Here is a 115,343-nt window from a genome sequence, read left to right as displayed (position 1 = left end):
CTGATCAGTGCCGGACTCACCACGACGGCATCCGCCGACAGCAGCACGGCCGGCCCCAACCCGGTCGCCGAACAGCTCGACGCCTACTGGACCCCGGCCCGGATGGCCGCCGCCCTGCCCGCCGACGTCCTGAAGGGCGCCGAGGACGGTGCCGCGGCGCACACCGTGTCGCCCGCGGTGGACGGGCCGCAGCCGGGCGAGTACATCCCGCCGAGCCGGAGCTTCGACGGCATCCCGCAGGCGGGCACCTTCTTCTGGACCGACGCCACCGGGACCGGCCGCACCTGCAGCGGCTCGGTCGTGCGCAGCGCCGGGCACGACCTGGTGCTGAGCGCCGGACACTGTCTGAAGGGGTACGCCGGCACCTCGCCGAAGCGGCACCTGGCCTTCGTCCCTCAGTACCACGACACGCAAAAGCCCTTCGGGGTCTTCCCGGTGCGGACCAACGGCGTCTATGTGCGCCAGGAGTACTACGACCTGGGCGAGCACGCGGGGGCCGCGTACGACTTCGCCTTCGCCGTCACCGAGCCCAACGAGGACGGAACCCTGCTCCAGGACGCGGTCGGCGGCGTACGGCTGCTCACCGGGACCGGCTACTACCACGCTCCGGTGCGGATGATCGGCTATCCGGCGGGGGCCGAGAAGCCGCTGGAGTGCTGGAGCTGGACCACCCGGTGGGACAGCGACGACCCGGCCGACCCGGGCACGTTCCCGCGCATCGCGTGCGACGCCTTCGTGGGCGGGACCAGCGGCGGCCCCATGCTGCTTCCCCTGCCGGACGGCTGGGGCGTCGTCGGGGTGATCGGCGGCTATCACACGGGCGGCAACACACCCCAGGTCTCGTACAGCGCCTATTTCGGCGCGGCCACCCGGGCTCTGTACGACGCGGCGGTCAGCGGTGCCGCACCGGCCGGCCCGCGGCCCACGGCCGGCTGAGCCCCGTCTCCCCTGGGAATTCCGCGCCCGCACGATGACAGCCAAAAGCCCGTCACCGTGGCACGATGGTGATGACATTCACCCTATATGAGGGGGTGTGCGCCATGGCCGTGTCCGAGGCGCAGCCCGGTCCGAAGACCCACCGACCCGGGCTGCGGCGCGAGATCGGGTTCGTCGGGCTGATCTGGGCCTCCGAGGGCTCGATCATCGGATCGGGCTGGCTGTTCGGCGCCCAGGGGGCGTTGGCGGCGGCCGGACCGGCGGCGATCATCTCCTGGGCCATCGGCGGTGTCGCGATCCTGATCCTGGCGCTGGTCCATGCGGAGCTGGGCGGCATGTACCCGGTGTCGGGCGGCACCGCCCGCTTCCCGCACTACGCGTTCGGCGGCGCCGCCGGGGCCTCCTTCGGCTGGTTCTCCTGGCTCCAGGCGGCCACGGTGGCGCCGATCGAGGTGCTGGCGATGATCACCTACGCCCAGCACTACTCCTGGGCGAGCGGCTGGGAGAAGGTCAGGAGCGGCGAACACGTCCTGACCCCGCCCGGTATCGCGATCGCGGTCGGGCTGATGGCCGTCATCACCGCGGTCAACTTCCTCAGCATCCGGCTGCTGGCCCGCACCAACAGCGCCGCGACGTGGTGGAAGGTCGGCATCCCGCTGCTGACCATCTTCGTGTTCGCCGTCGCCCAGTTCCACACCGCCAACTTCACCGCGGCCGACGGCTTCGACCCGTACGGCGCCAAGGGCATCCTGTCCGCCGTCTCCACCAGCGGCATCATCTTCGCGCTGCTGGGTTTCGAGCAGGCCGACCAGCTCGCCGGCGAGAGCGCCAACCCCAAGCGGGACATCCCGCGTGCCGTGATCGGTTCGATCATCCTCGGCATCCTCATCTACGTCGGACTCCAGGTCGTGTTCCTCGCCGCGCTGCCCGCCTCCCAGATCGGCGGCCACTGGGCCACTTCGGCGTTCACCGCGCTGAGCGGGCCGTTCGCCCAGGTCGCCACGCTCATCAGCCTCGGCTGGCTGGCCACGATCCTGTATCTGGACGCCGTGATCTCCCCCGCCGGCACGGGTCTGATCTACATCACCGGCTCCTCCCGGGTCTCCTACGGCCTGAGCCGCAACGGCTACGTGCCCTCCGCCTTCGAGGCGACCAACCGGCGGGGTGTCCCCTGGGTCGGTCTGATCGCCGCGTTCGTGACCGGCTGCGTCTGCTTCCTGCCGTTCCCCAGCTGGCGTTCCCTCGTCGGACTCATCACCAGCGCGAGCGTGCTCATGTACGCCGGCGCTCCGCTGTCCTTCGGAGTCTTCCGCAACCGGCTGCCACAGGCCCACCGCCCGTACCGGCTGCCGGGCGGCAGCTGGATGTCACCTCTGGCGTTCATCGTCGCCAACCTGCTGATCCTGTGGTCGGGTTGGACCACCGACTGGAAGCTGGGCGTCGCCATCCTCCTCGGCTACGTCATCCTGGTCGCCAACCGCGTGTTCAGGATGAACCCCATCACGCCCCAACTGGACCTGCGTGCCGCCCAGTGGCTACCGGTCTACCTGGTCGGGATGGGTCTCATCGTCTACCTCAGCGACTTCGGGCCGCTCAAGCACCCCTGGTTCCCGCTGTGGTGGGACATCGGCGTGACCGCCGCCTTCAGCCTCGTCGTCTACTACTGGGCGCTGGCGGTGGCCCTGCCGGCCGAGCAGATCCAGCACATGATCGACCAGGTCGTGGTCCCGGAGGAGGAAGAGGTCCACTGACCCCCGCCCGGCCTCACCCCAACCGGAACGTCTGCGCGGCCGAGCCGTCGCAGTCCCGGATCCGCAGCCGGGTGCCGTTCGCCGTCGCCCCGTCCGGCGCGTCCAGACACCGCCCCGACTGGGGATTCAACAGCGAACCATCACCCTGCTGCACCCACTTCTGCCCACCCACCCCATTGCAGTCCCACAACTCCACCTGCGTACCGGCGGCCGTCCCATTGCCGTCGATGTCCAGGCAGCGGCCCAAGGTGCTCAAAGATCCGTCCGCCCGGTGGTACCAGTGCTGGTGGACCGCCCAGGACTGGCAGTCCCAGAGCTGCACGGCCGCGCCGTCGGTGCCGGTGTCGTCGGCCGCGACGTCGACACACGCACCGCCCGGGCCCGCGACGGGCGCTCCCCCGTCGACCGAGAACCTCTGCGCGGCCGAGCCGTCGCAGTCCCGGATCCGCAGCCGGGTGCCGTTCGCCGTCGCCCCGTCCGGCGCGTCCAGACACCGCCCCGACTGAGGGTTCAACAGCGAACCATCACCCTGCTGCACCCACTTCTGCCCACCCACCCCATTGCAGTCCCACAACTCCACCTGCGTACCGGCGGCCGTCCCATTGCCGTCGATGTCCAGGCAGCGGCCGATGGTGGCGAGGCTGCCGTCGGAGCGGTGGGTCCAGTGCTGGTCCTCCGCAAAGGCCTGGCAGCCCCACAGCTGGACGGCCGTGCCGTCGGTGCCGGTGTCGTCGCCGGCCACGTCGACGCAGGTGCCGCCCGGACCGGTGATGGTGTCCTGGGGGCCGTTCGGGACGTTCGTCTGGCCCGCGTAGCCGACGGAGACGATGTTCGCCTGGACCGCGTTCTCGGCGGCGTCGGCCGGGTAGCCGGCGACCATCACGCCCTCGAAGAACGTGCCCATGTTCCAGTTGCTGTTGTCACCGCCGGTGCCGAGGATGACGCCGCCCTCCTGGTGCATGGGCTGATAGCCGCCGCGGGTGGGCAGGGCGCCGTCCCACCACGTCGTCAGCCCGCCCGACTGCGCGTCGCCGCCCTTGAGCGCGTAGCGCGTCTGCCCGTCGTTCTTCAGCACCGCCGTGACGTAGGTGCTGCCGTTGCCCCGGTTGGCGGTGTCGGAGCCGTTGTCGCCCTGGAACATGCCGTTCTCCAGGTCGGCCTCGACCCAGGGGCCGGAGCCGGTGCACGGCGCGAAGTAGCAGGTGGTCGCGAGGCTCACCGCGTCCATGTGGCCGTTGCCCGTGTCGGCCGGGGTGCTCTCGGCGTTGCCGTAGTCGAAGCAGCACGCGGAGCCCACGTGGGTGCCGCTGGCCACCATGTAGGCGCCTTCCGGCCGGCCGTCGACGGCGACGCCGGAGGCGGCTCCGGTGGAACGGTAGCCCACGCCCGGTGAGATCCACACGCCGTACGCCTTGTGGCCGCCGGCGGTGACGGCGATCTCGGCGGCGTCCGCGCCCCGGTCCGCGCCCATCCCGGAGGTGCCCGCCGGGCCGGGTGTCAGGTCGTTGTGGCGTGCGGTCTGGTCGTAGATCCGCGTGACGGCGCAGGTGGTGTCCGCGCAGAACCGGTCCTGCTGCGCGGCGTCGGCGTAACCGCCCGCCGCCAGCAGGCCGATGTCGGCGCCGGCGCCGTCGGAGGCGCGGGTGACCCGGTACAGCGGGCCGTCGTAGCCGGAGAGGAGTGCGCGCACGGTGCTGTGCGCGGCGACGCAGGGCGTGCCGGCGGCGCCGTAGATGTCGCAGGGCAGTTGGCCGCCTGCGGCCCGCGCCGTGCCGGGCAGGCCGATGGCGGCGCCCAGGAGAAGGGCGACGACGGCCAGGAACGACGCGAGCGGTCTTCCGCGATGTGCGCGCATGCTGGGCTCCTCCCTGCGACGGCCGTTGCGGAAGCTACGCACGCCGATGACCCGCGTCAAGATTTGTTGCCTTTTGCCTTATGAGAAGCTCTGGGATTGAGTCAATGTGTGCGATGCCCGCGCAACATGACGTCGCGTCACCCGCGCGTCCTTGACAGCGGGGGCGGAAAGCGCCAGCTTTCGGGACAACGTTGTCGAAGGGACACGGTCACGATGACTCGATCCACACGACCTCGATCCACACGGCTCAGAGCACACGGCAGAACTCGCCTGTTCCCGGCCCGGATTCTGCCGCCCTTCCGACTCCCGTCCGTACTGGCCGTCGGCGCCCTCGTGGTGGGCCTCGCCGCAGCCCCCGCGCACGCCGCCGCGGGCGCGGCCCGGCTGGTCGCCGACCCCGCCTCCCTCGTGAACCCCTTCATCGGGACCTCGAACGCCGCGGACGACTTCCCCGGCGCCGACACCCCGTTCGGGATGGTCCAGTGGAGCCCCGACACCCCGCACAAGCCGGACGGCGGCGGGTACGAGTACAACGACTCGGCCATCACCGGCTTCGGCCTCACCCACATCGCCGGACCGGGGTGCCGGGCCGGCGGTGACATCCCGGTCCTGCCGACCCTCGGCAGGGTGGACGCCCGCGCCACGGACAGCTTCTCGCACGCCCACGAATCCGCCTCCCCGGGCGCGTACACGGTGTCGCTGGACAACGGCGTCAAGACGGAGCTGACCGCGACCCCCCGCAGCGGCATGGCGCGCTTCACCTTCCCGGCCACCGGTCAGGCGAACCTCCTGTTCAAACTGACGAACAGTCAAAATGGTGACACCGCAACCCAGTTCCACGTGGTGAACAGCAAGGAAGTGCGCGGCAGCGTCACCAGCGGCAACTTCTGCGGCGAGGGCAACTCCTACACCGTCTACTTCGACATGGTCTTCGACCAGCCGTTCAATCACAGCGGCACCGCCCCGGCCGCCGCCGCGCCCACCACGCCGCGCACCGACGTCCCGCCGGGCACCCCCGAGACACCGAACAAGCCCGTGCTGCACGGCGTCGTCCCCGGCCCGGCCCACTCCTTCGCCACGGCGGCGAGCGGCACCGACGGCTACGTCACCTTCGACACCTCGGCCCGTCGCACCGTCCAGGCCAAGGTCGGCATCTCGTACGTGTCGGCCGCCGGCGCGACCGGCAACCGCACGGCGGAGAACCCCGGCTGGGACTTCACCAAGGTGCGCGACGCGGCGCACGCCTCCTGGAAGTCGCTCCTCGGCCGGGTGCGGATCGCGGGCGGCACGGCGGCACAGCAGACCGTCTTCTACACGGCGCTCTACCACGCGCTGCTGCACCCGAACATCATCAGCGACACGGACCGCCGCTACCCCGGCTTCGACGGCAAGGCGCACACCGTCGACAAGGGACACACCGCCGCCTACGCCAACTACTCCGGCTGGGACGTCTACCGCTCGCAGGCCCAGCTCGAAGCCCTGATCGCGCCGAAGGCCGCCTCCGACACCGCGCAGTCGATGCTCGACGACTACCGCCAGACCGGGCTGTTCCCCAAGTGGTCGGAGAACAACGGCGAGACGTACGTCATGGTCGGCGACCCCGCGGACGAGATCATCGCCGACTACTACGCATTCGGCGCGCGGGGCTTCGACACCGCCGCCGCCCTCAAGGGTCTGATCGCGGAAGCCACGACGGCAGGCAACAACCGCCCCGGCCTCAACTACCTGGAGCAGATCGGCCGGCTGCCCAGCAACGGCAAGTACGGCTGCTGCAACTTCTACGGCCCCGCGTCCACCACGCTGGAGTACGACTCGGCGGACTTCGCCCTGTCCGCGCTCGCCGGCGCCCTCGGCCACGGCGCCGACCAGCAGCGGTTCGCGAACCGGGCCCAGGACTGGCAGAACCTGTTCCGCTACGGCAGCGGCTTCGTCCAGCCGCGCGACGCCTCGGGCACCTGGACCTCGGGCTTCTCACCGACCTCGGGCAAGAACTTCGTCGAGGGCGACTCCTGGCAGTACACGCCGATGGTGCCGTTCAACGTGCACGGCCTGGCCACCGCCATGGGCGGCGACGCGGCGCTGGCGAAGTTCCTGGACCAGGACCTGTCCTCGCTGACCGGCGCCGGCGGCTACACCAACCTGGGCAACGAGCCCAGCCTCAACATCCCCTGGGAGTACGACTACATCGGCCGGCCGTACCGGACGCAGGCGGTGGTCCGGCAGGTCCAGGACCAGATCTGGACCGACAGCCCGTCGGGCCTGGCCGGCAACGACGACCTGGGCGAGATGAGCTCGTGGTACGTGTGGTCCGCCCTCGGCATGTACCCGGAGACCCCGGGCACCGCCGATCTGGCCCTCGGCAGCCCGCTGTTCACCCAGGCCGTGATCACCCTGCCGTCCGGCCACACCCTCACGGTCGACGGGAACGGCGCCGCCGACAACGCCCCCTACGTCCAGTCGGCCACCTGGAACGGCACGGCGTGGAACAAGGCGCACGCCCCCGACGGTGCCCTCACCGCTGGCGGCACCCTCACCTGTGTGCTGGGCACCTCGGCCGACACCTCCTGGGCGTCGGACTCCTCCGCCGCGCCGCACTCCTACCCCGGCTCGCCCTCGTACACCGACGTGGGCACCTCCGGTGACGCCGCGGCCGGCTCGGCGAACTTCGACGGCGCGGGTTTCAGCTACTCGGCGCGCGCCCTGGCCGGGCAGGGTGTCACCCCGGGCTCGAAGGTCGCGGCCGGCGGAGTCTCCTTCACCTGGCCGAAGGTGGCGGCCGGCGCCGCGGACAACTACGTGGCGAACGGGCAGACAGTACCGGTGTCCGGCTCCGGCGGCATCTCCTTCCTGGGCGCCGCCAACAACGGCCCGGCCTCCGGCACCGCGACCGTGATGTACACGGACGGCACGACCCAGTCGGTGCCCCTGGCCTTCTCCGACTGGACGCTGGGCGCGGGCAGCGCCTCGCCGCTAGCGGACAACACCGTCGCGGTGACCACGTCGTACCGCAACCAGGCCGGTACGTCGTCCGACCCCACCACGACCTATGTGTTCGCCACCCGGCCGGTGGCGCTGGCCGCGGGCAAGACGGTCGCCGGCGTGCGGCTGCCGTCCGACGTCGCCTCCGGCGGACTGCACGTCTTCGCGATCGGCTTCGACGCCGGCTGAGCCGTACGGAACATGCCGCCCGGTGGAGCAATGACCGGGATTCCGGGGCACGACCCGCCAGGCTGGAGGGCTGTCGAGGTCGTGTGACACAGGAGTCCGGGTGCGAGAACCACGTAGGCCGAACCGCCAGGTGTGCCGTCCCGCCGAAGGGGCGGCACACCGCGGGGCCGAAGCCGGAACGTCCGTGCCCGGGAGCGACGGATGAGCCAGGCAGCCACCGACGTGGAGTCGGACGGCTTCACCGATCCGCGGACCCTGCCGCCGGCTCCGCTGTGGCTGCGCTGGCTGCCGGTGATGTACGTGGCGGCTTTACTGGCCGTGGAGCCCGTGACGCCGGTGGACTGGCCGGTCAGCTATGCGCTGATCGCCGTACCCCTGCTGGCGGCCTTCGCCTACGGTCCGGTCGGCGTCGCCGCGGCCACGGTGTTCTCCGTGGTCTTCGAGGGCGTGCTGGCCGGCACCCCGTGCTGCGCGGGCCGGTCCGTGGGCTATCTGTGGGACCGGCACTACGTCGCCTCCTACATCTGCACGGCCATCGTGGGCGCCCTCGGCACGGTCCTCGCCGCACACCGGATCCGGCGCGAGCACACCCTCGCCGACGTCCGGTTCGTGGCCGACATCGCGCAGCGCGTCCTGCTGCGGCCGGTGCCGCACCGGATCGGGCACCTCCGGCTGGAGAGCCTCTACCTCTCGGCCGCCGCGGAGGCGCGGATCGGCGGCGACCTCTTCGAGGCCGTCCCCACCGGCTACGGCGTCCGGCTGCTCATCGGGGACGTGCGCGGCAAGGGGCTGCTCGCGGTGGAGACCGCCGCCACCCTGCTCGGCGCGTTCCGCGAGGCGGCGTACGAGGAACCCGACCTGGCCACGCTCGCCGCCCGGATGGAGACGAGCATGGCCCGCCGGGCGGAGCGGCTCGGCGGGGACGAGACGGTCGAGCGGTTCATCACCGCGGTCTTCGCCGAGATCCCGGCCGACGGCGGGCTCGTCTACGTCGTCAACTGCGGCCATCCGCCGCCGCTGTGTCTGCGGGCCGGCGAGGTGAGCGAGCTGGACAGTGGGCGGTCGGCGCCGCCGCTGAACCTCGGCATGCTGGTCCCGGACCCGTACCACGTCGACGTCTACCCGTTCTGGCCCGGTGATCAGCTGCTGCTCTACACCGACGGCGTCACGGAGACCCGGGACGTGTCGGGCAGGTTCTACCCCCTGGCCGAGCGGGTCCGCTCCTGGGGCCCGCTGCCGCCCAAGGAGTTGCTCGCGCGTCTCCACGACGACCTGCTCGCCTACGGGCACCACGGCCTCCAGGACGACACCGCGGCCCTCGCGGTGTGCCTGCTGCCCGGCGATCCGCCGTCGACGGCCCCGCCGCCGACGGCCGAGTGAGCGTCAGAAGGCGGTGTGGGCGAACCAGTTGTCGAGGACCGCGGTCGGTCCCGAGACCTCGTAGCCGGGCTCCTGGTACGAACGGCGACCGTAGAGGAGCAGCAGCAGGCCGGCGGCCGGGGCGCGCACGGCCGTCGTCGCCTCGGCGTCCTCGCGCGGCACCGGGCGGAACCCGTCGGGGTCCAGGCGCACCCGCCACTCCTCGCCGGTGTCCGTGCTCACGAACGCGAGGGTCTCGCCGTCGCCGCGCAGCTTGGTCACGCCGGGGGCGAAGAGGCCCGCGTGGGGCAGGTTGACGAGGAACTCGTCCACGCCGTCGGCCGCGAGGGCCGGCTCGATGTCCGCCTCGGCGCCTGCCCGGCCGCCCACGGCGTGCTCCGCGTCGACCCGGTGCACCAGTGTCTCGAAGAGCATCCGGCGCGCCCAGAACGCCGCGCGGCGGTCCTCGCCCCAGACCCACATCGGGGCCTCGGGGTCGGTGTCCCGCAGGACGGCCGCGACGGCCGGCTCCCCGGCGGCCACCCAGCCGGGCCACTCCCGCTCGTCCCCGGGCAGTCCCAGCTCCACGTCGCGGCTGCGCGGCGGCTCCTGCACGCGCTGGGTCAGCAGCGCGGCGAACCAGCGCTGGAGGGAGCCCACGTGCCGGGTGAGGTCGGCGAGCGTCCAGCCGGGGCAGTCCGGCACTGCGCTCGCGAGGTCGGCGTTCTCGACCGTCGCGGCGAAACGCAGGGTCTCGCGGGCGACGGCCTCACGGTAGGTGTCGTACGGCAGGGGGTGCCCCTGCCCGCTGGTCGCTGCCATCGGCTGCCGCCGTCCTGTTCTGTCCTCGGTACGGATGTCTGGCGCGGAGGTCCGGTACGGATGTCGCGTCGGCGACAGTCTGGCGCTTGGAGTCCGCTCGAAGGCAAATCACGGGCCGGGGAGGGGATCGGGGATGTCCTGTTCGGCCCAGATGATCTTGCCCTGGTCCGTGTACCGGGCGCCCCAGCGCAGGGCGAGCTGGGCGACCAGGAAGAGCCCGCGGCCGCCCTCGTCGGTGCTGCGGGCGTGCCGCAGCCGGGGTGCGGTGCTGCTGGCGTCGGAGACCTCGCAGGTGAGGTGGGCGTCGCGGAGCAGCCGGAGCCGGATGGGCGGTGCGGCATAGCGGATGGCGTTGGTGACGAGTTCGCTGACCACGAGTTCGGTCGTCAGGACCAGTTCCTCCAGGCCCCACTCGCGCATCCGGCGGGTGGCCCGGGCACGCAGGTCGCCGACGGCCGCCGGGTCGGGGGGCACGTCCCAGGAGGCGACCCGGCCCGCGCCGAGGGCGTGGGTGCGGGTGAGCAGGAGGGCGATGTCGTCGGGCTGGGGCACGGGCACGAGCTGCCGCACGGTGGAGGCGCACAGCGTGTCCAGGTCGTCCCCGGTGCGGGCGAGGACCGCGCCGAGGCGGGCCATGCCCCGCTCCACGTCGCGGTCGGGGCCCTCGATCAGGCCGTCGGTGTAGAGGCCGAACAGGCTGTTCTCGGCCAGTTCGATCTCGGCGGCCTCGAACGACATGCCGCCCAGCCCGAGCGGGGGCCCGGCGGGGATCTCCGGGAAGCCGGCCTCGCCGTCGGGGGTGACGACGACGGGCGGCGGGTGTCCGGCCCGGGCCATCGTGCAGCGCCGGCTGACCGGGTCGTAGACGGCGTAGAGGCAGGTCGCGCCGATGAAGGTGGTCGTGGAGCGGGCGGCCGTACCGGCGGCGGTCTCCGCGTCGCTCAGCCGGAGCACGAGGTCGTCGAGATGGGCGAGCAGTTCGTCGGGCGGCATCTCCATCTCGGCGAGGGTCTGCACCGCCGTCCGCAGCCGGCCCATGCTGGCCGCCGCGGTGATGCCGTGGCCGACCACGTCGCCGACCACGAGGCCCACCCGGGCGCCGGACAGCGGGATCACGTCGAACCAGTCGCCGCCGACCCCGCCGGACGGGTCGGCCGGCAGGTAGGCGGAGGCCACGTCCAGTGCGATGCCGCCGGTCAGCTTCGGGGGCAGCAGGCTGCGCTGGAGCGTGACGGCCGCGGTGTGCTCCCGGGTGTAGCGGCGGGCGTTGTCGACGCACACCGCCGCACGGGCCACCAGCTCACGGGCGACCAGGACGTCGTCGGAGCCGAAGGAGACCGGGTTGAGGGTGCGGACGAAGGTGGTGAGGCCGAGGACGGTGTTCCGGGCCCGCATCGGCGCGGCGATGAGCGAGTGCAGGCCGTACTGCCGGATCCGCTCCGCCCGCAGGGGCGACCGGCTGATCCACTGCTCGTCGGCGGGGTCGAGCACCGGTACGAGCAGCGGCTCGCCGTCGATCAGCAGGTTCGCGTCGTACGGCGGCGGGACGAAGTCGACGGTGTCGCCGACCTGGGCGACGGCCTCGGGGCAGCCCTCGCGCGCCGAGCGCATCGCCGCGCGGCACATCAGCGGCCGGCCCGGCGCGGTACCGGCGTCGGGCGGCCAGGTGCCGTCGCCCTCGGCGCTGAGCACGGGTTCCAGCAGGTCGACGACGACGAAGTCGGCGAAGCGGGGGACGGCGAAATCGGCGAGTTCCTGGGCGGTCGCCACCACGTCGAGCGTCCGGCCGATGCTGGTGCCGGCCTCGTTGACCAGCGTCAGCAGCTGCCGGGCATGCCAGCGCTCGGTGACGTCCTGGACCATGTAGCAGACGCCGGTGATGGTGGCGTCGGCGTCGACGAGGGGGAAGAACGAGGTCGAGTAGGCGCGCCGGCGGTGCGGGTCGGCCCAGCTCCAGCCCTCGTACTCGTAGTCGGTGACCGGCAGTCCCGACGCCAACACCTTGCGCATCAGCGCTTCCAGTGCCTGCGCCTGCAGGCCGGGGAGCAGCTCGCTCAGCCGCCGTCCCAGCCGCTCCTCCCGGGGCACCCCGCCGAAGTGCTCCAGCGTGTCGTTCAGCCACACGTAGCGCAGCTCCCGGTCCATGACGGCCATGCCGACCGGGGCGCGGGTGAGGAAGCCGTCGAGGACGGACTGGCCCATGGTCCAGTGCCGGTGCTGCTCCCGCGCCGAGACCAGGAAGCACGTGTCCACGCCCACCCGGAAGGAGGCGGAGACGCGCAGCTCGACGTCGAGGGCGCGGCCGTCCCGGTGGCGTACGGCGATCCGCCCGCTCCAGCCGTTCCCGGCACGGCACCGCTCCACGATGCCGGCGAGCCGGGCCGGGTCCTCGGGCATGGCCAGCAAGGGCGCGGCGGATCGGCCGACGACCTCCCGTTCCGGGTAGCCGAGCAGTGCCGTAGCGCAGCGGGTCCAGCCGACCACGACGCCGGGTTCCGAGATCACCGCGGTCGCGTCGGTGGACGCGTCGGAGAGATCGCCCGGTCTCACCGCCGGCGGTACGGCACCGTCCTGTCGCGCTGGTTCCATCAGATCCACCCTTACCCCACTATGAGCCTGCTTGCCCGCCGGTGTGCGGGCAACCGGTGGACAGCGGGGACTCCGCGCGGACGGGCGGCACCGGGCGTCGGGCCTCGGCGTCGGCCCACGGAGCGCGCGGCGCCGGGGGCCGGCTGCCTCGGGCAGGCGTGGACGATCTCCATCGAGGCGCCGCGTCGTCCCGGGACGCGTCGAGCAGCGCGTGAACCGCGTCCGCCGGCGGCCCCGGCAGGGGCGCCCCCGGTCAGCCCGGACACCGGGTGGTCGAGCGCGCCTTGCGGAGCGAAGAGCGACTGGGTGTCCGGCGCGTATGGTATTTCCTTCTGCAGCAGAGCAGTTGACGTCCCTCGTCATCGTGAAGGGAGCGAGGCCTCGTGGTTCCGGCGTCCCTCAGCGGCCGCCGCCGGTACTGAACCGCCCGCCTCCGCGGACAGGTCCGGCCCGCGTGCCCAGCCGTGTCCGGCTCTCAGCTGCCCGCGCCCCCTTCACCGTGAGGTCCTCACCGTGCCCACCGATGTCCAGAGCTTTGCCGTCGCCCACCTCCTGCGCCGCCCGGCGCCGCACGAAGTCGGCGGTTTCGTCGTGGGGTTCGATCCCGCCACGACCAGTCCGTACGTCAACTACGCCACCCCTCTGCCCGGCGCCGAGCCCACGGACCGGGACGTCGCCGGCCTGATCGCCGCGTTCCGGGAGCGCGGTCTGCGCCCCCGGCTGGAGTTCGCCCCGGACGGCGCACCCGCCGTGGAGCCGGTGCTGCGCCGGGCCGGATTCACCACGGAGGCGGTGCACACCTATCTGGTCTGTACGGCGGCCACGCTGACCGCGCCCGGCCCCGGTCCCGGCCCTGGCCCGGTCGAGGTGGAGCGCCCCGCCGCCGACGCGGACTACACCGCGCTCGACGCCGCGCTGTCCGAGGCCTTCGGCGGCGAGTTCCCGCCGTCGCCGCAGGGCGCGGCGCGGCTGCGGCGCACCGAGGAGGGCGGCGGTGCCGTCCGGTTCGTCCGTGCCGCCACCGGCGGCTGCGCCGGCGGAGCCCTCTGCTCGGCGCCCGCCGAGGGCACCGCGGAACTGGCGGGCGTCGGCACCGTCCCGGCGTACCGGGGCCGGGGCATCGCCGCCGCGGTCACCCACGACCTGGCCGCGACCCTGCTCGGCCGGGGCGCGCGGTCGGTGTGGCTGGAGTACTCGGGCGAGGGCTCGCGCCGCGTGTACGACAGGGTCGGCTTCCGGCCGGGCGGCACCCGGCTGTACGTCTCGCTGGAGGCGTGATCCGAGCGCCCGCGCGCCGCGGTCAGGTCGCCGGCCGGCCTGCGCGGTAGAGGTCGCGCAGGAGCGCGATCTCGGCTCCGTGGTGCAGGACTTCCTGGTTGACCCACCACACGATGTCGAGGAAGGGCTCCTCCGCGTCGCTGCCGTACGGGTAGCCGCAGTACCCCACCGTGTCCAGGGCCGCGTCGTCCGCGCCCAGCAGGGCCTGCCGCCAGGCGGCGGCGCCGTCGGCGAAGGCCGCGATCGCCGCGGCGGCGTCCCCGCGGACGGGCTGCTCCTCCCGGGTCGCCGAGCGGGTGCCGGCGGTGTGGTCGGCGCGGAGGGCCAGCATCTCGGTGAGGTGGCTCAGGCGCCAGGCGAGGGTCGTGACCGGCGGCGGCCACGGGTGCGGGTGGGCCGCGGCATCCCGCCCCCAGGTGCCGCCACCCGCCAGGAGGGTCGCGCGCGGGCCGGGCCCGTCCGTGCGCCGGCGCACGGACCAGCAGCCGGGGACGGGTTCCCAGAAGTACTCGTCGTCGGTGAGGGGTTCGACCCGCGTGCCCGTGCCGTCGCCGCTGTCCATGACGGGTCCGGTCAGCCGGCGCAGCAGCCGCTCGCGGGCGAGGTCGAACTGGTCGAGCAGCGGGCTCAGCCGGGGCGGCGGTGTCGTCATCAGGGCCTCCTCGTGGGACGGACGTCGTCGGGGGTCCGGCGGCGGGCGTACCGGTCGGTGGCCGCCACCATCGCCTCCGCGAGGCCCGCCGCCCCGGCGTTGTGCCCGGTGTCTCCCACGAGCTCCAACTCGCTGTCGGGCCAGGCGTGATGGAGCCGCCAGACGATGCCGAGGAGGTTGCCGAGGTCGAGTTCGCCCTGGACCAGGGTGCCGGGAATGCCCTTGAGCAGGTGCGCGTCGCGCAGGATCACACCGTCGCCGCTCGCAACCTCGCCGTCACTCGCACCCTCGCCGAGGAAGTGGCCGTTGCCCCAGTAGTGCGTGACGGTGCGGGCGAACCCCATGCGGAACACGGGGTCTTCGTAGCGGGCGACCGAACGCGGCGGTGCGGGGATCACGGCCGTCTCCCAGTCGGTCCAGGCCCGCGCGGCGCGCTCCCGCACCTCGGGGTCGGGCGATTCAAGCAGCCGGTTGTAGGCGGCGGCGAGGTTGCCGTCGCGCTCGCTCTCGGGCACCCCGGACCGGAACCGCTCGAAGGCCTCGGGGAAGATCCGCCCGAGTCCCCGGGTCAACAGCTCGACCTCGGCGTCCGACCCCGTGGCGACCCCGGTCAGCACGAGTTCCGAGACGACGCCCGGGTGGGTCTGGGCGTAGCGCAGGGCGAGCACCGAGCCGAAGGAGACCCCCCACACGAGCCACCGGTCGATGCCCAGGTGACGGCGCAACTCCTCCAGATCGGTGATGAGTTGGCCGGTCGTGTTGACCCTCATGTCGGTGTCGGGGTGGCTCGCGTGCGGGGTCGAGCGGCCGCTGCCGCGCTGGTCGAGCAGGACGATCCGGTAGGCGGCCGGGTCGAACAGCCGCCGGAAGTAGGGGGTGCTGCCGGATCCGGGTCCGCCGTGCAGGACGACGGCGGGCTTGCCGTCGGGGCTGCCGCAGGTCTCCCAGTGGACGTGGTTGCCGTCACCCACGTCGAGCATGCCGTTCTCGTACGGTTCGGTCTCCGGATACAGAGGCATCCCGGCACCGTAGCGCAGCCGGGGGGCGGGCCGTTCCCGGATATACGCTCGGTCCGCTCTGTCGCGGAAGCGCCCCGGAATTGTCCGTGATCGGTAACAGAGGGATCCCGTGATCAACCCGGCCCGTCCTGACAGGTGCACAGGAACTCGGCGGTACGACACGGAAACAGAACAGGGGCGGACATGGCGCGGCACAACGGGCGGGGTTGGTACGGCCGGATGATCGCAGCGGCGGTCGGCGTGACCGCGGTCGCCGCCGCCACCTCGGTGTGGACCGCGCAGGCCGGTCAGTCGTCGGGCGGCGCCGCGGCGGCGCCGGGTGCGTCGGCGCGGCACACCGCACCGACGACGGTCAGCGTGTCCCCCGACATCGCCCACGCCTCGGACGGCGGGGAGCACGCGGTCAACATCACCATCGACGACGGTCCGGACCCGGTGTGGACCCCGCAGGTGCTCCAAGTGCTGCGCGAGAACGGGGTGAAGGCGACGTTCTGCATGATCGGCCCGCAGGCGCAGGCGCACCCGGATCTGGTCCGCCAGGTGGTGGCGGCCGGGCACCGGCTGTGTGACCACACCGTGTCGCACGACACCACGATGGACAAGAAGTCCGAGGCCTACCAGTCGCAGCAGATCCTGGACGCCGAGCAGCAGATCACCAAGGCGTCCGGTGGCGTACGGCCGATGTACTACCGGGCCCCGGGCGGTGCGTTCACGCCGTACAGCCGTAAGCTCGCCGCTGCGCACGGGATGCGGCCGCTCGGCTGGAACGTGGACTCCAAGGACTTCGAGCGGCCGGGCACCCAGACCATCGTGGCCACCGTCCGCGGCGAACTGTCCAACGGACCGACGATCCTGTTCCACGACGCGGGCGGCGAGCGCTCGCAGACCGTGGCCGCGCTGCGCATCCTGCTGCCGCAGCTGAAGCAGCAGGGCTACGCCTTCGGCTTCCCGGTCCGCTGAGCGGGCGGCTGAACGGTCCGCCGTAGCGGACGGCTGCAAGCGGGCGGCCGCGCCCGACGGCCCGCGATCCCGTTCGGGAACACCATGGTGAACCCAGGGCGAAATCTTGGCCATCGATTCATGGGTACGGACGTTCGGGTCCGGAGCGGCGCCTACCATGAGGCCACTGCACACGTCGTTCCGGAAAGGCTCGCCATGCCGTTGCCTCGCCTCGGCACGCGGTCCGTTCGTCTCCGGACGGCGCCCGTCGTGTTCGTCGCCCTCTCCATGGCCCTCGCGGGCACGGCCCTGGCGCTGTCCCCCGGGGACGGGCACGGCGGCGGTCAGGCCGGCGACGAGGCGTCCCGGCACACCGTGATCGACGTGTCCCAGAGCCACTGCGGCCAGGGCTGGACCCGCCCCGGGCCCGGGCTGCACACCTTCGATCTGCACAACTCCTCCGACGGCGCCGCCGAGGTCTATCTGGAGGATCCGGCCAGCCAGGCGGTGTACGGCGAGGTGGAGGGCATCGGTCCCGGTACGACACGGCAGTTGACCGTACGGCTGGGCAAGGGGGCGTACGCGTTCAAGTGCGTCCCCGACGACGCCGACGCGGTCACCGGGCCCACCGTGCACATCGCCTCCGGGCAGCGCGGCCCGGGCGCGGCCCCGGTCTCCGAACACGACCTCATCCCGCCCGCCCTCGCCTACCAGAAGTGGGTCGGCGGCGGACTCGACGACGTCGTCCGGCTGACCACGCGACTGCGGCAGGACATCGACGGCGGCGACCTCGGCGCCGCCCGCGCGGACTGGCTGCCCGCGCATCTGGAGTACGAGCGCCTCGGGGCCGCCTACGACGCCTTCGGGGACGCGGACGCGCAGATCAACGGCACCGACGCCGGGCTGGCCGACGGGGTGCACGACAAGGACTTCGCCGGGTTCCACCGGATCGAGTACGGGCTGTGGCACGGCGAGTCGGCCGGCGGGCTGCGCGCCCCGGCGGCGGCGCTGGTCAAGGCCGTGACGGGGCTGCGTGACAGCTGGTCGCAGGCCCGGATGGACCCGGCCCAACTGGGGCTGCGCGCGCACGAGATCCTGGAGAACACCGTGCAGTTCGAGCTGACCGGCCGCACCGACTACGGCAGCGGCAGCAACCTCGCCACCGCCCGCGCCAACCTCGACGGCACCCGCGAGGTGCTGTCCCGGCTGCGCCCGCTGCTGACCACCCGGTACACGGATCTGCCGGTCCTGGACCAGGAGTTGGACCGGGCCCAGCACACCCTCGACGGCTTCCGCAAGAGTGCCGGCTGGACCTCGCTCGACGAACTGACCCGCGCCCAGCGGGAGCAGAGCGACGCGGTCCTCGGTGATCTGGTGGAGCGACTGGCGTCGGTGGCCACCCTGTGCGACCCGCGGAGGACCGTGTGAGCGGCGCCGGACGACCCGACGGCCTGGCCCGGCGCGGCTTCCTGCGGGGCGCCGCCCTCGCGGGGGCCGGTCTCGCCACGAGCGGCGCGGCGGCACCGCAGACCGCCGCCGCCACGACGGACACGATCGCTCCCTTCCACGGCGTCCACCAGGCCTCGGCGATCGCCGCCCCACGCCGTACCAGTGTCATCGCCTCCCTCGACGTGACCGCCGAGACGCGCGCCGAACTCGCCGACGTGCTGCGCACGTTGACCGACCGGGCCCGCTTCCTCACCGCCGGCGGGACCCCGGCGCCCGTCGGCATCACCGGCCCGCCCGCCGACTCAGGCATCCTCGGCGACCAGCTGCCCGCAGGTCGGTTGGCCGTCACCGTGGGCGTCGGCGCCTCGCTCTTCGACGACCGGTACGGGCTGGCGTCCCGCAGGCCCCGGCGGCTGACCGCGATGCCCGCCTTCCCGGACGACGACCTCCAGGCGGACTGGTGCCACGGCGACCTCAGCCTGCACCTGCACGCCGACGAGCCGGACACCACGCTGCACGCGCTGCGGGACATCGCCCGGCACACCCGGGGCGCTCTCCAGGTGCGCTGGCGGCTCGACGGGTTCAGCAGTCCGCCCCGCCCGTCGGGCACCCCGCGCAACCTGCTGGGCTTCAAGGACGGCACCGCCAACCCGGACGCCACGAGCAGCCGGGAGATGGACCGGCTGATCTGGGTCGCCGCGGGCGCGGGCGAGCCGGAATGGGCGGTCGGCGGCAGCTACCAAGTGGTGCGGCTGATCCGCATGCTGGTGGAGTTCTGGGACCGGGTCTCGCTCAGCGAGCAGGAGCGGATGTTCGGCCGCGCCCGGGTCTCCGGCGCACCGTTGGACGGCGACCACGAGCACGACACACCGAAGTACGCGGACGACCCCAAGGGCGATGTCATCCCGCTGGACGCACATATCCGCCTGGCCAACCCGCGCACACCCGCCACCGCCGACCAGCGCCTGCTGCGCCGTGCCTACAACTACGACCGGGGCATGGACGCCAACGGCAACCTCGACATGGGCCTGCTGTTCTGCTGCTACCAGCAGGACCTCAAGCGGCAGTTCGAGACCGTGCAACACAGGTTGGCGGGCGAGCCGTTGACGGACTACATCAAGCCGTTCGGCGGCGGCTACTTCTTCGCGCTGCCCGGTGTACGGGACGCGGCAGACTGGTACGGACGCGCCCTGCTCGGCTGAACCCGTCCCGCTCCGTCCGGCCGAACCTGTCCGGACAACTTGGCACCTCGAAGGGTCAACACACAGTCAAGTTTTGCCCTGGCATCCATGACTCGGTGTTCACTCACAGGCCATCATGGCTCCGCCGGCGCGCCGCGCGGCAGGCACAACATCCGTGCTCGTACGACGTACAGACGTTCTGTCCGGAGGGGTTGACCACCATGGCCAGCAGAGGAAGACGAGCCGCTATGCGGAGCCTGGGAGCGCTTGCGGGCGCCGCAGCGCTCACCGTGCTCGGCAGCAACGCGCCCGGTTGGGCCGCGGCGCCCGAGACGCACGGCGGGCATTCCTCGACCGCCACGCCGATCAAGCACGTGGTCGTGCTGTTCGACGAGAACATCTCGTTCGACCACTACTTCGCGACCTACCCGAAGGCCGCCAACACCGACGGCACGAAGTTCACGGCGGCGAAGAACACCCCCAAGGACATCGACACCCTCGCCCACGCGGGTCTGCTGACGAAGAACCCGAACCAGTACGCACCGAAGCGGCTCTCACCGTCGCAGGCGATGACCTGCGACCAGAACCACTCCTACGGGGCCGAGCAGTACGCGTACAACGGCGGCAAGGCCGACCAGTTCGTGCAGAACACCGAGGTCGACAAGTGCAGCGGCGGCCTGTTCGGCGAGCCGGGCCTGTCGATGGACTACTACGACGGCAACACCGTCACCGGCCTGTGGAACTACGCCCAGCACTACGCGCTGAGCGACCGTTCCTACAGCTCGAACTACGGCCCGTCCACGCCCGGCGCGCTGAACCTGGTCTCCGGCAACACGCACGGCGCGGTCTCCATCGACCCCAAGACCGGGAAGCAGACCGCGAAGCCGGACGCGTACGCCGTCCAGTCCCCGGACGCCAAGGGTGTCGGCACGGTCATCAACGACCCCGACCCGGCCTGGGACGACTGCTCGGGCAAGGACCACACGAGCAGCAACGCGCTGGCGTCGCTGCAGGGCAGGAACATCGGTGACCTGCTCAACAGCAAGAAGGTGACCTGGGGCTGGTTCCAGGGCGGCTTCCGTCCGTCGACCGCATGGGACGGCTCGTCCGGCTCGTACGCGAAGTGCGACACCGCGCACACCAACGTGGGCGGGGCGTCCGTGGTCGACTACAGCCCGCACCACAACCCGTTCTCGTACTACAAGTCGACGGCCAACCCGCACCACCTGGCGCCGAAGTCCGTCTCCGAGATCGGCCACAACGGTCAGGCCAACCACAACTACGACCTGACCGACTTCTCCGCCGCGCTCAAGGCGGGCAAGCTGCCGTCCGTCAGCTTCCTGAAGGCCGGCGAGTACCAGGACGGCCACGCCGGTTACTCGGACCCGACCGACGAGCAGCACTTCCTGGTCAACGAGATCAACGCGATCCAGAGCTCGCCGCAGTGGAAGTCCACCGCGATCGTGGTCGCCTACGACGACTCCGACGGCTGGTACGACCACGCCTACGTCACCCCGAAGAACGGCTCGACGGACTCCGCCACCGCCTCCAACGGCAAGGCGACCGACAGCCCCGCCTGCCAGAACGGCCCGAAGGCGGCTGGTGGTTACGCCGACCGCTGCGGCCCCGGCACCCGGCAGCCGCTGCTCGTCGTCTCGCCGTACAGCAAGGTGAACAAGGTCGACCACACGCTGACCAACCAGGCGTCCATCACCCGCTTCATCGAGGACAACTGGAGGACCGGCCGCATCGGTGACCACTCCTTCGACGCCACGGCGGGCTCCCTGTCCGGCATGTTCGACTTCCGGCACCCGAACAACAAGCAGGTGCTGCTGAACTCCGACGGCTCGGTCAAGCACGTCGGCCCGGTCCGGCACGTCTCCCCGGTGAGCACCAGCATCACCCCGGGCCCGGCGATGCAGAACACGGCCGCCTCGACGGACGCCTCCGGCTTCCCGACCCTCCCGGTCGGCCTCGGCGTGGGCGCCCTGCTGGCCGCGGGCGCGACCGGCACGTACCTGACGCTGCGCCGCAAGCAGCGCGCCTGATCCACCGCCTGACGACGCGCCCCCGGTCGGTGACCGGGGGCGCGTCGCATGCCGGGGTCCGGGCGGGGAAACGGCTGGCCGTGGGGCGTTCGTGCTGGTGGGATGGTGTGGTGGCGATACGACAACTGCGACAACAGCGTGCGGACACCGTCGACCGGGGCGCCTACGCGGACGCGGTGACCCCGTGGGAGCAGGAGTCCTGGCGGGTCTCGGCGCTCGGCTGGGTGCAGGAGCGGCTCGCCGAGCGCGGGCTGCGGGTGAGCGGTGACCTCGCGGTGCGGCTGCGGCCGTGGTCGGTGCTGGTGCGGGTGCCCGTCGACGGACGTGGTGCCGAGGAGCCGGGCGCGGTCTGGTTCAAGGCCAACCCGCCGGCCAGTGCCTTCGAGGGCCCGCTGACGGCAGCGCTGGCCCGCTGGGTGCCGGAACACGTGCTGGAGCCGCTGGCGGTCGACGCCGGGCGGGCGTGGGTGCTGCTGCCCGACGGGGGCGAACTGTTCCGGACGACGCTCTCCCGGGCCGCGGTCGAACCGCTCGCCTGGGAGCACCTGTTGGGCCAGTACGCGCACCTGCAGCGGGCGCTGGTCCCGCACGCGGGCGAGATCGAGCGGCTGGGCGTGCCCTGCGCCCGGACCGCCGCTCTGCCCGAGGTCTTCGACCGGCTGCTCGCCGGGGCGACGGCGCTGGAACCGCAGGCGCGCGCCCGGCTGGAGCGGCTGCGTCCCCGCCTCGCCCACTGGTGTGCCGAACTCGCCTCCCTCGGCGTCGACGACACCCTCGACCACGCGGACCTGCACGACGGCCAGCTCTTTTGGCCCGCGCCGGACCGGTTCACCTTCTTCGACTGGGGCGACGCCGCCGTCTCGCACCCGTTCTGCAGCCTGCGGATCCCCGCTGAGAAGGCGATGGCGCGGTACGGCCCGGATGTCCTGCCGCGGCTGCTCGACGCCTATCTGGAGCCGTGGACGGGCCCCGGCCGCACCCTGGCGGACCTGCGGCGCGCGGCCCGTCTGGGGTGGCGGCTGAGCGCCCTGAGCCGTGCCGCGTCCTGGGGCCGCGTGTTCCCCGCCCCGTCGGGCCCGCCCCCGGTCGCCGCCCAGGGCGCGGAGTCCTTGCTGGAACTCCTCAACGAACCCCCGATCCCGGGACGTTGACCGGCCCGCCCTGCACCGGAGCGCGCCTCCCCTGGCCCGCGCCCCGCCCACGGCGGACACTGGACCGTATGACCCGCACTCCCGGGCCCGCGGGTCCCCCGCCCGGCCGCCGGACCGTGCTCGTGTCCCTGGCCGGCATCGCGCTCGCGGGCTGCACCCGTCACCCGGCGCGGCCCACGGCCGCCTCGTCCCCGTCGGGCTCCTCGCCCTCCTCGCTCTCCTCGCCGTCCTCACCCTCCTCGGCTCTGCCGCACACCACGCCCTGGCGGCCGACCTCCGCCGAGGTGCAGCCGGCGGCCAAGCTGCGGGCCGTACAGCTGGTGGAGGCGATCGGTGCCTGGGCCGCCGGACGGGGCGGAGCGGCGGCGGCCCGGGCGCGGGTCGCGGCGCTCGGGCTGCCGACCGGCCTCGTCGGGCAGTCCGGCCCGCTGCTGTCCACTGCCGACCAGGCGGCGCTCCAGGTCGTGGACGCGCAGTACGGCGGGATCCTCGCCCGGTCCGCCAGTGTGCTGGTGGTCTGCCGGCAGTGGACCCGGAACGGCGAGACGGTGCGGGCCGGCGGGACGACGGTCGACGTGCGGCTCTCCGCGTCCGGGGGTGCCTGGACGGTCGACGCGCTGCATCCGGCGCAGCCCGGACCGGCGGCCCGCTCACTGGCCCCTGACGTCCGCGCGGCGCTGGCCGACGACCGGATCGTGCTGCCGCCCGCCGCCGCGGCCGACCTGCGCAGCGGTCAGGTGCACACCGGCGTGGCGCGGGCGATGCTCGCGCTGGCGCGGACGTACCGCCTGGAGGTGAGCGTGGTCCGCTCCGGGCATCCGCTGTACGTGTTCGGCACCAGCCGGCCCAGTGACCACCCGCGGGGGCGGGCCTTCGACGTGTGGCGGATCGACGGGCACGCGGTCGTCGACCCGGCGACCTCGCGTTCCCTGATCGAGCGGTTCATGCGGGACGCGGCCGCCGCGGGGTCGTACAACGTGGGCGGCCCGGTGCTGCTGTCGGGCGGCGGCCCCGACCAGTTCTTCAGCGACGCCACCCACCACGATCACGTGCACGTCGGCTTCCGTACCTGACGGGAACCGACGCGACCTGACGGGACCTGCCGGCGTCCGGCCGGGCCCGGCGGCGCCGTCCTGCGGTTGCGCCGGGCGCGTGGGTGTCGGGACGCTGGAGCACGGACGTATCCGGCACGGACACATCCGGGAGGTGGCATGGCTCCGGAACCCGAGCCCACACCCGCGCGCGACGGCCCCGGACTCGGCCGCCGTCGCTTCCTCACCGTGTGCGCGGGCCTCGGCCTCGGCACGGCCGCCGCGTGCACGGCCGCGCCCCCGCAATCGCGCTCCGGCGCCTCCCCCGGCGGACGGCTGCGGCCGGAGTCGGAGCGGGACGCACCGGGTACGGCAGAGTGGCGGCTGGGCCCGACGGGCCCCGCGGACGCGGTGGCCGGGTACGCGGACCGGGTGAGCGTGACCCCGGGCGAGACCTTCGCGCTGCATGTGTCGACCACCGCCGCGTCGTTCCGGGTGTCCGCGTTCCGGGTCGGCTGGTACGGCGGCCGGCAGGCCCGCCGGATCTGGGCGTCGGCGCGCATACCCGGCCGCGCCCGGCCGGCCCCGCGCGTCCTGCCCGCCACCCGCACCGTGCGCGCGGACTGGCCGGCGGCCCTGGCCGTGGACACCGCGGGGTGGCCGGAGGGCGCGTATCTGCTGCGGCTGGAGGCGGACACCGGCCACCAGCGGTACGTGCCGCTGATCGTCCGCTCCACCGAGGGTGCGGGCCGTACGGTCCTGCTGCACGCCCCGGCGACCTGGCAGGCGTACAACCGCTGGGGCGGCAGCAGCCTGTACGCCGGTGCGTCCGGGGCGTACGCCGCCCGGTCCCTCGCGGTGAGCTTCGACCGGCCCTACGACGCCGACGGCGCGGAGAAGTTCCTGGTGTACGAGCGGGCGCTGGTGGTGCTGGCCGAGCGGCTCGGAGTCCCCCTCGCCTACAGCACGGGCATCGACGTCCACCGGGATCCGGGCGTGCTGCGGGGCGCGCACGCGGTCGTCTGCCTGGGGCACGACGAGTACTGGACGCCCGAGCAGCGGGCCCATGTCACCGCCGCCCGCGACGCGGGGACCAACATCGCCTTCCTCGGCGCCAACACGTGCTTCCGGCGGATCCGCCTGGCGGCGGGGGACGCGGCGGACGACCGTACGGTGGTCTGCTACAAGTCCGACTGCCGCGCCGACCCCCTCTACGGCTCACGGCCCGCGCTGGTCACCACCGACTACCGGCTGCCGCCCGCGCCCGACCCCGAGTCCTCGCTGACCGGGGTGCTCTACGAGGGCTACCCGGTCGACGCGCCCTATGTGGTCCGGGCCGCCGGCCACTGGCTGTACAAGGGCACCGGCGTGCGCTCCGGGGACGGCTTCGCGCATCTCGTCGGCGTCGAGTACGACCGGGTCACGCCCGGCGCACCGACGCCCGCCCCGCTGGAGATCACCGCGCACTCCCCGCTGGTGTGCGGCGGGCGGCCCGGCCACAGCGACTCGGCCTACTACACGACCGCCGCCGGGTCGGGTGTGTTCGCGACCGGGACCATGCGCTGGGTGGAGGGCCTGGTGGCCGGGACCGGCGTGCTCGGCCGCGACCACGGGATGGACGCCCGCACCCGGGCCTTCGTCACCCGCACCACGGAGAACCTCCTGCGGACGTTCGCGCGCGGACCGGCGGCCCGGCACGCCCCGCCACCGCACGCCAACGTGCATGAGGTGTACGGAGACTGACGCCTCATCAGGAACTGCCCTCAGATTGTCGGGGCGCCCTGCCCTCCGGACCGCATGTGCTCCCTGCGGGCGTTGTTGTAGGCCCGCAGGTGAAGCTTGGCCACGGCACAGGCCGCACCGTCGGCATGGCACTGACGGCACGTCCGCACGTGCTGCTCGTAGGTGTGACGCGCGTTTTCCAGCGCTTCGTGGGAAGAGGACATCGAGATCTCCGGGCAGGGCGCGCCGCGACGGACACGCCTGGTTGACTGACGGGTAACATCCGGAGTCAAGGTGATCATGTTACTGGCGGTACTGGGAAACTCGCCGGTAACCACGCCCGTGGAGCGCCCTCGGCCGCCCTCGCGCACCGCCCGTGCGTGGTTCATGAACGCCGTCAGCCCCACTTCGAAGGCCCGGTCGGCGCGCCCCTCGCCCACGGTCGCGAGGGCCTCGGCGGGGTGCGGGGGGGCGTAGCCGGCCGGCGCGCCGGGCCTGCGGACCGGTTCCCACGCCGCGATGGACCCGGTGGCGGACCGCGCACCGCGGCCGTCGCTCGACGAACGGCGCTCCCGGCTGCTGGAGTTGCTGTCCGCCATGGCCGCGACGGGAGTCACCGGCGCCCATGTGACGGACGGCGGCGACCTCGACCTGGTGGAGGCGGTGGCGCGCGAGACGGTGCTGCCGCTGCGGCTGCGGTCCGCGCCGTGGTGCATGCCGGGCACCGACCCCGACGCGCTGCGGGAACCGGTGCGGCTCCAGGGGCGGGCGGCACGGGGTGGTCGGCGGCGTCAGGTTCTTCATGGACGGCATGGTCGAGGGCGGCACGGCGTGGCTGGAGCACCCCGACTGCCACGGGCCGGGCACCGCCGCGTTGGCCGGACCCGCGGGCCTGCGCCGAGGCCGTCCGCACCCTGCACGCGGCCGGCGTACGCACGGCCGCGCACGCCATCGGGAACGCCGCCGTACGGCATGTCCTGGACACCGTCGCCTCGCTCGGGCCGAGCAGGTACGGCGCCCACCGGATCGCGCACGTCGAGACCGCTCCCGACGAACTCCTGCCCCGTTGCACCACGTTGGGGGTGACGGCCTCACTCCAGCCGCCGCACACCGGTTACACGCGCGACGACGGCACCGTCGCGTGGTCGCGCAGGCTGGGCGGCGACCGGGCCGGGCGCGCCTAGCGGCTGCGGGACCTGCGCGAGGCGGGCGCCACGCTCGCCCTCGGCTCGCACTGGCCCATCGCGCACCACGACGTCCGGGCCGTCCTCGCCACCGCCCGCCGGCGGCCGAAGGGCGCCGCGGCCCACCGGCCCGGACTCACCCCGTTGCAGGCGCTGGAGGGCTGTACCAGCCACGCGGCAGCGGCGGCCGGGGAATCGGACGGCGCCGGCCGGATCGTACCGGGCTGCCGGGCCGACCTCACGGGGCCGGCCGTGGACCCTGTCCGGGCTCCGGCCTCGCCGACCCGGCCGGCGTCGACGCATCGGCGCGTGCCCGACTAAGATCGGAAGTGGCATCGCGTGCCGGTCACCGTCCGGGTGAGGCATGGAGGTGCCAGGACATGCCCCGGAGGCATTCCTTGTCCGTCGAGTTGAACCACACCATCGTCCACGCCCGGGACAACCGGGAGTCCGCCGGGTTCTTCGCCGAACTGCTCGGCCTGGAGATCGCGGGAGAGTGGGGCCCGTTCGTCGCGGTCGCCCTGAGCAACGGCGTCACGCTGGACTTCGCCAGCGTCCCCGAGGGCCAGATCGCCACACAGCACTACGCCTTCCTGGTCTCCGAGGAGGAGTTCGAGGCCGCGTACCAGAAGATCCGGGAACGCGGCATCGAGCACTACGCCGACCCGCACCGGCAGCAGCCGAACGCGATCAACCACAACGACGGCGGCCGCGGCGTCTACTTCATGGATCCCGCCGGTCACGCCATGGAGCTGATCACGGTCCCCTACGGGGGCTGGCCGAAGGCGTAACCGGGCCGCCGTCACCGGCCGAACGCCTCCTTCCTGATCATGTCGAGGAGGCGCGGGGTGCCCTCGCTGGTGCGGACGTCGAGGAACGCCCGCACACGCCCCTCCGTGACGGCCTCGCGCACCAGCGCGTGCGCGAGGTCGGCCCGGGAGGTGAACCGTCCGGGCAGCCGGGCGGGCGCCAGCCGGTAGTCGCTCACCTCGTCGGTGTCGAAGAGACCGGCGGGCCGCAGCACGGTCCAGTCGCGGTCGCTCCCCCGGACGATCTCCTCCATGCGGCGCATGTCGTCGTAGACCGTGCGCCCGACGACCCGCGCGAAGAAGGGCTCCAGCACCTTCCGGAAGAAGAGGCCCTCCCCGGGTGCCGGCACGTCGAACATGATGGTGGAGGACACGCACACCAGGCGGCGGACGCCGTGCAGGGTCATGGCCCGGGTGATGTGCGTGAGTCCCGCCGAGTACACCGTGACCGGTGCTCGGCCGTACGGGACGCCGAGAGCGGAGATCACACCGTCCTGGCCTGCGACGACGCGCTCCACCGCCGTTCCGTCCAGCACGTCGGCCGCCTCGATCCGCAGCCGGGGCCCGCCGGACGGGAAGGCGTCCGGGTGCCGGGTCACGGCGGTGACCGTGTGACCTGCGGCGGTCGCCTGCGCGGTGACCTGCCTCCCGGTCGGCCCGTTCGCGCCGAAGACGACGAGTTTCATGGGCTTCTCCTCACTGCGGGGTGCTGCTGCCGTGGACCGAGAGGGCCCGGACGGCGGCGGGTGTGACAGCGCCGGCGCGCGATGAGACCTACGGCACATGCCGCCCCGCGATGTCACACTCCGGGGACCGCGGCCCTCTGGGTGGGGAGAGTCGCCGTACGGACGACGTCAGGACGTGGGGAGAGGGAGACACCATGGCCGACCAGCGGACGCCCGCGGGGACGGACACCGCCACACAGGCCTTCCTCGCCCACCGTGAACTGCTGTTCGCGGTGGCGTACAACATGCTGGGCACCGTCGCCGACGCCGAGGACGTGCTCCAGGAGACCTGGTTGTCGTGGGCGGGCCGGACGGGCCGGGCGGAGGGAGAAGGAGACGGCGCGGACGCCGGAGACGGCGGACGGGCGGCGGAGATCACACATCCGCGCGCCTACCTGGTGCGGATCGCCGTACGGCACGCGCTCGCGCGGCGGGCCCGGATCGCCCGGCGGCGCGAGACGTACGTCGGCCCGTGGCTGCCCGAACCCCTGCTCACGGACGGCGCCGACGCCCCGGCGGCCGGCGGGGACGCCGCCGAGCAGGCTGTGCGCACCGAGTCGGTCTCGCTGGCGATGCTGGTCGTGCTGGAGACCCTGACCCCGCTGGAACGGGCCGTGTTCGTCCTGCACGAGGTGTTCGGCTACCCGCACCCCGAGATCGCGGACATCCTCGGCCGCAGCCCCGCGGCCGTACGGCAGCTCGCGCACCGCGCCCGTACCCGGGTGCGCGCCCGCCGCCCCCGGTACGAGGTGCGTCCCCGGGTCCGCCGGCAGGCGACGCAGCGGTTCGTCGCCGCGGCGCTCGGCGGTGATCTCGGAGCGCTGCTGGAGATCCTCGCGCCCGAGGCCACCCTGTGGACGGACGGCGGCGGCAAGGCACAGGCGGCACCCCGCCCGATCCGCGGCCGGGACAAGGTGGCCCGCGCGCTGACCGGCTATGCCGCGCGCTCGGCGGCGGGACTGGAGTTCCGCCACCGGGACGTCAACGGCGACGCGGCCGTCGTGGTGTTCGAGGACGGCTCCCCGCACGCGGTCATGGTCATGGACCTCGACCCGGACGGCGAACGGGTCCGCGACGTCTACCTCGTCACCAACCCGGACAAGCTGCCGGCCGTGCCGCCGGACGGGACACCTCCGCGGCCGTAGCGCCGTCACGGCGTCACGGCCTTGCCGCCGAAGGCCACCACGAGGTGGCCGTCCGAGGCGGAACACCCAAGAGATCGTCATCGTGCCCGGGTTGCTGTTGCAGGTGAACCCGTGGTGGCCGTTCTTGTAGGCGATGTCGTGCCGCACGACGTGGTCGACCGCGATGTCGTCGCCGCCGAGCTGGTAGCCGTTGCGGTCCCCGTTGGCGTTCGTGGTGCCGTCGGCGAGCGTCCCGTTGCCGTACGACAGGGAGTACTCGGTGGTGACCGGGCCGATGGCACCGGTGTCGTTCTTGGTGTAGAGGTCCCAGCCGTCGTCGATGTTGTTGTGGGAGACGCTGGATGCCGCGGTGGGACGAACTCTCGCTCTGGCCCGAGAAGTTGAGCACCGGGGCCTCGCCCGCGGACAGCGTGGTGCGTGCGCCGGAGGTGCCGTTGCTCCCGGCCGGGATCGTGACCGTGTCGGTGCCGCTCGGGGCCACGTACAGCACGGGGCGGCAGCGGGGGGCCGCGTACCGGCGGTCGCCGCTTGCGCCGTGGTGCCGGAGAACCCTGCGAGCGTGCCGGCGAGCAGACCGGCGCACGCGAACGGCTGGCCCCAGTTGCTTCGGCTTGTCTCCTCAAGTCTGGCCCGGTGGCGCGGGATTCGAGGAATACGAGGGGGCGAACTCCGCTGCCGGGCGTGACATCGTGAAGGCAGAGGGAAAAGCGCTTTCCGCGCTCCGCCTCCACGACGTCGGAGAGGAGCCGCGCACGCGCCAACTGGTCATGTACATGATCTGAATTCACATGACAGACCAGCGAACGCGGGGAACGGCGGCTACTCGCCCGGTGCGAGCGCGCCGGCCAGGATGCGCGCCGCCTCGGCGACGAGGGCGTCGTCCGCCGGTGCGTCCTGAACGGTCCCGGCCGACAGCACGGTCAGCAGCAGCGGGGTCCCGCGGGTCGTCCAGGCCACGCCGATGTCGTTGGCGGTGCCGTAGTCGCCGGTGCCGGTCTTGTCCGCGAGGACCCAGTCGCGCGGGAGCCCCGCACCGAACCGCGCGCCGCTCGTGGTGTTGCCCTTCAGCCAGCCGACGAGCCGCGCCCGGTCGGCCCCGGCGAGCGCGCGGCCCAGGGTCAGCCGTGCGAAGCTGCCGCCGAGCGCCTCGGCGGTCGTGGTGTCGCGCAGGTCGCCGGGGACCGCGCCGTTCAGGTCCGGCTCCCACCGGTCGAGGCGGCTCGCCTCGTCGCCGAGCGAGCGGAAGAAGCGGGTGAGCCCGGCAGGGCCGCCGATCTCGCGCAGCAGCAGGTTGCCCGCCGCGTTGTCGCTGTACCGGATCGCCGCCGCGCACACGTCCGCGACGGTCATGCCCGTGTCCACGTGCTCGGCGGTACGCGGCGAGTGGGGCAGGATGTCGTGCGGCGGGTAGTGGATCAGCTTGTCCGGCGGGGCGCAGTCGCCGTGGTCGCGCAGGACGGCCGCGGCGGCGAACGCCTTGAACGTCGAACACATCGCGAACCGCTCCCCCGCCCGGTGCGACACCGTTCGCCCGGTGCGCAGGTTGCGGGCGAACACCCCGAGCCGGGCGCCGTGCCGCTGCTCCAGTTCGTTCAACTCGGCTTCCTCGTCCCGCTGTCGGGCGCGGGGGGTGGCCGACGCGGCGGGGGCGGCGAGGGCACCGGCCGTCACAGCGGCGGCGCCGACGGCGAGGCCCGCCCTGAACAGGCCGCGCCGGGCCAGGGTGTGGGGGTGGTCGGGGTGCTCGGGGCTGGTCATGGGCACGGTCCTCCCGGTCGAGCCGTCGCCGGCTTCCTGGATCTTCGACGGGGACAGCGAAACAGCCGGACACCATTCATGTCCAAGAGGAAACTTTGAACATGCCATGCCTTATTGATATGAGTGCGGCATGGATCTCCTGGCGCACCTGGACGCGTACGTCGCGACTGCCGACGAGGCGAGCTTCTCCCGCGCGGCCGACCGGCTCGGCATCGCCCAGCCGCTGCTCAGCCGCCGCATCAAGACGCTGGAGGACCACTTCGGCGGCCTGCTGTTCGACCGCTCCCGGCGCCAGATCACCACGACCGAGCTGGGAGTGCTGCTGCTGCCCTACGCGCGCGACGTACTGGACCGGGCCCAGCGGCTGCGGCAGGTCGCCGAGACGGCCGGGCGGGTCCGGGTGCGCGCCGTCGGCGTGCCCGCGCACTGCGCCCCGGCGGCACTGGCCCGCGCCATCCGCGCCGGCACCGACCGCGGGGTGAGCCTCGGCGTGCGTGAACTGCCGCCTCAGGAGCGGCTGTCGGGGCTGTCCGACGGCTCACTCGCCTATGCGCTGGTGCGGGTGCCGCCGGAACAGGGGACACTGCGGGTACCGCTCGGAGTCGCGGCGGCGCCCGACGCCGCGGACCTTCCCCTCGGGGGCTCCCGGCGTGCGCTCCATCTGGAAGAGCTGCGGCCGCGCCGTGCCCGCGGCGGCCGGACTGCCGACGCGTTGCCGGTGCTGACCCTGCCGGAGGACCACGTGCCGTACCACGAGGACCGGTTGGAGCGCACCGTCGCCCGGGCGGGCCTGCCACCGGGCCGGTTCCGGCCGGCCGGGCCCGCGGCCGCCGCGCTCGCCGAGACCCTGGCCGGCCGGGCGCTGCTGCTGTGCGCCGAGCCGTTCGCGCGGCAGAACGGGGCCGACTGGCTGCCGTTGGCCGACCGGTCGCTGCACCGGGGGTACGAGGTGAGAGCGGCTGCGGAGCGGTGCGGTACGGCGGCGGTGCCGGGCTGGCTGGCCGGGCTGCTGGCGTCGGCCGTGGGAGCCACCGGATACGGGGGCGCCGGTGACGGGGCGGGCGGGCCGCGGGCCGGCGCGGCCGATGACCTTCCGGTGCGGCTGGCGGCACGCGGATGAGCGCGGCGGTGGTGTACGTGGGCGACGACAGCGCGCTGACGGACGTGGCCGAGGCCATCGCCGCGGAGTGGGCGGCGCTCGGCGTACGGGGTTCGTTCCTCGCCCGCAATCTCGACACCGGTGAACAACTCGGTTTCGGAGTACAGGAGTTGATGCCGCTCGCATCCGTGGTGAAGGTTCCGCTCGCGCTCGTCGTGCTGGACCGGATCGCGGCCGGGGACCTCGACCCCGGGCACCCGGTGACGCTCGACCCGGCCCGCACCAGCGTCGGCTCCACCGGGCTGGCGGCGTTCCGTCACCCGGCGACGGTGGCCGTCGGCGACCTGCTGCTGTCGATGCTGTCGGTGAGCGACAACGCCGCCGCGGACGCCCTGCTCGATCTGGTGCCGGTGGCGGAGGTGGACGCGCGGCTGCGCGCCTGGGGGTGCGGGGAGCTGCGGATGCGGCATCGGATGAACCACATGTACGAGTGCGCGGCGGGTGCCGCCGGCAACGACTTCTCCCTCGCGCTGGAGCTGGCGGTCCGGGACGAGGGCACGGACCGGCAGACCATCGAGACCCTGGACCCGGCGCGGGCCAACACCGGTTCCGCGGCGGCGCTCGTGGAGCTGTTGGGGCGCGTCTGGTGCGACGAGATCTCCGCTCCCGCGGCGACGGCCGAGCTGCGGCGGCTGATGGGGTTGCAGGTCTTCACCCAGCGGCTGGCGAGCGAGCTGCGGGCGGACACGCTGCGGTGGAGCGGGAAGACCGGGACGTTTCTCCATCTGCGGCACGAGATCGGGGTGGTGGAGGCCGCGTCGGGGGACAGGGTGGCGATCGCGGCGCTCTCGCGTGCGGGGCGCCGGGCGGGTGTCGCCGCGGATGTCGACTGGGCGATCGGGGTCGCGGGGAGGTCGGCGTTCGAGGCGTTGCGAAGGTGAGGGATTCCGGACTCCGGTGCGTGACAGGGCCGTTGACGCGCCGCCGAACGTTCACGACAGCAGTCGTTGCTCCTTCGCCACCGCCACCGCCCCTGCTCTCGTGTCCACGCCCAGCTTGTCGTAGATGCGGCGGAGGTGGGTCTTGACCGTGGCCTCGCTGATGTAGAGGGCCTTGGCGATGGCGTGGTTGGGCAGGCCCTGGGAGAGGTGGGCGAGGATGTCGCGTTCGCGCGGGGTGAGCGCGGGGCGGGGGTTGCGCAGGCGGGACAGGACGCGGTCGGCCACGGGCGGGGAGAGGGCCGGGCGGCCCTGGGCCGCCGCGTGGATCGCCGTGAAGAGGTCCTCGGCACGTTCCGCCTTGAGGAGGTAGCCGGTGGCGCCCGCCTCGACGGCGCGGGTGACGTCGGCGTCGGTGTCGTAGGTGGTGAGGACGAGTACGTGCGGGGCGGGGGTGAGGGTGCGCAGGCGGCGGGTGGTCTCCACGCCGTCGATGCCGGGGCCGAGTTGGAGGTCCATGAGGACGACGTCGGGGGCGGTCCTGCGGGCCAGGGCGAGCGCCTCCTCGCCGCCGCCCGCCTCGCCGACGACCTCGATGTCGGGGGCGCTGTGCAGCAGGGCCAGCAGCCCGGCGCGTACGACGGCGTGGTCGTCGCAGACGAGGATGCGGACCGGTGCCGGGGCGGCCGGCTGCGGGACGGTGGTCATCGGGGCTCCAGGGGGATCGCCGCCGACAGGGCGGTGCCCTCGCCCGGTGCCGACTCGATGGTGAGGGTGCCGCCCAGCTGGCGCAGGCGGGCGCGGATGGCGGGCAGACCGTGGCCGCGCTGTTCGTCCGTCGCTGTTTCGCGGACCTCCCGCCCGTGCGGGTCGAAGCCCCGGCCGTCGTCCGTGACGTCCAGGACGATCTCGTCGTCCAGGCAGGTCAGCGTGAGGGTGGCGGTCGTGGCACGGGCGTGTTCGCGGACGTTGGCGAGGGCGCCCTGGGCGATGCGCAGCAGAGCCGACTCGACGGGAGCGGGGAGCGGGTCCGACGGGGTGCCCTCGCTCTGGACGCGGACGGTGAGCGCGGGGGTCGTCTCGCGCGCGGCGACGGCGCACAGGGCCTGGAGCAGGCCGCCGCCCTCCGCGAGGTCGGCCGGGGTGAGGTCGTGGACGAAGCGGCGGGCCTCGGCGAGGCTCCGCTCGGCGATCGCCGCCGCGGCGCGGACGTGGCCCCGGGCCGTGCCGGGCGCGGTGTCCCACAGCCGGTCGGCGGCCTGGAGCAGCATCCGCTGGCTGGACAGGCCCTGGGCGAGCGTGTCGTGGATCTCGCGGGCGAGCCGTTCGCGTTCGGCGAGGGTGCCCTCGCGCCGCTCGGTGGCGGCGAGGTCGCGCCGGGTGCGGACCAGGTCGTCGATCAGGGCGTCCCGGCGGGCGGCCTGGCGCTGCATGACGACGAACACCGTGGCGGCGACGGCGGCCACGGCGGGCGGCGCGAGCAGCACGTTCGGGTCGGGCCAGCCGGCCAGGCTGAGCTGGGCGGCCACCGCGAGGGCCGTCAGCAGCGCCACCAGCGGGAGCGCGGCGCGCGGCGGGAGGGTGCGCAGGCCGGTGTAGAACAGCGGGACCGCGCACCAGGCGAAGCTCGGGGCCAGGACGACGAGGACGGCCCACGTCGCGACGACGAGCGCGAGCCAGGTCAGGCGGCGCGGGCTGGGGCGGGTGCCGAGGGCGGGGCCGAGGACGTAGAGCACCGCCAGCAGCGCGGACAGGGCGATGATCCAGGGGGTGTGGGGGCCTTCGGCATGCCGGGCCAGGTACCGGGCGAGGGAGGCGGCCAGCAGCACGAAGAACGCCGTGTGCATGACGACGGTGAGGGCACGGGCGTCGTCCCGCTCGGGTACGGGCACCGCTCACACCTCCCTGGAAACCGCTCTGAACTGGGCAAACACCTTCCATTGTTCCCTGGTCCCGCGCCTGCGGGGTCATCCGATCGGATGACCCCGGGGACGACCGGTCCGGCGACGGGGTGCGGGCGGATCCGGGCCGAGGATCGATGGCGGAAGCGGTTCCTTACCTGGTTCCCGACCTGGTTCCGGACCCGGTTCCCCCGACTCACCTGCACAGGAAGGTTGCTCGTCATGTCCAGCCGTAGGAAGCCCTCCCGCCGTACCCGTGTCCTCGTCGGCGGTGCCGCCCTTGCCGTGATCGGCGCGGGTGTCGTCGGTACGGTCGCCGCCAACGCCGCAGACTCCACCGGCGCCGCCTCCGCCTCCGCGTCCGCTCCGGTGGCGGCCCGCGGCGGGGACCTCACCCAGAGCACGCACCTGACGCTGGCCGCGGCCGAGAAGGCGGCGCGGGCCGCGCTGGACGCCGCCGCGAAGGAGGGCCGGCAGGTCTCGGTGGCCGTCGTCGACCGGGGCGGCAACGCCCTGGTCACCCTGCGCGGGGACGGGGCCGGCCCGCAGTCGTACGAGTCCGCCGAGCTCAAGGCGTACACCGCCGTGTCCTGGAACGCGCCCACCTCGGAGCTGGCCAAGCGGCTGGCGCAGGCGCCGGCCCTGAAGGACATCCCGGGCACGCTGTTCCTCGCGGGCGGCGCGCCGGTGACCGCCAAGGGCGCGCCGGTCGCGGGCATCGGGGTCGCGGGGGCTCCGTCCGGTGATCTGGACGAGCGGTACGCGCAGGCGGGCGCTGCGGTTCTCGGCCGCTGACGCACCGGGAAACGGACAGGACGTCCGGGTCCGCCCTGCTGGGCGGGCCCGGACGTCCCTTCGAGCTGTTCAGGCGAGCCGGATCGGCCTCAGACGAGGTCGTACCGGTCCGCGTTCATGACCTTGACCCACGCGGCGACGAAGTCCTTGACGAACTTCTCCTTCGCGTCGTCGCTGGCGTACACCTCGGCGACGGCCCGCAGCTCGGAGTTCGAGCCGAAGACCAGGTCGGCCCGGGTGCCGGTCCACTTGACGGCGCCGGAGGCGTCACGGCCCTCGAACTCGTCCTGCGCGGAGGAGGTCGACTTCCACTCGGTGTCCAGGTCGAGCAGGTTGACGAAGAAGTCGTTCGTCAGCGTGCCCGGCCGGTCGGTGAGGACACCGTGCTTGGAGCCGTTGTGGTTGGCGCCGAGGACGCGCAGACCGCCGACGAGGACGGTCAGCTCGGGCGCGCTCAGCCGGAGCAGGTTCGCCTTGTCCACCAGCAGGAACTCGGCCGGCAGGCGGTTGCCCTTGCCGACGTAGTTGCGGAAGCCGTCGGCGGCCGGCTCCAGCGCGGCGAACGACTCGACGTCCGTCTGCTCCTGCGAGGCGTCGACCCGGCCCGGCGTGAACGGCACCTCGACGGCGACGCCGCCGTCCTTGGCCGCCTTCTCGACGGCCGCGGAGCCGGCGAGCACGACCAGGTCGGCCAGCGAGACCTGCTTGCCGCCCTTGGCGTTGAAGGACTCCTGCACGCCCTCCAGGACACGCAGCACATGGGCCAGCTCGTCCGGGTTGTTGACCTCCCAGTTCCGCTGCGGCTCCAGGCGGATGCGGCCGCCGTTGGCGCCGCCGCGCTTGTCGCTGCCGCGGAAGGAGGAGGCCGCGGCCCAGGCGGCGGAGACCAGCTGCGCGACCGTGAGGTCCGTGCCGAGGATCTGCTCCTTGAGGGAGGCGGCGTCCGCGGCGTCGATGACCTCACCGGTGCGCTGCGGCAGCGGGTCCTGCCACAGCAGCTCCTCGCCCGGTACCTCCGGGCCGAGGTAGCGGACGACCGGGCCCATGTCGCGGTGCGTCAGCTTGTACCAGGCGCGGGCGAACGCGTCCGCGAACTCCTCGGGGTTCTCGTAGAAGCGGCGCGAGATCGGCTCGTAGATCGGGTCGAAGCGCAGCGACAGGTCGGTGGTGAGCATCGTCGGGCGCTGCTTCTTCGACGCGTCGAACGCGTTCGGGACGATCTCCGGAGCGTCCTTGGCCACCCACTGGTTGGCGCCGGCCGGGCTCTGGGTCAGCTCGTAGTCGTACTCGAAGAGGTTCTTGAAGAAGTTGTTGCTCCACGCCGTCGGCGTCTCGGTCCAGGTGACCTCCAGGCCACTGGTGATGGCGTCCTTGCCGACGCCCGTGCCGTAGCCGGACTTCCAGCCGAGGCCCATCTGCTCCAGCGGGGCGGCCTCGGGGTCGGCGCCGACGTTGTCCGCCGGACCGGCGCCGTGGGTCTTGCCGAAGGTGTGGCCACCGGCGATGAGGGCGACGGTCTCCTCGTCGTTCATGGCCATGCGGCGGAAGGTCTCACGGATGTCGCGGGCCGCGGCGATCGGGTCCGGGTTGCCGTTCGGGCCCTCGGGGTTGACGTAGATCAGACCCATCTGGACCGCGGCGAGCGGGTTCTCCAGCTCACGGTCGCCGGTGTAGCGCTTGTCGTCCAGCCAGACGGTCTCGGGACCCCAGTAGACGTCCTCGTCGGGCTCCCACTCGTCGACGCGGCCGCCGGCGAAGCCGAAGGTCTTGAAGCCCATCGTCTCCAGCGCCACATTGCCCGTGAGGACCATCAGGTCGGCCCAGGAGATCGACTTGCCGTACTTCTTCTTCACCGGCCACAGCAGACGGCGGGCCTTGTCCAGGCTCGCGTTGTCCGGCCAGCTGTTGATCGGGGCGAAGCGCTGCTGACCGCCGCCGGCACCGCCGCGGCCGTCGCTGATGCGGTACGTACCGGCGCTGTGCCAGGCCATACGGATCATGAGCGGGCCGTAGTTGCCGAAGTCGGCGGGCCACCAGTCCTGCGAGGTGGTGAGCACCTCGGCGATGTCACGCTTCACCGCGGCGAGGTCCAGGGAGGTGAAGGCCTCGCGGTAGTCGAAGTCCTCGCCGAGCGGGTTGGCCACGGCCGGGTTCTTGGCAAGGATCTTCAGGTTGAGCCGCTCCGGCCACCACTGGCGGTTTCCACCGCCCTGGGTCGGGTGCGCGGCGCGGCCATGGGCGACCGGGCAGCCGCCCTCCGCCTTCGCGTCTGCGACGTTGGCGTCGATGTTCTCAGTCATGGCATTCCTTCCGAACTGTGCGGAACTCGGTGCTCAGGAACTGCGGCCGGTGGAACAGTCGGGGCAAGTGCCCCAGTAGACGACCTCGGCCTCCTCGATGGCGAAGCCGCTGTCGTCGGCGGCGGTCAGACAGGGCGCGTCGCCGACGGCGCAGTCGACGTCGACGACGGCACCGCACGACCGGCACACGATGTGATGGTGGTTGTCACCCACACGCCCCTCGAACCGGGCCGGGTGTCCGGCCGGCTCGATACGGCGGACCAGACCCGCCGCGGTCAGGGCGTGAAGAGCCTCGTAGACAGCTTGCAGGGAGATGTGGCCCACGCGGGCACGGACCCCGGAGGCGATCGCCTCGACGCCGAGGTGGTCGCCGTCCCGGACGGTCTCCAGCAGCGCGACGCGGGCTGCCGTCACGCGCAGGCCGGCACCGCGGAGCTCCTCGGCGGTGGTCGGGGTCGGGGAGGCGGTCATGAAGCCGAACCTACCCCCACAAACACGAAGGGTTCAAGAAAACGAGGCATGCAATTTTGGTGGCGATCCGCAGCCCGCCGGTCATCTGGGCGTCAGCCTGCACACCCGCTCGCACACCCGCCCCGACGTGTGCCGTCGTATGTGCTTTCACGTTTGCTCCGGCGTCGCCCGTCGGGCCGGCATGAGCATGCTGGCGCCCGGCGCAGCGGGCCGGGACGGTCCGGAGGCCGGTCGGGGGCATGCCCGCATCATCCGGCCCCGGCTCGCCCAGGACCGGACGGCAAGCCGGGACATCGCCCGAAGGGGTGAGCCGGAGCCGCACCGGTCGACGCCGGACGGGGCCGGTACGAGGTCAGGCGCCGCCGGTGCGGCGGTGGCCCGCCCCGGCGTACCCGTAGCGGCGGGCCAGGGCGTGGAAGGCCTCCTTCGGTTCCCGGTGCCAGCCGGAGGCGGGGTCGTCCGGGCGGTCCTTGACGGTCCTCGTGATCGCGTAACTCGCCAGGTCGAGGTCGTGCCGCGGATCGCCCGGACGGTGCGGGAGGTCGGGCGTCACGAACTCGAAGGCCATCGCCGCGTACAGGCCCAACGACTCGAAGACATCGAGGAGTTGGGTGAGGTAGGCGGCCTGGGTGCGCTCACTGCGGACCAGGTCGCCCTTGATCTCCGGCGGGACCTCGGTGCGGTCCACGATGTCCCAGCCCATGCCGGCGGTCTTCGGCGCGCCGACGTACGCACAGGTCCCGAACTCGGTGACGGCGACCGGCTTGCCCCACCGCGTACAGCGGCTCAACTCCCGCACGTAGTCGGCCCGGTGGGGGAAGTACGAGTAGTAGTCGATGCCCACGATGTCGAAGAGGCGCCAGTCGACCTGGTCGTCCTGCGCGGCGGCGTAGGCGAGCCGGCCGCGGAACACGGACCGGCCGACCGCGGCCGCCCGCGCCGTGAAGCGGTCCAGACGGCGCTGCATCGCGACGGGGTCCACCCTGCCGTCGAGCAGGTTGCGGATGCGCTCGTAGACGTCGGCGCCGGGGACGATGCCGGGCACGAACAGCCAGAACTCGCAGCCCACACTGAGGTCGACGGCGGCGCCCTGCCGGCGCAGCCGCTCGGCGAACCGGCCGGTCTCGGCCAGGTGTTCCAGGATGTCCCGCTCGGGCACGTCGCCGAGGGTCGGCTGGAGCCAGACCCGCAGCCCCCGCTCCGCCGCCTCGGCGGCCGTGGCCGTCAGGCGCTCCACTCCGTCCCCGGTGACGTCCACGGTGTCGGCGTGCAGCTCGTCTCGGATCGTCCGGATGTCCTTGCTCATACGGGCCGTGCTGAACGCCGTCCCCGGTGTCCCGCCCTCCCCCACGGTGTACACGACGCCCCGGTGGCGCAGTCCGCGCCGCACGTCGCGGGCCGGGCCGGCCGGACCGTCCTCGGCGGCCCGGGCCGGAGCCGACGGCAGCACGGCCGCGGCCAGCCCGGCGGACGCCATACCGGCCAGGAACTGTGCGCGTCTGATCCCCTTGGTCCTCTGCATACGGCCACCCTGCCGGGCAACCCCCCACCGGCACCGTCCGCCGACGGTCTACGGCACGGGGTCCAAGGATGTCGGTCCGGCACCGAAAGTCGCGGCCTCGGTCGCCACGACCGCTGCCGAGGCCGAGAGGTTTGGCGCATGATCCGCATGCGACACCGTAAGCGTGACGCGATTCCTGTGCGCGATGGCTTCCCATATCCATGAACCGTCAATCCGGTCGTACAACGGAGTGGTCACGACGACTTCGAGACGACGGTGGATGTGAGATGGCGACGCAGAAGACGAGCACGACCGACCGGACCGACCAGGGCGCCGATCTGCTGATCCGGGCCGGCGCGGTGCACACACAGGTGCCCGGCCAGGCGCCGCAGCGGGCGCTCGCCGTGCGCGGCGGCCGTATCGCGGCCCTCTCGCCCGACCCGGACGGCCTCGACGACTGGGCAGGCGCACGCACCACGGTCCACGACCTGCCGGGAGCCACGGTGCTGCCCGCGTTCGACGACACGCACACCCACCTGATCTACGCGGCCCTCGGCGCCCACGACGTGCCCGTGCACCGGGCGCGCACCATCCCCGAGTTCCTGGACCTGATCCGGCAGCGGGCCGAGCGCACCCCCGAGGGCGAGTGGATCCGTACGACCACCAACTGGCAGGAACTGAACCTGGCCGAGCGGCGCATGCCCACCGCGGCCGAGCTCGACCGGGCCACCGGCCGGCACCCGGTGCTGGTCAAGCGGGGCGGTCACAACGACGTCGTCAACCGCTACGCACTGCGCCTGGCGGGCATCACCGAGGACACGCCCGTACCGCCGGGCGGTGTCATCGGCCGCGACGCCGACGGCAGGCTCAACGGGCGGCTGGTCGACAACGCCCTGCGCCTGGTCGAGCGTCTGCTCCCCGCCCCGGACCTGGCGCAGCGCGTCGACGGGCTGCGTGTCGCGGGCGCCCGGTACGCCGCGACCGGCATCGGCACCGTGCGCGACTGCGCGGTCACCCCCGACGACTACCGGGCGCTCCTGGCCGCCCGCGAGGCCGGGGCGCTCGACATCCGGGTGCGGGCCCTGATCTCGGCGCTCGGCATGACCAGCGCGGCCCAGGTGGAGGATCTGCTCGACGTGATGGAGGACTGGCGTTCCCGCTCCGACGCGGGGTTGTGGGTGTGGGGCGTGAAGTTCGGCCTCGACGGCGGTCTGGAGGCCGGGGCCACCGAGGAGCCGTACGCCTGCGACCACGCCTTCTCCGGCACGCTGATCTGGGAGCCCGAGGCACTGGTGGAGGCCGTCGAGGCCGTGGTCCGCCGCGGCTGGCGGGTCGGCACGCACGCGTACGGCGACCGCGCGGTCCGCGTCCTGCTGGACGTCTACGAACGCGTTCTGGCCCGGAACCCGGGTCTGCCCGTCGGCACGCTGGTGATGGAGCACGGCGGTCTGGCCGGTCCCGCACAGCGGGCCCGGGCCGTGGCGCTGGGCATCCCCGTCACCATCCAGCAGCCGCTGCTGCACGACACCGCCGGGGTGGAGGAGGGCTTCTGGGGCCCGGAACGCGTCGCACGCCTCTTCCCGGCCCGGGGCTGGATCGACCTGGGTGCCGAGGTCAGCGCCGGTTCCGACTTCCCCGTCGGCCGGTTCGGCGCCATGCGCTCGGTGTGGGGCATGACCACCCGGCAGACCGTCATCGGCGTCAAGGGCCCCGAACACGCCATCACCTACGACGAGGCCCTCGCCCTGCACACCACCAACGCCGCCCGTCTCCTCGGCGAGGAGCACCTGCGCGGCACGCTCACCCCCGGCCGCTACGCCGACCTCACCGTCTGGGACCAGGACCCCGCCCGCTGCACCGGTGACAGCCTGCGCGACCTCGGCCCCACCCACACCTTCGTCGCCGGCCGCCTCGTCACGCCCGCCGACGCGCGGTAGCCCGTCACCCGGTCACCAGCGTCCCCAACTCACCTGCCCGCTCATGAGGACGGCGGTCCGCTGGTCCCCCCGCACGACGAGCCCTCGGGATCCAACTCGGCCTGCCGCCAGGTCAGTTCAGGCCGCTCCAACCGCTCCGCCGCGAACCGGGCCGTGTGTTCGGCCATCAGTCCGGCGTCCTGCCGTACGGTCGTCAGGCCGATCGGCATCAGATGGGAGAGACGGCTGTCGTCGGAGCCGACGACGGAGAGGGCCCGGGGCGCCTCGACACCGGACCGCGCCAGAGTCATCAACAACCCCATGGCGCTGCGGTCGTTGCCCGCGAGCACGGCCGTCGGCAGCGGCACGCCCGCGTCCCGTTCCGCCAGCAGGAGCCGGCCCGTCCCGATGCCGGACCGCTCGGTGTGGTCGCCGGGGATCACCCGTTTCTCGGCCTGGAGTCCGGCCCGGCGCCGCTCGGCCGGCCCGGGACCGCGCCCGCCGTCGATGTGCACGATGCGGCGGTGCCCGAGTTCCAGCGGGTGCTCCATGGCCTGCCGGACGCCCTTGCCCTCGGCCGTGTGCACCGAGTCGATCCCCGAGCGGGGCACCCGGCGCCGACGGAGACGACGGCGGCACGCCGGGCGGGCTCGGACCCGGGACCCAGCAGGATCAGCGCCTCGCTGCGGCCCTGGGCGACGGCCGACAACAGCACGTCGTAGCCGAGGCGTTCGGCGTCCGGATGGATGCCCTCGATCAGGTCCGACTGGAAGATCTGGTGCGCGGTGAACAGCACGCCGGCGGTCCGGCTGCGCCCCCGCGCGAGGAGCCGGGCGGCGCTGTCCGGCCGGTAGCCGATCTCGTCGGCTATTGACATGACATTTGGACAGGGGGCATCGCACTCGCACGAGAGCGCGCCAGTACCCCTGACCGGCCGCTCTGGGCCGTTCTGTTGCCACCGCGGGCTTCGACTTCCCCACCTCCAGCCGACCTTCTCCCCTAAGGGCACACACCATGGCAACGGCGCCATCGGTGCGCTGCACCGCCCGTAGGTGTGGGACGAGATGCTCACCGCCGATGTACCGGGACGAGAAGACCGGCACGTTCACCGAGCCGCCCGAGCTGAGCGCCGGACGGTGGGCCGGGTTCGGCAAGGCCGCCGACCGGCTGAGCCGGCTGCTGCTGAACGACTCGGACGTCCGGTACACGAACCTGAACCTGTGCCTGGACACCGGGCACGTCGCCTACGTCGGCGGGGACAACGCCGACCTTGTCCGCCGGTTCGGCGAGTCGCCGCCGGCGGGTGTGCCGAACCCGGCCGATGTCGTGGCCGAACTCTCCCGGCTGGACGCCGAGTTGTCCGTGATCGTCGCTGTACGAGTGGTCCTCGCCGGACGAGTCGGAGCGGCAGGCGGCGGTCCGCTGCTGGAAGCGGATGATCGATATCACCGCGGAGCTCGGATGTCCGCTGATGAACTCGGAGTTCAACGGCCGCTCCGCAAAGGCCGCGGAGAGCGAGGCGGCGTTCCGGCGCTCGCAGGAGGAACTGCTGACGCTGTTCGAGCGTGAGGGCATCGTGCTCCTTCCATCTGTCGGGCGCGGATCCGACGGCGGACATCGCGGCGATGACGCGTTATACGGGCGACAGACTGAAGCACGTGCACATCGCGGACTCGGGCAGGGCGAGGTGGACTGGGACGCGTTCTTCGGCAACGCTGCGCGCGCTGAAGTTCGACGATGCGAGGAAGGAACTGCCCGCACAGTTCCTCCCGCGCGGTTTTTCCTGTGTAATTCCTTCCTAGTAATTACCTTTTCCTCAAGTGACCCGCGCGACGGCACAGGCCGCTTCGCCGTTCCCTATAATTGCGTTGATTATGCGGAGATTTCGGGCACTCAGTGTCGGTATGTTTACGCCAATTGTGACGATCAATACAGTGCGGCGTGTCGTCACCCGTAAGGGTGCACGAGCCCGGCCGTCCGTGGCATACAGAAGGGTGCGTCGTTCGGCAACGGTGTGATGTTTGCCATGTGACGCACATGATCGGAGGTGAACGGGCAACGTTCCCCTTCATGCCCCACGCCAATCCTCTGCGGCAGGTGATTCGATGACCACGGCGACGACCCGGACGATCCGGACGACGCCGCACTCCCCTGACGGTGAGACCACCGCCAGGGACTCCCCGCGCACCCCCAACACCTCACTGCCGTCCCTGACGGGATTGCGGTGGATGGCAGCGCTGCTCGTGTTCGGACTGCACGTGAACAACTTCGGCTACTTCGGTGGCACCGGAGGCAGCCTGGTGTACTGGGCTTTCAGCTCCGGTGCCACCGGAGTGTCGTTCTTCTTCGTGTTGTCCGGGTTTGTACTGACCTGGTCGGCAAGACCCCACGACCGGGCACTCGGCTTCTGGCGGCGGCGCGTCGCCCGGATCTATCCGGTCCACCTCGTCACCGTCGGCCTCGCGTTCCTGCTGGCGCTCACGCTGGAGAACAACGCGCAGCCGACGCCGAAGCAGGCGGTGGCCAATGTGCTCCTGCTGCACTCCTGGTGGCGACCCTGGTGGCAGACGCTCAACCCGGTCAGCTGGTCGCTGGCCTGCGAGGCCTTCTTCTACGCCTCCTTCCCGCTGTTGATCCTGCTGCTGCGCCGGCTCGGCGTGCGCGGCTCGGTCGCGCTGGGCGGGCTGTCGCTGGTGGCGATCGTGGTGATCTCCCGGGCCGACTCCGAGCACTGGTGGACCTACGCGCTGTACTCGTTCCCGGCCGCCCGGCTGCCCGAGTTCATCCTCGGCGCGGTCACCGCGCGGCTGGTCCTGCTCGGCCGCTGGCGCGGACCCGGCCTGGAGGCCTCCCTCGCCCTGGCGATCATCGGCTACTTCCTGGTCCCGCAGGCCCCGCTCGGCTACTCGGCGACCATGTGCACGATCATCGGCTTCACCCTGCTGATCCCGGCGGCGGCGAACGCGGACCTGAAGGGGCTGCCGTCGATGTGGCGCGGCCGCCGGATGGTGCGGCTGGGCGAGCTGTCCTTCGCCTTCTACATGGTCCATCTGCTGGTGCTGCGCGCCGGGACGCACCTGCTGGGTATCAAGCCGCACTTCGGCGGCCTGGCGGCGACGGCGGTCACGGCGACCGTGTTCGCCCTCTCGCTCGGCCTGTCCTGGCTTCTCTACGAGCTGGTGGAGCTCCCGGCGAGACAGCTGCTGCTGCGCCGCCGCCACCCGGCCAAGGCGCCGGCCCCCCGTGAGGCCCAGGCGGCGGCGAGAGACTGAGCCACCGCCGCGAGCCGCCGGCGTCCTGGCGCCGTGTCAGGGTCTGAGCCGGCCGGGGTGACCCAAAAGACGCCCCCTGGTCCCCTTCCGTCGCACCGGGCGGTTCTGAACAGCCGTGCGCCGGCTCCCGCCCTGCGGGAGCCGGCGCACGGGCGGCGTCACTTGATGGAGCAGGTGTTCCCGCTGGCCGGGTTCAGCAGACCGATCAGGTCGATGGTGTCGCCGCACACGTTGGCGTCGATGCCGATCGGGACCTGGATGACGTCGCCGGAGATGACACCCGGGCTGTTGCCGGCGGTACCTGTCGTCGGGCCCGGGTTGTCGGCGCTACCGGTCGTCGGGCCCGGGTTGTTGCCGGCGCTACCGGTCGTCGGGCCCGGGCCGGCCGCGAAGGCCGTCGCCGAGCCCCCCACGGCAAGGAAGACTGCGAGCACGGCCGTTGTCGCGAAACTGCGAAGACGCATGATCTGCCTCACTGGTTGACGAAGGGGCGCCTTCCATCACACCCGCACGCCGCACCGTCCGCCTCTCCGGGTACGCCGTTCGGGGGCCGCGCGATCATGGAGTACAGGTCGGGGGAAGGACATCGCCTTCGGCGTGGGCGTACTGGCCGTTGCCGCCGGGCGAGATCACGAGCAGGTCGTGCAGTCTGATGCCGGGGCCTCGAAGCCGTCGGCCCGGACGACCGAGGGACCGGCCGTGCAGGTGCAGTAGCTGCCCAGGCCTCGTGACGGGTGACGGCGGCCGCGTTCGGGGCGTCGTAGGCCTGCTCGTTCTGGAAGAAGATCGTCCGGCCGCGCTCCCCGCTCCAGTAGACGTCGTGCTTGTTGAAGTGCTCGACGACGAGGCCGGTGGCGAGCACGTCGCCGCCGTCGACGGTGAGGCCGTGGTCGGCGCGCCAGAGCCAGGTGTGGTCGATGATCACGTCGTTGCTGTTCACGACGACCGAGTCGGTGGCGAGGCCGGGGCCCGCGTCGATGAGGAAGCCCGCGAGCCGTCCGCCGTCGACGTCCGCCCCGTGCATCGCGTCGACGCCGCCCGCCGGGACCGGCGTGGCGAGGCCGAGTCCGAGGACGACGGTGTCGGGGCGGGTCACGTGGCCGCCGTGGCGCCCGGCTTCACGACATAGAACGGGTCGAGTGAGAGGGACGTGCCGGGAGTGCGCGGCCACGAGACGCCTCGGGCGTTCGTGCGCTCGCTCGGGACGAACACCTGCCAGCCGCCGACCGAGCCCTGGAGCCACTGCGGGTCGGAGAACCGGCTGGACCAGCGGGTCGAGGTGTCGCCGTCGACGGCGGGGGCGGCGGCCGGGGTGCGGGCGAGGGGAAGGGGGAGCAGCGCGGCCAGGGCGGCGAGCGCGGCTCCCGGGCATCTCGGTCTCGTGCGGCTTCTCGTCCGGCAGCTGCGAAAGCCTTCGGGAGCCAGAACCTTCAGACGGCGAACGCTCGGAACCGCGGGAGCTCTCAGAACCGCAGACCGTGCCCCCGGGCCAGGATGTGATGCGGGTCGTGGCGCTTCTTGGCCTCGGCGAGCGTCTGCCATCCGCTCCCGAAGTGCTCGCGCCAGTCGGCGGCGGTCATCGCCAGGGCATTGACGGGATAGGCGACGCCGCCCTCGGACCGGGCGAGGTCGTACGCCCTGTGGTTGGCGGCCACCATGGCCTCGGCCGTCCCGGGGCGGTCGGGCGGGGCCGTGCGCAGCAGGGCGAACAGGTGCAGGACGGAGCCGGACGGACGGCGGAAGAGCGGTGCGCGCAGCGGCTCGGAGAGCAGCGGGTAGAGCAGGACGAGGCCGGTGTCGCGCAGGTCCTGGAAGGCCGGGTCGGCGAGTACGGCACGCACCACGGATGCGGCGCGCTCGTGCGGGAGCAGCAGGTTCAGCCAGGGGTGCGGGTGCAGCCACTCCCCTGTCTCGGTGAGGACCGCCTCGTCCGTGTCCACCCTGTGCACGAACTCGGCGTAGGAGAGGTCGGTCGTCTCCACGGTGGCGGGGTCGTGGGAGAGGCCGTCGAGCAACGCCCCGTCGTCGGGCGCGAGCCCGTCCGTGTGTGGGGCCACCGCCTCGGTCATGTACTGCCATCCGCCCTGCTCGGCCGGGCGGGCCTGGCCCTCCAGGTAGTCGAAGCGCGGCTCCTCGGCGAGCATGCGCTGGTCGTCGAGGTAGCGGGCGGGATCGGTGGAGAAGAGGCAGTAGCGGCGGACCCGGGCGGGCGCGGGGACGAGGCGCAGGGTGGCGGTGACGATGACGGCGCACTGGCCGAGGCCCGCGAGCACGGCGTGGAAGAGCGCCGGGTCCCGGTCGGGCGAGCAGACGCGGTGCTCCCCGGCTCCGGTCACCACCTCCAGCTCCAGGACCTGGTCCGCGACCAGTCCGTGCCGGTGGGCGGCGCCGCCGAGCCCGCCCGCCGACAGGACCCCGCCGACGCTCGCGCCGAGGTAGTCCGTGAGGACCGGGGGTGTGAGCCCGTGCGGCAGGGTGGTGGCCAGTACCTCCCGCCACGTCACGCCGGCCCCCACGGTGATCTGGCCGTCGGCGACGTCACCGATCCGGCTCATCGGGCGCAGGTCCAGCACGACCCCGCCGCCCGCCTGCCCCTGGCCGTACATCGAGTGGCCGCCGCCGTACACGCTCACCGGGATGCCCCGGGGGCCGGTGAACTCCAGCAGCTCCGTGATCCCGGCGACGGACTCCGGGCGCAGCACGCCGAGCGGTGTCCGCGCCACGAGGTGGCCGAAGTCCCGCGCGGACGCGGCCAGCGTCTCGGGGCGGGTGTCCAGGGCCGGGCCGAAGCGGGCGGCGAGGTCATGGGCCTGCGTCATGCCGGAATCACATCAGACGGAGGCGGCGGGCGTCGAGATCGCCGTCAACGCGGGCCCGGCGTCTGGTTCTTGACGAGTTCCAGCAGGGCGGCGTGGGTCGCGGCGTCGGCCGCCGCGACGAGTCCGTCGGCGCCGGTGAGGACGGGTTCTCCGTGCAGGCCGGTCACCGTGCAGCCCGCCGCGCGGCACAGGGCGATGCCGGCCGCGAAGTGCACGCTGTCGCGCAGGTCGCCGTCGGTGACGTAGGCGGCCCGGCGTCCTGCCGCGACCCAGGCCACGGCGAGGGTGCTGGAGATCACCCGGGGCCGGAACCGCTCGGCGAACCCCGGGTCGGCCGGCAGGTACACCGCCCGGAAGCCGGGGGAGTTGGGGAACGGCGGGTCGAGGTTGACGTCCACCAGCGCGGAACGGGCCGTCGGCGTCAGCGGCTCCTCGGTGCCGTCGTCCGCGCGCACCCGGGCGGCGCTGCCGTCGGTCCAGAACACCTCGCCGCTGAACGGGTCGGCGGTCGCGGCGGCGGTGACCCGGTCGCCGTCGCGCAGAGCGACGTTCACGCCGACGAGCATGGTGCGCACGGCGTAGTTGAGGGTGCCGCACAGCGGGTCGACGAGCCAGCGGCGGCGGGCGTCGGCGGCGCCGGAGCGCCCGCTCTCCTCGCCGGTCACGGCGTCGTCGGGGCGGGCGGCGCGCAGCACGTCCAGGATGGCCCGCTCGGCGGCCACGTCGGCCTCGGTGGCGAAGTCGCCCGCGGACTTGTCGTAGCGTGCGAGCAGGCTGCCGTGGAGGTCCCGGACCACGGCGGCGCCCGCCTGTGCCGCTCGCACGGCCAGGTGGGCGTCGGCTTCCCCGTTGATGATCGACATGGGTGCAGGATAGCCAGAAGTCTTCCGCCGTCTGGAGGAGTTGGGTGCTCCGGCGCTCAGCTCGCGCTGAGGGACAGGGTCTGCTCGGCTGCGGTGCGGGCCCCGCCGACGGTGCTGTGGGTGCGGTCCGTCCAGGTGCGCACCGGCGTGGTCTCGGCGAGCCGCCCGGACGTGCCGGACAGGCCGAGCACGAGGCCGCTGTAGCGGTTGACCAGCCGGTAGGTGTGGCCGCCCGCGTCCGGGATCACGAACCACTGCTGTCCGACGGCCGGCCCGCCGGCCGGGGCCCGGGTGACGGTGGGCCGGGCGCCCCAGGCGCGGCCCGCACTGGTGGCGGAGTCGACGCCGAGCAGCCGGCCGCTCGCGGTGTTGGTGAGGGTGAAGGCGCCGTCACCGGTCGGGGTGAAGAACCAGGTGTCGCGGCCGGATCCGGTGGGCCGGGCCAGCGAGGTGGTGCCGGAGCCGCCGGCCGCCTGGGCGAGGAACCGGCCCGTGCCGCCGGAGATGCGGTAGCGGCGGCCGGTGTGCACGGGCGCGGCCGCGGGCTTCGCGGAGTCGACGGTGATGTCGACGTACTCGCCGGAGGCGTCGTGCGAGCAGCCGAAGGCGCAGTAGGAGCGGAAGGACCGGCCGACGATCGTGGAGCTGGTGCGGTTGGCGCTGTCGAGGAACCACCGGTACCAGGAGGCGTTCGTGTAGCTCCCGGTGTCCCCGATGAGGTGCCACTTCTGGGTCGTCAGGTCGTCGGTGGCGTACAGGTACTGGGGTGAGTCGCCGCTCTGGTCGACGGCCTGCGGTTCGCCGATGTAGAGGCCGAGGTACGCGTCGTAGGCGATGTTCATGACGAACAGCGGCGAGGTCGGGGGCATCGTGCCGGCCGCGATCTGCTGGGCCGCGGTGCCGGTGTTGGCGGGGTCGTACTCGGCGGCGGCCGGGGTGTAGCCGGTGGGGTGGGCGGCGTCGACGGGGACGATGTTGCTCTCCTTGCCGCCGGTGCCGGGCTGGGACCAGGCGCCGTCGTACCACTTGCGCCAGGAGCCGGGGGCCATCTTGGCCGAGATCGGGGCGCGGGCGACGTGCTCGTAGAACGCCTTCCAGCCACCGTTCTTGTCGATGATCCGGGAGCCGTAATAGACGTAGAAGTAGCCGGAGGCGGTGTCGACGAAGAGGCGCTGGTCGCCGTCGCCGTAGGAGTACGTCTGGTTCGGGAAGGCCGTGGTGTCGCCGCGTTTCGTGCTGTACGGCGAGGTGATGACGTGGTCCTTGACGGTCCAGGTGCGGCCGTGGTCGGTGGAGACGGCGTAGTCGACGGCGTCGTAGTGCAGTCCGTCGCCGAAGGGCTGCGGGGTGAACTCGTTGTGGACCAGGCCGTACCAGTCGCCGGTGTCGGGGTCGACCCACATCCCGGACAGGTCGCAGTAGTTCTTCTGCGCGTAGCCGGAGCCGCTGGGTGCGTACGTCGCCTCGCGGCCGGTGGGGCTGTTGTTGCAGCGCCAGGTGGTGTCGTCGTTGCGGTCGGCGGAGTTGGCCGGGTTCACCGCCTTGCTGAGCCTGTTGTCGAAGCCGGCGGAGTCGAAGTCCTTGCCGGTGTAGAAGTCCCAGGTGCGCGGGTCCTTCGCGCCGTAGAGGGCGGCGGACTGCTGGTAGTGGAAGGTGCCGTCCCGGTCCAGGTACGGGGTGGCGGGGGTGTCCGTGGGGTGGGTGAACGGCACCGGGCTGCCCACGGTCACGCTGTAGGCGGCGTCGGGGGGTGCCGCGGCGGTCGCCGGGGAGGTGAGGCCGCCGCCGAGGACCAGGGCGACGGCCGCCGAGGTCACTGCCAGGGTCGTGCCCGCTCTGTTCAAGAGTCGCACCTGTGCTCCTTGTTGCCGAAGGGCCGGTTGCACGGAACGATCCGGCCCCGCCGCTCTGTCCGGCAATGGACTCCGGTGCTGCGCCTCTTGCACTTTCGCGCGCGAGCGCGCGGGGGTGCGCCGCTCAGGACTCCTCGGGCGGGGTCGCGGAGAGCGGTGTGTCCCAGGCCAGTTGGCGCACGAGAGCCGCGTCCGGGTCGGCGGGCCGGGCCACGGCCGCGCCCGGGCGGGCCGACCGGTGCCCGGCGCGGGAGATGCCGCCGCTGACGGCGACGTTGCGCTCCGCGCGCGGGCGGCGGTGCGCCTCGTAGGCGGCGAGCGCGGCGGGCACGCCGGGCCGGTCGCGCAGCGCCTTGGCGAGGACGACGGCGTCCTCCAGGGCCATCGAGGCGCCCTGGCCGGTGGCCGGGGAGGCGGCGTGGGCCGCGTCGCCGATGAGGAGCACGCGTCCGGTGTGCCACATGGAGCCGAGCGGCAGGTCGGTGGCGTTGGTGGCGAGGACCGGGCCGACGGAGGCGGCGACGATGTCCGCGGCCGGTGTGGTGTCCTTGGCCAGCAGCGGCAGCAGTTCCTCGCGCGGGTCGACCTCGTGGGCGGAGGCGTCGGCGGGCAGGGCCTCGGTGTCGACGCGGGCGAACCAGTACGTCTCCCCCGCCGGTGACACCGCGTACCCGACCGTGGTCTCGGCGCCGCGGACGAAGGTGATGAGGCCGGTCGGATCGGCGCTGGGGGCGGTGGCGGTGTAGCCGTAGAAGATCCGCTGGCCCGCGTAACCGGGCTGCACCTCGGGGGCGACGAGGGCGCGCACGGTGGAGCCGAGACCGTCGGCGCCGACGAGGAGGTCCGCGTCGGCGGTGGTGCCGTCGGCGAAGTACGCGGTGACGCCGCCCGGTCCTTCGCTCACGCCGGTCAGGCGGGCGCCGTGGCGCACCGGGATGCCGCGCCGGGCCGCCTCGCGCTGGAGGGCGGCGTTCAGTTCGCCGCGGCGCAGGCACCGGTAGTGCAGGTCGGGGTCGGTGACCTCGCCGAGGGGTGCGTGTGCCTGCTCGGTGCCCCGGCTGTCGAGCAGCCTGAGCGACGTCAGCGGGAACCCGATGGCCGTGACCGCGTCCGTGGCGTCGAGTTGGGCCAGGGCGCGCATGCCGTTGCTGCCCAGGGTCAGGAAGGCGCCGATGTCCTCGGCCGTGTCGGGGTGGGCCTCGTACACGGTCACGTCGTACCCGGCCTTGTGCAGTCCGAGCGCGGCGGCGGTCCCCGCGATGCCGCCGCCGATCACCACTGCCTTCGTCGCGTGCGTCCCGCCCACGTCTGTTCCGCTCACGTGCCTCTCCCCGTCTCGGCCGTGCCTGTCCGGCAACGGTCCACCCTATAAGGGCGGACCGGGCGCCGCGGGGGCCCGGAGGGCCGAGATCCGGACACCGCGCGACCGGCGGCGCCGGGGCCCGCCGCCCCTCCGCGCACGCGTCGCGCCTCCGTCCCGCGCGCCGCACCCGGGCGGCACGCTGCGGGGACCAGCGCACGGGCGTCACCCGGTGCGCCCGCGCCGTGACGGGTTTTTGACGGCGAAGTGGGTACGTCCCGGCCATGCGGTTGAGCGTGGTGGATGCGGGGTCGAACACGGTCCGGTTGGTGATCGCGGATGTGGAGGGGGGTGTTCCGCTGCCGGTGCACACGGTCAAGTGGAAGCTGCGGCTGTCCGAACATGTCGGCCCGGACGGCACCATCGCCGACGAGGCGGTGGAGAGTCTGGTGCAGGCGGTGGCCGCGGCGGGGGCCACGGCCCGGCGCTGGCATGCGACGGGGCCGCTGGCCTTCGCGACGGCGGTGGTCCGCGGTGCCCCGAACCGGCTGGAGGTGCTGCGGCGGGTGGCCGCCGGAACCGGAATCCGGATGTGCACCCTGCCGGGCGAGACCGAGGCCGAGCTGACCTTCCTCGCGGCGCGACGCTGGCTCGGCCTGCGCGCCGGCCCCCTGGCGCTGCTCGACATCGGCGGCGGCTCGCTGGAGGTGGCCTTCGGCCGGGGCCGACTGCCCGACTTCGCCGCCTCGCTCCCGCTCGGCGCCAGACGGCTCACCCGGGAGCACCTCGGCCTGCAGGATCCGCCGGGTCCGGCCGAGTTGAAGGAGTTGCGCCGCCGGGTCCGGCACGATCTGCGGGACGTGGCCACGCGGATCCGCTGGGAGGCGCCGCGCACGGCCGCCGTCGGTTCCCGTACGTTCCAGCAGCTGGCCCGGCTGTGCGGGGCGACACCCGGGCGTTACGGGCCGTTCGTGCGGCGGGAGATGCGCTGCCAGGACCTGGGCGAGGCGGTGCGCAGGCTCGCCGCACTGCCCGCCGCCGAGCGGGCCCAGCTGCCCGGCATCTCCGCGCCGCGGGCCGAACAGAGCCTGGCCGGGGCGGTCGTGGGCCACACGGCGCTGAAGCTCATGGGGCTGCGCCGGGTCGTCGTGCTGCCGTGGGCGATCCGCGAGGGCGTGCTGCTGCGCTACGCCGAGGACGGCCCCGAGTGGTGGACGGAGGTCGCCGGCGCCGCCGACGCCGCCCTCCTGTCCCCGGCGGCGGCCCTGCGCATCGCGGGTCCGCCGGCGTAGCCGGGACCCTGCGGCAAGGAAACACACCCTGCCTGTAGCGATCATGACAAATGAGGGGTACGCATGCCCGTATGGCATTACGTCGATCACGATCGGGAACGAAACGCCTCGCCGCCCTCGTCGCCGCCGCGGCACTGGTCCTGGTGGGCTGCGACAGCGGCGGCACGTCGTCCGCGAAGGACGGGCGCGAGCAGCTGACCGTGGCGGCGCTGCCGCTCACCGACTCGGCCGCGCTCTATCTCGCCCGGGACCGGGGGCTGTTCGCCAAGGAGGGCCTGGACGTGCGGGTCCAGCCCGTGCAGCAGAGCATCCAGGCCCTGCCCGCGCTGCTCAAGGGCCAGGTCGACGCGATCGCGAGCGCGAACTACGTCACCTACTTCCAGGCGTACGAGAAGGGCACCCTGGACCTGCGCATCCTCGCCGAGGGCGTGCGGATCGCCCCGCACATGATGGACGTCCTCGTGCCCCGGGACTCGCACCTGACGTCGCCCGGGGACCTGGCCGGCAAGAAGGTCGCCGTCGCCGTCCTCAACAACATCCAGTCGCTCACCCTGAACGCGATCCTCGCCGCCCGGGGCGCGGGCCGGCCCGTCTACCGGCAGATCCTGTTCCCGCAGATGGGCCCCGCGCTGGAGCGGAACCAGGTGGACGCCGTCCACGCGGTCGAGCCCTTCGACTCCGCGATCCAGGACCAGGTCGGCGCACGCGTCCTGCTGGACGGCGGCTCGGGACCGGCGGCGGGCCTGCCCGCCAGCGGGTACGTCACCACGAGCGCCTTCGTCCGCAAGCACCCGAAGGCCGCCGCGGGCTTCCGGCGGGCGATCGAGGCTGCCTCGAAGCTCGCCGCCGCCGACCCGGACGCGGTGCGCGCGGAACTGCCGAAGTACGCCAAGGTGACGGCGGACGCGGCCCGGTCCCTGCATCTGCCCACCTATCCGGCGACCGCCGACGCGGCACAGCTGCGCCGGCTGATCCAGCTCATGCGACAACAGGGGATGCTGACGAAGGACATCGATCCGGCGCCGCTGCTGGTGACATGACCCGGCGTCAGGAACTGGCGCTCGGCCTGCCCGGGGCGGCGCTCGCCTTCGGGGTGTGCGAGGCGGTCTCCCGGGCCGGGATCGTCCGGCGCGACTATCTGCCGCCCGCCTCCGAAGTCCTCGCCCGTGCCGTGCGGTTGGCGGGCGACGGGGCCTTCCTCGACGGGGTCGGGGCGACCCTGCGGGCCTGGGCGCTGGGGCTGGCGCTCGCCTGCGCGATCGCCGTACCGCTCGGGCTGCTGCTGGGCGCGGTGCCGGGGGTGGAGGCGGCCGTGCGCGCGGTCGTCGAGTTCCTGCGGCCGCTGCCCTCGGTCGCGCTGATCCCGCTGGTGTCGCTGCTGCTCGGGTCGGGCACGCGGACCGAGGTGACGCTCATCGCGTACGCCTCGCTCTGGCCGGTGCTGTTCAACACCCTCTACGGCCTCGGCGAGACCGACCCGCTGGCCAGGGACACGTTGCGGGCCTTCGGCTTCGGGCGGCTCGCGGTGCTGTGGCGGGTGGAGCTGCCGAGCACCGCCCCGTTCATCGCCGCGGGGCTGCGGATCTCCGCCGGCGTCGCCCTGATCCTGGCCGTGGCCACCGAGATCCTGTCCGGCTTCGGGCAGGGCCTCGGCATCTTCATCGCCCAGGCCCAGACCGCTACGGACGGCACCCTGGACGTCCTGGCCGCGGTGGTGTGGGCGGGCTGTCTCGGCCTGGTCGTCAACGGTGTACTGGTCGCCGTGGAACGGCGGTCGTTCGCCTGGGCACGCGAACGCCAGGGCGGGGAGGGGCAGTTCGCCAAGGAGGGGGCCCGGCGCACCGCCGTCCCGCTTCTGCTGCGCTGGTCGGTGCTCCTCGGCGCCGTCGTCTGCTGGGAGGCGGCCGCCCGCGCGCTGGGCAGCGTCTTCTTCCCGCCGCCGCTGCGCATCGTCCGGCAGGTCCGCGACCTGTGGTTCTCGGGACCGGCCCGGCATCTCTTCGTCACCCGGGCCGCCGCGGACACGATCCTGCCGAGCCTTGGCCGGATGGCGGCCGGGTTCACGCTCGCGGCGGTCGCCGGAATCGCCCTCGGGCTCGCGGTGGGCCGCTCGCGCCGGGCGTACGCGCTGTGCGATCCGGTGCTCCAGTTCGCGCGGGCCGTGCCGCCGCCCGCGCTGGTACCGGTGTTCGTCGTGGTCTTCGCCCTCGGTACGCCCATGCAGGTGGCGTCGATCGCGTTCAGCGCCGTCTGGCCGGTGCTGATCAACTCGGCCGAGGGCGCCCGTGCGACCGACCCGCTGCGGCTTCAGGCGGCGGCCGTGCTGCGGCTGACGGCGCCCGAGCGGCTGTGGTTCCTGATCCTGCCCTCGGCGCTGCCCCGGATCTTCGCGGGGCTGCGGCTCAGCCTGTCGCTGTCCCTGGTCCTGATGGTCTTCTCGGAGCTGCTGCCGGGCAGCGACAACGGCATCGGCTTCACCCTCACCGACGCGCAGACCCGCTCCGACCTGCTCACCGTGTGGGCGGCGCTGGTCCTGCTGGGCGCGCTCGGCCATCTGCTCAACACCGGTCTGCTGGCGGTCGAGAAGCGGCTCGTCGGACCGAGGACGTCAGCGAGGACGTCAGCGAGGAGGACGGCATGACGACGGCCACCGTGCGCGAGGCGGTCGTACGGTTACTGCGCGACACCGGGATGACCACGGTCTTCGGCAATCCGGGCTCCACGGAACTGCGGATGTTCCGCGACTGGCCGGACGACTTCACCTATGTGCTCGGCCTCCAGGAGTCCGTCGCCGTCGGTATGGCGGCCGGACATGCGCTGGGCACCCGGCGGGCCGCGTTCGTCAGCCTGCACTCGGCCGGCGGGGTCGGCCACGCGCTCGGCGCGGTGTTCAACGCCTACCGGGACCGGGTGCCGCTGGTGATCGTGGCGGGCCAGCAGGCGCGCTCGCTGCTCCAGTTGCGGCCGTTCCTCGGCGCCGACGAACCGGCCCTGTTCCCGCGCCCGTACGTGAAGTCCGCCCGCCAGCCGGAGCGGGCCGCGGACGTGCCGGCCGTGCTCGCCGAGGCGTACCGGACCGCGATGACCCACCCGCGCGGGCCGGTGTTCGTGTCCGTGCCCGAGGACGACTGGGACCGCCCCGCCGAGCCGGTCCGGCCCCGCACGCTGCACACGGCGTTCACGGCCGCCCCGGACGCCCTCGCCGCGCTCGCGGGCCGGCTGGAGTCCTGCGCCCGCCCGGCGCTGGTGGTCGGCCCGGGGGTGGACGACGAGGACGCGCTGGACGAGGTCCGGGTGCTGGCCGAGCGGCTCCGGGCCGGGGTGTGGATCAGCCCGCTCTCCGGCCGCTCCGGGTTCCCGGAGTCGCATCCGCTGTTCCAGGGCTTCCTGCCGCCGGTGGCCCGCCACCTGGCCGCGCGCCTCGCGCCGTACGACGTCGTCGTGGCCCTCGGCGCGCCGGTGTTCACCTATCACGTGGCCGACGAGGGTCCGCCGCTCGCGCCCGGCACCGAGCTGTTCCACCTGGACTGCGACGCCGCCCAGGCCGCGTGGCTGCCCGTCGGCACCAGCATCGTCACCACCCTGCGGCCCGCCCTGGCCCGGCTCGCGGAGCTGCTGAAGGAGGCGGACCGGGAACCCCCGCCACCACGGGCGGCCCCCGTCCCGGCCGCGGCGGACGCGTACATCACCCCGGAGTTCCTGTTCGACCTCCTGCGGGACCGGCTGCCGCGCGACCGGGTGCTCGTCGAGGAGGCGCCGAGCCACCGGGACGCGCTGCACGCGCGCGTGCCCGTCGATACGAGCGGCGGCTTTCTCACCACGGGCAGCGGGGCGCTCGGCTGGGGGCTGCCGCTCGCGGTCGGCCGGGCCCTCGCCGACCGGCGGCGGGTGGTGTGCGTGGTCGGCGACGGCTCGGCGCTGTACTCCGTGCAGGCGCTGTGGAGCGCGGCCCGGCACGCGGCCCCGGTCACCTATGTGCTGCTGGACAACGGCGGTTACGCGGCCGTCCGCGCGCTCGGCCGCCGCATCGGCATCGCGGCCGTCCCCGGCGCGGACATCACCGGCGTCGACTTCGCCGTCCTCGCCCGGTCCTTCGGCTGTCCGGCGGCCCGCGCCGAGGACCCCGGCGAACTGCCGGCCGCCCTGGACCACGCGCTGGGCCGGGGCGACGACGCGGGCCCCTTCCTGCTGCACCTGCGGGTCACCGGCAGCGCGGGCACCCTGTACGAGCCGTGGGCCGGGTGAGGGGATGCTGCACCTCGACGCGGTCGGCCGGCGCTTCGGCGACCAGCGCGTCCTCGACGGCATCACCCTCACCGTGCCGGACGGCCAGCTCCTGTGCGTCGTGGGGCCGTCCGGCTGCGGCAAGTCCACGCTGCTGCGCACCATCGCCGGGCTGCTGCCCGTGCAGGACGGCACGGTCACGGTGGACGGCACACCGGTGGCCGGGGTGCCGGACCGGCTCGCGGTCGTCTTCCAGGAGTACGGCCGCTCGCTGCTGCCGTGGCTCACCGTGCGGGACAACGTGGCGCTGCCGCTGCGCCGGCTCGGCCTCGGCCGGGCCGCGCGCCGGGCGGAGGCCGAGGCGATCCTCGACCGCGTCGGGCTGGCCGGGGCCGGGCGGCGCCGTCCGCCCGAGCTGTCGGGCGGGATGCAGCAGCGGGTCGCCATCGCCCGCGCCCTGGTCTGCCGCCCCTCACTGCTGCTCATGGACGAGCCGTTCGGCTCGCTCGACGCCCGCACCCGCGAGGATCTGGAGGACCTGCTGCTGGAGGTGCACCGGGCCGACGGCACGACGATCGTGTTCGTCACGCACGACATCGACGAGAGCGTGTACGTCGGCGACCGTGTCGTCGTGCTCTCCCCCGGCCCCGGCTCCCGTGTCGTCCTCGACCTGCCTGTCGGCCTGCCCGCCGACCGCGACCAGATCACGACGCGCGGCCTGCCCGGGTTCGTCGCGCTGCGCACGCAGGTGGGCCGGGCGGTGCGCGGCGAGGCCCGGGACGGCCGAAAGGGGTGACCCCGGGCCTGCCGGGATCACCCCTTTCCCGTCACCGGATGCTCAGCGCAGGTCGCGCAGCTTCACGGTGTAGATACCGCGGCCGTGCGTCGCGGCGTACAGCGTGCCGCCGTCCGGGCTCGCCTTGAGCTGGAGGACGGCGACGGCCGGGAGGCTGCCGACGCGCTGCCAGGTGGTGCGCCCCGGGGCGCGGTAGACGACGCCCAGGTCGGTGGCGACGGCGAGGCCGCCGTTTGCCGTCAGCAGTGCGGAGTCGCTGGGCACGTCGGGCAGGTTCGCCGAGATGTCCTTCCAGGTGGTGCCGCCGTCGGTGGACTCGAAGACATGGCCGACGCCCGCGCCGGGGCCCTCGGTCCAGGCCCGGGAGAAGCCGCTGACCGTGAGGAAGACGTGGTCGGCGTTGTGCGGGTCGACGGCGAAGCCGCTGAGGTACCGGTTCGGTACGGTCCCGTCGACGGGCAGGTCGATGTCGTGCCAGCCGGTGCCGTCCGCGTTGCCGACGGCGATGCCGCGGGCGAAGCCCTGGTTGTTGCAGGGGCCGCACCAGGCGGCGTAGATCTTCCCGCCGGACGCGGCGACGGCGGTCGCGGTGCGGCCCTGGCCGAGGTCGTGGACGCTGGTCCACTCGGAGCCGCTGCGGATGGCGTAGCCGTGCGTCTGGACCCAGATGTGGCGGCCGCCCGCGACCCAGGTGTCGCCGTTCTTCAGGTCCGTGGTGAGCGGGGCGATGAAGCGGGCCTCGCTGGTGGCGTTGTCGGGCGGGGCGACGGAGTACGAGGTGGCCTTGGTCGGGTCGGTGGACCAGCTTCCGTCGTTCACCGCGCAGTTCTGCGTGACCTGGACGGCGAGGTAGACGTACTCCTGGGCGATGTCGCACCCGTTGGCGGGGTCGGTGAGCGTGTCGCCGCCGTCGCCGCCGAAGTCGGACCCCATCACGGTGTCGTTGCTCCGCAGGATCGACTGGCCGTTGTCCTGGAGGCCGCCGGTGACGGACACCCCGCCGTGGTCGAGGTCCTTGCCGATGCCGACCGAGTAGTACTGGAGGGTGTCGATGGTGCCGTCGTTGAGGGAGGTCCAGTCGGTGGCGTGGCCGGAGGCGTCCTGGGCGCCGTCGACCGGGCGCTTGTAGATGCCGCCGTCGTTGCCGACGTAGACGAAGGACTTCCCGTGGTAACTGCCGATGGCGACGCCGTGCTGGTCGGAGTGGGTGGTCTGGTGGCAGGCGCCGGTCTGCCGGGACGGGTCGATGCTCCAGCAGGAGAACGGGAAGTTCCAGTACGGGCCGACGGTCGACCAGGTGCTGCCGCCGTCCTTGGTCTCGTAGACCTCCTCCAGGCCCGCGTACAGATGCTGCGGGTCGGCCGGGTCGACGGCGAGGAACTGGTTGTACCAGGCCTGGACGCCGGGCATGTAACCGGCCGTCGTCAGCGCGGAGTTGTCGGCGGCCAGGCCCTTGTAGTCGGCGATCTTCGTCCAGGGGCCGGTCGGGGAACCGGTCTTGGAGACGTAGATGCCCTCCAGGCCGCTGTCCGGGTTGGTGCTGAGCTGTTGCGGCGACTGGTCGATGGCGTAGTAGCGGGAGCCGTCGGCGGAGCGGGCGAAGGTGACGTTGCCGACGTTCGCCGCGTCGGCCGGCAGGTCGCCGAGGCCGCTGGTGACGCGGGTCCAGGCGCCGTTCACCCGGGTGTAGAAGCCGTTGTAGTCGTCGCCGCTGCGCCAGCCGACGGCCAGGACCACCTTGGAGGGGTCCTTGGGGTCGATGGCGATGTCGTTGGCGATGTTCTTGTACGGCGCGTCGGCGTCGTGGGCCTTGGCGCCCTTCGGCAGGTAGTCGGGGTTCGGTGCGAACTCCAGCTTCCAGGGGCCGCGCAGGTCAGTGGTCGAGTGGCTCCACACACCCTCGCTGGTGGCTGCCCACACCCGGCCGCCGCCGAAGCGCAGCTCGTGGATGGTGGTGCTCTCCAGCTCGCTGCCGCCGACCCGGCCGCGGACGGAGAAGGCGTCGTGGTGGGGGTGGGTCAGGACGTAGACGCCGCTGCCGAGGTAGGCGTCGGAGTTGGTGGTGGCCTCGCCGGTGCCCAGCCACAGCCGGCCCGCGCCGTCGAGGGCGAGGGCGCCGGTGGACTGGGCGGGCAGCCGGTCGCTGATGGGCTGCCAGTGGCCGCCTCCGCTGCGCGAGCGCCACACGCCGCCGCCCGCGCTGCCCGCGTAGACGTAGCCGTCGTCGTCGGCGGCCACCGCGGCCATCCGGCCGGTGACGTTCCCCGAACCGCCGCTGGAGTTGGAGTCGACGTCGCGGTAGCGCGGGTCGTCGGAGTTGTAGGGCAGGTCGGTGATGTTGCGCCAACGGCCGCCCGCGCTGCGGAGGTTGGCGAGGCTGTTCCAGGCCGCGCCGTACGCGCCCGGGGCGACGACGCCGGGTGAGGTCCGGGCCTCGGCGTACTGGTCCGCGCCCTCGGCGATCTCGTCGGCCTCGTTGCCGCCGTCGTCGTCCGCCGCCACGTGCGGGGACATGGTGCCCACCGAGTGCACGCGTTCCTTGGCCAGTTGGCCGAGGACGCGGGCGCCGAAGGGGCTCGGTGAGCGCCCGTACGCGGCGGACGGGGGGATGGCGACGAGTGCGGCGGACGCCGTGAGCGCGCAGACGGTGAACCACCGTCTTCTGCGGGTCGGCACGGACACCAGGACCTCCAGGAACGATCGACACTGACCGACGCTGGAGACCCGATCACGCGGACACGGAAACATCCGCCGCTTGGCCAAGTCTTGGCGAGAACCTGTCAGTAGCTGCCGTTCCGGCGGGTCCGCAGCCTGCCGAGCGTCTTCAGCAGCTGATCCGCCGGATCACGCAGCCCGGGATGGGCCAGCACCGTGTTGCGCAGGCCCCTGACCGGCCTGCGCCACAGCCGCTGGGCCATCGCCACCGGATGGGCCCGGGCCGCGAAGCCCTCCCCGACGCGCAGGTCGCGGGTCTTGAGCCACTCCTTGTACTCCTTGTCGCCCCGGCCCAGGTCGACCAGGGTCACCCCGGCCCGCGCGGCCGCCTCGGCGGTGCGCAGGTGCATCATCAACCCCGGGGAGTAGTAGTGCAGTTCGGGGTCGTAGGCGGTGAACCAGGCGGCCAGTACGGTGCTCGACCGGGGGCCGAAGTGGGCGGCCACCGGGCGGTCGCCCGCGTACAGGACGGACAGCACCCCGGTGAAGTGCTCCTCGCGGACGCGGAAGAGATGGTCGACCAGGCCGACGATCCAGGGCCGCGAGAACCGGTCCATGCGTCCGGTCCTGCGGTACTGCGCGGACTTCCAGCGCATCAGGGTGCGCAGGATCTCGGGGTCGCGCTCGTCGAACGCGAACCGCACCTCGCCGATGTCGCGGCCGAGCCGCCGCTCCTTCTTCAGCGTCGTCTTGGCCAGCCCCGGATAGGTGGCCCGCAGCCACTCCGGATAGCCGCCGTCGCCGGGTTTCACGTCGATCACCGGCGAGGCGAAGGTGCCCGTGACGTGCGGCGCGAACGGCCGCTGTTCCTGCACGAGATGGTCGAACTCGAAGATGCTGAGCCCGCACGCCCGCAGCAGCGCGTCCGTGTCCCAGGTGACCCCGGGCCGGTGCACGAGGGCCTGGCAGTCGGACAGGCCGAGCCCGATGGCCCGGCCGGTGCCCAGCGGCCCGCGCTCGTAGGGGAGGAAGCCGGCCGGCTCCCCGCCCTCGCGCAGCACCGCGACCCGCGCGCCGCCCCGGAAGAGACCGACGCCGGCCGCGAACTCCGGTGCCAGAAAGGGATTGGCGTACTCGGGTGACTCGTCCATCGCGCGATGCCATGCGGCCCGCAGCTCGGGTGTCAGCTCGCCGGGTCTGTGGTTGGTGATCTCCACGACGGATCGTGAAGCACGGCTGATGGATCGCATGCGCGACCGCTCCCCCCATGACGCGCCGGGCGCGTCCTGCCATTCGTACCGTTGTCTGCGTCCCCACCGCGTGCGACTGCCCAAACCGCGCGAAACAGTACGCACGCCCTCAAGGGTGCCCCAGGCGACGGACGGTCCGCCATGGGTCTGCGGACATCGGTCAGGAGTCCACCTGGGCGCTCAGGTCCTGTGTGCCGATCACCGAGAGCAGTTCCAGCTGGGCGTGTCCCTCGGTGCCGGGCGGGGCGCTGAACCACAACAGCCGCTGACGGCCGTCCTCGCTGAAGAGGTTGTGGCAGTCGAGCTCGATGACGCCGAGCGAAGGGTGAACGATGCGCTTGTGGTCGGTGCGGCGCAGGGCCACCTCCCGCTGCTCCCACAGCTCGGCGAACTCCGCGCTGCGCCGGCGCAGCGCGGCCACCATCCGGGTCACGTCGGCGTCCTTCGCACGCCGGGCGGCGACGGCCTGGAGGTCGGCGGTGAAGACGCGGGAGTGGTGCGGGTGGTCCTCGGCCGGGTACAGGCCGCGGGCGGCGGGGTCGGTGAACCAGCGGTACACGAAGCTCCGTTCGGGCCCGCGTCCGGGCGGCATCGCGCCGAGCAGCGCCACGGCGAACGGGTTCTGCGCGAGGGTCTCGTGCAGATCGGTGATGACCTGGGCGGGGGTCGTGGTGAGCCGGTCCAGCAGGCCGAGCAGTGCGGGCTGGACGAGGGTGGCGGGGCCGCTCGCGGCGGGCGCCAGCGGGCGGTCGGCGAGATGGAAGAGGTGGTCGCGCTCGTCGCCGCTGAGCCTCAGGGCGCGGGCGAGGGCGGCCAGGACCTGCGCGGAGGGCTGGGCGCCCCGGCCGCGCTCCAGCTCCGTGTAGTAGTCGGCGGACAGTCCGGCCAGCTGGGCGACCTCCTCGCGGCGCAGGCCCGGTACCCGGCGGCGGGGTCCCGCGGGCAGGCCGACGTCGGCGGGGCGGACCCGGTCGCGCCGGGACTTGAGGAAGGCGGCCAGCTCTGCGTGGTTCACGCCTCCCATGGTCGCGCCCGCCGGCCCGCGTATCCAGGGGTTGCCGGCCCCAGGGTGAGCGCAGCCGTGGCTGCCCCGGGCGCGACGGCCCACGGTGGAGTCACCGAGCAGGCCACCGACCGGGCGCGACGCCCGCAGCGACTGGAGATCTCATGTCCACCGAAGCCACCACCCCCTCGACCCCCACCCCCTCGTCCGCCACCGCCTCGACGCCCCGCGTCGCCGTCGTCACCGGCGGCTCGCGCGGCATCGGCCGGGCGGCCGCGCTCCGGCTCGCCGCCGACGGACACGCCGTGGTGGTCGGGTACGCGGGCAACCGCGACCTGGCCGAGGCCGCCGTCGCGGACATCACCGCGGCCGGCGGCCGCGCGCTCGCCGTCCGCGCCGATGTCGCGGACGAGCAGCAGGTCGCCGCGTTGTTCGGCACAGCCGCCGAGGAGTTCGGCGGGGTGGACGTCGTGGTCCACGCGGCGGGCCGGATGTATCTCGCGCCGATCGCCGAGCTGGACCTCACGGAGCTGGACGCCCTGCACCACACCAACGTGCGCGGCACGTTCGTGGTCGCCCGCCAGGCAGCCCGCACCCTGCGCCGGGGCGGCGCGTTCGTCGGTTTCTCCAGCTCCGTGGTGGGCCTGGCGTTCCCGTCGTACGGCGCCTACAGCGCGAGCAAGGGCGCGGTCGAGGCGCTGACCCTGGTGCTGGCCCGCGAGCTGCGCGGCCGCGACGTCACCGCCAACACCGTCGCGCCGGGACCCACGGCCACCGATCTGTTCCTGGACGGCAAGGACGAGGCGGCCGTCGCCGCCCTGGCCGCCCAGCCCCCGCTGGAGCGCCTCGGCACGCCCGAGGACATCGCCGGGGTGGTGGCCTTCCTCGCCTCCCCGGCCGGCCACTGGATCAACGGCCAGGTGGTCCGCGCCAACGGCGGCATCGTCTGACCCCCGCTCACTCCCGCTCGTCTCTCCCCCCAGCGAGGAATCATGACGACCGACACTCCCCTCACCATCCTGGTCACCGGCGCCTCCAGCGGCTTCGGCGCGCTCACCGTGCGCGCCCTCGCCGACGCCGGTCACACCGTCTACGCGGGCATGCGTCACACGGCCGGCCGCAACGCACCCGCGGTGGCCGCCCTGGACCGGTACGCGGCCGGACACGGCGTGTCCCTGCACGCGGTCGACCTGGACGTCACCTCCCAGGACAGTGCGGACACGGCCGTGGCCCGGGTGCTCGCCGAACAGGGCCGGCTGGACGTGGTGGTGCACAACGCGGGCCACATGGTCACCGGGCCCGCCGAAGCCTTCACCCCCGAACAGCTGGCAGACCTGTACGACGTCAACGTGCTGGGCGCCCAGCGCGTGAACCGGGCCGCCCTGCCCGTGCTGCGGGAGCGGGGCGCGGGACTGCTGGTGTGGATCGGCAGTTCCAGCACGCGCGGCGGCTGCCCGCCGTTCCTGGGGCCGTACTTCGCGGCGAAGGCCGCGATGGACGCCCTGGCGGTCAGCTACGCCGGCGAGCTGGTCCGGTTCGGTATCGACACCGCGATCGTCGTGCCGGGCGCCTTCACTTCCGGCACCAACCACTTCCTGCACGCCGGCACCCCCGCCGACACCGGACGCGCGAACGCCTACGGCGAGCGCTACGGCGCCCTCCTGGCGGGGCTGGACGAGCGTCTCGCAGCGCTGGTGCCGCCGGACGCGGACGTGGCGGAGGTCGCGCGGGCCGTCGTACGGCTGGTGGAGCTGCCCGCCGGGCGGCGCCCGCTGCGCACCCATGTCGACCCCGCCCGGGACGGCAGCGAGGTCGTCTCCGCGGTCGCCGACCGCGTCCGCGCCGACTTCTTCCGCCGGGCGGGCCTGGACGACCTGCTCACCACCGGAAGTTCCCTCTGATACACCGCCGAAGAAGGAGAATCACCATGCCGTTCGCGAATTTCAAGGTGCCCGCCGGCAGCCTGGACGCGCAGCAGAAGGAGCTGCTCGTCACCCGCACCACCGAGCTGTACGTCGAGGTCTACGGAGAGCGGGCCCGCGCCGCCACCATGGTCCTGGTGGAGGAGGTCGCCGACGGCGGCTGGGGCATCGGGGGCGGCGTGCTGACCCTGGCCAAGCTCCGGCAGCCGGCGCAGGATTGACGACCGACCGATGTGATCCGTTGTGTGAGAGGCGGTATGCCATGTCACCCGTCCCCCAGCCCGCCGACCTGCTGGCCGCGATGCCCTTCGCAGCCGGCCTGGGCATCGAACTGCGCGAGGCCACGGCCGAGCGGGTCGTCGGCGCTCTGGCATGGTCCCCGCAGCTGTGCACGGCCGGCGGTGTGCTGCACGGTGGGGCCCTGATGGCGCTGGCCGACAGCGTCGGGGCGGTGTGCGCGTATCTGAACCTGCCCGAGGGGGCGTCCGGTACGTCGACGGTGGAGTCCAAGACCAACTTCCTGCGGGCGGTGACCTCCGGGCACGTGCACGCCACGGCCCGGCCCCTGCACCTCGGCGGCACGCTGCTGGTGGTGCAGACCGATCTGCGCGACGACCGGGACCGGCTGGTCGGACAGACCACGCAGACCCAGATCGTGCTCCGGAAGAACACCGCCTGACACGACCGGCGAACGCCCCGGCTGCGAAGGCCGGCCCCCGGCGACGAGGGGGCCGGCCTTCGTCGTGTCCGCCCCGTCCGCCGCACCCACGCTCTTGACATGAACCTGTGTGACCCCTGAGGCTGCGTGCTTGAAGTTGCTCGATCGAAGCCTGTTCCAAGCGTTTCCGAGCATCATCACCCAGAACAGTCAGACCGCAGTGCTGCGAGGGGAGCTGTTCCGCCGTGCACAGACCACACAGACCGCGACGACTGCACAGACTGCGCCACCGTGTACCCCGGCCGGCCTGGGTACCACTGGGACTGGCGACCGCCCTGGCGGCGACCGTGCTCGCCGGCCCGGTGCCCGCCCATGCCGCCGCCACCGCCTCCGGCGCCGTGCTCGACACCGCCCACAGCAGCGTCAGCTGGCAGAGCCCGGTCTACGCCAAGGGCACCGGCGGCGGCACCGAGAGCTGCCCGTCCGCCGGCAGCGACCCGGACGACACGGTCTGCGACCGCTTCGACCTGACCGTCTCGGTGCCGGCCGGCTACTGGGACGACAACCCCGAGGGCGGCGTCCCGCTGTCGATCAGGTGGGACAGGCCCTCCGACGACTTCGACCTGTACGTCTACGACGACCAGGGCAAGCAGGTGGCGTCCAGCGCAGGCACCGCCGACCCCGAGGCCACGGTGATCCCGCGGGCGTCGGGGACGTACCACGTGCTGGTCGTGCCGTACGACGTGCACGGCGGCGCCTTCACCGGCACGGCGTACCTGCCCGCGACCACGGACGCCGGCGACCTGACCTCCTTCTCGGGCGGCGCGGGCAGCTACACCATCGGGGCCGGGCGGCTGGCAGCGCGCGCCGACTTCCTGACGGGTGGTCAACTCCGGCTCCAGGCAGATCCGTCCGGTTCGCTGAGCGATCCGGCGGGCACCGCGATCGTGCGCAAGGAGCCCGCGCTCCAGCGGCACACCTCGTCCTTCGACGCGGGCGACTACTACGGCATCCGATCGCCGCAGGCCGTACTGCGCGTCTACAAGAAGCCGTTGCGCTTCGGTCTGTACAAGCCGGACAACCGCACCCGGATCTGGCAGGAGGACAAGCCGCTGCGCTGGTCCACCGGCGGGATGCGGCAGAGTCTCGCGCGCGGCGCGGACGAGCAGTTCTTCGGCGGCGGCGAGCAGAACGGCAGCTTCTCGCACCGGGGCCAGACGATGTACGTGGCCAACAGCTTCGACTGGGACGAGGGCGGCTACAACAACTCCCAGCCGTTCTACCTCTCCAGCGCGGGCTACGGCGTCTTCCGCAACACCTTCGCGCCCGGCGTGTACACCTTCGGCCAGCCCGTCACCACCGGCCAGCAGGAACGGCGCCTGGACGCCTACTACTTCCTCGGTGACGCCAAGCAAGTGATCGGAAAGTACACGGCGTTGGTCGGCAGGCCGTTCATGCCTCCGGTGTACGGCCTCGAACCCGGCGACTCCGACTGCTATCTGCACAACGCCAACCGGGGCGAGCGGCACACCCTGGACGCGCTGAAGACCGCCGACGGGTACACGCAAGCCCAGATGCCGCTCGGCTGGATGCTGGTCAACGACGGCTACGGCTGCGGGTACGAGAACCTGGAGCAGACCGCGCAGGGCCTCCAGGACCACCACGCCCAGCTCGGCCTGTGGACCCAGGACGGCATCGACAAGCTCGCCGACCAGGTCAAGGCAGGTCAGCGGGTGGCCAAGCTGGACGTGGCCTGGGTCGGCAACGGCTACAAGTTCGCCCTCGACGCGTGCGACGCGGCGAAGAAGGGCATCGAGGACAACAGCGACGCGCGCGGATTCGTGTGGCTGCCCGTGTCCTGGGCGGGCGCGCAGCGCTGCGGGGTGCTGTGGAGCGGCGACCAGAAGCTGTCGTGGGACTACATCCGCTGGCAGATCCCGGCCTACGCCGGGGCGACGATGTCCGGTATCGCGTACGACACCGGCGACGTGGGCAGCATCTACCGCCACGACGCCACGATGTACGCGCGCGACCTGCAGTGGAAGGCGTTCCTGCCGGCCATCATGACCATGGACGGCTGGGCCACCGACCTCACCACCAAGAAGCCCGCCGACCAGCAGCCCTGGCTGGACGGGGAGCCGTACACCTCGATCAACCGGAAGTACCTCCAGCTGAAGGAGCGGCTGCTGCCGTACATGTACACCCTGTCCGCCGAGGCGGCGAAGACCGGGGTGGGGGCGGTCCGCCCGCTGTGGCTGGAGTACCCGGACGATCCGGGCACCCTCACGGACCAGGCGAAGTACGAGTTCCTGTCCGGGCCCGACTTCCTCGTCGCCCCGGTCTACCAGAACTCCGACACCCGGGACGGCATCTACCTGCCGAAGGGCACCTGGACCGACTACTGGACGGGCCGCACCTACCAGGGTCCGACCACGGTCAACGGCTACCACGCCCCGCTCGACACCCTGCCGCTGTTCGTGCGCGAGGGCGCGGTCGTGCCCATGTGGCCGAAGGGGACGACGAGTTGGCAGACCCGGGACCGGCACGAGCTGGACTGGGACCTGTACCCGGCGGCCCGTGGCACGAGCCGTTACACGCTGTACGAGGACGACGGCGTGACCCGTGACTTCGCGAAGGGCGCGGCGGCGACCCAGCGGGTGTCCCTGCACGCCGACGGCAAGGGCATGACGGTCACGGTGGGCGCGAGCAAGGGCGGCTACGCGGGCAAGGTGGACGCCCGCACGTACCGGTTCACCGTGCACGGCGCCACGGCGCCCGCACGCGTCCTGCTCGACGGTCGCCAACTGCCCGCGTCCGCCTGGTCGTTCGACCCGGACACGCACGTCACGACGATCACCACGGCGAGCCTGCCGCTCGACCGCGGGTTCACGGTGCGACTGGTCGACGACAGGTAAAAGGATCGTATGGTCTAGTCCAAAGAGCGCGTTGGTCTAGTCCAACTTATTGACGTGGCCGCAACAGCTCCCGGAGGGTGGGGCTCCCCGTACCGGGGACTCCCCACCCCCACCCTCTGGAGGCACGAAGTGAAAAGGCTTCGGGCATGTCTGGGCGCGGCGGCGGCCGTGACCCTCGCCGCCGCCGGCACGACCGCGCTCGTCGCGGGCAACGCCTCGGGCGCGACCGCCGCGCTGAGCAACCGCTGGTACGCCGCGGCCCCCTATCTGATGCCGCTGGACAACGACCCGCCGGACCCGTCCGCCATCATGGACGCGACCGGCCTGAAGGCCTTCCAGCTGGCGTTCGTCCTCGCCCCCAACGGCGGTGGCTGCGCGCCCACCTGGGGCGGCACCGCACCGGTCTCCTCGGACACGGCCGTGCAGTCGATGATCAACACCATCCGCGGCAAGGGCGGGGACGTGTCGGTCTCCATCGGCGGCTACGGCGGTACGAAGCTCGGCCAGGCCTGCGCCGACCCCGCCGCCACGGCGGCCGCCTACCAGCAGGTCATCGCCAAGTACGGCCTGCACGCCATCGACTTCGACCTGGAGGAGCCGGAGTACGAGAACACGGCGGCGATCCACAACGAGATCGGCGCGGCCAAGATCCTCCAGCAGAACAACCCGGGGCTGTACGTCTCCGTGACGACGGCCGGCACCGCGGACGGCACCGGCTGGTTCGGCAAGCAGATGCTGCTGGAGGCCAAGTCCCAGGGGTTCACACCGAACAACTTCTCCATCATGCCGTTCGACGGCGGCTTCAACGGCGCGGCGAGCCAGACCAGCGCGCTGACCAACTTCAACGCGATCCTCCAGTCGACCTTCGGCTGGGACCAGGCGACGGCGTACGCCCACGAGGGCTTCTCCGGCATGAACGGCCGCAGCGACACCGGCGAGATCTTCACCCAGGCGGACTTCCAGACCGTGCTGGACTACGCCACGAGCCACAACATGGACCGCTTCACGTTCTGGTCGCTGAACCGCGACCGGCAGTGCAGCCCGCCGGACAACGGGGGCCGCACGTCCGGCACCTGCTCCAGCGTGGCGCAGAGCGACTGGGACTTCGCGAAGGACTCGGTGAAGTTCGCCGGCGTCACCCCGCCCACCCCCACGCCCACCCCCACACCGACCCCGACGCCGGGCTCCTGCAAGCCGGCGTGGAACGCGTCGACGGCGTACACGGGCGGGGACGAGGTGTCGTACGACCAGCACGACTGGAAGGCCAAGTGGTGGACCCAGAACGAGGTGCCCGGCGCCTCGCAGTGGGGGCCGTGGCAGGACGAGGGCGCCTGCTGAACCTCTTGACGGGCCTGGTCCGGACCTCTAGCTTCTCGGGTCACCAGCGACCACGTACGCGGCCGTCGTTCATCCACATGAACAACGGCCGCGTTCCGGCCCGAAGGGACCCCCCATGACCCGAGCTCGACTCCTCGCGGTACCGGCCGCCGCGGGCCTCGCCCTCGCGCTCGCCCTCCTCGGCAGCCCCAGCGCGCTCGCCGCCGATCCGCACGTCGCCCCCGGCGGCAACTTCGACCTGTCCGTGTGGGAACTCCAGGAACCGGTCGGCTCCCCCGGCAGCCCGACCACCATCCCCTCGCCCCGGCTCCAGGGCGCGAACGGCTACCAGGACGCGTACTTCTACACCGACACCCGCGACGGCGCGATGACCTTCTGGGCACCCGAGAAGGGCGTCACCACCCCCAACTCGAACTACGCACGGTCGGAGTTGCGCGAGACGAACCACGACGGCAGCGCCGCGGACTGGGCGTTGTCCGGCTCGCACCGGATGAACGCGACGCTGCGCGTGGTGTCGGTGACGAAGAACGTGTGCGTCGGCCAGATCCACCTCGGCAGCGGCGGCTCGTCCACCAAGCCGCTGCTGGAGCTGTACTACCGCGCGAACGGCGACATCGTGCTCGGCACCGAGAACTCGCCGGCCGGCGGCCAGACGTCGCACGCCGTGGGACATGTTGCGATCGGGAAGACCTGGAGCTATACGATCGCGGTCTCCGGCGGGAACACGATCGACCTGACCGTCAACGGGACGACCACCCACTACCCCATCGCGTCGTCGTTCCAGCAGTACAAGCAGTACTTCAAGGCCGGTTCCTACAACCAGTCCTCCTCCGACAGCACCACCAACGGCGCCCGTGTGGCGTTCTACGGGCTGACCGTGAAGCACGGCTGAACACGGCCGCCACGCTGTCCGACCTGCGCGACTGGTGCAAATGGCCGTACGGTCGTAGCGTCGAGTGGACGCGGTCGGACACAGCACAACAGTGGGAGCGGCCATGCGCGGATCAGTGGTGGGAACGGCGGTGACCCTGGCGGCAGGAACCCTGCTGACAGCGGCGATGACGACGGCGTCGGCCAGTGTGCCGACCACGGCACCGGTCAGGGCGAGGCCCGGGCAGCCCGTACTCGTGGACTGCTTCTTCCACCGGAACGTCCGCCCGAACGACTTCATCCTGGCCTGCGGCGACGGCAACAGCCGGCTGACCGGACTCCACTGGACCCAGTGGAGTCCGGACGGGGCGAAGGCCATCGGCGTCAACATGGTCAACGACTGCAAGCCGTACTGCGCGGCCGGCACCTTCCACGCGTACCCGGTCGTCATCCGGCTCAGCGGCGAGCAGTCCTGGAAGAAGCACCCGTACTTCCTGCGCTTCGCGAACCTCAGCCTGACCTATCCCGGCGCCCGGCCGGACACGTTCAAGCCGGTGATGAACTACCCGCTCTGGGACTGACGCCCGGGGACCGGCTCTTCGGAACCGATGCCCGGGTGCCGGCCACCGAGCCCGGCGGCCGCACCGGCCGTCACCCGGGCGCGCCGCTCGCCGCGGCGGGTGCTGAGCCGCGCGGGCGATCCCGCGGCCCGGCGCTCGTCCCCGGCGACCTGCGCAGCCGCATGGTGGTGTGACCCCGCACGCCGGCGCCCGCGCGCCGTCCCGAGAGAGGTCACATGCCCCGACTCCCCCGCCTGGCCGGTGCCGCCACGGCCGCGCTCGCGTTCGGCGTGGTCGCGGCGGCGCCCGCGACCGGCACCGAGCCGGTCGTCACCGACGCCCGCATCACCGCCCATTTCGGCCTGGCCGCCGGGCAGACGCCCGACAACATCGCGCTCGAACCCGACGGCTCCGCCGACCTGACCCTCGCCTACGCCCGGCAGGTCGCCCATGTCACGCCCGAGGGGCAGACCCGGATCGGCGCGACCCTGCCGGCCGTCTCCCACCCGGACACCCCGCTCGTGCACCAGGCCGTCGTGACCGGCATCGCCCGCGCCCACGACGGCACCCTGTACGTCAACTACGCGACCGGCACGAGCAGAACGGGCATCTGGCGCCTCGCCCCCGGCGAGGAACCCGAGCAGATCGCCCCGTTGCCGGCCAACGGCTATCCCAACGGCCTGGCCCTGGACGAGCACCAGGGCGTGCTGTACGCCGCCGACTCGGTGCTCGGCACCGTCTGGCGAGTCCCGCAGCAGGGCGGACCGGCCACCGCGTGGGCCCGGGACACCGCGCTCAAGCCGCTGACCGGAGCCTCGGCGGGCGGCTGCGGCGCCAACGGCCTCAAGGTGCACCGCGGTGCCGTGTGGGTGTCGAACACCGACCGCGGCACGCTGCTGCGCATCCCCGTCGGCCAGGGCGGTTCCGCGGGCCGGGCCGAGATCCTGGCGCACGGGCTCGCCGGCATCGACGACTTCGCCTTCACGGGCTCCGGCCGCACGGTGGTGGCCGCGCTGAACAAGGCCAACCAGGTGGTCCTGGTGCGCCGCGACGGATCGCGCACGGACGCCCTCGGACAGCAGGACGGGCTGTCCAACCCGACGTCGGTCGCCGTACTCGGCCGCGTCGTCTACGTGCCGAACTCCGCGTACTTCACCCGCAAGGACCCGAACCTGCTGCTCGCCCGGCTCCGGGAGCGCGGCGACCGGCTGTAGCCGCGGCGGATTCACACGGACGCACGCACGTGCGCCGCGACCGGCAGGGCATCCGGTCGCGGCGCATCCGTGCACGGGTCAGCCGATCTCGACGAGCAGGTCCCCGCCCTCCACCTGCTGGATGCGGTTGATGGCCAGCCGGGAGACCCGGCCCGCCTTCGGCGCGGTGATGCTGGCCTCCATCTTCATCGCCTCGATCGTGGCGACCGTGGCACCGGCGGCGACCTCGTCCCCCTCGGCCACCGCGAGGGTCACCACACCGGCGAACGGCGCCGCCACATGGCCGGGGTCGGTGCGGTCGGCCTTCTCCGTCACCGGCACGTCCGAGGCGGCCGCGCGGTCGCGGACCTGGATCGGGCGCAACTGGCCGTTGAGCGAGGACATCACGGTGCGCATCCCGCGCTCGTCGGCCTCGCCGACCGCCTGGAGTTCGATGAGCAGCCGGACGCCGGGTTCCAGGTCGACGGCGTACTCCTTGGCGGGACGCAGGCCGTAGAAGAAGGCCTTGCTGTCCAGCACGCTGGTGTCGCCGAAGGACTGCCGGTGGGTGTCGAACTCGCGTGTCGGGGCGGGGAACAGCAGCCGGTTGAGCGTCGCCCGGGGGTCCTTGGCGAGTCCCTCGCGGTCGTCGGCGGACAGCTCGGGCGCGGGCTTGGGCTCGCCGCGGCCCTTGAGGGCCTTGGTGCGGAACGGCTCGGGCCAGCCGCCGGGCGGGGTGCCCAACTCGCCGCGCAGGAAGCCGATGACCGAGTCGGGGATGTCGAACCGGTCGGGCGTCTCCTCGAAGGCGTCCGGGGAGACCCCGGCGCCGACCAGGTGCAGGGCGAGGTCGCCGACCACCTTGGACGACGGGGTGACCTTCACCAGCCGGCCGAGGATGCGGTCGGCGGCGGCGTACATCGCCTCGATGTCCTCGAAGCGGTCGCCGAGGCCGAGGGCGACGGCCTGGGTGCGCAGGTTGGACAGCTGGCCGCCGGGGATCTCGTGGTGGTAGACGCGGCCGGTCGGGGAGGCGAGGCCCGCCTCGAACGGGGCGTAGATCTTGCGCACGCCCTCCCAGTACGGCTCCAGGTCGCCGACGGCCTGGAGGTCGAGGCCGGTGGGGCGCTCGGAGTGGTCGGTGGCGGCGACGAGCGCGGACAGCGACGGCTGCGAGGTCGTCCCGGCCATCGAGGCCACCGCGCCGTCGACGGCGTCGGCGCCCGCCTGGATCGCGGCGAGGTACGTCGCGAGCTGGCCGCCCGCCGTGTCGTGGGTGTGCAGATGCACCGGCAGGTCGAACTCGCGGCGCAGCGCCGAGACGAGCTTCGCGGCGGCCGGGGCACGCAGCAGCCCGGCCATGTCCTTGACCGCGAGGACGTGCGCGCCGGCCTCGACGATCTGCTCGGCCAGGCGCAGGTAGTAGTCGAGCGTGTAGAGGCGCTCGGCCGGGTCGCCCAGGTCGGCGGTGTAGCACAGGGCGACCTCGGCGATCGCGGTGCCGGTCTCGCGGACGGCCTCGATGGCGGGGCGCATCTGGCCGACGTCGTTGAGGGCGTCGAAGATGCGGAAGATGTCGATGCCGGTGGCGGCGGCCTCCTGCACGAAGGCGTCGGTCACCTCGGTCGGGTATGGGGTGTAGCCGACGGTGTTGCGGCCGCGCAGCAGCATCTGGAGACAGATGTTGGGTACGGCCTCGCGCAGCGCGGCCAGCCGCTCCCAGGGGTCCTCGGCGAGGAAGCGCAGCGCCACGTCGTAGGTCGCACCGCCCCAGCACTCCAGGGACAGCAGTTCGGGCAGGGTGCGGGCGACGACCGGGGCGACCGCGAGGAGGTCCTTGGTGCGTACGCGGGTGGCGAGCAGGGACTGGTGGGCGTCGCGGAACGTGGTGTCGGTGACGCCGAGGGCCGGCGACTCGCGCAGCTGCCGGGCGAACTCCTCGGGGCCGACGGCGACGAGGCGCTGGCGGGAGCCGGCCGGGGGCTCGCCTGCCGGGAGCGCGGGCAGCTTGGTGACGGGGTCGAGCAGGTCGGGGCGCTCGCCGTGCGGCTTGTTGACCGTCACGTCGGCGAGGTAGGTGAGCAGCTTGGTGCCGCGGTCGGCCGAGGAACGGGCGGTGAGCAGGTGCGGGCGCTGCTCGATGAAGGACGTGGTGACCCGGCCCGCCTGGAAGTCCGGGTCGTCCAGGACCGCTTGCAGGAAGGGGATGTTGGTGGCCACGCCGCGGATGCGGAACTCGGCGACGGCACGCCGGGCGCGGCCCACGGCGGCCTTGAAGTCCCGGCCCCGGCAGGTGAGTTTGACCAGCATCGAGTCGAAGTGCGCGCTGATCTCCGTACCGGCGTGGGTGGTACCGCCGTCCAGGCGGATGCCGGAGCCGCCCGGGGAGCGGTACGCGCTGATCCGGCCGGTGTCCGGGCGGAAGCCGTTGGCGGGGTCCTCGGTGGTGATACGGCACTGGAGGGCGGCGCCGCGCAGGGTGATGGTGTCCTGGGCGAGGCCGAGGTCGGCGAGGGTCTCGCCGGCGGCGATGCGCATCTGGGCCTGGACCAGGTCGACGTCGGTGACCTCCTCGGTCACGGTGTGCTCGACCTGGATGCGCGGGTTCATCTCGATGAAGACGTGGTTGCCGTCGGGGGCGAGGAGGAACTCCACGGTGCCCGCGTTGCGGTAGCCGATCTCACGGGCGAAGCGGACGGCATCCGCGCAGATGCGGTCGCGCAGGGCCGGGTCGAGGTTCGGCGCGGGCGCCAGTTCGATGACCTTCTGGTGGCGGCGCTGGAGCGAACAGTCGCGCTCGAACAGGTGGATGACGTCGCCCGCGCCGTCGGCGAGGATCTGCACCTCGATGTGGCGGGGGTCGACGACGGCCTTCTCCAGGAAGACGGTCGGGTCGCCGAAGGCGGAGGCGGCCTCGCGGGAGGCGGCCTCGATGGACTCGCGCAGCTGGGCAGGGTCCTCGACCCGGCGCATGCCGCGACCGCCGCCGCCCGCCACCGCCTTGACGAAGACGGGGAAGCCGATCTCCTCGGCGGCGCGCACCAGTTCGTCCACGTCGGTGGAGGGCTGGGAGGAACCGAGCACGGGCACGCCCGCCGCCCGGGCGGCGGCGACCGCGCGGGCCTTGTTGCCCGTGAGCTCCAGGGTCGCCGCGCTGGGGCCGACGAAGGTGATGCCCGCCTCCTCGCAGGCCCGGGCCAGTTCGGGGTTCTCGGACAGGAAGCCGTACCCCGGGTAGACGGCGTCGGCGCCCGCCCGGCGGGCCGCGCCCACGATCTCCTCGACGGAGAGATACGCCCGCACCGGGTGCCCCGGCTCGCCGATCTCGTACGCCTCGTCGGCCTTCAGCCGGTGCAACGAGTTGCGGTCCTCGTGCGGGAACACGGCGACGGTACGCGCCCCGAGTTCGTAGCCCGCACGGAACGCGCGGATCGCGATCTCTCCACGGTTGGCAACCAGCACCTTGCGGAACATCCTGGAATCCCTTCAGCTGCCTGTCGGGCGACGAACACCACGGTGTCTGCCACGCCTGCCGTTCCTCGCGGCAACCCTAGGGGTTCCCCCCGGCACGGACGTGCGAAAACCATCACACCGCCGGGGTGGCCGACGCCACAGTCGGGCGCCGGCCGGTCAGCGTTCCGCCGAGGTCATCGCCGCGTCCCCGCGCCGGTCGGCCCGCGCCGGGGCGGGCACCGTCCGGGACTGCGCGGGGGCGGCGGGTGCGGGTGCGGTCGGCGCCGACGCGTCCGGGGCGCAGGCAGATGCCGCCGGGGCGGCCGCGGGTGTGCGGCGGCCCGTCGGCAGCAGGGAGCGCAGCCGCGCCCGCAGCCACGCGCGGCGGCCGTGCAGCAGCCCGAGGGCGATCGCCGAGCCCACCGCGACCAGATGCTCGCGGCCGGCCAGGTTGGGGATGGCGATGGACTCCCACACCATCGAGCCGCCGGTCAGCGTGAACACCACGGGCGCGCGTTTGATCACCGCGAGATAGGTGAACAGGCCGACGACGGCGGCGGAGGGTCCGGTGTCGAGCACGTGCGCGGCCGACGGCGGCAGACCGAGGCCGCCCCAGCCCGGACCCATCGCGATCATCACGCGGGCGGTGAGCGTGCCGGCCAGCGTGGTGATGTAGGAGATCGCCAGTGTCCGGGCCCGGCCCAGGGTCAGTTCGGCCCAGGCGAAGGCGAGGAACAGCTGCGTGATGCCGGCCCACACCGGCAGGTCGAGCGCCGGTACGTACAGCGACACGGGGGTGCGCAGTAACGACAGCCACAGTGGCAGGTCGGCCTTGACGCCGCCGAGCCGGGTCACCCAGAGCCGGCCGAGGGGGTGCTGGGCGACGGCCTGGAAGAAGATGACGCCGAACGCGGCGACGAAGGCCAGCAGCAGTCCGGACAGTCCGCGGCGCGCGAGGCGCCGTACCGGCTCGACGACGATCGCGTACCACTCGCCGCGCAGCGTGCGCCCGGTGAACCGCGCGAGCCGGGCGAGCAGGGAGCGGCAGGCCTCGATGCGCCTTTCGGTCGTCTCAGTCGTCATGGGACACGGCAGCCCATCGCCTTCTGCTCCCCGGTCATGCACATCGCCCCCTTCGCCGCCCTTCCGGCATACAAGCCCTGGGTAGCGTTTTTCCGACATCCGCCGTTTTCAGACGCCATCGTATAGATGTACGGATCTCACCCGGTCGGCCTACCCCCTCCGTGCGGGTCTCGCCGTGCATGCCCGGTCCCTCCCCCGGTGTGGGCCTCTGTGATGGTGAGGCCCGGTCGGTGACAGTTCAGCGATCCGGAAGGCGGGCGTCAAGATCCATCGCGGATGCCCGGGGGTATGAAAAGACCCACAGGTCAAAGGCACGAAAATCCGTCCCGGCGAGGCAACCCGAGAGGCCCTGTTCCCGTCCTCCTGATCAGGCCCCCCTGCACCCGCCCCGGCACGCCGCGCCCCTGCCGCGCGCCACTCGCGCGGGTCCGGAACGCCCGGTTCATCCGGTTCGTGCCCAACGCGCGGTTCTGACCGCCCACTTCATGGATCGAATGCGGAACCTTTCATTTTCGATTACGAACTCTCGTATAGTGACCGCCAGTTCACCACCGTGCGTCACATCTCACCACCCGATTGTTTTCGCCAGCCCCCACCTGCCCGCCCCTGCCGCGAGGACCGGACCGACGACCCAGCCCACGCATGCCGGCGACCGACCCTCTCTCCGCACCTTCTTCTCCGCACCCGCCGCGATCGGCGCCCTGTCGGCGCTCCTGGTCTGCGCGGCGGTGGCGGCGGCGCCGGACTCGGTGCGTACCCCGCTGGCCTGGGCCGCGGGCACGGCAGCGGCCGTGCTGAGCGCGGCGGTCGCCACGGCCGCGCACGGCCTGGGCACCACGCGCGGCCTGCGGCACCGGCTGGAGGCCGCGACCCGGGATCCCGGACGGCTCCTGCACCAGCAGGCCCGTACGAGCGAGGAGACCCGCCAGGAGCAGCAGCGGCTCATCGACGAACCCGCGCAGCAGCGCGCCGAGTTCACCGGGACGTTCGAGGCCGAGCGCGGGCGCGGCTGGAGCGGGCGGGAGACGGACCGGCTGCGGGGTGAGAACACGCGACTGGCGGCCGAGTCGGAGCAGGCGCGGCGCGAGCGGGACACGGCGCTCGCCGCGACCTCCGACGCGGCCGGCCGGCTGCAGGCCCTCGCCACGGCCGCCCTCGCCGGCCTGCTCCAGCCCGACCACCGCACCGCCCAGGCGGGCCGGCTCGCCGACTCCGTCGCCGTGCTGGCCGGGGCACGCCCGGGCCGCCGCTGCGCGCCCGATCGGCCGGGCGGCGACCTGACCAGCGCCCTGATCCTCGCTTCCGAGGACGGCGACCGCCTCACCGCCGCGGAGATCGTCTCCACCCTCCAGCTGATGGTCGCGGCGGGCCACGAGACGACGATCTCGCTGATCGACAGCGCCGTCGTCAACCTCTCGGCGCATCCGGGGCAGCGCGCCCTGGTGCTGTCCGGCGGGGCCGACCGGTCCGCGGTGATCGAGGAGACCCTGCGGTACTCGACCCCGACCTCGCACGTGCTCATCCGCCTCGCGACCGAGGACGTGCCGGTCGGCGACCGGGTGATCCCGGCCGGGGACGCGCTGATCGTGCCGTACGGCGCGATCGGCCGCGACGAGGGGGCGCACGACCCGAGCGCCGGGAAGTTCGACCTCACCCGCGAGACGAGGAACCGGCACATCTCCTCCGGCCACGGCCCGCACGTGTGCCCGGGCGCCGCGTCGTCCCGGCTGGAGGCGGGGTGTGGCGCTGCCCGCGCTGTACGCCCGGTTCCCCGGCCTGGATCTGACGGTTCCGGCGGCGGACCTGCGCAACAAGCCGGTGGTCACCCAGAACGACCTGTTCGAGCTGCCGGTGCGGCTGGATTCCTGACCCGCAGCGGAGCGTTGCTTGACTTGGAGAGCGCTCCAACTCGTAGCGTCGCAGACGTACGGGACGACGACCGCAGGTACGGGAAAGGCTGGACATCACATGCAGAAGCGCAGTCTGCGGGACCTCCAGGTATCGGCCATCGGCCTCGGATGCATGGGCATGTCCGCCTTCTACGGCGCCACCGACCAGGACGAGGGCGTCCTGACCATCCGGCGCGCTCTGGAGCTCGGGATCGACTTCCTCGACACCGCGCAGCTCTACGGCCCGCTCACCAACGAGTCACTGGTCGGCGAGGCGATCCGGGGACACCGGGACGAGTACGTGCTCGCGACGAAGTTCAACTACCGCATGGACGACGCGGTACCGGGCGACATGAGCACGATCGGCCCGCAGGACGGTTCCGCCGAGCACGTGCGTGCGTCGGTCCACGGCTCGCTGCAGCGGCTGGGCACGGATCACATCGATCTGTACTACCAGCACCGGGTCGACCCGAACGTGCCGATCGAGGAGACCGTGGGCGCGCTGAAGGAGCTGGTCGAGGAGGGCAAGGTGCGCGGCATCGGGCTGAGCGAGGCGAGCGCGGACACCATCCGGCGCGCGAACGCCGTGCACCCGATCACCGCCGTGCAGAGCGAGTACTCGCTGTGGACGCGGGACGTGGAGGCCGAGGTGCTGCCGGCCTGCCGGGAGCTGGGCATCGGCTTCGTGCCGTACTCCCCGCTCGGCCGTGGCTTCCTCGCCGGCCGCTTCAGCTCGCCGGCCGAGCTGGACGCGAACGACTTCCGGCGGGGCAACCCGCGTTTCACGGACGCCAACCTGGACGCGAACCAGCGCCTCGCGGCGAAGGTCAAGGAGATCGCGGCCGAGAAGGGCGTCACCCCGGCCCAGCTGGCCATCGCCTGGGTGCTGGCCCAGGGCGAGGACGTGGTGCCGATCCCGGGCACGAAGCGGCGCACCTACCTGGAGCAGAACGCGGGTGCGGTCGGCGTCGAGCTGACCAAGGAGGACCTGGCCCGCATCGACGCCGAGCTGCCGCAGGTGTCGGGTGAGCGGTACGACGAGGCGGGGATGCGGTCGGTCAACCGGTAGGCACCGTCGGCCCCTTCGGGGCGCGGGCCGCCCTCGCCAGGTCCAGGTCCGTCGTCTCCGGGGCCAGGAAGTGGGAGACCAGGCCGCCCAGGGCCAGCACCGCCGCGCCCACCAGCAGGACGAAGCGGGCGCCGAATCGGTCGAGGCCCATCGGGAGGAGGAAGGTCCCGACGGCCGCGCCGACCCGGCTCATGGCGCTGGCGAAGCCGACGCCGGTGGAGCGCAGGGAGGTCGGGAAGACCTCCAGCGGGTAGACGGCGGTGAGGGCGCTGGAGGCGGCGTTGAGGAAGATGAAGAAGAGGAAGCCGCCGACGATGACCGGCGTGGACGTCGGCCACACCGCGACCATGGCGAGCGCGGCGGCGGTGATCCAGAACGGCGGGATCAGCAGCCTGCGCCGGCCGATGCGGTCCACGACCAGACAGCCGGCGGTGACGCCGGCGACCGCGGTGAAGGAGTAGACGAGCAGCGCGGCGACGGCGTTGTCGCCCATGTGGAGGGCGTCGAAGACCTGGGTCCAGAAGGTGCCGATGGCGAAGTACGGCAGCACCAGCGCGGCCCAGAACACGCTCGCGAAGACTGTGCTGCGCAGGTGCCGGCGGCCGAACAGGGCGCGCAGGCCCTGCTGTTGGGGTTCGCTCGCCTCCTCCAGTTCGGCGCTGACGTCGATGTCCATGCCGTAGCGCGCGATGAGTTGCTCGGCCTCCTTTCGGCGGCCCCTGCTGAGCAGCCAGCGGGCCGACTCGGGGATCCCGCCGCGCAGCGCCACGCACACCAGGGCGATGACCGCGCTGCTGGCCAGCGTGTAGCGCCAGCCGCCGTGCACGCCCTGGAACGCGGCGCCGACGACGGTGGCGAGGGCGTAGCCGACGTACCAGCTGATCTCCAGGCTGGCCAGCAGCCGGCCGCGGCCCTTGCTGGGCGCGTACTCGGACAGCAGCGGGGCGCCGATGGCGTACTCGCCGCCGATGGCGATGCCCATCACCAGCCGGATGACGAAGAGTTGGAGGCCGTCGGAGACGAAGAACTGGAGCACCGAGCCGATCAGGAAGATCAGCATGTCGATGAGGAAGACCGGGCGTCTGCCGTAGCGGTCGGCGAGCCGGCCGAACAGGGGTCCGCCGACGAAGATGCCGATGAGCGGTGAGGCGCCGACCAGGCCCTCCATCACGGTGGACAGATGCAGATCGGTGGTGAGGGCGCCCATCGCCATGCCGATGCCGCCGATGATGTAGCCGTCGATGCCCTCGCCGATCTGGGTGGCGAGCTTGAGCTTGGTGTGCAGGCGGCGGCGTTCGCGCAGCAGGTCCGGGGACGGGACGCCGGGCGTGTCGAACTGGTGTTCAGCCGTTGGTGTCGTTGCCATGAGCGGTCCTTGTTCCAGGGGGACGGAGTCCGGCGGGGCGGAGGGGGATCAGTCGGTGGGCCAGTCCAGCGCGATGTACTGCGTCTCCAGGAACGCCTCGATGCCCTCGCGGCCGCCTTCCCGGCCGAGGCCGGACTGCTTGACGCCGCCGAAGGGCGCGGCCGGGTCGGACAGCAGGCCCCGGTTGAGGCCGACCATGCCCGCCTCCAGGCGCTCGGCCAGCCGCAGGGCCCGGGCGACGTCGCGGGAGTAGACGTAGGCGGCGAGGCCGTGGACGGTGGCGTTGGCCCGGGCCACCACCTCGTCCTCGTCGGTGAAGGTGGTGAGCGGGGCGACCGGCCCGAAGACCTCCTCGTGGAGGATGCGGGCGTCGTCGGGGACGTGCGTGAGGACGATCGCGGGGTGGTAGAAGCCGGGGCCCTGCGGCACGGTGCCCCGGGCGGCGATCCGGGCGCCGCGGCCCTGCGCGTCGTCGACGAGGGAGCGGATCCTGTCGACGGCGGCGCGGTTGATCATCGGGCCGAGGGTGACGCCCTCCTGCCCGCCCGGTCCGGTGCGTACGGCGGCCATGGCGGCGCCGAACTTCGCCGTGAACTCGGCGGCGACGGCCTCGTGGACGTAGAACCGGTTGGCGGCGATGCAGACTTCGCCGCCGCCGCGCATCTTGGCGTCCATCGCCCCGCGCACGGCCGCGTCGACATCGGCGTCCGCGCACACGACGAAGGGCGCGTTGCCGCCGAGTTCCATGGTCACGTTGACGACGTGCGCGGCGGCCTGGCCCAGCAGGATCCTGCCGGTGGCGGTGGAGCCGGTGAACGAGAACTTGCGGACCCGTTCGTCGCCGAGCCAGGCGGAGACGACCTCGGGGGCACGGTCGGTGGGCAGCACGTTCAGCAGGCCGTCCGGGAGTCCGGCCCGGGCCAGCAGGGCGGCGACCGCGAGCGCGGTGAGCGGGGTCTCGGGGGCCGGTTTGAGCAGGACCGGGCAGCCGGCGGCGAGGGCCGGGGCGATCTTGCGGGCGGCCATGGCGGCCGGGAAGTTCCACGGGGTGACGAACGCGGTGATGCCGACCGGATGCCGGCGTACGACGTGCCGGAAGCCGCCGCCGGGCGCGTCGGCGAAGGAGGAGCCGATGCGGACGGCCTCCTCGGCGAACCAGCGGAAGAACTCGGCCGCGTAGCCGACCTCGGCGAGCGCGTCCCGGCGGGCCTTGCCGTTCTCCCGGACGATCAGGTCGGCGAGCGTGTCGCGGTGTTCGAGCAGGAGCCGGAAGGTGTCGTGCAGGATCTCCGAGCGGCGCCGGGCCGGGGTGGCCCGCCAGCCGGCCGCGGCCCGTTCGGCGGTGGCGAGCGCCGCGCGGGCGTCCTCGGGGCCGGCGTCGGACACCCAGCGCACCGGCTCTCCGGTGGCCGGGTCGTAGACCGGGTACGTCCGCCCGTCGGCGGCCGGGAGCCAGCGGCCGCCGAGGAACACGTCGCCGTCGGCGAGCGGGGCCTTGGCGAGGGTGTCGATGCCGGCGAGGTTCATGAGCTGCTCTTTTCCTCCGTCCCGGACGGGGTTCCGTCCGATGCGCGGTGAATTTACGAGCGCGTCACACGGCGGACAAGGCCACTCAGCCGGATCGCAATCGGGGTTGCTGTGAGGGCAACTCGCCGATCACACGGGCATGTTCCGGCCGGGCGGTGCGGCACGCGGCGCCCAGCCGAGCAGCACGGACACCCGCGCCGCCGCCCGCGCGGTGGTCCGTCCGGCCTCGTCGAGCCGCCCGCCGAGGCGCGACGCGGGCGCCGAGATGTTGAGCGCGGCGACGACCCGGCCGCGGAAGTCCCGCACCGGCGCGGACACCCCGACCAGGCCTTCCTCGAACTCCTCGCTGACCTGGGCGTACCCGCGCCGCCGGGCCTCCTGGATCAGCGCCCACAGCTCGGGCACGGGCATCTCGCTCGCGGTGCCGAAGCGGACGTACAGCTCGTCCGGGGTGGCGTCGGCCAGCAGCACCCGGCCGGCGGACAGCCGCCAGGCGGGCACCCCGCGGCCCTCCCAGCCATGCACACGGAAGGAGTGACCGGAGACGGACAGCAGGGTGAGCACCTCGCGGTCGCTGAGAACGCACAGGTGGCTGGTCTCCTCCAGGTCCGCCGACAGGGCGTGCATGACCGGTTCGGCGACACGCACCAGACGGCTCTCGGAGGTGCGGGCGACCAGCGAGAACAGCCGCCAGCCGAGGCGGTACTCCAGGGTGTCGGGGTCGCGTTCGACGATCCCCTCGGCGGCGAGCGCCTTCAGGGCGCGGGAGATCTGGGACTTCTCGCGGCCGACGAGCTGGGCGAGGCGGACCACGCCGAGGCCTCCGGCGCGCTGTGCCTCGTCGGAGGCGAGGGCCTCCAGCAGATCGATGTCCCGGCGCAGGCCGTGCCCGCGCACCGCGGAGGGGGTGTCCGTCACGGCGTCATCCTAGGCACGCCGAACCCGGAGCGAACCACCAGGTCAGGCAGCGAGTTGTCAGGACAGCAACCGGCATTTCGATTCCCGGGACCGTCTTGCCGACGGCAGGTGACGGACCTAGATTCACCGCATCGGGCCGGAGGGACTTGCCCCGAATGCGAGGTTCGTTCTTCTCCCGCCGCGATCGCGTCCTGGTTCGCCCGCCGAACCCCGCCTCCGAAGGTCCTGGAGTTTCGATGCCTTCCCCGGATCCATCCGCCGCGGCGCAGTCCTTCGCCGCGACCGTGCTGATCGGCGAGTCCTTCGTCGGTGACGGTGTGAACGCCGCGCACACCAACGTCGTGATCGGCCGCAGGGGCGGCCCGGTCGGGACGGCGTGGGCGACCGCACTGGCCACGCCGAGCGCCGGGCACGTGCCGTTCGTGGCCGTCGTGCGGCCCTCGGTCCCGGTCAAGCCGGCGACGCTGTTCGTGACCAAGGCCGCCGCCGCGGGCGAGCTGCACGAGCGGGCTACCTGGGGCAGCGCCCAGGCGGGCCTGGCGCAGGGGGTGCTGGACGCCGTCACCGAGGGCCTGCTCCCGGCCGAGGAGGCCGACGAGCTGCTGGTCATCGCGGCGGTCTGGGTCAACCCCGGTGTCGACGACCTCGACGGCTGCTTCCGCAACCAGCGCGCGGCGGCGTACGGCGCCGTCCGCGCCGCCGTGACGGGCTCGCCGTCGGTGGCCGACGTGCTGGACGCGGCGAAGGAGGGTCCGGCGAACCCGTTCTACACGCCGTCCGCGGAGGTGCTCGCCCGATGAAGATCACCGACATCACGCTGGACCGGCTGCGGCTGGAGCTGGACCCGCCGTTCCATGCGGCCTGGGACCCCGTGCCGCGCACCCGCTTCGACGCCACGGTCGTGCGTGTGCACACCGACGAGGGGATCACCGGTATCGGCTCAGGCGACCTCATGGACGGCTTCGACACCTACCGGCACCTGTTCGTCGGCGAGGACCCGCTCGCCATCACGCGGCATGTGCGGGCCATCGAGACGGCCAGCTTCCACGGCGCCCCCTACTGGCCGCTGGAGGCCGCCCTGTGGGACATCATCGGGAAGGTGCACGGCCGCCCGGTCGCCGAACTCTTCGGCAACGCCGCGAAGAAGCTGCCCGCGTACGCCTCGTCCGGTGAGCTGAAGTCCCCGCGCGAACGCGTCGCGACCGCGCTGAAGGTGCGCGAGGCCGGGTTCCGGGCGATGAAGATCCGCATCGACCGGGACCGGGTCGACGAGGGCGTCGCGGCGGTCCGGGCCGTACGCGAGGAACTCGGCGACGACTTCGCCGTCATGGTCGACCTCAACCAGTCCTGGCGGATGGCGGGCGACACCGCGAACGCCTCCGACCTCGCCGCGACCCGCAGGATCATCGCCCGGCTCGCCGAGCTGGACGTGTTCTGGGTCGAGGAACCGCTGCCGTACGCCGACCTGGACGGGTTCAAACGGCTGCGCGCCGAGAACCCGGGAGTGCGCATCGCGGCCGGCGAGATGCACCACTCGGTGCCCGAACTGCTGCGCTTCCTGGAGGAGGACGCCCTCGACGTCTACCAGATGGACGTCGTCCTCGCGATCGGCATGCACCGCGCCCGCACGCTCGCCGAGCTGGCCCACCTGAAGCACCGTCAGTTCACCCCGCACAGCTGGACGAACGGCATCGGGGTGCTGGCCAACCTGCATGTCTCGGCGGGTGTGGGCGGCGGCCCGTACTTCGAGTTCCCCTACGACCCGCCCGGCTGGACCCCCGAGCGCCGCGACTTCATGCTCGCCGAGCCGCTGCGCGTGGACGCCGACGGCTGTCTCGAAGTGCCGGACCGGCCGGGGCTGGGCGTGGAGCTGGACGAGGACGCGATCGACCGCTGGAGGGTGAAGTGACGTACCCCATCGAGGAGTTGCTGACGCGCTCCCACGCCGACTGGCAGGCCGCGGCCGGCAAACTCGTCTTCGAGACCCGCCCGTTCATCGACGGCGCGTTCACGGACGCCGTCTCCGGCGACACCCTCCCGAGCGTCTCGCCGCGCGACGGCAGGACACTGACCCAGGTGCAGGCCGCCGGTGCCGAGGACGTCGACCGTGCCGTACGCTCCGCACGGGCCGCGTTCGAGGACGGCCGCTGGCGCGACCTCGCGCCCAGGGAGCGCAAGCGGGTCCTGCTGCGCTGGGCGGAGCTGATCGTGGCGAACGCCGAGGAGCTCGCGCTGCTCGACACGCTGGAGATGGGCAAGCCGATCAGCGAGTCGTTGCGGGTGGACGTGGCGAAGGCGGCCGAGACGATCGCCTGGTACGCGGAGACGATCGACAAGACCTACGACGAGGTCGCCCCGACGTCCGGGGACGCGCTCGCGCTGGTCACCCGGGAACCCCTCGGTGTCATCGGCGCGGTCGTACCCTGGAACTACGCGCTGCTGATCGCCAGTTGGAAGCTGGGACCGGCGCTCGCCACCGGCAACAGTGTGGTGCTGAAGCCCGCCGAGCAGACCTCGCTCGCCGCGCTGCGGCTGGCCGCGCTCGCCACCGAGGCGGGCCTGCCGGACGGCGTGTTCAACGTGGTCCCGGGGCGCGGCGAGGTCGCCGGACAGGCGCTCGGCCGGCACCCGGACGTCGACAAGGTCGCCTTCACCGGCTCGGCACGGGTGGCCCGGCTGTTCCAGGTGTACGCGGGCGAGTCCAACGGCAAGCAGGTCGCGGTGGAGGCGGGCGGCAAGTCGCCCCAACTCGTCCTGCCGGACGCCGACATCGAGGCCGCCGCCTCCGCCGTGGCCTGGGGCATCTTCTACAACGCGGGCCAGACCTGCAACGCGGGCTCCCGGGTCGTCGTGCACAGCTCCGTGAAGGAGGAACTCCTCGCGGCCGTACGCCGGATCACCCTGGACACCTTCCGCGTCGGCGACCCGCTCGACCCGGCCACGGTGCTGGGGCCGCTCGTGGACGAGACACAACTCGCCACGGTCCGGGGCTACATCGCGCGCGGAGTCCAGGACGGGGCGCGCGTGCTGCTGGGCGGCGAGCGGGTACTCACCGAGACCGGCGGCAGCTACCTGGAGCCCACGATCCTCGACGGCGTGGCGAACACCTCCGTGGTCGGCCAGGAGGAGATCTTCGGACCGGTGCTCGCGGTGGTGTCCTACGACGGTGACGCGCGCGAGGGCGTACGGCTCGCGAACGAGAGCGACTTCGGGCTCGTCGCCGCCGTGTGGACCCGGGACGTGACCGTGGCCCACCGCACCGCACGGCGGCTGCGGGCCGGCACCGTCTGGATCAACACCTTCGACGCCAGCGACGTCATCACCCCGTTCGGCGGCTTCAAGGCGACCGGCGCGGGCCGCGACAAGTCCCTGCACGCCCTGGACGCGTACACGGCGCTCAAGACGACATGGATCGACCTGGCCTGAACCGGCCGGGCGAACCAACGCCCTTCGCTTCTCCCCTTCCCCCCTTCCCCTCCTCCCGTCCACCCCCTTCTCTTCTCAGCGAGGACAACTGATGAGGATCGGTTTCATCGGCCTGGGCAACATGGGACGCCACATGGCCCGCCATCTGATCCACGCGGGGCATCTGGTCACCGTGCACGACAGCAGGCCGGAGGCCGCCGTCGAGCATCTCGGGCTCGGCGCGCGCTGGGCGGACTCCCCCGCCGAATGCGCCGACGGCGCCGAGTTCCTGATCACCATGCTGCCCGATCCGCGCGTCGTGGAGGAGGTGCTGCTGCGCGGCGGGGCCGCCGGGGCACTGCCCGAGGGCGCGCTGTGGATCGACATGTCGACCTCCACTCCCGCCGCCGCCGCACGCATCGCGGCCGAGGCCCTCGACGCCCGGCGCATACGCCGGCTGGACGCGCCGGTCAGCGGGATGGCGCGGGGCGCGGAGGCGGGCACGCTCCAGATCTTCGTGGGCGGCGCCGACGACGACTTCCGGATCGCGCTGCCGGTCTTCGAGGCGCTGGGCGATCCCGACCGCGTGCTGCACGTCGGCCCGACCGGCGCCGGATACACCGTCAAGCTCATGATCAACCTGCTGTGGTTCAGCCACCTGACCGCCACCAGCGAGGTACTGGCGATCGGCGTCAAGGCGGGCGTCGACCTCGGTGTGCTGCGCAACTCGCTGCTCGCCTCCCCGGCGGCCTCGCACTTCCTTGAGCACGACATCATGTGCGTGCTCGCCGACGGCGACTACGACGACTCCTTCGCGATGGCGCTGGCCTGCAAGGACCTCGGGCTCGCCGTCGACCTCGGCCGCGACGTGGGGGTCTCGACGGAACTGTCGGCGCTGGTCGAGCAGATCTACCGCCGCTCCAAGGCCCAGCACGGCGCGTCGGCGGGCGAGATGAGTCCGGTGCGGCTCTACGAGGCCCTGGCGGGGCGGGAGTTCAGGCTGCCGTCGCCGGCCGCCGCCCTCGACGCCACCACCCTCACGGTCTGACGCCACCGAGTCCCTGCGAGGAGCCGCACCCATGACCGACCCTCTCACCTCCTGGAGCCTCGACACCGTCTGCCGGGTCGAGTTCGGCCCCGGCCGGATCGAGCTGCTGCCCGAACTGATCGCGGCCACCGGTCACCACCGGGCGTTCGTCGTCACCGACCCGGGGCTGCGCGCGGCCGGCATCGCCGAGCGCGTCCTGAAGATCCTCACCGCGGCGGGCGTGGAGCACGCCGTGTACGACGAGGTGGCGCCCAACCCGTCGACCGGGAACGTCGACGCGGGCGCCGCCCGGGCCCGAGGCTTCGGTCCCGCGGCGGTCGTCGCGCTCGGCGGCGGCTCGGTGCTGGACGCCGCGAAGGGGATCTCCCTGCTGGTGGGCAATCCGGACGCGGCCGCCGCCGATGCCGACCGGCTGTGGGAGGCGGCCGACGGGCTGCCGCTGATCGCCGTACCGACGACGTCCGGGACGGGCGCCGAGACCAACGGGTTCGGCGTCGTCGAGGACACGACGGCCTGCCGCAAGGTGTATATCGGCCACCCCTCCGTCAAGCCCTGTGTCGCCCTGCTGGACCCGGAGCTCACGCTCGGCCTGCCCCCGGCGGCGACGGCCGCGACCGGCATCGACGCCCTCGTGCACGGCATCGAGTCACTGGCCTCGCGCGGCGCGAACGCGTTCTCCACGGCCTACGCCGCCCAGGCCGTGACCATGATCGGCCACTCCCTGCCGCTCGCCCACCGGGACGGCTCGGACCTTCAGGCGCGGGCCGAGCTGATGATGGGCGCGCATCTCGCGGGCCAGGCCCTCACCCTGTCGGGACTCGGCCTGGTCCACGGCATCGGGCATGCGCTGACCGCGCACACGGGCACCCCGCACGGAGTCGCGCTGGCCGCCGTGCTGGAGGAGGTCATGGAGTTCAGCACGCCCCGGGCGCGGGAGCCGTACGAGCGGGCGGCCCGGGCGCTGGGCGTGACACCGCCGGCCGACGGCGACTGGGCGCGGGCGGCCGTGGCCGCGGTGCGGGAGCTGTCCGGCGCCCTCGACGTCAAGCGCCCGCTGCGCGCGCTCGGCGCGGACCGCTCGCTGCTCCCGGCGATCGCGGCGGGCGCGGTCGCGGACGCGGTGACGAGGAACGCGCCCCGGCTGCCCGAGGAGCGGGAGGTCCTGGAGATCCTCACCCGGGTGTACTGACCCGCCGGGGAGGGCCTGACGTGCGGCGGGTCCGGCCCGGGAGCACGCTGGAGGCATGAGACCCCGGATCGGGACGGGGGGTGCGCGGCATCCTTGGCTGTCCTCGCACGCGCTGCTGCTGCTCCCGGTCCTGCTCATTGTGGTGATCACGGTGGTGGACCTGCAGACACCCACCAACGTGCATCTCGGCCCGGCCCTGGTGATCGCCCCCGCGCTCACGCCCTCCTTCGCCGGGCCCCGCACCACGGCGGCCGTCGGGGCGCTGGCCCTTGCCGCCCAGATCCTCATCGGCGTCACCCACGGCGGCATCACCACCACGAACCACATCGTGCAGATCATCACGCTCGCCGTGTTGTCGGTGATGGTGGTGGTCTACAGCGCCGTGCGGGAGCGCCGGCAGGCCCAGCTGGCCCAGATCCGCTCGGTCGCCGAGGCCGCGCAGCACGTGCTGATGTGGCCGCTGCCGGAGCAGATCGGCCCGCTGCGGATCGCCTCGCTGTACCTGGCTGCGGAGGACGAGGCGCAGATCGGCGGCGACCTGTACGCGGTGACCCAGTACGAGGGCGGGGTGCGGGTGATGATCGGCGACGTGCGGGGCAAGGGGCTGGCCGCGATCGGCGAGGCCGCCCTGCTGCTCGGCTCGTTCCGGGAGAGCGCGCACCGGCACATCCCGCTCCCCGAGCTGGCCGGCCTGCTGGACCAGAGCATCACCCGCTATGCGGCGGACCTGGAACCGCTGGAGGAGGCGGGCGAGCGGTTCGCCACCGCGCTGCTGGTGGAGATACCGGACCAGGATCCCCTGACCCGGATGACCAGCTGCGGTCATCCCCCGCCGCTGCTGCTGAGCCCCGGCAGCGCGGTCACGGTCCCGAGCCTGCACCCGTCGCCGCCGCTCGGGGTGCACAGCGGCGCCGAGCACACGCTCGACGTGTTCTCCTTCGAACCGGGCGACACCCTGCTGCTCTACACCGACGGCGTGGTGGAGGCGAGGGACGCCCGCGGCCTGTTCTATCCGCTGACCGAGCGGGCGGCGCGCTGGACCGAGGACCGTCCCGAGGCGCTGATGCACCATGTGCGCCGCGATCTGCTCACCCATGTGGGCGGCCGGCTGGACGACGACGCCGCGCTGATCGCCGTACACCGCACGGTGGTCGAGCGGGGCCGGCATCACGGCCGGGCGGGCGACGACGCCCACCGGCACGGGTGACGGTGTGAAGGGCGCGCGCCCCGCCCCGAGTGGGGCGGAGCGGGATCGCACGCCCTGGCTTCAGCGGACCGGCCTGAGGTCCGTGATCTTCAGGGACCTCAGGTCGGACTGGACATCGATCCGGGTGACCTCCGGGTGCTTGCCGTCGCTCCAGGTGAGCGTGACCCGGCTGGTGGCGTGGCCCGCGCCGAAGCCGGTGTAGGCCACGTTCCACTTCACGGGCACGCTCTGCGCGAACAGGATCCCGTCGGCGTGCTCCTTCTTCTCGAAGGCGGCCACCTTCTTCTGGGCGGCGGCGGAGAGGTAGAAGCGGCGCAGGGCGTCGGCGGCCGGGCCGGCGGACTTGTCGTCGGTGGCCCGGACGGCGTCGATGTAGGCGCCGTAGAAGTCGGTGACGTGCTGGGTGACATTGCGCGGGTCGCCCTGGGCGGAGGACACGGCGGCGGCCCGGGTGGTGTGGCTCGCGCCGGTGCCGGCGAGGGCGGGCGTCACGGCGGCCAGGGTGAGTCCGCCGGTCAGGGCCACGGCGGTGAGCAGGATCTTACGGCTGTGCGTGCGACTGCTGGCGGACATGTGTCTCATTCCCCCGGTTAAGGAGCGACCAGGCCGATCCCGGCCTTCGACGGACTTTAAGACCGCATTTCCCTCGCGGTGGTTCCGTCGTCCGCGATCTTTTTCCCGGAGTGCGGACGGCTCTCGACGAGCCGGGCGAGCCTGTCGAGGGCCGTCCGGGTGCCCTGTTCGTTGTCCTCGCGGCGGATGGCGTCCGGAACGCCCTCGTGCAGGATCTCCACGTCCGTGCCGCCGCCGGCCGCGGTGAGCGTCGTCGTCATGGTCATGGTGGCGCGCACGGCGTCGTCGTCGGTCTCGAACGCGAGCACCTCCACGACCAGTTCGCCGGGCACGAGCCGGGCGAAGTGGCCGTGATAGGTGTCGGTGTGCCCGCCGGACCTGCCGGGGGCGGACGCGTCGTCGTAGGTGAGGGAGATGCGGAAGGTGCCGCCCTCGCGGGCGTCGAAACGGTGGACGTACGCGGTCATGCCGGCCGGGACCCGCCAGGCCGCGAGGGCGTCCGGGTCGGTCAGCGCCTCGTAGACGACGTGCGGGGGCGCCTGCACCCGCCGGGTGATCCGTGTGGCGTACATGCGCCCACGCTACCGGCCCGCCCCCTTCGCCGGCCGGACTGTCCCCGAATGTCCCCCTGGCGCACGGCAGTTCACCCGCCCCGGTAGATTCACAGGCACCACGAGGCACCCACCCCCCGATCTTCACGGAGAGCCGACGTGACAGACACCGGATTCAGCCCGGAACGGATCGACACCGGCAGGCCGCACCCCGCCCGGATGTACGACTGGTTCCTGGACGGCAAGGACCACTACCCCGTCGACGCCGAGGCCGCGGGCGCGGTACTGGAGATCTTCCCCGGCGTGAAGGACACGGCCTGGGCCAACCGCGAGTTCATGCACCGCGCCGCCCGGTACGTCGCCCGCCAGGGCGTCGACCAGTTCCTGGACGTGGGCACGGGGATCCCCACCGAGCCGAATCTGCACCAGGTCGTACAGGCGGTCGAGCCGCGTGCGCGGGTGGTGTACGCGGACAACGACCCGATCGTGCTGCGGCACGCCGAGGCCCTGCTCCGGGGCACCCCCGAGGGCCGTACCGCCTATCTGCACGCCGACGTCCGCGAGCCGGAGCGGATCGTGGAGTACGCCCGCGAGCACCTCGACCTGAGCCGGCCCGTGGGCCTGTCGCTGATCGCGCTGCTGCCGTTCGTCCCCGACGAGCAGGATCCGTACGGTGTCGTCCGGACCCTGCTGGATCCGCTGGCGTCCGGCAGCCATCTGGCGCTGTCCCACGTCAGCGCCGAGTTCGACCCGGAGGTCTGGGCGCGGATCGAGGCCGTCTACCGCTCCGGCGGCGCGACGGTCCGGGCCCGCTCGCACGCCGAGGTGATGCGGTTCTTCGACGGTCTGGAGCCGTGCGAGCCCGGTGTCGTCGCGGCCACCGACTGGCATCCCGGGCCTCGGATGCGGGTGCGCGAGGTGCAGCCGGTGTACGTGGGGGTGGCGCGCAAACCCTGACGGCCGCGCGGGCCCCCGGCGGCGGGCCTGCACGGAGCGCCCGGTCTGCCGTGCCGGATGCCCGGTGCGGACATATGCTGTGAAATGCCGCCCGAAGGCGGTACCCATGGCCGCCGCACCGCCCCCGCCCGGGGAATTGACGCTCCGTGGCGAGCACCTCGATGTTGCGCAGGAACCCGGGGAAGGTCCCCTCGACGGCGATGAACTGCCGCTCCTGGACGGTGAGTTCGACCGCCTCGGCGACGCGCTCGCCCCTGTCCGGGCCACGGACGGCTCGCGCCCAGCCGGTGCCTTCGCTACCGGTCCCGCCGTTCCTCGGGTCCTCTTCCAACAGGGCGCGGACGGCGAGGAGTTCGGCCATCAGCGGGGTGAGCCCGGACAGGGCGCTGGGCTCCCCGGTCGCGGAACAGCGCGCGCAGTGCCCGTACGGACTCCGGGCCACGGTGTCGGGTGACGGCCGCCAGCAGCCGGCGCATGCCCGGTTCGCGGGCCACCTCGGGGTGCTCGGCCGGCACGGCGGCGATCCCGGGGCACAGCGAGGTGACGGCGGCCCGTGCGGCGAGGCTCTCGCGGTCCAGTACCCCGCGGACCGCGCCGAGCACGTGTCCCCGGCTCTTCGGGACGGTGCTCGCCGGGCCGCCGAGGCCCTGCCTGTGCGTCAGGGCCCGCAGCAGCGCCCACTGCGCGGCGAGGCCGGTGCGGGGACGGCGGCGGGCGGCGGCGGTCAGGTCCGGTGCGCACGGACACCGCGCGGATGCCCTCGGAGACGTCGACGACGTCCCGCGCGCACCGGCGCAGCACTTCCCCGGCGCCCTGACCGTCCGGCGCGGGCCGCCCGGCTGCGTGGCCGTCCGCTCGCATCCGAGACTCCCTCGTTCGACGCCGTACGACCTTCGGCGTCGTACACGACATGACGGTGTGCCGCCGCGCCGGCAGGACGCGGCTTCCCCTCCATCGTGGGCCAGGGGCACATGGCGCACGCATAATCGGTGCGTACGGCCGTCTACCGGCGGGGAGGCTCGTCGGGCATCAGCCCCGCCGCGACGGTGGCTCCGAGCTCCCAGCACGCCTGGGTGTCGGCCTTGCCGGGCTCGCCGGTGACGGTCACCGGCTCGGCGGCGCGGCGCCAGCCGAGGCCGGTCGTGACGGCCTCGACGGCACGGACGGCGCCGGTGACGTCGTTGCCCCCGTGCACGTAGTAGCCGAAGGGGCGGCCCCGGGTCGCGTCCAGGCAGGGGTAGTAGATCTGGTCGAAGAAGTGCTTCAGCGCACCTGACATGTAGCCGAGGTTCGCGGGTGTGCCGAGCAGATACCCGTCGGCTTCCAGCACGTCGCAGGCGGTGGCGGCGAGGGCCGCGCGCCGCACGACGCGGACACCCTCGATCTCCGGTGTCGTCGCGCCGGCGAGGACGGCCTCGAACAGCGTCTGACAGTTGGGCGACGGCGTGTGATGGACGATCAGCAAGGTAGGCACACCCCGCACCCTAGTGAGCGCAGGGCCGGGTGGGCCGGGGCGGACCCGCGCGCGATGTTCCGGCCGGGGTCCGTGGGCGGCAGAGCGGCCTGGCGGTGGCGGTGGCGCTCGCGGCAGTGCTCGGCGGATGTGCGGCGCCGGCGGACGGCGACGGGAAGAAGTCGGCGCGCGCGTCGGCATCCGCGAAGGGCGCGGGGACGGCTACGCCGAGCGGCGGCACCATCGGCGCGGCGGGCTCGGACTGCCCGCTGCCGGTCCGTTCCGACATCGCCCGGCACCGGAAGGCCAGGCCGATCGACGCCGGGACGGAGCTGCCGAAGGCGTCGAAGGGCTCCGACGGCGATCTGACCGGACCGCTCGCCGACGGCTTCCTGCGCCAGGGGCCGGTCACCGACGCCTGCGAGATCGACGCGAATCCGGCCGGCCGCATCGGCTTCCTGCGCGTGTGGACCGGCAGGGACGGCAACGCCGACGCCGGCACGGTGCTCCGGCGGTTCGTCGCCGCGGAGGAGAACACGGCAGGGCGACGTACCGCCTGCCGGGTTCGCTTCCCGGTCGTGGCCCGGCCCTGGCAGGTTCAGTGGCGCAGACGTCTGGCCCGGAGGAACATGCCCAGGCCGGACAGCGCGACCAGGGTGCCGAGGACCGAGGACCACACAGGGGCGCCGATCCCGGCTGCTCCCCCCTGCGCCGACCGGGGCCGGGACGGCGCGGGGGCCCCGGCGAGGAGGGCCGGGGAGGGTGCGGGCGACGCGTCGGCGCTCGGTGCCGCACTCGCCGCCGCACGCGGGGCGGCCGTCGGCACGGCTGCCGTACCGGAGTCGCCGCGGCCGGGTTCGCAGGCGCGGCCGGAGTTGATGCAGTCGACCATCTCCCGCATCAGGCGCGCGTCGAAGAGGTTGATGAAGTCGCTGTGGTCGGTGACGGGTTTGTGCAGCTGGTCGGGGAAGGAGTCGATCGCGAACAGCGGAACCGTACGGCCGCCGTCCCGCAGGCTCGGCGCGCGGACGTCGTAGACGATGCGCTGCACCAGTTGAGGGATCGCACGGAAGCCGGCCGGGCACGAGCCGTCGGGGCCGGTGAAGGCCATGTGCGTACGGTGGTCGGCGCTGTCGGTGTTGCGGCCGTCCCAGCAGCTCTGGAACCGGAAGGTGCGCACGACGTCGCTGCCCGCCGGGCAGAGCGGGTACGTGTCCGTCAGCTGCCGGTCCTCGTAACCGGTGCAGCTCCAGGACGCGTTGGCGTTGCCGGGGCCGTTGACGACGGCCTTGGCGTCCCCGGTGATGATGCGCAGCAGGCGGGGCATGGCGGTGACCTTGCCGCGCGGGTTGCCCACGAACGTCAGCGTGACCTGCTTCGGCGTGACGATCTGCCCGGCGTTGCCCTCCGTGCCGCCGCCCGGGGATCCGGCGTCGCGCTCGCGCGTGCCGTTCTGGAGGCGCAACACCGGCCAGTAGTAGGAGGACTTGTCTCCCTGGTCCAGACAGCTCGTGCTCGCCTTCGCGAGGTCGTCGTCGCTCGCGAACGCGTTGTTGCCCTGGTTGCCGACGTAGTCGTGGACGTGGTGGGCGCCGTCGGCGACACCGGGCGCGACGATGACGTTGTCGGAGTTGAACAGGCCGCCCGCGTTGACGCCGCAGTCGGAGGTGAAGCTGCCGCGTGAGGCACCGGACCGCTCGGGCGGGCTCGGCAGGCCGGGCTCCACGGAGGTGATGTCCGCGTAGTCGGAGACGACGGGGCCGTTTCCGCTCTGCCCCGCGCCGTTCTGGCCGTGGGCCGGGCCGATTCCGCTCCGCCCCTGGCCGACGGCGCCTTGTCGAACCGTGGCGCCCTGACCGGCGGTTGCCTGGCCGGCCCCCCGTCCCTCGGCCGCCGAGGCGTACACACCGGCCACGACCAGCGCGGCGCCGCCCAGCAGCAGGACGGCCGCGGCGAGGGTCGTACGGCGAGCACCGGACGGATGTGCACGGTTGCCCCTACGGCTACGGCTGCGGCTGGTGCGTGCCAAGGTCGTCCTCTGTGGTTCGCCGGTCTCGGTTCACCGGCCCGGGATGGAGATCCCCCGTTTCCTACGGAGGACGGCTGCGTGATGTTCAACAGGTTCGTGAATTCACCAGGCTCTCACAGGAAATCGCGGTTCTCGGCCCTTCCCTCTCGAGCGTCACCGCGAACATCACAATTACGTATCGGACATTCCACGCTCCAACCTTCACACGAGGTACACACCTTGGTTAGGTTGACGCCTGGCCGCCCGGCTCAGCCGGACGAAACGGCCCAACTGCCCTGCGGGGCAAGGAAGGAGCACGTCTTCCATGGCGCCGGAAAGCCGCGACGAGGTTCGCCAGCGGATCGAGTCCCTCTACGACCGCGCGGAGTACGAGACCGGGAACTTCAACGCGACGCGGGCCATGGCCGCGGTGACGCGCTCACGGGGTGTGCCGCTGGCCAAGCGGTCGGGGCGACGGCCGGAACCCGCGCTGGACGAGATGGCCCGGCAGTGGTTCGACGCGGCCCGCGCCAAGCTCGGCCCGACCGTCCCCGCGGCCCTCCCCGCGGACCGGCTCCCCGACCGCTCACCGGCTCCCGCGCGCTCCCGGGAGCTGCCCGGCGGCGGCACACCGGCCGCCCGCCGCCCTCTGGAACTGGAACAGTCCCCCGGCCGCCGCGCGGTGGCCGAGCTGACCGCGGGCGGCTCCGACCAGGACATACCGAACGACAGCGGGCGTGCAGCCCTACCGGCCTCCCGGCAGTCCGAACTGCCGGGCACGACAGCGGACTTGGCCCACACCGCGGATGGGTCGGCACAGCTCGGGACACTGGACGCGCCGGGCCGGAGTGTGCGGCCGGCGGCGACCTTGACGGCGCCGGGCGTACAAGAGCCGGCGGGATCGATGACACCTGACCCGGTGGAGGCTACGGCCGCCATGGCGCCGGTCGCGCCGGGACCCGCGACGTCCCTGGCTCCGGACCGGCCGGGTGCGGCGACCCTGATGGCACCCGCAGCAGTACAGGGGGCGTCGATGCTGATGACCCCCGGTGTGCAGGGCGCGCCGCTCAGTCATGGCCCCGTCGAGGCGGCCGCCCCGCCGGTCGCCGAACCGCCTGCCGAGACGGCCACGCCCGTACGGGAGCCCAGGATCCTCCCCGGTGCCGGCATGCCCGGCCGTCCCTCCCTCGCCGCCTCGAAGGCGAGTAACCAGCGTAAGTTGGCGGCGGCGAGCGACATCCTCTCCCGGTACGCCGCGCGACTCGCGATACCCGCGACGGCCGTGCCGGCCGCCCCCGTGACGACGGATCCCTCCCCGTCCGCGCCCGCCCAACCCCATGCCGCGCAGGCCGGCGCGGCCCTGACCGGCTGGGCGACCGGTCAGTGGCAGGAAGCTCAGTGGGGGCCGACGCCGGATGGACCGGCAGCGGCGGCGCAGGAACCGGCCGGGACCGTCTGGCCGGATGCCCCCGCCTCGGCCATCACCACCGGCTCCTTCCCGCCCTCGGCAATCACCGCACCCGCCCCGGGCCCGGCCCCGTACCCGGCCACCCCCGTGCTCGCCACCGAGACCGGCCTCCTGCGCCCCCCGAGCACTCCCGCACCCGGCACTGTCACCGGCACCGACCGCGACCAGATCCCGTACCCGGTGGCGCCCGCCGCGCCTTCCGTCGTCCCCTCCCCCACGCCCGAGTCGTCGCGGGCCGCCCGTGCCGCCACGGCCATCGCGTTCGCTCGGGGGCAGATCGGGAAGCCGTGTGTGTGGGGGGCGATGGGGCCGGGTTCGTACGACTGCTCCAGTCTCACGCAGGCGGCCTGGCGGTCCGCCGGGGTCACTCTGCCGCGTGCCGCGCACGAGCAGGCGCTCGCCGGCGACCCGGTGACGCTCGCGGGTGCCGAACCCGGTGACCTGGTCCTCTTCTTCGACGACGACCGGCACGTGGGTCTGCATGTCGGCGGCGGCATGATGGTCCACGCGCCGGGCCCGGGGTCGACGATCCGCGAGGAGTCGATCTACGGTGCCGGGGAGGCGGCGATCCACCGGATCGTGCGACCCGCCTGAGCCCGCCGGTGCAACCTGCCCCGGGGGGCTCAGCCGTGGCGCCGGCGCCGGTTTGCGCGCCGGCTCTCGTAGTGGTCCAGCAGGGTCTCCTCCAACGGCCGGTAGGTCAGGCCGAGTTCACGGATGCCACGGCTGTTGTCGACGCGGAAGCGGATGCCGAGGTGCTTGCTGATGTAGTCCTGGGTGAGGCCGAAGGCGGGGCCCAGGATCCGGACCGGCCAGTGCGGGAGCCCGGTGCGCGGCAGCCGCAGGTCGCGGGGGTGGTGGGCGCGGAGGATGCGGGACATCTCGTGGAACGACGCCATGGTCTCGGCGGCCACGATGTACCGGCCCTGGGCCGCCGGGTTCTCCGCCGCCGCGAGGTGCGCGTCGGCGACGTCCCGGACGTCCGCGGTGGTGAAGCTGAAGTCCGGTGCGCCGTAGCAGAAGCAGCCCCGGAGCAGCTCGTCCAGCAGGAAGAGGCTGCCGGAGTCGGAGGCGGGGGTGAACGAGGGGCCCAGGACCAGTCCGGGGTTGACCGACACCATGCGCCAGCGGTCCTGTGCGGCCGCCGCCTCCCAGGCGGTGCGCTCCGCAAGGGTCTTGGCGTAGTGGTAGGGGTTGTCCACGGCCGTGCTGGTCGTGTTGACGTAGCGCTCCGACAGCACCTGGCCGTCCATCGCGAGCACGTCGGCGTAGTCACCGAAGATGGTGCCGACGGTCGAGGTGAACACCAGGGTGCCGACGCCGGGGGTGCGCTCGACGGCCGCGAGGACGTTACGGGTGCCGAGCGACGCCGGGTCCACGACGTCCCGCCGGCCGTCCCGGATGCGTTCGGGCATGAGGAAGGGCGAGGCCACGTGGAAGACGGTCGAGCAGCCGCCGAACGCCTCGTCGAACGAGCCCTCCTTCAGCAGGTCGGCTTCGTAGAGGACGAGTCGGCCGGGGAACGCCTCCTGCAGTTCCCACAGCGGTCGGACCTTGCGGGTGTCGGCGGCGTTGCGGACGGTCGTGTGCACCGCGCAGCCCCGTTCCAGCAGACGCCGTACCACGTGGCTGCCGACGAAGCCGCTGCCACCCGTCACCGCCACCGTCGTCCCCGCGAGTCCGCCCACGCTTCCCCACCCTCCACGGCCGGCATCCCCAGTCCCGGCCAGGATCCCTGCGGCCGCCCCCACAAGGAACCCCTCGCATAAGGAACACCTGAACAACCCATAAGATCACCTTATGAGGTCATAGACGGGACCCCCGTACTAACTTAGGGATGCCTTAGTTTAGGCTTCCTCCCATTCGAGCCGACTGTCCACGTTCGAAGGGAACCTGATCATGCCGCGCCCCCTGCGGGTAGCCATCGTCGGAGCCGGTCCCGCCGGGATCTACGCCGCCGACGCCCTGCTCAAGTCCGAGGTGGCCGCCGACCCCGGCGTGTCCATCGACCTCTTCGAGCGGATGCCCGCACCGTTCGGTCTGATCCGGTACGGCGTCGCCCCCGACCACCCGCGCATCAAGGGCATCGTCACCGCCCTGCACCAGGTGCTCGACAAGCCGCAGATCCGGCTGTTCGGCAACGTCGACTACCCGACCGACATCGGTCTGGACGACCTGCGCGACTTCTACGACGCGGTGATCTTCTCCACGGGCGCGACGGCCGACCGCGCGCTGCCGATCCCCGGTATCGAGCTGGACGGCTCCTACGGCGCCGCCGACTTCGTCTCCTGGTACGACGGCCACCCGGACGTGCCGCGCACCTGGCCGCTTCAGGCCGGGAAGGTCGCCGTGCTCGGCGTCGGCAACGTCGCCCTCGACGTGGCCCGCGTGCTCGCCAAGACCGCGGACGAACTGCTCCCGACCGAGATACCGCCGAACGTCCACGACGGCCTGAAGGCCAACAAGGCCGTGGAGATCCACGTCTTCGGCCGCCGGGGCCCGGCCCAGGCCAAGTTCAGCCCGATGGAGCTGCGCGAGCTGGACCACTCCCCCAACATCGAGGTCATCGTCGACCCCGAGGACATCGACTACGACGCGGGCTCGATCGAGACGCGGCGCGGCAACAAGCAGGCCGACATGGTCGCCAAGACGCTGGAGAACTGGGCGATCCGCGACGTCGGCGAGCGGCCGCACAAGCTGTTCCTGCACTTCTTCGAGTCCCCCACGGAGATCCTCGGCGAGGACGGCAAGGTCGTCGGCCTGCGCACCGAGCGCACCGCCCTCGACGGCACCGGCAACGTCAAGGGCACCGGCGAGTTCAAGGACTGGGACGTCACCGCGGTCTACCGCGCCGTCGGATACCTCTCCGAGAAGCTCCCCAAGCTGCCCTGGGACATCGACTCGGGCACCGTCCCGGACCAGGGCGGCCGGGTCATCGAGGAGGGCGGCGACCACCTGCGGTCCACCTACGTCACCGGCTGGATCCGGCGCGGCCCCGTGGGCCTGATCGGCCACACCAAGGGTGACGCCAACGAGACCGTGGCCAACCTGCTGGACGACCACGCGAACGGCCGCCTGCACACCCCGGCCGCGCCCGAGCCGGAGGCCGTCGACGCCTTCCTCGCCGAGCGCGAGGTCCGCTTCACCACCTGGGAGGGCTGGTACAAGCTGGACGCCGCCGAGCGGGCGCTGGGCGAGCCGCAGGGCCGCGAACGCGTGAAGATCGTCGAGCGTGCGGACATGCTGCGGGAGAGCGGGGCGTAAGGCCCTGATCAGCAGGGTGTGAGGCCTGGTCCGGGGAGGCCCGGACTCCTGTAGGCCCGAGAGGGGGCCGGCGCCGTCGCGCCGGCCCCCTCACTGCGTCGTCGGGCCCGGCCCGAACGGGGTCCACCCCTACGCGGATGGGCGGGCGGACCCCGTTCGCCGACCATGGTCGGGGACCGGAACAGGCCCCGGCCAGGTGCGTACGGCGCTCACCCGACGCGTTCCGCGCGCACCCCGTGTGTACGGCGCACACCTCGTGCACGAGGGCGCGTGCCCGGCGGCACGCGCCGCCTCCCGGCCCCGGACGCGACGCTTCCCCGCCGAGCGGCGATACTGGGAAGCTCACCCGCCCCCATCAGCAGATTGGCCCATGTCGAACTCCGCCACCGACCGCGCCGCCGCCCCGCAGACCCTCTGGGCGGTCCGCGGCCGCCACACCGGTACCGCCCCCGACGAGATCGTGCGCCACACGCTGCGCTGGCACAAAGAGGGCGGGGACATCGACGACCTCGCCGAACCCCCCGTACCCGGGGGCACGGCCGGGCGGGTCTTCGAGGCGCGCTGGCGGGCCGCCGGCACGGTGACCGTGCGGGCCCGCCTCACCCTCCTGCCGAACGACGGGCGATCGCAGGGCCACGAGTGGCGGCTCGTCGCCGAGGCGGAGCGCCCCTGGGACGAGACCTGGCCCTCGCCCGCGACCCTGTTCTGGCCCGAGAGCAGGGCCGGCGCAGGTGACGAAGGCTCCTGGGACCACCACGCCACGGTCACGGGCGTACGCCTGCGGCAGGTCAACGCGCTGCCCGAAGACGACAAGGAGATGCGCCGCCGGCTGCGGGACGTCGCCCGCGAGGGGTGGTGCGTCAACGTCGTCGTGCACGAGGCCATGACCCCGGACGCACAGGGCCGGCTGCCGCTGGCCCGGCTGTTGCCGCCCGGCCTGCGGCACCGCGTGGTGGAGCACCGCGCGGCCCCGCACCAGTTCCGCGCGGTCAACTACGCGCTGAAGGACCTCGGTGTCGAGGTCCCGCGCGGCGGTGCCGTCGTACTGCCGCCGGACCCGGCGCCCCAGGGCTACGACGGCGCGGAGCACCGCGTGCGCAGCGTCTTCCTGGACGGCACCGAGCCGCACGAACTCTTCGCGGCCCTGCGGCACTTCGCCGCCCTGCCCCGGCCCCTGCCGCGGGAGGCCGAGGAGGCGCTGGACGATCTGCGCGAGCACTGGACGCTGCTGACCCTCCACGAGAAGCTGGAGCGCGAGCGTCAGCTGGTCGCCCGGTACGCCGAGGCCCTGGAGGCGATGACGAAGTCGCGGGACCTCTACAAGGCCGCGGCCGAGCAGGCCCTGGAAGCCCTGGCCGCGTACCGCGACGTCCCCGCCCCCGCGTCGGCCCAGGAGCAGCCCGCGGCCCGCACGCCGGGGGCGTTCCAGCAGCTGACCCGCACGTTCGAGCGGCTGCGGTTCACCGCCAGGGGCCAGCGGGAGCAGACACCCGCCCCGGACGACACAGGGGCGGACCCCCCGGCGCACGGCGCACAGGACGCGCCCGCCGGTCACACCCCGGAGAACAGCGCCACGGACCGCACTCCGTGACCCGCGAGCAGCACGCGGAACAGGGCCGGAAGGAGACGGCATGGACACCACCACGACCCTGCTGGTGATCGGCGCCGTCCTCGCGGTGGTGCTCCTCGCCGTCGCGGTCGGCCTGCTGGTACGGCTGGTGCGGACCCGGAACGCGCTGCGGCGGGCCGGGCTGCCGACGGGCCCGCGCTGGGTGTTCTGGGGCGCGGTCGCCTATCTGCTGCTCCCCACCGACCTGCTGCCCGACCCCGTCTACCTGGACGACATCGCCGTCCTGCTCCTCGCGCTGCGCAGCCTGCGCGCCGCCCGCCCGCTGCCGCCGGCGCCGAACGGGCCCTGAACGGCCGCCGGATGCCGCACCATGGAGCGATGCGGACCGAGTTCACCGGTATACCCCGCACACCGAGCGCTCCGGACGTGGCCGTGGTCGTCGACGTCATGCGCGCGTTCACCGTGGCCGCGTGGGCGTTCCGGCGCGGCGCCGAGCGGATCCTGTTCGCCGGTACGCAGCAGGAGGCCCTGGACCTGAAGGCCCGTCACCCCGGCTGGCCGGCCTTCCAGGACGGCGTCCCGGTACCGGGTTTCGATCTGGCCAACTCGCCCGCGCGGCTGCGGGCGTTGGACGTGCGCGGCCGTACGGTCGTGCAGAAGACCACCGCCGGGACGGCCGGGGCGCCGGCCGTGGCGGACGCCGGGCTGCTGCTGTGCGCGAGCTTCACCGTGGCGGGCGCGACCGCCGGGCTGCTGCGGCGGGCCCGGCCGCGGACGGTCACCTTCGTCGTCACCGGGGACGGCGGGCGGGCCGAGGAGGATCTCGCCTTCGCCGAGTACATCGCCGCCCGGGTCCGCGCGGACGACACCGACCCCGGCCCCTTTCTCGACCGGCCCGGCGCTCCGACGCCGCCGCCCGGCTCGCGGACGGCGTACGGCGCGGCTGGGCCGGCGTCCACCCCGAGGACGTCGCGATGTGCCTGGAGGCGGACACCTTCCCGTTCGCCATGACGGCCGCCCGGACGGACGGCCGCCTGGAGTTGCGACCGGTGTACGCCGACGGGGCGGAGCCGGCGCCCGCGGCACGCTGAGTCAGCTCGCGGCGCCGCGCCCGGCGCGCCCGCCGGCCAGGACGGCCAACAGCACCGCCAGGGCCGCCAGCGCGGTCGCCAGCGCCGCCGTACCCGCGAGCCATCGCGGCGCCAGGGTCACGTCCCACAGCCGCAGCGCGTCCGGCAGGCCGAGCCGCCCGCGCAGCAGTTGGCCCGCGGCGAGGGCCGCGCCGACGCCGAGCGCGACGGTCGCCGTGCCCAGCCGGAGCAGCGCCGTGCGCAGCGGCAGGGCGAGCACCAGCGCCAGCAGCAGGCACAGCCCCGCGGCGACGGCCCCGGCCACGAGCACTCCCTGGCGCGGTCCGGCCCAGGAGCGCGGGGCGTGAGCCACCCCGCACAGGAGCACGAGCAGCGCGGCGCCCCGGGCCGGCCACACGGCCGCGCGTGAACTCCGGCGGCGCCGCGCCTCGCAGGTCACAGCGCCGTCCTCGGCCCGCTGCCGCTCCGGGCCGTCCGTCAGCGGCCGGACCTTCGCCCGTACGTCCGTCGTCACCGTGTCCGCCGTACCCGGGACCGGAGCGACCCTCTCCTCCATGGTCTCCACGGCCTCCACCGCCTCCATGGCCTCTGCCGCCGTCGGCCGGTCCGCCGCCCACTCGGCTGCCATCGCGGCGGCCAGCCGTCGGTCCTGCACGCACCTGCGCCTCGCCGGCCGCGGCTTCTCCCGCGCGGGCACACCGTTCGCGGGCCGGCCGGCGGGCGGTATCGGCATGGTGCCGGTGCCGCGGACCGGCGCGGCGGGTTCGAGGCGGACCGGGCCGGACTCGAAGGCGGTACGGTCCGTGGCCAGCCGGCCGATCAGCTCGGCGAGTTCCTCCAGGGGCAGGTCGACGGCGGCCGCCCGCAGCACGGTCTCCCGGCAGTGGGGCTCCACCGGCGCGTGGTGCAGCAGCCGTATCAGCCGGGTCAGCTCCGCCACGGGACGGCCCCGGGCGGCGGCGCGGATCGCCTCGTCGGCGCCGTCGGTCCCCCGGGGCGGCCGGGTGAGCAGGGCGACCAGGCGGGCGAGATCCTCCACGGACCGGCCGAGGCCGATCGCACGCAGCGCGTCCGCCGTGGCCCGGGAGTGCTCGGGCGAGCTCTCCAGCAGCGTGATGAGCCGGACGACGTCCTCGATCGGCCGGTCGGCCACGGCCGAGTGGACCAGGCCGCGCAGGGGATCGTGGGCCGGCCCGCCGTCGCCGTCGTCGCCACCCCCGTCGGCCTCCTCACCGTCGGCGCAGGCCCCGACCCCGGCGGGCCTCCCGGACCTCTCGCGCGGCACCTCGCACAGACTCTCGCGCGGGCCCTCGTACGGGATCTCGCAGGGAATCTCGTACGGGAGCTCACGCGGTATCCCCTCCGGGCGGGGGGACGAAGAGCAGGTGGTCATCTCGGCTCCAGTCGACGGGGTGCGGCCACCTCTGCGCCCCCCTCGTACGGCAGCGGCAGTACGCCTCCATTACGCCTCCATTAGGAAGAGCCGTCCGCGGAACGTGCCACCCGGGCCTCCCCGTGGATAGGCCAGGTGAGTGGCGCGCATCTGAGGTGCGTTCCGTACTCCTCGTGGCGCATTCTTGCTGTGTCAGCCACCCGGAGGGCGCACGGGACGAGGTAGGACCGATGGCTGGGAGCGGCGGCGAACGGGGGCTCGGTACGCAGGCCAGGCTGGCCGCGTTGCTGACCGACGCCTCGACCGGCGCGCTGGGCGTGGCGGGCGGCGGGGTGGCGGCGGTGTACCTGCGCTCCGGGACGCCCGGCCTGTTGCGGCTCGCGGTGCTCTGCGGCCTGCCCGGCCCGCTGTTCCGCCCCTGGTGGCGGCTGCACGTCGGCCGTCCCTTCCCCGTGGCCGACGCCTATCGCCTCGGGGTCCGGGTGGTGCTGGCGAACGCCGCCGAGACGGTGCGCCGGTATCCGCAGTTCGCGGCGGGGCTGCCCTTCCCGCTCGGGTCGGTGCACGTCCCGGTGCCGGGTGGCAGCGAGCCGCTCGGCGTGCTCTCCGTGCTGCGCCCGGCGGAGGCCGACACTCCGGCCGGGGAGCTGGACCAGGATCTGCTCGCCCGGCTCGCCGAGGGGCTCGGCGCCGAACTGCTGGCGCTCGCCGCGGGGGACGCCGGCGCGATCGTGTGGGACGCCGAGCCGCTCGGCGTGCGGCCGCCCTCCCGCCGGCCCGCGCAGGCCGGTGTCGGGCGGTTCAGCTGGGATCCGCGGACCTGCGCCGTGCGCGCGGACGACTGTCTGTACGGCCTGCTCGGGCTGCGGCCCGGCGAGTTCGCCGGGACGGACACGGCGCTCGCGGCCGCCGTCGCCCCGGCCGACGCGGACCGGATCCTGGCCGCCCTGCGCGAGACCGCCGCCGGGAAACCGCCCGGCGCGCCGCTGACCCTGCGGGCACCGGGCGGCACGCCGCGGCTGCTGGACCTGTGGCCGGCCACGGAGGAGCCCGGCGGGCGGGTCGGCGGGGTGGTGTTCGACCCCGGACCGGGCGCCGCCGCGGACGGCGCGGCCGATCTGCTGCCGCAGGGGGTCTTCTGCCTGGACCGGCTGGGGCTGGTCGTGTACGTGAACGAGGCCGCGGCCCGGCTCACCGGGCGGGAGCGGGACCTGTTGCTCGGGCGGCCGCTGTGGGAGGCGCTGCCCTGGCTGACCGGGCCGCCGTACGACGATCATCTGCGCGGTGCGCTGCTGGCCGCGGATCCGGTGCACTTCCACGCGCAGCGCCCGGCCGGTGCGGGCGGCGAGGCCGGCGGGGGCGACTGGCTCGCCGTGTCCGCGCATCCCGGGGCGGACCTGCTGACCTGCACGCTCGTGCCGGCCAGCCGGATGGACACACCCGTCGGGCCGGTCGCCGAGGCGCGTCCGCCGGAGAGCCCGGAGAGCCCGCCGAGTCCGGCGGACCACTCGATGACGCCGTTGTACCGGCCGATCGCGCTGGCCATCGCGCTGACGGACGCGGTGACCGCGCGGCAGGTGTCGGAGGTGGTCGTACAGGAGCTGCTGCCGGCGTTCGGCGGCCGCCGCCTCGCCATCTACGTGCTCCAGGAACGGCATCTGTATCTCGCCTGGGAGAGCGGCTTCCCGCAGGGGTTCCTCGCCCCGTTCGAGGGAACCGGCCTCGACGCGCACCTGCCCGGCGTGGAGTGCCTGACCACGGGACGGCCGCTGTTCTTCGAGTCGATGCAGCAGATGGCGGCCGCCTATCCGGGGATGCCGCTGGACGCCGACGAGGGCGCCCGCGCGTTCCTGCCGATGATCGCCTCCGGCCGGCCGGTCGGCTCGTGCATCCTCGGCTTCGACGGCAGACGCTCCTTCACCACCGAGGAACGCACGGTCCTCACCGCGCTGGCCGGGCTGATCGCGCACGCGATGGAGCGGGCGCAGCGCTACGACAGCGAGGCCGCCCTCGCCCGCGGCCTCCAGCAGGCCCTGCTGCCGCACCGGCTGTCGACGCACCCCCGGGTGGAGACGGCGGGCCGCTATCTGCCCGGCACGCAGGGCATGGACGTCGGCGGCGACTGGTACGACGTGGTGGAGGCCGGTGACGGGATCGCGCTGGTGATCGGCGACGTGCAGGGGCACGGGGTGCAGGCGGCGGCGACGATGGGCCAGCTGCGCAGCGCCGTGCGGGCGTTCGCGCTGGGCGACCGGCCGCCGGACGAGGTGATGTGCGGCACCAACCGGCTGCTGATCGACCTCGACCCCGGCCAGTTCGCCAGCTGCTGCTATCTGCGGCTGGACCCGGCCACCGGCCGGGCCGTGGTCGCCCGGGCCGGTCATCCGCCGCCCCTGCTGCGCTCCCCCGACGGCCGCACCCGCGTGCTGGACCTGCCCGGCGGGGTCGTGCTCGGTGTGGATCCGCACGCCCGCTACCCGGTGGCCGGGCTGCTGCTGGAGCCGGACGCGATCCTCGCCCTCTACACGGACGGGCTGGTGGAGCGGCCCGGTGCCGACATCGACGACGGCATCACCTCGCTGCGGCTGGCGCTCGGCAGGGCCGGGGCCGCCGCCGGGCGGCGCGGCGGGCGGTCGCTGGCCGGGGTCGCCGACCGGCTGACCGCCACCGCCCGGCTGGCCCGCGACCGCCCCGACGACGTGGCGCTGCTGCTCGCCGCCCGCCGGTCGGCCCGGCCGTCCGGCCCGTGACCGCACGGCGTGCGCCGCGACCGCGGCCATCGACGATGGTCACGGTCTCGCCTGAGCGGGCCGGGCAGTGTAGACATGGGCACATGGTGCGACTGTCCGGCCGAAACTCGACGCGGCCGCCCCGCGCGTCCGGACACCCGGACGCACCGCAGGGGTCCGCACCGCTGGGCCCCGCGCCGGACGCCCCGGGCAGCGACGGCGGCGGGACGGGCATGCTGCGTGCGGCGGTGACCGGTCGCAGCGTCGCCGGGCAGGTCTTCCTCCTCCAGGTCGTGATCGTGCTGCTGCTGGTCGTCGCGGCCGTGGTGGCGCAGGTGCTCCAGGTGCGCCGCGACAGCGACACGGAGGCGGGCAACCGCTCCCTCGCGGTCGCGGAGACGTTCGCCAACGCACCGGGCACGGCGGCCGCGCTGCGCACCCCGGATCCGACGAAGGTCCTCCAGCCGAAGGCCGAGGCCGTACGCAAGGCGACCGGCGTCGACTTCGTCGTCGTGATGACCACCGACGGCATCCGCTACACGCACCCCAAGCCTGACCGCATCGGCAAGAAGTTCGTCGGCACCATCGCCCCGGCAGTGGCCGGGGGCACGGTCACCGAGCACGTCACCGGAACGATAGGGCCGCTGGTGCAGGTCGTCGTCCCGGTGAAGGACTCCGCAGGCAAGGTGGTGGGCCTGGTCTCGGCCGGGATCACCACGGCGCACGTGGGCGGGGCCGCCGACCAGCAACTGCCCCTGCTGCTCTGGGCGGCAGCGGCGGCGCTCGCACTCGCGACCGGCGGCACGGCCCTGGTCAGCAGACGGCTGCTGCGCCAGACGCACGGACTCGGCCCGCACGAGATGACCCGGATGTACGAGCATCACGACGCGGTGCTGCACGCGGTCCGCGAGGGCGTGCTGATCGTCGGCGACGACGCCCGGCTGCTGCTCGCCAACGACGAGGCGCACCGGCTGCTGGGCCTGCCGGAGGACGCCGAGCGGCGCAGCGTGCTGGAGCTCGGCCTGGACGACGAGACGGCGGCGCTGCTGGCCTCGGGCCGGGTGGCGACGGACGAGGTGCACCTGGTCAAGGACCGGCTGCTGGCGATCAATCAGCGCCCCACCGATCTGCGCGGCGGCCCGGCGGGCAGCGTGACCACGCTGCGCGACTCGACGGAGCTGCGGGCCCTGTCGGGCCGGGCGGAGGTGGCACGCGAGCGGCTGAACATGCTGTACGACGCCGGTGTGGGCATCGGCACCAGCCTGGACGTGACCCGCACCGCGGCGGAGTTGGCCGAGCTGGCGGTGCCCCGGTTCGCGGACTTCGCGACGGTGGACCTGTTCGACGCGGTGCTGCACGGGGAGGAGCCGCGGCCCGGCACCGCACTGCGCCGCGCGGCCGGCGCAGGGGTGCGCGAGGGCTCCCCGCTGTACCCGGTGGGCGAGCACATCCGGTTCGTGGCCACCTCGCCGCAGGCGCGCAGTCTGACCACGGGGCAGTCGGTCGTGGTGCCCCGGCTGCGCGACGCGCCGGGCTGGCGGGCCCAGAACCCGGAGCGCACCGACCAGGTGCTGGAGTTCGGCATCCATTCGCTGATCACCGTGCCGCTCCGGGCGGGCAGTCTGGTGCTGGGGGTGGCGAACTTCTGGCGCTCGGAGAAGCCGGAGCCGTTCGACTCCGAGGAGCTTGCGCTCGCCGAGGAACTGGTCGCGCGGGCGGCGGTGTCCATCGACAACGCCCGGCGGTACACCCGTGAGCACAGCATGGCGGTGACCCTGCAGCGCAGTCTGCTGCCGCGCACGCTGCCCGAGCAGGGCGCGCTGGACCTCGCGTACCGCTATCTGCCGGCGCAGTCCGGGGTGGGCGGCGACTGGTTCGACGTACTGCCGCTGTCCGGTGCCCGGGTGGCGCTGGTGGTGGGCGACGTGGTGGGACACGGGCTGCACGCCGCGGCCACCATGGGCCGGCTGCGCACGGCGGTGCACAACTTCTCGTCGCTGGATCTGCCGCCGGACGAACTCCTCGGTCTGCTGGACGAGCTGGTGGGCCGGATCGACCAGGACGAGACCTCCGCCGACGGCTCGGCGGCGATCACCGGCGCGACCTGTCTGTACGCCGTCTACGACCCGGTCTCCCGGCGCTGCACCCTGGCCCGGGCCGGTCATCCGCCGCCCGCGGTGGTGCATCCGGACGGCAGTGTGGAGTTCCCGGAGGTGCCGGCGGGTCCGCCGCTGGGCCTGGGCGGGCTGCCGTTCGAGACGGCCGAGCTGGAGCTGGCCGAGGACAGCCGGCTGGTGCTCTACACGGACGGGCTGGTGGAGGACCGGGACCGGGACATCGACGAGGGTCTGGAGCTGCTGCGCGACGCCCTGAGCCGGACGCCGGACGCCTCCCCGGAGGAGACCTGCCGCATGGTCCTGGACCGGCTGCCGGCCCGGCCGAGCGACGACGTCGCGCTGATCGTCGCCCGCACCCGGGTGCTGGGCGCCGACCGGGTCGCCGAGTGGCAGGTGCCCTCCGACCCGGCGGCGGTGTCCGAGGTACGGGCCTCGGTGACCCGGACACTGACCGAATGGGGCCTGGAGGAGCTGGACTTCACGACGGAGCTGATCCTGAGCGAGCTGGTCACCAACGCCATCCGGTACGGCCGCGCCCCGATCGGGGTACGGCTGCTGCGCGAGCGCACGCTGATCTGCGAGGTCTCCGACGCCAGCACGACCTCGCCGCATCTGCGGTACGCGGCCAGCACCGACGAGGGCGGCCGGGGGCTGTTCCTGGTCGCGCAGCTCGCCGATCGCTGGGGCACCCGGTACACCCCCAGCGGCAAGATCATCTGGGCGGAGCAGCCGCTGCCGTGACGGCCGCGGGGAGAGTGTGCGGGAATTGTGTTGAGGGCACGTCACCAGCTGGGTGATGATCTCCGGCATGTTCACGCGCAGGAATCGCCGCCCGAAGTCCCCCGTTCTCCGTACGGCCTGGGAGGCCCTGGACCACGGGGACGTGCCTGGTGCGCTGCGGCAGTTGCGGGCGGCCGGTGAGGAACAGCCGCTCGCCGAGGTGGCCCTGGTGGTAGGCCGGGCCGCCGAGGCGGTGGGCTGTGACGATCTCACGAAGGCCGCCGCAGCGGTCGTCGCCGAGCCCGAACGCCCCACCGCTCTCTACGACTTCGGGTACTGGTGCGTCGAACGCGACATCGCGCGCGTGGCCGTCCCCGCGCTCCGCGAGGCGCTACGGCGCAGCGACGGTGCGCCGGTGGTGCTGCGGGAGCTGGTGGCGGCGTACGAGCACGACGGCCGCCATCGCGAGGCGGTGCGTGAACTCTCCCGGTTCGAAGGGGCGTTGGCGGACTGGCCGGACCGCTATCTGCTGGTGTTCAACGCGGTCCTGGCCGGTGACCTGGAGCTGGCCCGGCGCGAGCATGCGCTGCTGTCCGACCCGCAGGACGCGCGGTGGCAGCCCGCCCGGGAGCGGCAGAACCGGGTGCTCGCGCGGGCGGCCGATGCGCAGCGGGCATCCTCCCTCGGCCCGTCCGACCTGCGCGGCTGGCAGTACGTGAGCTCCGGCACCGTCCTCGGCACGCTCTCGCCCCACGGCTTCGACGCGGGCATGAACGGCCGGTACGCCTGGCTCCAGGACACCCCTGGCCTGTGTCTGCGCGGTCTGTTGAGGCTGCGCGCCCTGCTGTCGGCCGCGGAGCTCCGGCCGCGCTCGGTGTCGCTGCTGCCCGACCGGGACTCGCGGATCCTGGGCCTGGCCGCGGCCGAGGTGCTGGACCTGCCGGCCGAGCCGTTCGCGCCTGGCCGCACGGACACGGTGGTCGTGGCCTACGACCTCGACGGGGCGGCCGCGCACGACGGCGGCCCGGAGATCATCGGGCAGCTCTTCGAGCGGGTGCCCGGGCAGGTGCTGCACGCGCACGCGAGCTGCTGGCCGGATCCGCCCGCGATCACCGCGGACAGCGTGGCCCTGCTGCACCAGACGGTGGTGGCGCCGTGGGGTGAGCAGCTGCGCGGGAGCGCGGACGGCGGCGTGGGACGGGGTCCGGCGGACGACCGCCCTGAGGCGGAGGTCGCCGCCACGATCACGGGGGCCGTCCCGGAGCCGGATCCGGACGGCGCCGGGATCCCGGACGGTGAAACGGAGTTCACCGCGTTCGCCGCGGCCGTCCGGGAGAGCTGGCTGCGCGGCGACCGGGCGCGGGTGAAGTCCCCCGGGCCGGTCCCCAGCTCCCGGTTCGAGTGAGCCCGGGCGGCCGGCGCGGGCCGGTCAGCCGAGGGCGCGGTCGAGGTTGAACGCGGCGCTGATCAGGGCGAGGTGAGTGAACGCCTGCGGGAAGTTGCCCTGTTGCTCGCCGGTGCGGCCGATCTCCTCGGCGTACAGGCCGAGATGGTTGGCGTAGGTGAGCATCTTCTCGAACGCCAGCCGGGCCTCGTCGAGCCGGCCGGCGCGGACCAGGGCCTCGACGTACCAGAACGAGCAGATGGAGAAGGTGCCCTCGTCCCCGCGCAGCCCGTCGGGGCTGGACTGCGGGTCGTAGCGGTAGACGAGGGAGTCGGAGACCAGATCGTCGCCGAGGGCGTCCAGGGTGGACAGCCACTTGGGATCGGTCGGGGCGACGAACTTGGCGAGCGGCATCATCAGCAGCGAGGCGTCGAGCACGTCGCCGCCCTCGTACTGCACGAAGGCGCCGCGCCGCTGCGACCAGCCGCACTCCATGATCCGCCGGTAGACCGCGTCGCGGGCCTGTCCCCAGCGGACCAGGTCGGCGGGCAGGCCCCGGCGGCGGGCGAGGCGCATGGCCCGCTCGATGGCGACCCAGCACATCAGCCGTGAGTACGTGAAGTTCTTGCGACCGCCGCGGGTCTCCCATACGCCCTCGTCAGGCTGGTCCCAGTGCGCGCAGACCCAGTCGACCAGGTGGCACACGTCGTCCCACTGGGCGCTGGAGATCGGCTGGGCCCACTTGTCGTAGAGGTAGATCGAGTCGATCAGGGCGCCGTATATGTCCAGTTGGAGCTGGTCGGCGGCGGCGTTGCCGATCCGGACCGGCGCGGAGCCGAGGTGTCCTTCCAGGTGGGGCAGCTCGCGTTCGGGCAGTTCGGTGCGGCCGTCGATGCCGTACATGATCTGGAGCGGTGCGGAGTCGTCGCCGCTGTCGCCGGGGCTCACGTGGGTGGTGAGGAAGCGCATGAACGCCTCGGCCTCGCCGCTGAAGCCGAGCCTGAGCAGCGCGTAGACGGCGAAGGCGGCGTCGCGCACCCACACGTACCGGTAGTCCCAGTTGCGCTCGCCGCCGATCTGTTCGGGCAGGCTGGTGGTGGGCGCGGCGACGATGGCGCCGGTGGGGGCGTAGGTGAGCAGCTTCAGGGTCAGGGCCGAGCGGTGCACCATCTCGCGCCAGCGGCCCCGGTAGCGGGACTGGTGCAGCCAGCGCCGCCAGTAGGCGACGGTGGCGTTGAACTCGTGCTCGGCCTCGGCGCGGGCGCAGCCGCGGGGGGTCACGGTGCCGCCGAACTGGTCGAGGGCGAACACGGCGGTCTCACCCTCGGCGAGCTTGAAGTCGGCGCGGGCGTCGCGGGCGTCGCACTCCAGGGTGACCGTGGAGGTCAGGGCCAGCGCCTGCACGGCGGACTCGAAGACCACGGTGCCGCCGTCGACGCTGCTGAGGGTGTGGGGGGCGGCGCCGTAGTCGAAGCGCGGCGCGATCTGTGCCCGGAAGGGGACGGTGCCGCGGACGCACACCACGCGCCGGATCAGCCGGTGCCGGCCCGCCTCGCCGGGGCCGGCCGTGCCGTCGCAGGTGACCGGCATGAAGTCCTGCACCTCGCCGACGCCGTCCTCGGTGAAGAACCGGGTGATCAGTACGTTGGTGTCGGGGAAGTAGAACTGCTTGGTGCGCGCGGGTACGGCCGCGGCCAGCTCGAAGGAGCCGCCGCGCTCGGCGTCGAGGACGGCCGCGAAGACGCTGGGGGCGTCGAAGGACGGGGAGCAGTACCAGTCGATCGTGCCGTTGGTGCCGACCAGGGCCACACTGCGCAGGTCCCCGATGAGCCCGTGCTCGGCGATGGGCAGATAGCGGAGCCCGGGGCGGGCGTGCTCGGCGAACGGGGTCTCGGCCATCGGTGGCCTCCCGGAGTACGGTGCGAGATGTTCTCCAGCTTAGGAGCGTATGCGCTCCGGCGGCGTGGAAAGGCCCCGAACCCCGGCACGCACTCCCCCAGAGGGCACCCCCAGCACGTCGGCGTCACGACTCCCCCGCGCTCGGCATCTCACCAGCACGGGACCCCATCACCCCGCCGCCCGCCACGCCCGATCCGGTCCGATCCGATCCGAAGGAAGCATGTGCGCTCCGGCGGCGTGGAAAAGCCCCGAACCCCGGCACGCACTCCCCCAGAGAGAGCGACCCCAGCGCGTCGGCGTCACCCGCCCACTCCCCCACGCTCGGCCTCTCACCAGCGCGCGACCCATGACCCCGCTCAGATCGGCCGGCCCCCCGCCCGTCACGGCCGGCCCGATCCGAAAGAGCGTGTGCGCTCCGGTGGCGTGGGAAGGCGCTGCGGGCAATGGTGAGAGGGTGCCCCGTTCGGCGGCACCGGCACGGATGCGGTCATCCGGACCGAGGAGGAGGCATCATGTCGACCAGCACACCCGACGAGTCCCGGTCGTCCGACGACCACTGCACCCCGGACGCCCTGCTGCACACCGCTCCCTCCCGGGATGTCACCCCGGAGGACTTCGTGATGGCGGCGGGCAGGGACGTCACTCCGAAGAACCTCGACTGGGCCCGTCGCAAGATGGCGACGGATCCGACGGCCGTCGAGAGGCTGCTGCCGTAAGGCGTCCGGGGAGCCGGAAACAGGGGCGCGGGGCCGTGTGCGGCACACGGCCCCGCGCCCCTGGCTCGCGCCGGTCCCGGCGGGTCAGTCCGCCGACTGTTCGGCCAGTCCCGCCGTCCACTTCTCCTCGATGCGGCCCGCCTTCCAGATCAGCAGGGCGACGGCCCAGGTGGCGAAGAACAGGCCGACGATGACGAAGCCGACGGTGTTGAGGTCGAGGCCGGAGATCCAGTCCCAGAAGGCGCCGTGCAGATCCATCTTGTCGGCGAGGAGGCCGAGGAGCTCGACGGTGCCGATGATCAGGGCGACGGCGACGGACAGGCCGGTGATGGTGAGGTTGTAGTAGACCTTGCGGACCGGCTTGGAGAACGCCCACTCGTAGGCGAAGTTCATGAACGAGCCGTCGATGGTGTCCAGCAGCGACATGCCCGCGGCGAACAGGACCGGCAGGGTCAGGATGGCGTACCAGGGCAGGCCGGAGGCGGCGCCGGAGCCGGCGAGGACCAGCAGGGCGATCTCGGTGGCGGTGTCGAAGCCGAGGCCGAAGAGCAGGCCCAGCGGGTACATCTGCCACGGCTTGCGAATGGTGCCGGTGACGCGGCCGAGCAGGCGGTTCATGAAGCCGCGGTTGTTGAGCTGGGTCTCCAGGGCGGCCTCGTCGTAGTGGCCCGAGCGCATCCTGCGGAACACCTTCCAGATGCCGGCCAGGATGACGAGGTTGATGCCGGCGATGAGGTAGAGGAAGGCGCCGGAGACCGTGGTGCCGATCAGGCCGGTGACCTCGTGCAGGCGCGAGTTGTCGTCGCGGACCGGGCCGGCCAGGGTCTTCAGGCCGAGCGAGAGCAGCAGGGAGAGGCCGAAGACGATGCTGGAATGGCCGAGGGAGAACCAGAAGCCGACGGAGAGCGGGCGCTGTCCCTCGCCCATCAGCTTGCGGGTGGTGTTGTCGATCGCCGCGATGTGGTCGGCGTCGAAGGCGTGGCGCATGCCGAGCGTGTAGGCGGTGATACCGATGCCGATA

Annotated in this window: 83 protein-coding genes and 10 pseudogenes (2 of these 93 only partly in view); 55 read left to right on the top strand and 38 right to left on the bottom strand. The window is 73.1% G+C overall.

Features of this window, described 5'->3' with window-relative positions:
- A protein-coding gene (locus tag BIV25_RS08465) for a serine protease (RefSeq protein ID WP_071371539.1) crosses the window boundary here: on the top strand, window positions 1-936 show its 3' portion. 54 nt of this gene lie to the left of the window's left edge; the window shows 936 of its 990 coding nt (coding positions 55-990); the start codon falls outside the window, past its left edge; its stop codon occupies window positions 934-936.
- Window positions 937-1,040: 104 nt separating this feature from the next.
- The gene (locus BIV25_RS08460; RefSeq protein ID WP_071371538.1) at window positions 1,041-2,687 is read left to right on the top strand and encodes an APC family permease; all 1,647 of its coding nucleotides are present in this window, start codon (window positions 1,041-1,043) and stop codon (window positions 2,685-2,687) included.
- A gap of 13 nt (window positions 2,688-2,700) precedes the next feature.
- Here BIV25_RS08460 and BIV25_RS08455 read toward each other — a convergent pair whose 3' ends face one another.
- Window positions 2,701-4,542, bottom strand: a complete 1,842-nt coding sequence (locus BIV25_RS08455; RefSeq protein ID WP_071371537.1) for an arabinofuranosidase catalytic domain-containing protein — start codon at window positions 4,540-4,542, stop codon at window positions 2,701-2,703.
- A 213-nt stretch (window positions 4,543-4,755) separates the two neighbouring features.
- Between BIV25_RS08455 and BIV25_RS08450 the strand changes: the two genes are divergently transcribed.
- Together BIV25_RS08450 and BIV25_RS08445 are read left to right on the top strand one after the other, a co-directional pair.
- Complete coding sequence (locus BIV25_RS08450) at window positions 4,756-7,710, top strand: lectin (RefSeq protein ID WP_071371536.1); 2,955 nt, start codon at window positions 4,756-4,758, stop codon at window positions 7,708-7,710.
- Between the two features lie 201 nt (window positions 7,711-7,911).
- A complete protein-coding gene (locus BIV25_RS08445; RefSeq protein WP_177235195.1) occupies window positions 7,912-9,090 on the top strand; it encodes a PP2C family protein-serine/threonine phosphatase in 1,179 nt (392 codons plus the stop codon).
- Between the two features lie 3 nt (window positions 9,091-9,093).
- Here the strand turns inward: BIV25_RS08445 and BIV25_RS08440 are convergent, their stop codons facing one another.
- On the bottom strand, window positions 9,094-9,891 hold the full coding sequence (locus tag BIV25_RS08440; protein WP_071371535.1) for a maleylpyruvate isomerase N-terminal domain-containing protein: 798 nt from the start codon (window positions 9,889-9,891) through the stop codon (window positions 9,094-9,096).
- 108 nt (window positions 9,892-9,999) lie between these two features.
- Window positions 10,000-12,480, bottom strand: coding sequence for a SpoIIE family protein phosphatase (locus BIV25_RS08435; RefSeq protein WP_071371534.1), 2,481 nt, complete (start codon window positions 12,478-12,480; stop codon window positions 10,000-10,002).
- A gap of 513 nt (window positions 12,481-12,993) precedes the next feature.
- On the opposite strand from BIV25_RS08435, the gene BIV25_RS49140 reads away from it, so the two are divergent.
- On the top strand, window positions 12,994-13,758 hold the full coding sequence (locus BIV25_RS49140; protein WP_071371533.1) for a GNAT family N-acetyltransferase: 765 nt from the start codon (window positions 12,994-12,996) through the stop codon (window positions 13,756-13,758).
- A 22-nt stretch (window positions 13,759-13,780) separates the two neighbouring features.
- Here BIV25_RS49140 and BIV25_RS08425 read toward each other — a convergent pair whose 3' ends face one another.
- Window positions 13,781-14,410 (bottom strand): DinB family protein, encoded by a 630-nt coding sequence (locus tag BIV25_RS08425; protein ID WP_071371532.1) that lies wholly within the window; start codon window positions 14,408-14,410, stop codon window positions 13,781-13,783.
- Window positions 14,410-15,429 (bottom strand): prolyl aminopeptidase, encoded by a 1,020-nt coding sequence (gene pip / locus BIV25_RS08420; RefSeq protein ID WP_071371531.1) that lies wholly within the window; start codon window positions 15,427-15,429, stop codon window positions 14,410-14,412. Before pip ends, BIV25_RS08425 begins: the two co-directional genes overlap by 1 nt.
- 183 nt (window positions 15,430-15,612) lie before the next feature.
- Between pip and BIV25_RS08415 the strand changes: the two genes are divergently transcribed.
- The 7 genes from BIV25_RS08415 to BIV25_RS08385 all read left to right on the top strand — a co-directional run bounded on the left by BIV25_RS08415 (window position 15,613) and on the right by BIV25_RS08385 (window position 24,971).
- Window positions 15,613-16,389 carry a polysaccharide deacetylase family protein gene (locus BIV25_RS08415; protein ID WP_177235194.1) on the top strand — a complete coding sequence of 259 codons (777 nt, stop codon included), beginning with the start codon at window positions 15,613-15,615 and terminating at the stop codon, window positions 16,387-16,389.
- Window positions 16,390-16,584: 195 nt separating this feature from the next.
- Entirely contained in the window at window positions 16,585-17,796 is a 1,212-nt protein-coding gene (locus tag BIV25_RS08410) for an EfeM/EfeO family lipoprotein (RefSeq protein ID WP_071371530.1), read from the top strand.
- On the top strand, window positions 17,793-19,019 hold the full coding sequence (gene efeB / locus BIV25_RS08405; protein ID WP_107486025.1) for an iron uptake transporter deferrochelatase/peroxidase subunit: 1,227 nt from the start codon (window positions 17,793-17,795) through the stop codon (window positions 19,017-19,019). The genes BIV25_RS08410 and efeB overlap by 4 nt, the downstream gene beginning before the upstream one ends.
- Window positions 19,020-19,246: 227 nt before the next feature.
- Complete coding sequence (locus BIV25_RS08400) at window positions 19,247-21,046, top strand: phospholipase C (protein ID WP_107486007.1); 1,800 nt, start codon at window positions 19,247-19,249, stop codon at window positions 21,044-21,046.
- A gap of 110 nt (window positions 21,047-21,156) precedes the next feature.
- Complete coding sequence (locus tag BIV25_RS08395; RefSeq protein ID WP_256255671.1) at window positions 21,157-22,197, top strand: phosphotransferase; 1,041 nt, start codon at window positions 21,157-21,159, stop codon at window positions 22,195-22,197.
- Window positions 22,198-22,265: 68 nt separating this feature from the next.
- Window positions 22,266-23,270: a hypothetical protein gene (locus tag BIV25_RS08390; protein WP_071371528.1), complete on the top strand. Its 1,005-nt coding sequence runs from the start codon at window positions 22,266-22,268 to the stop codon at window positions 23,268-23,270.
- A 138-nt stretch (window positions 23,271-23,408) separates the two neighbouring features.
- Complete coding sequence (locus tag BIV25_RS08385; protein WP_256255670.1) at window positions 23,409-24,971, top strand: N,N-dimethylformamidase beta subunit family domain-containing protein; 1,563 nt, start codon at window positions 23,409-23,411, stop codon at window positions 24,969-24,971.
- 20 nt (window positions 24,972-24,991) lie between these two features.
- On the opposite strand, the gene BIV25_RS52480 is transcribed toward BIV25_RS08385, so the two are convergent.
- The gene (locus tag BIV25_RS52480) at window positions 24,992-25,549 is read right to left on the bottom strand and encodes a hypothetical protein (RefSeq protein WP_256255669.1); all 558 of its coding nucleotides are present in this window, start codon (window positions 25,547-25,549) and stop codon (window positions 24,992-24,994) included.
- A gap of 108 nt (window positions 25,550-25,657) precedes the next feature.
- On the opposite strand from BIV25_RS52480, the pseudogene BIV25_RS54240 reads away from it, so the two are divergent.
- Window positions 25,658-26,455, top strand: a pseudogene (locus BIV25_RS54240) (amidohydrolase family protein).
- A 77-nt stretch (window positions 26,456-26,532) separates the two neighbouring features.
- Window positions 26,533-26,925, top strand: coding sequence for a VOC family protein (locus tag BIV25_RS08370; RefSeq protein WP_071371527.1), 393 nt, complete (start codon window positions 26,533-26,535; stop codon window positions 26,923-26,925).
- Window positions 26,926-26,936: 11 nt separating this feature from the next.
- Here the strand turns inward: BIV25_RS08370 and BIV25_RS08365 are convergent, their stop codons facing one another.
- The gene (locus BIV25_RS08365; protein ID WP_071371526.1) at window positions 26,937-27,629 is read right to left on the bottom strand and encodes an NAD(P)-dependent oxidoreductase; all 693 of its coding nucleotides are present in this window, start codon (window positions 27,627-27,629) and stop codon (window positions 26,937-26,939) included.
- A gap of 194 nt (window positions 27,630-27,823) precedes the next feature.
- Between BIV25_RS08365 and sigJ the strand changes: the two genes are divergently transcribed.
- The gene (sigJ, locus tag BIV25_RS08360; RefSeq protein ID WP_071371525.1) at window positions 27,824-28,813 is read left to right on the top strand and encodes an RNA polymerase sigma factor SigJ; all 990 of its coding nucleotides are present in this window, start codon (window positions 27,824-27,826) and stop codon (window positions 28,811-28,813) included.
- 69 nt (window positions 28,814-28,882) lie between these two features.
- Here the strand turns inward: sigJ and BIV25_RS52465 are convergent.
- Both BIV25_RS52465 and bla read right to left on the bottom strand, forming a co-directional pair.
- Window positions 28,883-29,279 (bottom strand): annotated as a pseudogene (locus BIV25_RS52465) (hypothetical protein); the annotation flags it as partial.
- Between the two features lie 353 nt (window positions 29,280-29,632).
- Window positions 29,633-30,571: a class A beta-lactamase gene (gene bla / locus BIV25_RS08350; RefSeq protein ID WP_079176500.1), complete on the bottom strand. Its 939-nt coding sequence runs from the start codon at window positions 30,569-30,571 to the stop codon at window positions 29,633-29,635.
- Window positions 30,572-30,701: 130 nt separating this feature from the next.
- Between bla and BIV25_RS08345 the strand changes: the two genes are divergently transcribed.
- Complete coding sequence (locus BIV25_RS08345; RefSeq protein WP_071371523.1) at window positions 30,702-31,691, top strand: LysR family transcriptional regulator; 990 nt, start codon at window positions 30,702-30,704, stop codon at window positions 31,689-31,691.
- Window positions 31,688-32,611, top strand: coding sequence for a serine hydrolase (locus tag BIV25_RS08340; RefSeq protein ID WP_071371522.1), 924 nt, complete (start codon window positions 31,688-31,690; stop codon window positions 32,609-32,611). The genes BIV25_RS08345 and BIV25_RS08340 overlap by 4 nt, the downstream gene beginning before the upstream one ends.
- A 51-nt stretch (window positions 32,612-32,662) precedes the next feature.
- On the opposite strand, the gene BIV25_RS08335 is transcribed toward BIV25_RS08340, so the two are convergent.
- Window positions 32,663-33,316, bottom strand: a complete 654-nt coding sequence (locus BIV25_RS08335) for a response regulator transcription factor (RefSeq protein ID WP_071371521.1) — start codon at window positions 33,314-33,316, stop codon at window positions 32,663-32,665.
- Entirely contained in the window at window positions 33,313-34,455 is a 1,143-nt protein-coding gene (locus BIV25_RS08330; protein ID WP_071371579.1) for a sensor histidine kinase, read from the bottom strand. Before BIV25_RS08330 ends, BIV25_RS08335 begins: the two co-directional genes overlap by 4 nt.
- Before the next feature lie 276 nt (window positions 34,456-34,731).
- Between BIV25_RS08330 and BIV25_RS08325 the strand changes: the two genes are divergently transcribed.
- Complete coding sequence (locus tag BIV25_RS08325) at window positions 34,732-35,304, top strand: heme-binding protein (protein ID WP_071371520.1); 573 nt, start codon at window positions 34,732-34,734, stop codon at window positions 35,302-35,304.
- 89 nt (window positions 35,305-35,393) lie between these two features.
- Here the strand turns inward: BIV25_RS08325 and katG are convergent, their stop codons facing one another.
- The 3 genes from katG to BIV25_RS08310 all read right to left on the bottom strand — a co-directional run bounded on the left by katG (window position 35,394) and on the right by BIV25_RS08310 (window position 39,597).
- Window positions 35,394-37,604 carry a catalase/peroxidase HPI gene (gene katG, locus BIV25_RS08320; RefSeq protein WP_071371519.1) on the bottom strand — a complete coding sequence of 737 codons (2,211 nt, stop codon included), beginning with the start codon at window positions 37,602-37,604 and terminating at the stop codon, window positions 35,394-35,396.
- A gap of 33 nt (window positions 37,605-37,637) precedes the next feature.
- Window positions 37,638-38,075: a Fur family transcriptional regulator gene (locus BIV25_RS08315; RefSeq protein WP_071371518.1), complete on the bottom strand. Its 438-nt coding sequence runs from the start codon at window positions 38,073-38,075 to the stop codon at window positions 37,638-37,640.
- A gap of 352 nt (window positions 38,076-38,427) precedes the next feature.
- Window positions 38,428-39,597, bottom strand: coding sequence for an abortive phage infection protein (locus tag BIV25_RS08310; protein WP_071371517.1), 1,170 nt, complete (start codon window positions 39,595-39,597; stop codon window positions 38,428-38,430).
- 266 nt (window positions 39,598-39,863) lie between these two features.
- Here BIV25_RS08310 and BIV25_RS08305 point away from each other — a divergent pair, with 266 nt between their 5' ends.
- Window positions 39,864-41,513: an amidohydrolase gene (locus tag BIV25_RS08305; protein WP_071371516.1), complete on the top strand. Its 1,650-nt coding sequence runs from the start codon at window positions 39,864-39,866 to the stop codon at window positions 41,511-41,513.
- Window positions 41,514-41,554: 41 nt separating this feature from the next.
- Here BIV25_RS08305 and BIV25_RS46565 read toward each other — a convergent pair.
- Window positions 41,555-42,372, bottom strand: a pseudogene (locus tag BIV25_RS46565) (LacI family DNA-binding transcriptional regulator); the annotation flags it as partial.
- Window positions 42,373-42,563: 191 nt separating this feature from the next.
- On the opposite strand from BIV25_RS46565, the pseudogene BIV25_RS50850 reads away from it, so the two are divergent.
- The 3 genes and pseudogenes from BIV25_RS50850 to BIV25_RS08290 all read left to right on the top strand — a co-directional run.
- Window positions 42,564-42,863 (top strand): annotated as a pseudogene (locus BIV25_RS50850) (2-keto-myo-inositol dehydratase); the annotation flags it as partial.
- Between the two features lies 1 nt (window position 42,864).
- A pseudogene (locus BIV25_RS46560) lies at window positions 42,865-43,228 on the top strand (sugar phosphate isomerase/epimerase family protein); the annotation flags it as partial.
- A gap of 369 nt (window positions 43,229-43,597) precedes the next feature.
- Window positions 43,598-44,764, top strand: a complete 1,167-nt coding sequence (locus BIV25_RS08290) for an acyltransferase (protein ID WP_071371513.1) — start codon at window positions 43,598-43,600, stop codon at window positions 44,762-44,764.
- 158 nt (window positions 44,765-44,922) lie between these two features.
- Here BIV25_RS08290 and BIV25_RS54045 read toward each other — a convergent pair whose 3' ends face one another.
- The 6 genes and pseudogenes from BIV25_RS54045 to BIV25_RS08260 all read right to left on the bottom strand — a co-directional run bounded on the left by BIV25_RS54045 (window position 44,923) and on the right by BIV25_RS08260 (window position 51,620).
- Window positions 44,923-45,228, bottom strand: a complete 306-nt coding sequence (locus tag BIV25_RS54045) for a chaplin (RefSeq protein WP_071371578.1) — start codon at window positions 45,226-45,228, stop codon at window positions 44,923-44,925.
- 94 nt (window positions 45,229-45,322) lie between these two features.
- Window positions 45,323-45,988 (bottom strand): annotated as a pseudogene (locus tag BIV25_RS08280) (hypothetical protein); the annotation flags it as partial.
- Window positions 45,989-46,227: 239 nt separating this feature from the next.
- Window positions 46,228-47,583, bottom strand: a complete 1,356-nt coding sequence (locus tag BIV25_RS08275; RefSeq protein WP_071371511.1) for an FAD-binding protein — start codon at window positions 47,581-47,583, stop codon at window positions 46,228-46,230.
- A gap of 44 nt (window positions 47,584-47,627) precedes the next feature.
- On the bottom strand, window positions 47,628-48,446 hold the full coding sequence (locus BIV25_RS08270) for an inositol monophosphatase family protein (protein WP_071371510.1): 819 nt from the start codon (window positions 48,444-48,446) through the stop codon (window positions 47,628-47,630).
- A 56-nt stretch (window positions 48,447-48,502) separates the two neighbouring features.
- Window positions 48,503-50,299 (bottom strand): RICIN domain-containing protein, encoded by a 1,797-nt coding sequence (locus BIV25_RS08265; protein ID WP_256255665.1) that lies wholly within the window; start codon window positions 50,297-50,299, stop codon window positions 48,503-48,505.
- 124 nt (window positions 50,300-50,423) lie between these two features.
- On the bottom strand, window positions 50,424-51,620 hold the full coding sequence (locus BIV25_RS08260; protein ID WP_256255663.1) for an FAD-dependent oxidoreductase: 1,197 nt from the start codon (window positions 51,618-51,620) through the stop codon (window positions 50,424-50,426).
- A gap of 263 nt (window positions 51,621-51,883) precedes the next feature.
- Here BIV25_RS08260 and BIV25_RS08255 point away from each other — a divergent pair, with 263 nt between their 5' ends.
- The 5 genes from BIV25_RS08255 (at window position 51,884) to BIV25_RS08230 (ending at window position 57,911) form a co-directional block, all read left to right on the top strand.
- Complete coding sequence (locus BIV25_RS08255) at window positions 51,884-52,891, top strand: hypothetical protein (RefSeq protein WP_107486000.1); 1,008 nt, start codon at window positions 51,884-51,886, stop codon at window positions 52,889-52,891.
- Window positions 52,892-52,962: 71 nt separating this feature from the next.
- Window positions 52,963-53,931 (top strand): ABC transporter substrate-binding protein, encoded by a 969-nt coding sequence (locus tag BIV25_RS08250; RefSeq protein WP_071371509.1) that lies wholly within the window; start codon window positions 52,963-52,965, stop codon window positions 53,929-53,931.
- Complete coding sequence (locus tag BIV25_RS51995) at window positions 53,928-55,532, top strand: ABC transporter permease (protein WP_079176499.1); 1,605 nt, start codon at window positions 53,928-53,930, stop codon at window positions 55,530-55,532. The genes BIV25_RS08250 and BIV25_RS51995 overlap by 4 nt, the downstream gene beginning before the upstream one ends.
- Window positions 55,529-57,136: a benzoylformate decarboxylase gene (mdlC, locus tag BIV25_RS08235; protein WP_071371508.1), complete on the top strand. Its 1,608-nt coding sequence runs from the start codon at window positions 55,529-55,531 to the stop codon at window positions 57,134-57,136. Before BIV25_RS51995 ends, mdlC begins: the two co-directional genes overlap by 4 nt.
- Before the next feature lie 4 nt (window positions 57,137-57,140).
- Window positions 57,141-57,911: an ABC transporter ATP-binding protein gene (locus BIV25_RS08230; protein ID WP_071371507.1), complete on the top strand. Its 771-nt coding sequence runs from the start codon at window positions 57,141-57,143 to the stop codon at window positions 57,909-57,911.
- Between the two features lie 42 nt (window positions 57,912-57,953).
- Here BIV25_RS08230 and BIV25_RS08225 read toward each other — a convergent pair whose 3' ends face one another.
- The 3 genes from BIV25_RS08225 to BIV25_RS08215 all read right to left on the bottom strand — a co-directional run bounded on the left by BIV25_RS08225 (window position 57,954) and on the right by BIV25_RS08215 (window position 62,831).
- Window positions 57,954-60,593 (bottom strand): glycosyl hydrolase, encoded by a 2,640-nt coding sequence (locus BIV25_RS08225; RefSeq protein ID WP_071371506.1) that lies wholly within the window; start codon window positions 60,591-60,593, stop codon window positions 57,954-57,956.
- 98 nt (window positions 60,594-60,691) lie between these two features.
- Window positions 60,692-61,816, bottom strand: a complete 1,125-nt coding sequence (locus BIV25_RS08220) for a GNAT family N-acetyltransferase (protein WP_071371505.1) — start codon at window positions 61,814-61,816, stop codon at window positions 60,692-60,694.
- Window positions 61,817-61,976: 160 nt separating this feature from the next.
- Window positions 61,977-62,831, bottom strand: coding sequence for a helix-turn-helix transcriptional regulator (locus tag BIV25_RS08215; RefSeq protein WP_071371504.1), 855 nt, complete (start codon window positions 62,829-62,831; stop codon window positions 61,977-61,979).
- Between the two features lie 152 nt (window positions 62,832-62,983).
- Between BIV25_RS08215 and BIV25_RS08210 the strand changes: the two genes are divergently transcribed.
- The 9 genes from BIV25_RS08210 to BIV25_RS08170 all read left to right on the top strand — a co-directional run bounded on the left by BIV25_RS08210 (window position 62,984) and on the right by BIV25_RS08170 (window position 72,296).
- On the top strand, window positions 62,984-63,769 hold the full coding sequence (locus tag BIV25_RS08210) for an SDR family oxidoreductase (RefSeq protein WP_071371503.1): 786 nt from the start codon (window positions 62,984-62,986) through the stop codon (window positions 63,767-63,769).
- A gap of 42 nt (window positions 63,770-63,811) precedes the next feature.
- Complete coding sequence (locus BIV25_RS08205) at window positions 63,812-64,720, top strand: SDR family oxidoreductase (RefSeq protein WP_071371502.1); 909 nt, start codon at window positions 63,812-63,814, stop codon at window positions 64,718-64,720.
- A 26-nt stretch (window positions 64,721-64,746) separates the two neighbouring features.
- A complete protein-coding gene (locus BIV25_RS08200) occupies window positions 64,747-64,962 on the top strand; it encodes a tautomerase family protein (protein ID WP_071371501.1) in 216 nt (71 codons plus the stop codon).
- A gap of 41 nt (window positions 64,963-65,003) precedes the next feature.
- Window positions 65,004-65,420, top strand: coding sequence for a PaaI family thioesterase (locus BIV25_RS08195; protein WP_071371500.1), 417 nt, complete (start codon window positions 65,004-65,006; stop codon window positions 65,418-65,420).
- Between the two features lie 722 nt (window positions 65,421-66,142).
- Window positions 66,143-68,314 (top strand): TIM-barrel domain-containing protein, encoded by a 2,172-nt coding sequence (locus tag BIV25_RS08190; protein WP_371273003.1) that lies wholly within the window; start codon window positions 66,143-66,145, stop codon window positions 68,312-68,314.
- 129 nt (window positions 68,315-68,443) lie between these two features.
- Window positions 68,444-69,652 carry a carbohydrate-binding protein gene (locus tag BIV25_RS08185; RefSeq protein ID WP_071371498.1) on the top strand — a complete coding sequence of 403 codons (1,209 nt, stop codon included), beginning with the start codon at window positions 68,444-68,446 and terminating at the stop codon, window positions 69,650-69,652.
- Between the two features lie 115 nt (window positions 69,653-69,767).
- Window positions 69,768-70,544 carry a polysaccharide lyase family 7 protein gene (locus BIV25_RS08180; RefSeq protein WP_071371497.1) on the top strand — a complete coding sequence of 259 codons (777 nt, stop codon included), beginning with the start codon at window positions 69,768-69,770 and terminating at the stop codon, window positions 70,542-70,544.
- 103 nt (window positions 70,545-70,647) lie between these two features.
- On the top strand, window positions 70,648-71,103 hold the full coding sequence (locus BIV25_RS08175) for a hypothetical protein (protein ID WP_071371496.1): 456 nt from the start codon (window positions 70,648-70,650) through the stop codon (window positions 71,101-71,103).
- A 215-nt stretch (window positions 71,104-71,318) separates the two neighbouring features.
- Entirely contained in the window at window positions 71,319-72,296 is a 978-nt protein-coding gene (locus BIV25_RS08170; protein ID WP_071371495.1) for a hypothetical protein, read from the top strand.
- 78 nt (window positions 72,297-72,374) lie between these two features.
- Here the strand turns inward: BIV25_RS08170 and BIV25_RS08165 are convergent, their stop codons facing one another.
- Together BIV25_RS08165 and BIV25_RS08160 are read right to left on the bottom strand one after the other, a co-directional pair.
- Window positions 72,375-75,749: a pyruvate carboxylase gene (locus BIV25_RS08165; protein ID WP_071371494.1), complete on the bottom strand. Its 3,375-nt coding sequence runs from the start codon at window positions 75,747-75,749 to the stop codon at window positions 72,375-72,377.
- Window positions 75,750-75,905: 156 nt separating this feature from the next.
- Complete coding sequence (locus BIV25_RS08160; RefSeq protein WP_079176498.1) at window positions 75,906-76,811, bottom strand: hypothetical protein; 906 nt, start codon at window positions 76,809-76,811, stop codon at window positions 75,906-75,908.
- Between the two features lie 1,265 nt (window positions 76,812-78,076).
- Between BIV25_RS08160 and BIV25_RS50840 the strand changes: the two are divergent.
- Window positions 78,077-78,680 (top strand): annotated as a pseudogene (locus tag BIV25_RS50840) (cytochrome P450); the annotation flags it as partial.
- Window positions 78,681-78,779: 99 nt separating this feature from the next.
- A complete protein-coding gene (locus tag BIV25_RS08150; RefSeq protein WP_071371493.1) occupies window positions 78,780-79,769 on the top strand; it encodes an aldo/keto reductase in 990 nt (329 codons plus the stop codon).
- Here BIV25_RS08150 and BIV25_RS08145 read toward each other — a convergent pair.
- From BIV25_RS08145 to BIV25_RS08135, 3 genes are all read right to left on the bottom strand, one after another.
- Window positions 79,759-81,135, bottom strand: a complete 1,377-nt coding sequence (locus BIV25_RS08145; RefSeq protein ID WP_079176497.1) for an MFS transporter — start codon at window positions 81,133-81,135, stop codon at window positions 79,759-79,761. The two genes, BIV25_RS08150 and BIV25_RS08145, sit on opposite strands and share 11 nt — an antisense overlap.
- A gap of 48 nt (window positions 81,136-81,183) precedes the next feature.
- Window positions 81,184-82,662 carry an NAD-dependent succinate-semialdehyde dehydrogenase gene (locus tag BIV25_RS08140; RefSeq protein ID WP_071371492.1) on the bottom strand — a complete coding sequence of 493 codons (1,479 nt, stop codon included), beginning with the start codon at window positions 82,660-82,662 and terminating at the stop codon, window positions 81,184-81,186.
- A gap of 129 nt (window positions 82,663-82,791) precedes the next feature.
- Window positions 82,792-83,580 carry an IclR family transcriptional regulator gene (locus BIV25_RS08135; protein WP_071371491.1) on the bottom strand — a complete coding sequence of 263 codons (789 nt, stop codon included), beginning with the start codon at window positions 83,578-83,580 and terminating at the stop codon, window positions 82,792-82,794.
- Window positions 83,581-83,816: 236 nt separating this feature from the next.
- On the opposite strand from BIV25_RS08135, the gene fae reads away from it, so the two are divergent.
- The 6 genes from fae (at window position 83,817) to BIV25_RS08105 (ending at window position 90,429) form a co-directional block, all read left to right on the top strand.
- Window positions 83,817-84,380 (top strand): formaldehyde-activating enzyme, encoded by a 564-nt coding sequence (gene fae, locus BIV25_RS08130; RefSeq protein WP_071371490.1) that lies wholly within the window; start codon window positions 83,817-83,819, stop codon window positions 84,378-84,380.
- Window positions 84,377-85,489 (top strand): mandelate racemase/muconate lactonizing enzyme family protein, encoded by a 1,113-nt coding sequence (locus tag BIV25_RS08125; protein ID WP_071371489.1) that lies wholly within the window; start codon window positions 84,377-84,379, stop codon window positions 85,487-85,489. The genes fae and BIV25_RS08125 overlap by 4 nt, the downstream gene beginning before the upstream one ends.
- A complete protein-coding gene (locus BIV25_RS08120) occupies window positions 85,486-87,006 on the top strand; it encodes an aldehyde dehydrogenase (protein ID WP_079176496.1) in 1,521 nt (506 codons plus the stop codon). Before BIV25_RS08125 ends, BIV25_RS08120 begins: the two co-directional genes overlap by 4 nt.
- A 91-nt stretch (window positions 87,007-87,097) precedes the next feature.
- Window positions 87,098-88,033: an NAD(P)-dependent oxidoreductase gene (locus BIV25_RS08115; RefSeq protein WP_071371488.1), complete on the top strand. Its 936-nt coding sequence runs from the start codon at window positions 87,098-87,100 to the stop codon at window positions 88,031-88,033.
- Between the two features lie 31 nt (window positions 88,034-88,064).
- Complete coding sequence (locus BIV25_RS08110; RefSeq protein ID WP_071371487.1) at window positions 88,065-89,222, top strand: iron-containing alcohol dehydrogenase family protein; 1,158 nt, start codon at window positions 88,065-88,067, stop codon at window positions 89,220-89,222.
- A gap of 55 nt (window positions 89,223-89,277) precedes the next feature.
- On the top strand, window positions 89,278-90,429 hold the full coding sequence (locus BIV25_RS08105) for a PP2C family protein-serine/threonine phosphatase (protein ID WP_079176495.1): 1,152 nt from the start codon (window positions 89,278-89,280) through the stop codon (window positions 90,427-90,429).
- Window positions 90,430-90,489: 60 nt separating this feature from the next.
- On the opposite strand, the gene BIV25_RS08100 is transcribed toward BIV25_RS08105, so the two are convergent.
- On the bottom strand, window positions 90,490-91,002 hold the full coding sequence (locus BIV25_RS08100) for a hypothetical protein (protein WP_107485996.1): 513 nt from the start codon (window positions 91,000-91,002) through the stop codon (window positions 90,490-90,492).
- Window positions 91,003-91,058: 56 nt separating this feature from the next.
- Entirely contained in the window at window positions 91,059-91,574 is a 516-nt protein-coding gene (locus tag BIV25_RS08095) for an SRPBCC domain-containing protein (protein WP_071371485.1), read from the bottom strand.
- Window positions 91,575-91,712: 138 nt separating this feature from the next.
- Here BIV25_RS08095 and BIV25_RS08090 point away from each other — a divergent pair, with 138 nt between their 5' ends.
- Window positions 91,713-92,510: an SAM-dependent methyltransferase gene (locus BIV25_RS08090; protein WP_079176494.1), complete on the top strand. Its 798-nt coding sequence runs from the start codon at window positions 91,713-91,715 to the stop codon at window positions 92,508-92,510.
- 296 nt (window positions 92,511-92,806) lie between these two features.
- Here the strand turns inward: BIV25_RS08090 and BIV25_RS50275 are convergent, their stop codons facing one another.
- Complete coding sequence (locus tag BIV25_RS50275) at window positions 92,807-93,112, bottom strand: hypothetical protein (RefSeq protein WP_143076592.1); 306 nt, start codon at window positions 93,110-93,112, stop codon at window positions 92,807-92,809.
- Window positions 93,113-93,513: 401 nt separating this feature from the next.
- Window positions 93,514-93,984, bottom strand: coding sequence for a flavodoxin family protein (locus tag BIV25_RS08085; protein WP_071371484.1), 471 nt, complete (start codon window positions 93,982-93,984; stop codon window positions 93,514-93,516).
- Window positions 93,985-94,013: 29 nt separating this feature from the next.
- Between BIV25_RS08085 and BIV25_RS52455 the strand changes: the two are divergent.
- Window positions 94,014-94,445 (top strand): annotated as a pseudogene (locus BIV25_RS52455) (lipoprotein); the annotation flags it as partial.
- Window positions 94,446-94,561: 116 nt separating this feature from the next.
- Here the strand turns inward: BIV25_RS52455 and BIV25_RS46540 are convergent.
- A pseudogene (locus BIV25_RS46540) lies at window positions 94,562-95,740 on the bottom strand (DUF1996 domain-containing protein); the annotation flags it as partial.
- A 556-nt stretch (window positions 95,741-96,296) separates the two neighbouring features.
- Between BIV25_RS46540 and BIV25_RS54235 the strand changes: the two are divergent.
- Window positions 96,297-98,033, top strand: a complete 1,737-nt coding sequence (locus BIV25_RS54235) for an NlpC/P60 family protein (protein WP_371273002.1) — start codon at window positions 96,297-96,299, stop codon at window positions 98,031-98,033.
- A gap of 29 nt (window positions 98,034-98,062) precedes the next feature.
- Here BIV25_RS54235 and BIV25_RS08065 read toward each other — a convergent pair whose 3' ends face one another.
- Window positions 98,063-99,127 (bottom strand): NAD-dependent epimerase/dehydratase family protein, encoded by a 1,065-nt coding sequence (locus BIV25_RS08065; protein WP_071371482.1) that lies wholly within the window; start codon window positions 99,125-99,127, stop codon window positions 98,063-98,065.
- A 211-nt stretch (window positions 99,128-99,338) separates the two neighbouring features.
- On the opposite strand from BIV25_RS08065, the gene BIV25_RS08060 reads away from it, so the two are divergent.
- The 4 genes and pseudogenes from BIV25_RS08060 (at window position 99,339) to BIV25_RS08045 (ending at window position 103,364) form a co-directional block, all read left to right on the top strand.
- Window positions 99,339-100,703, top strand: a complete 1,365-nt coding sequence (locus tag BIV25_RS08060) for an FAD-dependent oxidoreductase (protein WP_071371481.1) — start codon at window positions 99,339-99,341, stop codon at window positions 100,701-100,703.
- Window positions 100,704-101,073: 370 nt separating this feature from the next.
- Window positions 101,074-102,294, top strand: coding sequence for a hypothetical protein (locus BIV25_RS08055; protein ID WP_071371480.1), 1,221 nt, complete (start codon window positions 101,074-101,076; stop codon window positions 102,292-102,294).
- 40 nt (window positions 102,295-102,334) lie between these two features.
- Window positions 102,335-102,622: a DUF1232 domain-containing protein gene (locus BIV25_RS08050; protein WP_071371479.1), complete on the top strand. Its 288-nt coding sequence runs from the start codon at window positions 102,335-102,337 to the stop codon at window positions 102,620-102,622.
- A 29-nt stretch (window positions 102,623-102,651) separates the two neighbouring features.
- Window positions 102,652-103,364, top strand: a pseudogene (locus BIV25_RS08045) (2-phosphosulfolactate phosphatase).
- A 1-nt stretch (window position 103,365) separates the two neighbouring features.
- Here the strand turns inward: BIV25_RS08045 and BIV25_RS08040 are convergent.
- Window positions 103,366-104,757, bottom strand: coding sequence for a hypothetical protein (locus tag BIV25_RS08040; RefSeq protein ID WP_177235192.1), 1,392 nt, complete (start codon window positions 104,755-104,757; stop codon window positions 103,366-103,368).
- A gap of 230 nt (window positions 104,758-104,987) precedes the next feature.
- On the opposite strand from BIV25_RS08040, the gene BIV25_RS08035 reads away from it, so the two are divergent.
- The 3 genes from BIV25_RS08035 to BIV25_RS08025 all read left to right on the top strand — a co-directional run bounded on the left by BIV25_RS08035 (window position 104,988) and on the right by BIV25_RS08025 (window position 111,728).
- A complete protein-coding gene (locus tag BIV25_RS08035; protein WP_071371478.1) occupies window positions 104,988-107,507 on the top strand; it encodes a PP2C family protein-serine/threonine phosphatase in 2,520 nt (839 codons plus the stop codon).
- Window positions 107,508-107,719: 212 nt separating this feature from the next.
- Window positions 107,720-110,344 (top strand): SpoIIE family protein phosphatase/ATP-binding protein, encoded by a 2,625-nt coding sequence (locus BIV25_RS08030; RefSeq protein WP_071371569.1) that lies wholly within the window; start codon window positions 107,720-107,722, stop codon window positions 110,342-110,344.
- Between the two features lie 67 nt (window positions 110,345-110,411).
- Window positions 110,412-111,728: a hypothetical protein gene (locus BIV25_RS08025; protein WP_177235190.1), complete on the top strand. Its 1,317-nt coding sequence runs from the start codon at window positions 110,412-110,414 to the stop codon at window positions 111,726-111,728.
- A 24-nt stretch (window positions 111,729-111,752) separates the two neighbouring features.
- Here BIV25_RS08025 and BIV25_RS08020 read toward each other — a convergent pair whose 3' ends face one another.
- A complete protein-coding gene (locus tag BIV25_RS08020; RefSeq protein WP_071371476.1) occupies window positions 111,753-113,606 on the bottom strand; it encodes a glycoside hydrolase family 15 protein in 1,854 nt (617 codons plus the stop codon).
- A 512-nt stretch (window positions 113,607-114,118) separates the two neighbouring features.
- On the opposite strand from BIV25_RS08020, the gene BIV25_RS08015 reads away from it, so the two are divergent.
- Window positions 114,119-114,322 carry a hypothetical protein gene (locus tag BIV25_RS08015; RefSeq protein WP_071371475.1) on the top strand — a complete coding sequence of 68 codons (204 nt, stop codon included), beginning with the start codon at window positions 114,119-114,121 and terminating at the stop codon, window positions 114,320-114,322.
- Window positions 114,323-114,406: 84 nt separating this feature from the next.
- On the opposite strand, the gene BIV25_RS08010 is transcribed toward BIV25_RS08015, so the two are convergent.
- Window positions 114,407-115,343 carry the 3' portion of a HoxN/HupN/NixA family nickel/cobalt transporter gene (locus tag BIV25_RS08010; RefSeq protein WP_079176492.1) on the bottom strand. It continues 215 nt past the right edge of the window, so the window shows 937 of its 1,152 coding nt (coding positions 216-1,152); its start codon lies off the right edge, out of view — the gene reads right to left on this strand; it ends in the stop codon at window positions 114,407-114,409.

Origin of the sequence: Streptomyces sp. MUSC 14, assembly GCF_001866675.1 — a bacterium.
Classification (GTDB): Bacteria; Actinomycetota; Actinomycetes; order Streptomycetales; family Streptomycetaceae; genus Streptomyces.
The sequence above is the reverse complement of the archived record's forward strand: the minus strand, read 5'-3'. Positions and strand labels throughout refer to the sequence as shown.

Bases quoted from the DNA above. Each gene is read 5' to 3' on its own strand.
- BIV25_RS08460 (WP_071371538.1), top strand. From the start codon at position 1,041: ATGGCCGTGTCCGAGGCGCAGCCCGGTCCGAAGACCCACCGACCCGGG.
- BIV25_RS08455 (WP_071371537.1), bottom strand. From the start codon at position 4,542: ATGCGCGCACATCGCGGAAGACCGCTCGCGTCGTTCCTGGCCGTCGTC.
- BIV25_RS08450 (WP_071371536.1), top strand. From the start codon at position 4,756: ATGACTCGATCCACACGACCTCGATCCACACGGCTCAGAGCACACGGC.
- BIV25_RS08445 (WP_177235195.1), top strand. From the start codon at position 7,912: ATGAGCCAGGCAGCCACCGACGTGGAGTCGGACGGCTTCACCGATCCG.
- BIV25_RS08440 (WP_071371535.1), bottom strand. From the start codon at position 9,891: ATGGCAGCGACCAGCGGGCAGGGGCACCCCCTGCCGTACGACACCTAC.
- BIV25_RS08435 (WP_071371534.1), bottom strand. From the start codon at position 12,480: ATGGAACCAGCGCGACAGGACGGTGCCGTACCGCCGGCGGTGAGACCG.
- BIV25_RS08425 (WP_071371532.1), bottom strand. From the start codon at position 14,410: ATGACGACACCGCCGCCCCGGCTGAGCCCGCTGCTCGACCAGTTCGAC.
- pip (WP_071371531.1), bottom strand. From the start codon at position 15,429: ATGCCTCTGTATCCGGAGACCGAACCGTACGAGAACGGCATGCTCGAC.
- BIV25_RS08415 (WP_177235194.1), top strand. From the start codon at position 15,613: ATGGCGCGGCACAACGGGCGGGGTTGGTACGGCCGGATGATCGCAGCG.
- BIV25_RS08410 (WP_071371530.1), top strand. From the start codon at position 16,585: ATGCCGTTGCCTCGCCTCGGCACGCGGTCCGTTCGTCTCCGGACGGCG.
- BIV25_RS08400 (WP_107486007.1), top strand. From the start codon at position 19,247: ATGCGGAGCCTGGGAGCGCTTGCGGGCGCCGCAGCGCTCACCGTGCTC.
- BIV25_RS08390 (WP_071371528.1), top strand. From the start codon at position 22,266: ATGACCCGCACTCCCGGGCCCGCGGGTCCCCCGCCCGGCCGCCGGACC.
- BIV25_RS08385 (WP_256255670.1), top strand. From the start codon at position 23,409: ATGGCTCCGGAACCCGAGCCCACACCCGCGCGCGACGGCCCCGGACTC.
- BIV25_RS52480 (WP_256255669.1), bottom strand. From the start codon at position 25,549: ATGGCGGACAGCAACTCCAGCAGCCGGGAGCGCCGTTCGTCGAGCGAC.
- BIV25_RS08365 (WP_071371526.1), bottom strand. From the start codon at position 27,629: ATGAAACTCGTCGTCTTCGGCGCGAACGGGCCGACCGGGAGGCAGGTC.
- sigJ (WP_071371525.1), top strand. From the start codon at position 27,824: ATGGCCGACCAGCGGACGCCCGCGGGGACGGACACCGCCACACAGGCC.
- bla (WP_079176500.1), bottom strand. From the start codon at position 30,571: ATGACCAGCCCCGAGCACCCCGACCACCCCCACACCCTGGCCCGGCGC.
- BIV25_RS08345 (WP_071371523.1), top strand. From the start codon at position 30,702: ATGGATCTCCTGGCGCACCTGGACGCGTACGTCGCGACTGCCGACGAG.
- BIV25_RS08340 (WP_071371522.1), top strand. From the start codon at position 31,688: ATGAGCGCGGCGGTGGTGTACGTGGGCGACGACAGCGCGCTGACGGAC.
- BIV25_RS08335 (WP_071371521.1), bottom strand. From the start codon at position 33,316: ATGACCACCGTCCCGCAGCCGGCCGCCCCGGCACCGGTCCGCATCCTC.
- BIV25_RS08330 (WP_071371579.1), bottom strand. From the start codon at position 34,455: ATGCACACGGCGTTCTTCGTGCTGCTGGCCGCCTCCCTCGCCCGGTAC.
- BIV25_RS08325 (WP_071371520.1), top strand. From the start codon at position 34,732: ATGTCCAGCCGTAGGAAGCCCTCCCGCCGTACCCGTGTCCTCGTCGGC.
- katG (WP_071371519.1), bottom strand. From the start codon at position 37,604: ATGACTGAGAACATCGACGCCAACGTCGCAGACGCGAAGGCGGAGGGC.
- BIV25_RS08315 (WP_071371518.1), bottom strand. From the start codon at position 38,075: ATGACCGCCTCCCCGACCCCGACCACCGCCGAGGAGCTCCGCGGTGCC.
- BIV25_RS08310 (WP_071371517.1), bottom strand. From the start codon at position 39,597: ATGCAGAGGACCAAGGGGATCAGACGCGCACAGTTCCTGGCCGGTATG.
- BIV25_RS08305 (WP_071371516.1), top strand. From the start codon at position 39,864: ATGGCGACGCAGAAGACGAGCACGACCGACCGGACCGACCAGGGCGCC.
- BIV25_RS08290 (WP_071371513.1), top strand. From the start codon at position 43,598: ATGACCACGGCGACGACCCGGACGATCCGGACGACGCCGCACTCCCCT.
- BIV25_RS54045 (WP_071371578.1), bottom strand. From the start codon at position 45,228: ATGCGTCTTCGCAGTTTCGCGACAACGGCCGTGCTCGCAGTCTTCCTT.
- BIV25_RS08275 (WP_071371511.1), bottom strand. From the start codon at position 47,583: ATGACGCAGGCCCATGACCTCGCCGCCCGCTTCGGCCCGGCCCTGGAC.
- BIV25_RS08270 (WP_071371510.1), bottom strand. From the start codon at position 48,446: ATGTCGATCATCAACGGGGAAGCCGACGCCCACCTGGCCGTGCGAGCG.
- BIV25_RS08255 (WP_107486000.1), top strand. From the start codon at position 51,884: ATGCGGTTGAGCGTGGTGGATGCGGGGTCGAACACGGTCCGGTTGGTG.
- BIV25_RS08250 (WP_071371509.1), top strand. From the start codon at position 52,963: ATGGCATTACGTCGATCACGATCGGGAACGAAACGCCTCGCCGCCCTC.
- BIV25_RS51995 (WP_079176499.1), top strand. From the start codon at position 53,928: ATGACCCGGCGTCAGGAACTGGCGCTCGGCCTGCCCGGGGCGGCGCTC.
- mdlC (WP_071371508.1), top strand. From the start codon at position 55,529: ATGACGACGGCCACCGTGCGCGAGGCGGTCGTACGGTTACTGCGCGAC.
- BIV25_RS08230 (WP_071371507.1), top strand. From the start codon at position 57,141: ATGCTGCACCTCGACGCGGTCGGCCGGCGCTTCGGCGACCAGCGCGTC.
- BIV25_RS08220 (WP_071371505.1), bottom strand. From the start codon at position 61,816: ATGCGATCCATCAGCCGTGCTTCACGATCCGTCGTGGAGATCACCAAC.
- BIV25_RS08210 (WP_071371503.1), top strand. From the start codon at position 62,984: ATGTCCACCGAAGCCACCACCCCCTCGACCCCCACCCCCTCGTCCGCC.
- BIV25_RS08205 (WP_071371502.1), top strand. From the start codon at position 63,812: ATGACGACCGACACTCCCCTCACCATCCTGGTCACCGGCGCCTCCAGC.
- BIV25_RS08200 (WP_071371501.1), top strand. From the start codon at position 64,747: ATGCCGTTCGCGAATTTCAAGGTGCCCGCCGGCAGCCTGGACGCGCAG.
- BIV25_RS08195 (WP_071371500.1), top strand. From the start codon at position 65,004: ATGTCACCCGTCCCCCAGCCCGCCGACCTGCTGGCCGCGATGCCCTTC.
- BIV25_RS08180 (WP_071371497.1), top strand. From the start codon at position 69,768: ATGACCCGAGCTCGACTCCTCGCGGTACCGGCCGCCGCGGGCCTCGCC.
- BIV25_RS08175 (WP_071371496.1), top strand. From the start codon at position 70,648: ATGCGCGGATCAGTGGTGGGAACGGCGGTGACCCTGGCGGCAGGAACC.
- BIV25_RS08170 (WP_071371495.1), top strand. From the start codon at position 71,319: ATGCCCCGACTCCCCCGCCTGGCCGGTGCCGCCACGGCCGCGCTCGCG.
- BIV25_RS08165 (WP_071371494.1), bottom strand. From the start codon at position 75,749: ATGTTCCGCAAGGTGCTGGTTGCCAACCGTGGAGAGATCGCGATCCGC.
- BIV25_RS08160 (WP_079176498.1), bottom strand. From the start codon at position 76,811: ATGACGACTGAGACGACCGAAAGGCGCATCGAGGCCTGCCGCTCCCTG.
- BIV25_RS08150 (WP_071371493.1), top strand. From the start codon at position 78,780: ATGCAGAAGCGCAGTCTGCGGGACCTCCAGGTATCGGCCATCGGCCTC.
- BIV25_RS08145 (WP_079176497.1), bottom strand. From the start codon at position 81,135: ATGGCAACGACACCAACGGCTGAACACCAGTTCGACACGCCCGGCGTC.
- BIV25_RS08140 (WP_071371492.1), bottom strand. From the start codon at position 82,662: ATGAACCTCGCCGGCATCGACACCCTCGCCAAGGCCCCGCTCGCCGAC.
- fae (WP_071371490.1), top strand. From the start codon at position 83,817: ATGCCTTCCCCGGATCCATCCGCCGCGGCGCAGTCCTTCGCCGCGACC.
- BIV25_RS08125 (WP_071371489.1), top strand. From the start codon at position 84,377: ATGAAGATCACCGACATCACGCTGGACCGGCTGCGGCTGGAGCTGGAC.
- BIV25_RS08115 (WP_071371488.1), top strand. From the start codon at position 87,098: ATGAGGATCGGTTTCATCGGCCTGGGCAACATGGGACGCCACATGGCC.
- BIV25_RS08110 (WP_071371487.1), top strand. From the start codon at position 88,065: ATGACCGACCCTCTCACCTCCTGGAGCCTCGACACCGTCTGCCGGGTC.
- BIV25_RS08105 (WP_079176495.1), top strand. From the start codon at position 89,278: ATGAGACCCCGGATCGGGACGGGGGGTGCGCGGCATCCTTGGCTGTCC.
- BIV25_RS08100 (WP_107485996.1), bottom strand. From the start codon at position 91,002: ATGTCCGCCAGCAGTCGCACGCACAGCCGTAAGATCCTGCTCACCGCC.
- BIV25_RS08095 (WP_071371485.1), bottom strand. From the start codon at position 91,574: ATGTACGCCACACGGATCACCCGGCGGGTGCAGGCGCCCCCGCACGTC.
- BIV25_RS54235 (WP_371273002.1), top strand. From the start codon at position 96,297: ATGGCGCCGGAAAGCCGCGACGAGGTTCGCCAGCGGATCGAGTCCCTC.
- BIV25_RS08060 (WP_071371481.1), top strand. From the start codon at position 99,339: ATGCCGCGCCCCCTGCGGGTAGCCATCGTCGGAGCCGGTCCCGCCGGG.
- BIV25_RS08055 (WP_071371480.1), top strand. From the start codon at position 101,074: ATGTCGAACTCCGCCACCGACCGCGCCGCCGCCCCGCAGACCCTCTGG.
- BIV25_RS08050 (WP_071371479.1), top strand. From the start codon at position 102,335: ATGGACACCACCACGACCCTGCTGGTGATCGGCGCCGTCCTCGCGGTG.
- BIV25_RS08040 (WP_177235192.1), bottom strand. From the start codon at position 104,757: ATGACCACCTGCTCTTCGTCCCCCCGCCCGGAGGGGATACCGCGTGAG.
- BIV25_RS08035 (WP_071371478.1), top strand. From the start codon at position 104,988: ATGGCTGGGAGCGGCGGCGAACGGGGGCTCGGTACGCAGGCCAGGCTG.
- BIV25_RS08030 (WP_071371569.1), top strand. From the start codon at position 107,720: ATGCTGCGTGCGGCGGTGACCGGTCGCAGCGTCGCCGGGCAGGTCTTC.
- BIV25_RS08025 (WP_177235190.1), top strand. From the start codon at position 110,412: ATGTTCACGCGCAGGAATCGCCGCCCGAAGTCCCCCGTTCTCCGTACG.
- BIV25_RS08020 (WP_071371476.1), bottom strand. From the start codon at position 113,606: ATGGCCGAGACCCCGTTCGCCGAGCACGCCCGCCCCGGGCTCCGCTAT.
- BIV25_RS08015 (WP_071371475.1), top strand. From the start codon at position 114,119: ATGTCGACCAGCACACCCGACGAGTCCCGGTCGTCCGACGACCACTGC.